Below are 114,463 nucleotides of genomic sequence, written 5' to 3'. Positions count from 1 at the left end.
GACGGATCCGTCGTCGGTGCCCACGATCATCGAAACTATCGAGCGACACAACACGCCGGCGATCGTGAGGGCCACGCTATGCGAACTATTGGGACAGTTCGCCACGCCCGAGGCCGAGAAGACACTCGTCGAATGCATGGCAGCGCCCGAAGCGATAGTGCGGCAGGCGGCCGTGACGGCGGTGCCGATTACGGAGCCCGAACACGTGAACTCGCGGCTGCTCGTGATGCTCGACGATCCAGTTCGAACTGTCCGCATCGCGGCGGCACTGCGACTGCTTGAGCTGCCACCCCGGGCGTTTCCCAAGGGGATTCCTGCCGCACTGCGGGCAGCGATCGAAGAGTTCAAGCAGCAGTTGCACATGACCGACGAGCGAGCCGCCTCGCACATTCAGCTCTCGCAGCTTGCCATGTGGTCGGGCAACGTACCGCTAGCGATCAAGGAACTCGACACGGCGATGCGGCTAGAGTCGTACCTGACGGGGACTCGCTCGGAGCTCGCGCATTTGCTGTCTGCTATGCCCGGCAACGAGGATCGTGTGCGTAAGCTTCGCGAAGAGGAAGCCGAATTGTTGAAGCGCGACGTCGGACTTCTGCCGCAAAGTGGCGACGTACGTTACCGACTCGGCATGGTTCACTACCTGCTCGACGACCTCAACGAGTCGGAGAAGCGGCTGTCCGAGGCGTGCGAGCTGGAGCCTCAGAATTTCATGTTCTGGCTGGATCTCGCGTACCTGCAGCAGGAGCAGTACAACCGCGGCGAGGAAGGTGCGTTCGATCGCGCCCTGGTGACGCTCAAGAAGCTCAAAGAGCTCGACCGCGATCGGGACGATGCCGATCGGATTCTCCGCGAGCTGGTTCAAGTTCGCACGGAGCGCGAGAAGAAGTCCGCTGCCGATGCTAGCAAGGACGAGTAGTCGCGAACAACGAGCGGCATAATCGCTAAAGTCTGCGCAAACGGTCCGCCGATGTTGACGGAGCAGGACCACGCGAACTGGCCAGGGAGGCTGGTGCGCCGCGAGTGCCTGCGTTTGTCACTGCTAGCAGGCTGCCATGATTTCGCTCTTCCTCCATCCCACGCGGCAACTCATCAGTGCCGTTCTGGGCAACGAATCGCCTCGGCAAATGGCTTGGGGCTTTACCATCGGCATGGTGCTGGGCATGGTGCCGAAGGGCAACCTGATTGCGATTTCGCTCGCCGTGCTGCTGTGTGCGCTGCGCGTGAATAAGCCGGCGGGACTATTGGCCGTGGCCATTTTCTCGGCCCTTTCGCCGCTGTGCGATCCTATCACGCACAAGCTGGGTGCCAGCGTGCTCTATTCGGAGTCGCTCGTGCCCTACTTTGCTTGGCTGTACGATCAACCGCTCGGGCCATTCATTGGATTTCATAATACCGTCACGCTCGGGTCGTTGATGCTGGCACTCTACGTCAGCTATCCCTGCTACTACGGCAGCTACAAGGTGTTTGAGAAGTTTGGCCCGGTGATTCATCGCTGGGCGCTTCGCTATCGCCTGGGTCGCGCGCTGGCCGGCGCTCAGTTCGCCGCTCGTCTTGGGAGATAGACCACATGAAGTTTCTTCGGTTCGGCTACATCGTTCCGCGACTCATCTTGCTTGCGTTGCTTTACCTGGCAGCGGAAGTGGGGAGCGGCTACGCCCTTCGCTGGGGGATGGTCGCAAGTGGCGAGGCGGCCGTGGGTGCGCGTGTCGAAGTCGCCTCGGTGAAGTCGTCGCTACTCCAAACTCGCGTGGCGATTCGCGACGTGGCTGTGGCGAATCCTCGCAAGCCAATGACCAATTTGCTGGAAGCCGATCGTATTGAGATCGACTTTGACAGCAACGCGCTATTGCGTAAGAAACTGATCGCCGACTACGCGGTGGTCAGCGGCCTGGAGTTCAGCACGCCCCGCGAAACGTCGGGCGCGCTCCCCGATGCTCCGGCAGAAGAGGAAGAACCAGCGGCACCAAGCTGGATCACTCCGATTGCCAGTCAGTACGCGGACGCTTGGGTCACAGACCTCGAATCGCGTTTCGACGCCGATATTCGCCAGCAGCTCGAATCGGTTCGGCTGGCGGAAGAGCTGGCCCAGAAATGGCCCAATAAGTACAAGGCGCTCGAAGCGCAGGCCAAGGCGATCAAGGCCGAGGCGAAGCTGCTGGAGCAAGAAGTTCGCGTAGCGAAACAGAATCCGCTCCGTAGCGCCGAGTTCATTGCGCAGATTCCCGACCGGGTGACGAAGCTTCGCCGCTCGCTCCGCGACTTGCAGACTGAAGTGACGAAGCTACCCAATGAGCTGAAGGCGGACCGCGATCGCATCACGCTTGCTCGCAAGAACGACGAGCGAATGCTCCGCGAGAAGCTGGAGCTTGGCGAGCTCGATGCCAAGTCGCTTAGCAATTACTTGCTTGGCGAGAAGGTGACCGGTCCCTTGACCGAAACGGTGGGCTGGATTCGCTGGGCCCGCAAGCTCATGCCGGCGCGTGGTGAGAAGGTGGTGGTGGCTCCCAAGCATCGGGGCGAGGATGTCTTCTTCCCCGGCAGCGAGCGACTGCCCGACGTGCTGATTCGCGCGGTACGCCTCGATGGTTCGGCCCGCGTGTCGGGCCAGCCTGTGGAGATCGTCGGTGTGGTTCGCGACTGGACCAACCAGCCAGAGTGGCACACGAAGCCGACGACCCTGGAGCTGACGACCAAGGGTGGATTGCCGCTCACCGTGCAAGCCACGTTTGATCGCACGCAGGAAGTTTCGCGCGACGAAGTGCACTGCGTGGCGAGCGACATCGTGATTCCGGACGCGTCGCTAGGACGCGCGGGCAAACTGCATTTGGCGGTTGCCCCGTCGCACGCGCATGTAGTGCTCGCGCTACACCTGGTCGACGATAAGATTGAAGGAACGCTCGAAATCTCGCAGACGGGGCTCGCGATCAATCCCACGATTGGTGCCGGCTCGTTTGGTACTCGCCTGCAAACGGCGCTCGCGGGAACGGTGGGGCGAATTCACGAAGCGAAAACGGTGGTCGCCGTGAGTGGCACGCTGGACGATCCCGACTTCGACCTCGACTCGACGCTTGGCACCGAGCTGGCCTCGGCCATCAGTCGCTCGGCGCGAGAAGTGGTGACGGTCGAACGCGAACGCCTGCTCGCCAAGGGCCAGCAGGAGATGGATAAGCACGTTGCCAAGCTCAACGGCGAGCTCGTCGCCTTCCAGCAGAAGGTGAACAGCGAGCTGCAAGGTCCTGGCGAAGTGATTGCCACGCTACTCGGCCAACGCGGCAACGACCCGCAGATCGGCCAGTCGCCCTTCGGGCAGTTGTTCAAATAGCCTGCTTGCGATTTGAACAGAAGGGAACGAAGGAAGATTCTTGGCCCGCGAATGGCCGCGGATGTTCGCGAATGGTCGGCTTCAAGTCGCTAAATCGGACTCGGAGAGCCCTCCCACAGTTCCTTGGGCGCGTTAACGATCAATACAAAAGCGAAGAAGAGCGTGGATGAGTGTTTCCACTAACCCACGCTCTTCCGTGATTCGTCCGTGTAGATCTGTGGCCGAGACTACTTGGCATCCTTTGCATCGTCGCAGTACGACAGGGCGAGTAGCGCGTAGCCGGTGACTAGGTTGGGGTCGGCTTCCATCCAGCGGTCGCTGCCGGTGTTGAGCCAGCTGCCATCGGCTTGCTGCAGCTCGGCGAGCTTGGCGACGAGTTCGCTCCGCCAGTTGTGCTCGGTGCCATCGGCGTCGACGACGTTTTCGTCACCCAGCGTGGCCAAGGCCTTGGCGAACGTGTGGTAGTAGTAGAACTGGCCCGAGGGGCCCATGCCGGGATTCTCGTCGAGGGTAAAGTTCTTCTGGATCCAGGCATAAGCTGCCTTCACGCGCGGGTCGTCCTTGTCGACACCGGCGTAGATCATGCTCTTGAGACCGGCGTAGGTCATCGAGCCATAGCTCCGCAGGCCGCCGTTCTCGGTGTTGCCCGCTTGGCTGGTGCCGCCGGCAGCCGGGGTGTAGTAGAAGCCACCGTCGCCGACCTTCGAGGCAAACGGCGTGGTGTTGTACTGCGACTCGAGGTTCTGGGTGCGCGACACGAAGACCAGGGCCTTTTGGATCGCGGGGTCATCGGGGCCATTGCCGGCCGCGACGAGGGCGTCGAGCAGGAAGCTGGTGTTCGACAGGTCGGGACGCGAGTGGCTGCCGTAACCGGCGCCGCCGTAGTTGAAGCTGTCTTTGGCGTGGCCTTCGGCGTCGTCCCACTGCAGACCCTTGAGGAACTTCTCGGCCTTGGCGAGTTGATCGTCGTACTTGCCGTCTTTGTTCGCCTCGGTGAGCAGCAGCACGGCGAGGGCGGTTTCGTAGTTCTTGTGGTTCGAACCTTCGCCGTAGATGCCACCGTCTTCGCGGGCATGCTTGAGCACGTAGTCAATCGCCTTGGCCACCGTGGGGTCGGAGGTCGTTGCCCCATTGCGAAGCATGCCAGTGGTCGCGATCGCGGTGACGCCGGGACCGGCGAACCCGCTGAAGGAGCCATCGGCGGCTTGCGAGGTCTTGAGGAACTGCACGCCCTTCGAGGCGAGCTGCTTCGCCGTGGCTGGCGAGGTGGCGGTGTCGGCGGCGAGTGAAATCGTGGGCAGGGCAACGAGCAGCGTGAGCGCGCAGGCAAACGAGTGACGCAGTGACATGACAAAAACCTCTAGCTGTAACGTGAGTAGAAAACGTGACGAACGCAACTCTTGGCCTGAACGACTCAATTATAGGCCGAGAACAGGGCCGAGGACTACCGGCACCGATAGCCGTTAGCTAGCTTCACGAACCGCGAGATACGCGAGAAAAAGTAGCCAACCTGCCAAACAAATGGCGGCTAACACGACCAAGCCGCGACGGCGAGTCGGTTGAGGCCAGCGCTCAAGCGCCGGCGGAGCTTCCGCGGATTGCGGCGTGGCAGACGGCATGGCTGGACGTCCCGCCGATTCAACGTTCTTACGGCGACTCACGCCCCGCGCCCTTTGCTCGAATCGGGCATGGTGATTTCGAAGCCGGTGCGAAACGCGTCGTCGAAATCGTAGACGTTGTCGAAGTCTTCACGGCGATCGTGATCGGTCTTCTTCATCTTCTTGATGTCGATCAAGTTGAACACGATCTCGCCGAAGTCCGCAGTGCTGCGGACGCCCCAATGACCAAGCACGCACTGCGCGACAAGGCCGTACTGCTCTAGCGCGTACAACCGAATCGCTTCGCACAGTTCTTGACCCGAGACGTGATGCTCGACTTGTTCGTCAAGATCATCGAGGTCTTCGAACTCTTCGGGGGCGTAGGGCTTGCCTAGCTCCAGGCGAGTCTGGGCGTAGTGCAGCGCGTCGAACACGAACAGGTACGCGTCGAACTTGTACCGCCGATCGCGGTCCAGCAAATCGACAATCGGATCGCTGGGGTCGAGCATCGACTTACTCATGGCAGGCGAACAACTAGGGGGTGAAGGACACGAGCCGGTGCGGGGCAGTTGGTCTCTAATACTATTATGGCCCGCCGTTTACTATTCTTCCTCAGAATTGTCATCTGCGGGAGGCGGGGGAGCCGAATCCCCTCCAGATTTCGCCTTTCCGAGTACCGTCAAAACTTCCGAGGCGTCGATAATCACCCGCCGCATGTCCTCGGTTTCGACCAGTAATTGGCCGGCGAGGATCTCCTGGCTCAGGACTTTGGCCCGGCCTTTGTCCGTAATTATGGCGGCCCCGATGGGGGGGAGCTCGCGGCGGAGCTCCTGGTAGGTGTCGTATTCGTACCGCAGGCAGCACTTGAGGCGGCCGCACCGGCCTGAGATTTTGCTGGGGTCGAGCGTCGCCTTCTGCAGTTTGGCCATCTTCATCGACACCGGGGGCATCTCCGACAGATGAGTGTTGCAGCACACCGGCTTCCCGCAATCGCCGTAGTCTGCTAGCAGTTTGGCTTCGTCCCGGACGCCAATCTGGCGCATCTCGATGCGGGTTTGGAACTCGCTGGCGAGCACTTTCACGAGCTCGCGGAAGTCGACCCGCTCGTCGGCCAGGTAGTAAACGATCACGCGCTCGCCGCCGTACAGCCGCTCGAGGTCCACGAGCTTCATGGGCAGGCCCTGCTCGGCGATGCGGCGGCCGCAGGCCTCGAACTCGCGTCGCTGCTGGCCCAGCAGGCGGAATATCTCGCGACGATCCTCTTCGGTTTGCTCGCGGACAATCGAACCCCGCTGGGGGTCTTCGAGCTGGCTGACCGCGTCGTCGGTTGCCTCGCACAGCACTTCACCCGATTCCATGCCCCGGCCGGTTCGGGCAATAACCAATGAACCGCGGCGGAACTCGCCCTGCCCTTTGGTATTGAACACGCCAAGGTGGCGCATGGAGCCGTAGCGGACGACGTATTTGGGCATAATCGCGGAGGCCGGCGGGAGCGACAAGCGGGCCAGTGGCGGCACTGGCTGCACCCATTCACCATACCGCACCAGGTCGCCGAGGGCTAGGTAAGTTGCGACCCAATAACCGCGGCTTCGCAACGGATTTCTGCGAGCTTAGTATCAATTCTGGGAACTAGGTATCCAGGATGCCGTAAATTACCGCCAAACGGACCAGATCGAGCGACTTGTGCACCTTCAGCTTCCGCATGAGCCGCGACTTGTGGCTGTCGATCGTGCTTTCTGCGAGCTTCATTGTCTCGGCTATGATTCGAACCGATTTGCCCTCGGCGATGAGACGCCACACTTCCTGCTCGCGCTTGGTGATGGTCGAAAAGTCCGGCCGATCACCTAGGCCATTGGCGGCCTCTGGCCGCCCGTCCCCCAGGAGCGGTCTCAGGTGATCGAGATCGGACACGACGGGCCAGTCGCCAAGCGTGCCGTTATGCAGACGGTCGCTGGCAAGGATGGCGACTTGGGCGACTCCATGGTTCTCTTTTAAGGTGGTGAGTTCGGCTGGGCCCATTTTCAGGGCAAGCTCGCCGTCGATTACAAGCAGGTCGACCTGGGTCCGCACCGCCTCGGCGAGCACCGACTTGGGCTGGGTGGTTCGCACCAGCACCCGAGCGTGCGCCATGCTCTCGATTAATTGCGTGTAGGCTTCGAGGTCGACCGCGCGACGCAGGCAGAGGGCAACTCGCTGGACCTTCGAAGGCATGGCAACTTGGTTGGTGGGTGAGATTCGAACTCTAGGGGTCGCGATGACCGTGTGCATGACGAAGTCCTCGGCTACAGCAGGATCGGGGCAGCGTGGTTTATCAACTAGCAGCGTGGTTCTAAGCAAAAAGAACGACTGCATAGGCGAACACCAGCCTTTGCCGTGAACTTATCGTCTTGATCGGCGATTGCAACCTCGAGGGTCCACCTCCAATCCAATCGTCATCCGAGATGGCAAAGCCGACCTAACTTATGGTTGTTCAACGACTTTGGGGCAGTAAATTGATGGGAATACCGGAGCCAGAGTGCCACCCAGGTGGCACGGAAGTTGTTCGTCGATTCTAGGATTTTCTTCTCTCGGGATGACGCGCAAACTTCCAGCGTTCACGTTGCGTTCATGTCCGCTGCGAGCAGTGCCGGCAATTGCCCCACTCTTGGAGACCGCCATAATGGGGCGCAGCGGCCCCCGTTTCGACACGTTCGTGCCGCTAACTTAGGTAGTTTTCCCCCATCCCCCGGGAGGCAGCCATGCAACCGCAAACGGCCGATCAGCTTACCGCCAAAAAATGCCTGCCCTGCGAGGGTGGGGTCGAACCTTGCTCGCTCGCCGAGGCCAAGTTGCAGCTTGGCGAGCTCCAGGGTTGGTACCTAACCCATGAGGGTCAGCGGATTCGCAAGGACTGGCGAGTGAAGAATTTCATGGCGGGCATCGACTTCTTCAACCAATGCGCCGAAGTCGCCGAGGCCGATGGCCACCATCCCGACCTGCACATCGAAGGGTATCGCAACGTCTCGGTCGAACTGTGGACCCATGCGATTGGCGGGCTGAGCGAGAACGATTTCATTCTCGCCGCAAAGATCGATCAGCTTCCCATCGCGCTGGCGTGAACATCATGAGCGACATTGCACAACCGTTTCCGGCGCTGGTGGTCGATAAACGCGACGATGAAACGACCGGCCCGCGACTCGAACGGCTTACGCTCGATCAGTTGCCCGCGGGCGACGTGCTGATCGAGGTCGCCTACTCGTCGCTCAACTACAAAGACGCGCTGGCCTGTGGTGGGCATGCGGGGGTGGTGAAGTCGTTGCCTCACGTGCCGGGTATCGACTGTGCGGGCCGTGTCGTGGAATCCAAGAGCGATCGTTGGCGGGTGGGCGACGAAGTGCTGGTGACGGGCTACGGACTCGGAGCCGAGCATTGGGGTGGTTACAGCCGCTACGTCCGCGTGCCGAGCGACTGGGTGGTGGCGATGCCGGCGGGGCTCGATGCTCGCAGCGCGATGATCGTAGGCACTGCCGGTTTCACCGCGGCGCAGGCCGTCACCGCGATCGTCGAGCGGGGCATCACACCCGATCGCGGGCCCGTGGTGGTCACCGGCGCGACGGGGGGCGTGGGGACGTGGAGCGTGGCGATCCTCGCAAAGCTCGGCTACGAAGTGACCGCCGTCACGGGCAAGAGCGACCAAGCCGCGATGCTCAAACAACTCGGCGCCGCGGAAGTCGTTGGCCGCGAAGTGGTGAACGACTCGACGAACCGCCCGCTGCTAGCCAGTCGCTGGGCGGCGGCGGTCGATACCGTGGGCGGCGTTCCGCTTACGACGATCCTGCGTTCGACACTCCACCGCGGCGTGGTCACGGCATGCGGACTGGTCGCTGGCGTCGAGTTGCCCCTGACGGTGCATCCCTTCATCCTCCGCGGCGTGACGCTCGCGGGCATCGATTCGGCCAAGTGCCCGCACGACATGCGACTCGAAATGTGGCGCAAACTCGCAGGCGAATGGCGAGTGGAACTGCCGGACAAGTGCGTCACGGAGATCTCGCTCGCCGAGGTCCCGCAGCAAGTCGCAAAGATCCTCGCCGGTGGGGTCGTCGGCCGAACCTTGGTCGTACCCAGGGACTAAATTCGTGGCCGGATTCGCAAAAAGTCGGACCCAATTTTGCCCGCGAATCTCCGCGGATGTTCGCGAATGTTAGGAGAATGAACAGAAGGGAACGAAGAGAACGAAGCGGGAGTTAGAGGAACAGGAAGCAACTGAGGAAACAGAGAAGATAAGTCGCCGGAATTGAATCCTTGGTTATTGCTCCGTTTGCTTCGTTCTCTTCCGTTCACAATCCTCTTCTGTTCCCTCCGTTGGCTCCTGTTCCCCTGCGCCCGAACTCTCGCAACTCCCGCCACCCTGAAGACTTGCTACAATCCGTGTTTTATCCGTGCCCATCCGTGGCTAAATAACTCCACGTTCAACAACCATGCACCTTGAAACCGAAGCGGGCACCAAGTTCTCCTCGCCGTCGGCGGGCGATATCCGCCACGCCATCGATACGCTCGATGTCGACGAGTCGACCTACGCCATCCTGACGCGTAGTCCGCAAACTTACATGCAGACCATGCGGCTCGAAGACGGGTTTGAGCTGGAGTACCAGGACGGGGACACGGATCATCACTACCAGGCCGATCGGTTGCTCACGGCCGAGGAGGTCATCGCGGCGATGGACAGCTACGCGGCCGACGACCCCCAGTGGAAGACGATGTTCGTGTGGCAGAAGCTCGATTTGTCGGCGACCAGCCCGGCGAAGAAGGGCTGCGCCGGCGCGGTGCTGCTTGTCGGCGGAGCGGCGACGCTCGCGGTGCTTAGCTGGTTTGCGTGAGCCACGCGTCGTCCGCCGCGAGAAACGTTACGTCGCCGGCCGGCATGCGTTCGATTTGGAATCGCGCGGACAACTCTTCGGCCGTCATCGGTTCGCGAGGTCCAATGCCACACCACTCGGCGAGTAGTCCGATCACGCGCTCCGCCGGGACGCCCAGCGTGCGATAGTGGGCGAGCCGGGTGTCGCCGTGCCGTTTGGCGAGCCGCTTGCCATCTTCGCCGCGGACGAGTGGCAAGTGCCAAAACTGCGGTGAGTATTCCACGCCGAGCGCCGCGGCAATCTGTTGCTGGCGTGGGGTGCTGGTCACTAGGTCGTTGCCACGGACGATGCGGTCGATCCCCTGTCCTGCGTCGTCGACCACCACCGCGAGCTGGTAGCTCGGCAGACCCCCCTTGGTCCAGATCTGAAAGTCACCCACCGACTTACTGAGATCGATTCGCTGCTCGCCGGCGAACTGGTCGACGAACGCTTGCTCGCCTGGCTCCACCCGAAATCGCCAGCCGCACGCGTCGAGATCGACATCGCTCGCCGAAATGGGGGTGAGTTCCGCGGGACGGCATGTGCCGGGATAGCAGAGCTCGTGCTCGTCGGCGTGGGGAGCCGAGCGACTGGCCGCTTCGATCTCGCTGCGGGTGCAGTTGCACGGATAGGCGAGCCCGCGGGCGGCGAGCAGACGTAATGCATCTTGGTAGGGCGCGAGGTTGTGCGACTGGTAGAACGGCCCCTGGTCCCAATCGATGCCGAGCCACGCGAGCAACTCCATCGCGTCGCGATCCGCCCCGTGCTTGACCCGCGGGCCATCGAGGTCTTCGATCCGCAGCACGATCCGCCAGCCCTGCTGCCGCGCCATCGCCCAGTTCACGAGAAACGTCTGGGCGTTCCCCAAATGCAACGCCCCCGTGGGCGACGGAGCCAATCGAGTGCGGTGTGCCATGGTGATTTCGGGCCTTCAGGATGTTCTGCCCGCGAATGGACGCAGATGGTCGCGAATGGAATGGAGGGAATGGGGAGGGAATCGAGGGCCTAGCTGTCGAGGAGTATTGAAGAGTTATTAACAGAAGGAAACAAAGGAAACGAAGAATAGAACAAGGTAGGAAGTCCAGTCAGCGATTTACTTTCTCTTTCCTTCTTCCTTCGTTCTCTTCGTTTCCTTCCGTTCATATCTCTTGTTCTAGTCGCGAACATCCGCGTGATTCGCGGGCAAAGACTTGTCCGAATTCTGGTGAATCCGGCTACCAATCTATCCTGCGAACGAACTCTCTAGCACGTAGCGGGCGAATTCGCCGTAGCGGCGGGTAATGCCGGTGTCGAGGTTGACGAGTTCGACCACGGCGGGGCTGAACAACTGCTTGTCGATCTTGTAGAAGTCGTGATCGTAGGCGGCGAAGATCTCCTTAAACGGCCGGCCATGATCGCTCGAGGCGCTCGACGGGGTTTTCGGACCCACCGCGTCAATCGATGCTTGATCGCCGCGAACGTAGAGCACGACGTGCCCGCCGTAGAGAATGGCGTCGTTCGTGCGGCCGATGCCCGCGAGCGTGTCGGCGGCCACCGGAGGCAGTGGAGCGATGCCCCAGCCACTTTCGACGCGCGAGAGATCGAAGCCAAGTTCGTGCAGCTTGTGCATCGCGGTCTCAACACTCCTCGCCACGACTTGCACCGTACCGGCTTGGCTGTGGGTGGGGGCGACGAGCAGCGTGACGCCTTGGTCCGCGACGCCGCACTTCTGGGCGATGTCGTGGCACACCTCGGCGGGAGGCAGCTTGTCGGTTTCTAGCAGCCCGACGACGTGGCCCGCCACCTCGCGGTAGCCAAGGTGTTCGAACAGTTCTTCGCGTGCCGCCACGGCTCGCATGGGACCGGAGCCCATGGCAAAGTACTTGGTCCCTTTCACTTCCCAACCCGCATACTGCGATGCCATGCAGGCTTCGAGCGGCGCGTCGGTGCGAACCATCACGCCCGGCCCACCCGTCAGCGTGTGTGGCACGAACGATACCTCGCCATAGCCAGCGAGCGCGATCTCCGCCATTCGCCGCCCTGCTTCGAGCCCGCCACGAGCTTCGATGCCGAGGTCGATAATTCGCGAGCCACCAGCGCGAGAAATGCCGACGCGCAGCTCAGCCGCTTGATCGACCAAGGACTCGCAGAACGCTAGCGCGCGGCGATTGAGGTTCATCGAGGCGCTAATGACTATTCTCCTCAAAACGATGACGAAACGTTGCCTGCCACCAAGCCCTAACGCTACTTTACGGCAAGTCGACGAGGAAGGGGCAGCACGTGCGAAAGGGCAGGGATGGGGAACAGGAGGAAACAGAGAAAACGGAGGACGAAACGGAGGCAAAGGCCGGTATAGAACAGAAGGGAACGAAGGACACGAAGAGAAGGCAAGGAAAAGCAATTCGCCTCTGTTCTCTCTGTTTCCACCTGTTCAATTGCCTTGCTTATTCGCGAACATCTGCGAAGATTCGCGGGCCCAACCTCTTCCTTCGTTCTCTTCATTCCCTTCTGTTCAAACCCGTTTACAATAGGCCCCAATTCTGGCGAAGCCGGCTACTTGAGGCGAGGTTTGAGCCACGCTTCGAGGTCGTCGAGCCAGCGGTTGGCTTTCGTCTTAAGCGTGTTCATGCCGAAGCCGTGGCCGCCGTGTTCGTAGAAGTGGGCCTCGGCGGGGACCTTCGCCGCAACGAGAGCTTTGTAGTAGCGAATGGCGTTCTCGGGAATCACGCCGGTGTCGTCGGTGGCGTGGGCGAGGAACGTCGGCGGCGTGCGATCGTTCACTTGCTTGTAGGTGCTCATCTTCTCGACGAGCGAGGCGTCGGGCGACTCGCCCAGGAGGTTTCGTCGCGAACCGCCATGCGTGACCCCGTCTTCCATCGAAATCACAGGGTACACCAGCACCGAGAAGTCGGGCCGACTCGATAGCCGCTCGATGGGGTCACTCGAAGACGCGTCGCCTTCGTCCCACATGGTCGACAGGCTCGAAGCCAAGTGCCCACCGGCTGAGAATCCGATCACTCCGACGCGGCTTGGGTCGACGTGCCACTTTTCTGCGTTCGCTCGAATCAACTTCATGCCGCGGCGTGCGTCGTCGAGGGGCGCGGGATGGCCATTCTTACCACCGCCGCAGCGGTAACGCAGGATAAGGGCGTTGATGCCACGCTCGTTAAGCCACTTGGCGACCTCGGTCCCTTCGTGATCAATCGCCAGCACGCCGTAACCACCGCCTGGAACGATGAGCACTGCCGCACGCGTGGGGGAATCGTCGACCAGATAAGGAACGATGCCGGGGTGGTCGTGAATGACCAGGCGATTCGAAGCGACCTCTTCAGCACCCTTATCCGACGAGGTGTTCGCCGGATGATCGTCGGGCCAAAGCAGGATTGGGTCTTGGGCCATGGCGCTAGTGGAGAAAAATAGGGTGGCAACGCACAGAAGTTTACGAGTTAGCATTTCGTTCGCCTTTTGGGAAACGTGAATAAGCGTCGAAGGAATAGCTGGCCACGGATGAACACCGATCCAACACGGATGGGAATACACGCGGTAGTAAAGTCGCGAAGCAGGTACCACTCTGCTTGCTATTTCGCCGCGACTAGGTAGCGAATGTCACTTCCACCATCCGTGTTTCATCGGTGTTCATCCGTGGCTAATAAGGTCGCCCTGAATTCTGGCGAATCCGGCTACGGCTACGCGGGGGCTTCTTCCTCGCGCTTTCGCCACACGCCGACCATCGCGGGGAGGTAAGGCCGGATGTCCCAGCCCTCGCTGTAACGGTCTTGTTTGATGGTGCCGGGTAGCAGGTTAAAGTCAAAGCGATCGTCCGACTCCACCACCACGGCGCTTTCTAGGGGGGCGTGTTCCATCACCGATGTGATGAGGTCGACCATCTCCTGCTCGCGATCGACGAAGAATGCGTACGGCGGGCTTACGAACACCAGCCAAGGGGTGTCCTTCGCGAGCTTTGGCAGGTCGCGTTTTACCCACACGAAGGCGCTCGCTTCCTTCAGCTCGCACTGGTCTTCGACTTCCAGGCGGGCGATGTTCTCGCGGACCACCTTGGCAGTTGGAATGTGGCGCTCGATGAACGTGGTGAACGCGGCCCCGCGGCTCAAAGCTTCCAGCCCCAGCGCGCCGGTGCCGGCAAACAGGTCGAGGGCGTGGCGGCCCGCGACGTCGGAAGTCACCAGATTGAATATCGCCTCGCGGACGCGGTGCTTCATCGGCCGAGTGACCGGATCGCCGTGGTACAGCAGCTTCCGCCCGCGAAAACGGCCGCCGACGATGCGAAGTTCGGTCTCGGTTCCTTCGCTAGCAATGTCTCGTTGGGGCTTCGGTCGGCTCATTCGGCGTGGTAGGGAGGTTGGGTGGCGGCGGGCGAATGTGGTATCTTGCAGGGAGTTTTGTCGCTGGACAGGCGCGTCGGCACACGATCGCGCACCCCCTAGCCTAACCCGCCCCGCCTTTGGAGGGAACCAACATGCGCCGCTCGTTTGCCTATTTGTTGCTGCTGCTTACCGCCCTGCCGGCCTCTTTCGTCCGCGCCCAGGACGCCCCGGCTGACCTGCCCGCCGCAGCGGGTGGCAATGCCGCCGCCGCCCAGGCCGCCTACGACACGGCTGAGGCCGAGTACAAGGCGGTGTTCAAGGAGATCGAGACGCTGCGTGGCCAGTACCAGTCGGCCGACGCCGAGTCCCGCAAGACGATCAACGCCCAGCTACCCGCGCTGGTGGACCAAGCTCGCGAGAAGATGGCTGCGTGGACTACCGCAGCCCTAGAACTCTACAAGGCAGCGCCGAACGAGAACCAGCAGGTCTCCGATCTACTCGTGGGGATGGCCAAGCACTTTGTGGTGGGCGAAGCTCCCCCAAAGGCGACCGGTGGCGAGCACTTCGGCGGCGATCAGTACGAGCAGGCAATGCCGATCCTCACCGCGCTAATCGAAGGGGGCCACCCCGAGCGGAAGCTGCTGGCATGGGCCGGCTACGCGGCAGTGTGCGTGGGTGATTTCGATGCGGCAGAGAAGTACCTCAAGGGTGCCCAGACGGCCGGCGTGTTCCGCGAGCAGCCCGAAGCCGAGACCGAGGCGATGTTCTACTTCTCCGCGCAGCAGTGGCTGCAGAACCTCGACAAGATGCGGGCCGAATGGGATGCCGAGCAAAAGATTCGCGCGGAAGAAGCGACTGCCGACAACTTGCCTCGTGTGAAGTTCTCCACCAGCAAGGGCGACATCGTTATCGAGCTGTTCGAAGACCAAGCCCCCATCGCGACGGCCAACATGATTTCGCTGGTGAAGAAGGGTTTCTACGATGGCGTGGTGTTCCACCGCGTGCTGCCTCACTTCATGGCGCAGGGTGGCGACCCCACGGGTACTGGCTCAGGCGGACCCGGTCATAACATCCCCTGCGAATGCTACGAGCCCGATGCTCGTAAGCATTTCCGCGGCACGCTGAGCATGGCCCACGCCGGGCGAGATACCGGTGGCTCGCAGTTCTTTCTCTGCTTCGTTCCGACGACACAACTCAACGGCCGTCACACAGCGTTTGGCCGCGTGGTGGAAGGCATCGAAGTGCTGGGCAAGCTTCAGCGCATCGATCCGTCGGCACAAGGCCCGTTCCCCAAGCCCGACAAGATCGTCAAGGCCGAGGTCATTCGCGATCGTGGCCACGCGTACGACATCTCGAAGAACAAGCTGCCCGAGCGTTGATAGCGGGCCGAACTCAGTCCCGCTGTCTCCCTCAGCTGTCGGAAATGCCGAGTCCCCTTGCGTGTTTTCGGAGCGATAAAGCCCCGAAAACGACGCCTTTGCGTTGTGCGGTATGCCGCTCGCAGGCATACTGGGTTTTGGCATTGCGCCAAACCTTATCGCGTGGGCAATCGACTCCGAGGGGCAGAACCGATGATCTTGGCAGGTGGGTATCGTGGGATTCTTGTAGCGGCGGCGAGCCTGCTGGTGCTGGCAGGTGCCGTGACCGCAGCGCCGATCACGCCATTCACATTCGACACCGTGATGAACGTGGTTTCGCCTTCGTCGTTGAATTTCAACGTTCAGATCAGTTCTGATGTCGGGTCGGACTCCGACTCGGCGAGCTCGCCACTCGGGGGCACCGCGAATGTTCGGTTCTTTGCCGACGCCTCGACTGGCAATCTAACGATCAAGGACTATCAGTTCACCGGTGGCTTGATTCAGGTCAACAATAACCTGGCGCTCGATTTCACACTGGGCGGGTTTCTGGTCAATATCGACGCGACGGGTACGGGGCTAAAGGGTGTCCCATCGACACTGAACCCTCCAAGCACCCTTACGTCACCAGCTGTGCCTGGGTCTCCTGGATCGTTCCCCGCGAGTGACGCACGCGTGACGATCAACCAGGGAAATATTCACGTAGTCGTCAGCCCGTTCATTGGCAGCGATACGATCATTGACCTGGACTTATCCAATCCCGACAACCAGATTGCCGGCACAAGCACCTCTGCCACGCCGGGGACGCTTACGGTCAATCAGGGGGCGAGCGACACGAGCACCAACACAACCAAGTACTCACTGGTACTCAATGTGCCGGTGCAGTTTACTTCCGAGCCAATCGACCTGGATGGCCAAGGCACCGCGACGATTACGGTCAACGGCAGCCTTCGCACTTCGGTGGCCGATGTCGAAGTGAACTTCATCCCCTGGAACGGCATCGCCGGCGACCTGACGCAGGATGGCCAAGTGAACTCGGCCGACATCACGGCGTTCGTCAACGGCTGGCGATCGACGAACAACACTCCGGGTCGGCTGGCCATCCAGAAGGGCGACCTGAATTTCGATGGCCTCACCGACCTGCACGATGCCTTCCTGCTCCGCTCGGCATTGCAAGACAACAATCTCAGCCTCAACATCGGCGACCTGCTCGCGGTGTCCAACACCGTTCCCGAGCCCTCGACTTGGATGCTGCTGGCCGTGGGCTGCGTGGCAATGGTTGCCCGCCGACGCCTCGCGAAGTAACACGGGGCGAGTCGCCAATCGACCGGGTTTCGGCTAGACTCGCCGGGATGAATACTTCCGCGAAATTCTGGTTGGTCGTCGCTTGCGTTGCCGGTGCCCTGGGCGTCGTACTGGGAGCCTTTGGGGCGCATGGCGTGCCGAGTTTCCTTGAAGACCAGGGGTACGACGCGGCCACCGTTGCTTCCAGACTCGAAGAGTTCGAGACCGCCGCCCGCTACCACTTGTACGGAGCGCTATTCCTCCTAGGCGTGGCACTGGTGGCCGATCGAGTCCCCGGCCGCGCGACCACTATTGCCGGCTGGACGATGCTGGCGGGCATGCTGGTGTTCTGCGGCGCGGTCTACGCCGTGGCCCTGGTGCCGCCCAACCTTCGCAGCACCTTCGGCATGATGGCCCCCATCGGCGGCACGCTCATGATCGCCGGCTGGGTTTCGCTGGCCTTCGCGGCGCGAGGCGGATCCAAGTAGCTGCGCACGAAAAAACCCCGGCCCCGAGCAAACATGCTCGGGGCCGGGGCTCGTTACAGCAGTTGACTCTCCCGCCTGCGCTCAAACCGCTTGCAGTGTTTCGAGTTCCGCGGCCAGTCGCTTACGGGCGACGTGCAGACGTCGCTTGATGGTACCCACCGGCGCGCCGGTCGCTTCGCTCATCTCGATGAGCGACTCGCCACGCAGGTAGAACGCCACGAGGGTATCGCGGTCCATCGCACCCAGTCGCGCTAGACCGCTACGCACCTGCGCCATCTGCTCCACCCGCACCGCTTCGTCGAGCGGCGACAAACCATCGGCGTACGTAGCCGCCAAGGTCTGCGGCTCGGCCGAGACGGTCGGAGGTCGACGCACTTGCCGGTTGATCGCCATACGAACGGTGATCGCGCGGAGCCAACCACCGAACGCGGCGGGTTCTTCAAGCTGGTGCAGTCGATCGATCGCCTTGACGAACACTTCCTGGCTGAGTTCCTGCGCCTCGGCGTAGTTGCCCAGACGCTTCAGCGCGATGCTCATCACCATTCCCTGGTAACGCTCAACCAGCTCGCCCTGAGCGGTCCGGTCGCCTTCCAAGGCGGCAGTAACCAACTCGTGCAAGGTCGCTTCGGTGTAGTTCAACAATTCGGTCGCGGTCATCGTTCTCTTCCTTAGGAATCTGCCCGACCTCGTGGCGGGGCAGTAGCATGTGGAGCAATCGCCGGAAGCACCGAATCGACTTGGCGTGCAAACAATGCATCGCACGGTCGAGAGGGGGCGCTTGGCCGGCTCGATTGGGCTTGGTTCTGATTTACCGCTTCGAGGTCTTGTCGAGTGACCCCTCAGGCGATCAGCCGGCGAATATGCCGGAGCCCACCGGTTGGCCTTGGCCTAGTGACGATTTGCCACTGAGGCCTAGTTGCCAGCGCTTAGAATTCATGCGCGGACAACTGGAGGCGGGGGTAGATGCGCAATAGGCATGCGCTACTACCCGTACCGGTACTACGGCGCGCATTAGACGCGCTGCCAGGCGTTCGAGCCCACGCATAATCGTCGACGTGGCCACGGCGGCGTTCTGGCGATCGGCTGCGATCGAACCAAGAATCATCGTGTTGTCGGCGAAAATCGTGAACATCAAACCCTCGCTGCGCTTTGCACGCTGCTAGAGAACAAAAAGGAACAAAACGGGGAGCCAGATAGGGTCTGGACCCAGGTGGGGGGAGGCCGTCGGCTGCTAACCGAACACACCATCCGCACCTCAAACATCCCACGAGCTGGGGGTTGGGTCAAGAGTTTTCGGACCAAAGCCCGGGTTCTCAAACCCCATCCCGCCAGCTAAGTATCGGCAAAATCAGCCCCCGCTGGGGCAGAAATCGCGGTCTACGGGTACTTGGACATTTCGCCGGGCCGGGAGGTTCGCTGGGGTCGGGGGAATTTTTTGGGAAATTTCTGGCCATGCTAGCATCCGACAGCCCCCGCCGTCAGCGAGTCAGCGACTCACCATGGTGGGGTATATCCAGTAACCCACGGGCTTCGAGGATCCGCTAGGTCGCGCCAAGTCACCATCTTCCACTCGGGTGCCCCCAGTCTCTGGTCGTGCGGCTGCCATTTTCATGCGGGGTGCGAACACCAACGGACTGGCATTTTGTGGATCCGGACTCATTCGATTCCTTGAGTGCAATAACGAGCGCGATCCGAGCGTATAGCCGAGTGCCTCAACGCTTCCCATGCGTTTCACAGTTGGCTGTCAGTGGTTGCCAGGAAGGATGCGAAACGATGTCTCAAGCTAACCCACGGAGTCGTGGTTTCACCTTGGTCGAATTGCTGGTGGTGATTGCGATCATCGGGGTGCTCGTCGCGCTCCTGTTGCCTGCCGTTTCCGCGGCACGCGAATCGAGTCGCAAGACGCAGTGTCTCAACAACATGCGGCAGCTTGGGCTGGCGACACTCAACTTCGAAACTAGGATGCGACGCTGGCCCGGGGCGATCGAGCCACTCGACACCAAGCGAATGGGCAGTATGAATGGCGAGTTCTTCCGCACGTGGTCCGTGGTGTTGCTCGAAGACTTGGAGCAGCCCCAAGTGTACGACGCTTATACGAAGGGCGATCGCCCTGATGCGTTCGTGGGCGTGTTCTTTTGCCCCAGCGAAGACGTGAAGCAGCAAAGCGAAGCTTCCACCAGCATGGTCTGCAACGCGGGCATGGCGGGAACCATTGGATTTCAGTCGCCTACCAACGGCCCGTTCTTGAACATGGCGCTCAATCCCAAGGTAGCGATGCTGGAAGGCCATTGGCTGGATGGTCGCGACAACACGCTTAGCCTGTCTGAGAACTTGGACGCCACGCGTTTCGACTACGCCGGTTGGGGCGGTTTCCGGGCGAACTACGCGCCCGACGATCTGATCGACACCAAGTTCGTTGGCGAGCAAAAAGATCATTTATGGAGTCCGGTCTTTCGTTGGTTTCCGAGCGACGGGACCGACCGAATCATCAACGGCGATCGAGCAAAGTGTCCCGTAAACGAGACCTGCATGCCTAGGGATGCTACGCCGCTGCGTTCCAGCAGCAGCGCGACGCTGGCCTACCAAGTGATGGAAGAAGGCAACGCCCGCCCTTCCAGTAATCATCCCGGCGGCGTGAACGTCGTATTCGCTAGCGGACGCGCCGATTTCCTGCGAGAGAATATCGACTACAAAGTATTCCGGGCGCTCATGACCCCCAACGACCGCAAGTCCGACTCCCCCCATCCGCAGTTGATTATTGATGACACGGATTACTAGCGGGCGGAATGACGCCGCTCACCGCCACTTGTCGTGGCAGTTACTACACGCCTTCTGCATGTTCCCGATCGCCGCGCGGGCGGCGTCGAAGTTCTCGAGGTCCACGGCTTGGGTCAGCGCGACCGACGCGTCGCGGAGTTGGGTGCCGTGCTGGCGGTAGGTCTGCCATGTCACACGTGCTCGCTGAGCGCGGTGATAAATGCGTCGACATTCGGAGCGGGACCATCACCGTAGTTTGAATGCGCCTCGGTGTCCCATTCGGCCAAAACGGTCCGAGGCTCATCGGACAAGGAAAACCCCTTCTCGAGCGTAAAGTAACGGCCGACAACTGTGCCCGGTTCTGGTAGCTGTTCGGTTGAAGTGTCAATCGGAACGACAACCGCAACCATGAACGCTTCAGCCATTTCTTGTGGCTCCGGCAGTTCCACTACGGCACAAGGAAACGCATTTACACGGGTTGGGTGTATTTTGATTGATGCCGCGTCGAACGATGTCTTTCGGCCGCACTGTTCAGCAACGTCTTGAAGCACGGCATCCATGAACTGTTCCGCATCCGGTGATGCGGCTATGGCAAGGAACTGCAGCGGGTCGGAAAGTGCTATATGACGCAATGCATAGTGTGCGAACGCGTAGTCCGGTGACGTACCGTCGTCTTCCGCTTGTGGACCTGGCTTTCGTTTCAGGAAATCGAAGAGCCCCATTAGGCGGTCCTTATTCTTGGCACATAACTTAATTCGGCTCAGTTGCCGGCCGCCCGTGGCAGCGGGCGTTCAAGTGACAGCAACATTCTATTCACGGGTGTGGCAGGTCAACTGCACTCGCTGGTTAGCCCGCAATCATCACGGTGACACCCTCTTCAGCACCATCGATTCTCCATCCTCAAAACTCTTGGGGCGAGGGCTCCCATCGACACTGAACGACAACTCTAACTTATCTCTTGCGACTGCATAAATGCCAGGTCGGGTTTCGTTCGCGATGTCGCTGATCTGCATCGTGATGTGATGAGGTACTACGGCTTCGTCGATCGTGTAAGAACTTTGGCTGAAAATCTCGCCGGCTCCATCGGAAACGGCAATCGACGAACCATCAAAAGTCCAGATGATCCTAATATCTGCATCGACCAACCGCGGGTCGTCGATCTGCCATGAGCCGACCAGCGGAGCCTGTGAGACGTGGCTCGAAGAGGAACGGGAACAACCCGCGAAGCAAGCCAGCGTCATCGACATCGCAATGATGATGGGGCGATAAGTTGGGGTCATACGCGTCGACTTGTCTGTATATTGGCCGCTGTAACGCACGCACGTTGATGCCCTCGCCGGAGACTACCGCCACTCGTCGTGACAATTACTACAAGCCTTCTGCATGTTTCCAATCGCCGCGCGGGCGGCGTCGAAGTTCTCGAGGTCCACGGCTTGGGTCAGCGCGACCGACGCGTCGCGGAGTTGGGTGCCGTGCTGGCGGTAGGTTTCCTCGTCGGCGTAGTCGATGCCGGGTTGCAGGATCACCTCGGCCATCAGGGCCATCAGCTGGGCTTCGTGATAGATGTCTTCGGAGTTCGCCGACAGCGAACGCTTGTCGGACGCCTTGGGCGAAATGCCCTCGCCGAGGCTCGTCTCCATCCGCTTCATCAGCGGCGTGCGGTCGGTGAGTTGGTCCCAGCCGACATCGGGCTTGGCGGTGGGGACATCGGGGCGGCCACCTTGCACGAGTTCGGCGAGGTCCTCCACCCGCATCTGGGCTTCGCGGAACGATTGATCGGTGCCAACCTTGCAGTTCGCCCCCGCGCGAGCGAATAGTTGCCCCAGCCCTTCGGCCGTGTCTTTCCAGCGGACATCGTCGTCATAGTCGCCGGCGACGCTAAAGAGTGTTGCGAGCCAGATGAACCGGTCGCGGCACTCCTGGTACCCGCCTCCTTTGAAAGCCGCGGGCGTGGCCACGAGTGGCTGCAGCGCGGGGAGCTGCCGCTTGATCTCGGTCTCGATCACGTCGGCGCCCGCCAAGCTGCTCCAGGCGTAAGACGAATCACCGGCGTCCGGGGCTGTGTTTGAACCACCCGCGGCGGTTGCCACCGGCGTGCGAGCGATCTCGCCATAGTTCGGACGGGCGCCGACAAGCTGCTCTCTGGCGTCGTCGAAGAACACCTCGCGAACATCCCGTGGCCACTCCGCCGGCGGTTTGGCGCGGGGCTGGGTCGTCTGTTCGGCTCGCAGTAGAGCGGCCGATCCTGCGACTAACAGAAAGATAAGTGATCTTCGTTTCATGGCTCTCGGACTCCTGCTCGACAGTAAAGCTCTCTGCATTGTAGCAAAGGTCTGCCGCGGGACCCGAGAACCAGGATTCCAATAGCCGACGAGCTACGCCTCGTCGGACAAAATGCGGAGATCAGCTACGAGTTCCGCGCCCGCATCGCGCGGTCGAGATCGCGTTTGACGTCACGCTTCTTCATGTCTTCGCGCTTATCGAATTGCCGCTTGCCGCGGCAGAGACCCAGCAAGATCTTCGCGTGGCCACGCTTGAAGTACATCTTTAGTGGCACCAGCGTTAGCTTCTTTTCGTACGCCTGCGACGCGAACTTCTTGATCTCGCGGCGGTGCATCAGCAGCTTGCGACGCCGGCGCGGGTCGTGGTTCTGCACGTTGGCGAACGTGTACTCTTGGATGTCGACGCCGACGAGCCACACCTCGCCCTTGTCCATGCGGCCGTACGCCTCGTCGAGGCTCATCCGGCCGGTGCGCAGGCTCTTCACTTCGCTGCCATAGAGCACGATGCCGCACTCGAGCGTCTCGAGCACTTCGTACTCGTGCCGCGCCTTGCGATTCTGGGCGATGAGCTTTTCGTTTTTGTCGGCGTCGTCCCCCTTCCCTTTGGAAGCGGGTTTCGCGGCACCTTTGTTCTTAGCCATGATTCTATTGTAGACGCAAAGGTGCCGCCGCTTGCGGCTTAGCCGGAGACGAATTTCGCTGGAGCAGTGCTTCGCAACGAGGGGGTTACTTCGGAGCGTAGATCGCCACGATGCGGCGGCCGTGCATGGTCGGGCGCTGTTCGAGCTTGCTCACGGGTTCCAGTTCGGCGGTCAGCTTTTCGATGAGCTTGAAGCCTTCGTCCACGTGCGCGTTCTCGCGGCCGCGGAAGATCACGCTGAAGATCACTTTGTCTTTTTGACCCAGGAACTTCTTCGCCCGGTTCACCTTGGTCATGAAGTCGGCATCGCCAATCTTCGGACGCAGGCGGATTTCTTTGTTTTTGCTGTGGTGCGTGTGGCCTTTGTGCTGCCGCTTCTTTTGCTGGTACTTGAACTTGCCGTAATCCATGATACGGCAAACCGGCGGCTTCTCGGTCGAAGCAACCTCAACCAGATCGAGCCCGACGCTCTTCGCGCGTTCCAGCGCTTCGTCGGTGGGAATGATTCCCAGTTGCTCTCCTTCCTCGGATATCACACGAATAGGGGTGATGCGGATCTGCTCGTTGATCCGTTGCTGCTTGCGTTCGATTGCTGCATCTCCTCGGGGACATGGGTGACGACGGGCGCAGGGGCAGCCCGGACTGACACGAAAGTATTGGTTATAACTGCCAGGTAAGTCAACCGAGCATGCCCAAAATGCTGGCAAAACGAGGCCAAATCGCCCGCTGCCCCCTCCCACCGGCCGCTAGCCCGGGCGGGCCCCTGCCCCCAATCGGCGGGCTAGGTTACTTCGCGCCGCTGATATCCCGCGCGATCATCGCCTTGACGTAGCGATCGCTGCTAAGCCGCATGTCGTCCCGGGCTTTACCTTCCGCCCCCGCCGCGTCACGCGAGCGGATGAGCCGCAACAGCTCCTGATGGTCGGCGAGAACCGCCTGCCGCTGGGCCTTTAAGTCGGTATCGGCTGGCGGCCGAGAATTCTGCGAGGTGTAAAATACCGAGTGGCACTCGGTGAGCAGCTGTTTGAGCGCCCTGGCAATCCGTTCGTTGTGGCTTGCTTCGGCAATTGCCGCATGAAACGCGTGGTCGAGGTCGGCCCAAAGCTGAGCCGAGGCGTTCTTCAGCTCCTTCTGCGTCTGATCGCAAATCATCTCCATCCGGGCGATATCGGTATCCGTTGCGGCCTTCGCGGCCGTCCGGGCGGCACCTCCTTCCAGGAGTTCGCGGAGCTCGTACAGCTGGCGGATGTCTTCGGCCGTGTAGTTGCGCAGACGGGCCCCCTGGCCATTCTGATCCATTACGAGAAGGCCTTGGCCAGCCAACTGGCGAAGAGCTTCACGAATCGGAATGCGGCTCACGCCCAGGTCCTCGGCCAGGCGCCGCTCGACCACCTTATCGCCAGGGGCCAGCGTGCCGGAAAAGAAGACGTGCTGCACCACTCGGTCGTACAGGCTATCGGTATCGCTGGCGTTCTGGGGCGTAAGTTTAGGTATGTTCACGACTTATGAGTGCTCCGCTCCGCCTTGGCGAGGTGTATTCCACTGTAATCATACGAGATGGTAGCTAGCGTCGCCAATCATTTAAGTCGCGAGGCGCTACCGATTTTTAACCGTCGAGCCTGAGTTCTGCGTCCGTCGTTGCAAATAAAACGATCAGGTTGTTGACAGCGATTATAACACGGTATACCATGCAATACATCTGCCGGTCTGTTCGAATGCAGAGAACCTTACTTCTCTGGTCGATCGACCTGTAGCCAAAGGCGATTCGCCGGGTTGAACTCCTGCCGAAGTCGCTTCTCCTTTTTCTACTTCAAGATGGTATACCAAGGAATTCCACTTGGTTCGCGACCGCCGGCGGAGTGTGGCCGGTGCCTTGTTCAGGAGATGCTGTTGGCTATCGTCCCGCGAGTTGTGGCTGCTGTCGTTTCCCCTTGCCGTGAACCCGGTGTGGTCGGTGCTGATGCTATGGAGCGTCTCTGTCACGAGATGTCGTCGCATGGTTGTGATGGGCTGTTCGTTGTGAGCTCGACCGGCGAGGCCGTGTTGCTGGACGAAGGCGACCGGCGGGTGCTGGTGTCGGCGGCAAGGCGAGGTGTGCAGGACGACATTCATCTCTATGCGGGCGTCACTGGCCTCGGTGCCAAGCAAACCATTCTGTACGCCAACAACGCTGCGGCCGATGGTGCCAATGTGGCGGTGGTGATGGCGCCCTTCTTCCTGAAGTTGGGCCAGCGAGAGCTCGTCGAGTACTTCTTGCGCGTCGCCGATGTCTCGCCCATCCCCCTTGCGCTCTACCATCATCCGCGGATGAGTACGACCATCGATGTCGAGACTTTGGTCGCTGTCGCGGCCCATCCGAACATTATCGCCATCAAAGATACTAGTGGGACCACCGAACGGGCGAAGGCGGTTATTGAAGCTACCCGAGGATTGGATCTAGCGGTGCTGCAAGGGAGCGAGCATTTGAGTTTGTTCAGCCTGAGGGCTGGCTGTCACGGAGTGCTCGCGGCACTGGCTGGAATTGCCCCCGAGTGGCATGCCGAACTCGTTGCGTCTGCTCGTCGGGGCGATTGGGCATCCGCCGAACAATTCGACCAGCAGATCATGCGGTTGTGGCGGTTGTTCGAAGTGCCGGGGGTAGGCGATTCGATCTCGGCATTCGCGCATGCCATCAAGCTGGGTCTCGCGCGCCGCGGTTGGCTTGCAGAGCTATCGCCTGTGGTGCCCGGCTTCGCGCCCGCACCGGAGTTTGAGTCAGCGGTCGAGTCGCTACTCGACCACGTGAAGCTGCCACATGATCGTGACTGGCAGCTTCGTATCGATCAGGCGCATGCCGTCGGGGAGGGGCATTTGGAGGTGGCACCAGTACGTGTGTAGTTGGGGAAGAGCGGAGTTCAATACTTTTCAGAATTCTATTCACCTTGGGAGGGACGCTCGTGAGAACTTCACTGCTTACTTTGGCGGTCGCTACGGCGATTGCGGCATGGTCCGCCATACCGCTGCCGGCGGCCACGATTAATTACTTGCCCACCACGGCAGGGCCCCACGACTTCAATACCGGTACTAACTGGAATGGCGGCGTGGTACCCGGCACCAACGATGTCGCTCAGATGCAACAGCCCAATATCACTGCCGCCCAAACGACGAACGTCAGCTCGACCGTGACGCTGGGTGGCATGACCATTGGCGACAATTCGACCAGTGGCGTGTTCAAGATGACCGTCACCGCCGACCCCGGTCAGAAGATTATCTTTGACAACCCTTCGGGCAACGCGACGCTTTCGAAGCCCAGTCGCAGCAACGCAGTTGGTGACGAAATCAGTGCGCCGATTGAAATTGCCAGCGGCGAAAAACTAGTCGCCACTAACGCGGCGTCCGGTTCCGGAACTTTGACCTTGTCCGGGGCTCTTACTGGTGACGTAACGTCTGAGTTGTCCTACGCCAGTGCAGGCGGAGGGCATGTTTTGACGGGCGACTTATCGGGCTTCAACGGCACGATTGGTACGACGACTGGCAATAGTGCGCTTGGTGGTGCCAACCTCTCGCTCAGCACCAACCTAATCAACGGCCAAAACGCCAAGTTCAACATTGCCTCGGCGAGTGGCAGCCCCGATACAGCGGACTCCGTCACTCGCTTCTTCCGATACGCCAATAGCGCGCTTGCATCTCCTGGTACCAATGTCGAGCTGCACATGGGCGAGTTGTCTGGCACTGGCTGGATCAACCCTCAGTCTTCGGGCGGCTTGATCGATAGCTACAACTACTACGTTGGCTACCTGGGGACGGATTCCACCTACAGTGGCACCATCATTCATCGAGGCGCGGCGTCGGGTGCCGGTAACAACAACTTCACCAAAGTGGGCACCGGCAGCCTAACCCTAAGTGGTGCCAACGCCTTCAACGGCACGGTGACGGTAAGTGCCGGAACGTTGGTGACGGGAGCCAATGTGCACAACTCTTCGATCTCGGCCACGCTGGTCGATATGCCAGACGGAGACACCATCACACTCACTGATCACGGCTTGAACGTCGGCGATCGCCTGCTCTTTAGTGGATCGCCTAGTGGCATGATCAACACGGCGAACTACGTGGTTCACACCGTGGTGGACGCCAACAGCTTCAAAGTGGCCCTAGCGAATAGCCCCGCGGTCATTGATTCCGCGACAGCAGCTTCGTCCGCCATGCAGGCCACGCTGCAAAGTCCATTGGGGTCTGGGACCACCCCCATTCAAATGGGCGATGCGAACACAGGCTCCAGCGACATTGGCTTGCTTATTAGCGGTGCGTTCTTCAATAAGCGAGACATCAATCTGACATCGAATGGAACCGGTACGGCTACCATCGGTGGAAACACAGATTCCAATTCGTCCTACATGGGTGACATCAGCCTCGGGCGCGCCGTGCAGTTAACCTCGGCCACCACCGGGGGCAACACCGTCACTTTCAGCGGCGAGCTCTCGGGCGTGGGTGGCGTGGCAAAGGTGGGACTGGGTAGCGTCACGCTAACTGAATTCAACACCTACACCGGCGATACCGCCGTCGAACAAGGCAACTTGATTCTGTCGCAAGCTTACTTGGCCGACACGGCTAGCGTGCTGCTCGATAGCAGCGCCCAGCTGACCCTTGGCTTTAGCGAAATCGACCTCGTGAACGCATTTGCGATTGATGGCATGTGGCAACGTGCCGGCACCCACGGCGCAATCGGTTCTGGCGCCGATTGGGAATCGGCGTTGTTGAGTGGCCCCGGCATGTTGCTGGTGGTGCCTGAACCGAGCAGCATCGCTCTGGCACTACTGGCGGGCATCGGAGGGCTGGCGACCGTGCGTCGTGGGCGTGTCGCCGGAGGCCCCTGCTAACGGACATGACGTCCGAGGTTGTTGAAAATTCGGAAACTGTTTCGGGTTGGTCCCAGCAGCCCCAGCCGCTGGGACCAACCAAACCAACGATTAAACAGGCACCAATTGATAGCTTGAACGTGGATCGACTCGCCCTGGTGACTAGCCTAGAGGTTGAGGCTCCGCGGTACCCGAACTCTCCTTTTCCAGTCTGACGTTCTTAAGTCCTTCTACCGCACCTTGTTGAGGTTAATCATGTCCAGCTTGTTTCATCGAACGCTGACGAGCGTACTTGCCCGCACGGCCCTAGGGATGGTGTTAATGGGGGTGGCGAGTACATCTCTTGCCGCCGAGCTGTTTTGGAGAACGGATGGCGTCACCAGCGACTGGATCACCGGCCCCTGGTCACTCACCGATGGGGGGACGCTCAATCAGACTTGGAGCTCCGGCGACTCTGCTCGCTTCACAGCGAATTCGCTAGTTAGTGTGCCCATCCCAACGGCAACCGTGGAGTTCAACACCATCACTGTGGACCCCGGAGTGAATGTCACTGTTTCCTCGGGCACCGTCGAAAATCCCTTTACCTTCAGCACTGGCGGGCTCCTTGGCACCTTCAATGTTGGCGAAGGCGGGGTGCTCGACATGGGAAGTAGTCTATTTATTAGCAACGCTGGCAATACGGCCTTCGAAAAGAACGGTCCTGGCATTTTGTCGTTCCGAGGCACAGCTCCGTCGGACTTCGATAACACTCCGTACAGTGGAGGGTTTACCCTGAACGAAGGGACCGTCATCTTCCGAGGTGCAGGAACGTTAGGGGACGGCCCGCTGGTGATCAACGGCGGCACGATCATGGCGAGCGGAGGGAATCGCACCGCGCCAAACACCTCGATGGCCATCAATGGCAATTTCACCATTGGAGGAAGCACTACGGGGCTTACAAATGGCGACGGTCAAATGAATCGTACGATTACCTTCTCGGCCCCCACGGTGAACTTGGGTGGAGGCAATCGCACCATCACCATTGGCAACGATGTCGTCAATACCATTTCCGGCGTGGTCGACAATGGTGCCGTGACGGTTATGAACGCTATGGTGGGTGAGAATCCCGTCCCAGGATCTCTCGCGTTTACCAATGCCAATACCTACAGCGGCGGCACGTTTGTGTCTGCCGGTCAATTCCGTATCGGCAACGATGCCGCCGCCGGCACGGGCACTATTTACCTGAACGGTGGTGTCCTGAACTCGGTGAACGCGGCAGGTGCTCAGGTCACCTACACGGTCTCGAATCCGATCGAGGTACTTGCGGATTCCTTCATCACGGCCGTTGGCGGCACCGGCTCGAGCACACGTGCAAACTTGGATTTCAGAGGGCAGATCACCGGCAGCGCCCGACTAACTTTCGACTCACTTTTCGACACGTCTGTGAACACGGGTGCCATTAACGTTTACGATGATCTCGCTGACTTCACTGGCGTCCTGGAGGTCAACCATCGCGATACGGCCAACGGCGGAACGGGGACTCGCACCATGGGCACCTTGCGATTCCTCGCCCCATCCCTCCCGAGCGCGACGTATGGGGGGCTTTCGGTGCAAGATTTTTCGTCGCAGCGATTTGAGTTCAATGGAGCAACCAATTTCGCTTCCAACGGCGTCTCATCTCGTTTCAATGACGATGCGACCGAAGGCACCACCGATGTCATGGTAGTTCAGATCGGTGAATTATCGGGCGATGGCGGCTACCTGCTCACTCAAGGGGGCACTAGTGACACCTTCGAACGAGTGGTGCTCGAAATCGGCCATTTGGGCACCGAGGTAGTCTTCGATGGGGGCTTCCGTGGAGCAAGGACCGACTTGGTGAAAGTCGGGACGGGGGCGCTCACACTCAGTGGGCGTAACGCCTTCACGGGAACTACTACCGTTCGCAGTGGTGAGCTGATCGTCGCTGACGATGCCCCTAACATCAATATGTCGACCACCGGCGACATCGTGCAGGGCGATGGCATCTTCGACAATTCGGTCACCGCGGACGCCAGCACGGACTTTCTCACCTACGCGACGGAAACCGAGGGCATTGATACGGTCGGAACAATCCAGGAACTTCAAGATGGAGACCGCGTCACCATCGGCTACGGTACTGGTATCGGCTTATCGGCTTCGTCCGAATGGTTCGTGGTGAACGCTTCAGGCTCGGGCTTGGCACGTACGTTCCAGTTGTCGGCTACCGAAGGGGGCACCCCTGCCGACATTACCGCCGCCGGGACCGGTGTGCGTGTTTATCCACTCTCGACGCTAGGTGCCGATTTCAGTCCCATCCAGGTTGGCGACACCGGCTCCGCCGCTGGCCACCTTCCAACAGGTGCCTCGGAGACCGTCGGCTTCCTGACCGGTGCAGCGGCGACCATCGATCGCCCCATCAACGTCAACAACGTTGGCGCTGGCACCACGCTCGGCGGAACGACCGACCACAACTCGACGTTCACAGGCAACGTGACACTGGGCAAGAGCGTCGAACTGACTTCGGCCTCGGTGACCGACGACAACACCGTGACGTTCAGCGGGGTGATTTCCGGTGCAGGAGCTGGCATCACCAAGGTCGGCCCGGGTAGCGTGACACTGAGTGGGCTCAACACCTACACCGGCAACACAGTGGTCGAAGAGGGCACTTTAAGCATTACCAATAACAGCACGCTCGCCAACACGGCCGATGTCTTGCTGTCGAGTGGTGTGCTATTGGACCTCGACTTCACCGGCAGCGACACCATCAACTCGCTGTTCATTAATGGCAATTTGGCAGCCTCGGGAACTTGGGGCTCACTCGCTTCGACCGCCACCAACAAGTCGCCATTGTTCGACGGACTGGGCATGCTCAACGTGCTGGTTGGTGCCGCCGGGCAAATTGGCGACTTCAACGGCGATGGCATGGTGAATCTCGCCGACTACACCGTGTGGCGTGACAATCTGGGTGCTCCCGAGTCCGCCCTGGCGAATCCCGGCAACAACAACGGCATCGTCGACGCGGGCGACTACACCGCCTGGAAGAGTAACTTCGGCGCTGGCTCGGGATCGGTCCAGGCTTCGAGCTCGGTGGCAGTTCCTGAACCCACAGGGTTCGTGGTTCTCTTGGGACTCCTTGGAATCGCTGTAGCCACACATCGGATCCGTGTTTCGTAAACGAAAGCGGGTGCAAGCACACGGCCTGAGGGGTTGGGCAGCATCCCCCCAGCCGTGTGCTGCACGCCTTCTGCTCTTTTTGAATTACTTTCAAACGCTTAAGGGATTAGAGTCATGGGTACCCCCCGACCCGCCTCGATTGCGAGACGAACGAGCTTGCCGTTCATGCGACACAGTGGCTTCACACTAGTTGAACTTTTGGTGGTGATCGCCATCATCGGCATTCTAGTCGCACTTCTACTGCCGGCCGTGCAAGCCGCCCGCGAAGCCGCGCGGCGGACGCAGTGCCTCAACCAAGTGAAGCAGCAGTCGCTCGGTTGCCACTTGTACGCCGACGCCCACAAGGCATTTCCGATTGGCGCCAATCCTGTCAATCAGATCGCATGGCGGGCCTACATTATGCCGTACATCGATCAAGAGCCGTTGTACGACACGATGAAGCAGTACAACGCCTTCGAGCCCGGTACTGTCAGCGGCGGTTCTGATAACGGAGGCGAATCGTATCCCCCGGGCAAACTGCATCGAGGTCAGTTTTTCTCGGCTGAGTATCGCATCGGGATGTTTCTTTGCCCCAGTCATGGATCCGAGGAGGAGTTGACCACGAAAACCTCCGCTGAGCTCAACAATGGCAGGAGGACCTATTCCGCCCATTACGTTGGCGTCGCGGGCCCGCGTCCAGCGACAGACGATACCTCCGGAAACAGCATTTATCGCCAGAATCCGAAGCACCGCGATTACGACAAGAACAAACCGACGTCTTGGCCTGCCACCACTTACAATGGTTCTTCGGACCACGGATTGTTGGTTTATGCCTACGAAGTCAAGCCAAGCCGTGCCACGGATGGACTCTCCAACACGCTAATGATTGGCGAAGCATTCATTAGCCTTGAAGAAAGCGGGGGAGGCGATGCATGGATTCGCGGTACCGCGTTTGGCAGTCCTGCCGCGAAGAACGACCCCTACACCGCGTCGATCAAGAACGTCCGCTACGCCATCAACACACCTCGCGCTGGAATCGACCTTAGGAATCACGTCCCCTTCGGATCGTCGCACCCAGGTGGTGCTCACTTCGCGATGGGGGATGGATCGGGGTCGCTCGTGTCGGAGGACATCGACATGGCCGTCTACCGCGGACTTGCGAGTCGTGACCTCGGCGAAGCCGTGAGCCTTCCCTAGCTCTCAGGTCTCTTATCCGTTTCCCTTCGTGTCAGGTGGACCTATGCCAAGCGGTACCCATAGCGGTGGAATGCGTCTAGCGATCGTCGCCTCTTGCCTTTTGGTCCTGATGGTGGGTTGTAACAAACCCAAGTCGGATCGCATGACCATCGAAGGTGCCGTCACCTGGAAGGGCCAACCAGTCCCGGCAGGGCGTGTGTACTTCACGCCCGATGAGTCCAAAGGGGGCAGCGGTCCTCAGGGGTACGCCATGATCGTCAATGGTCGTTACGACACGGGCGAGGAAAAGAGCAAAGGCTGTCATGTCGGTCCTCATTTCGCTGAAGTCCATGGCTTCGACGGCCAGGGTAGCGAAGGGTTTGGTTCACCGTTGTTCGCTCCGTATTCGATCTCCATCGAAGTCCCCGCCGATGGGGGAACCATCGATCTCGAAGTGCCGGCCGACGCCCGACCGCCCATCGAGGCGGGCGAAGAGTAGAATCCGAGAATAGATGGGGGAGCGGGCAGCGGCGCGGCTTGGAACACCGCGGCGATCGCAGCGTCTTCATGCGGACGAACTCCGCGCATCCCGAACAGAGAAGTAATAGGTAACGGCTAGCGATGAATAAGATAGTGGCAGACGGGGCGTGGGCATGGTTGCTGGTGGGAAGCATGCTCTCCATGGGGGCCGCCCACGCACTCACCATCCGCAATCTCACCACAGGCACCCTCCTCTTCTCCGACAACTTCGAGGGTGCTGCGGCGAGTCCGGCCTTGTTTCCTGATACATCGGGCGACTTCGATCCGGTGGCCTCGGTAGGGTCGTGGCAGATTACAGGCGACTTGCTCACCGATCCCGAGCCGGCCAGTCACGACATCCAAGTGACTTCGTCCGCTTTGTCACCCGATCCGTTCGGGGGAGCGTATCAAGGCACCAAGTACCTGCGCGTCGACCGAAGCACCTCTACCATGACCGGCGCCTACGCTAAGTTATCTAGCCCCGCCGCCACGGCAGGCGATTGGATTCGCGTTGAGGGCATGTTCGGCACTGCGCGGAACCTTACGACCAACGGTGGCATTGGACTTCGTGGCACGGGCAACCAGGAGATTTTCAGCATCAACCTCGACAACGATGGAACAGTAGACATCGCGGGCACTAACAGCGGATTGTCGCACTCCACCGGACAATGGAACCACGTGGTTTTTGATTACCACGTCGGGGCCTCAAGGTTCGACCTCTCCGTGAATGGCGAGGTTCTAACCGACGTTCCCATTTTAACTGCCAACCCTCCGACCAGTGTCGAATCGCTGCGGATGCACGCCGCCGCTCGCACCGGAAGCAGCGGCACCGCCGTCGGACCAGTGTACGTCGACGCCGTCACCGCGAAACCCACCGCCCGCGTTGATCGCACCACGGGCAACGTCACGTTGCAGAACCTCTCCGGCACTAGCGCAAACATCGTGGGCTACACGCTCCTTTCGCCGAATGGTGCGCTCAATGCCAACGCATGGACGACCATCACCGACAACTACGATGCCAATAGTGGCGGCTCGGTCGACAACAACGACATTTGGCTCGAACTCGTCAACGCTGCTACGAATTCTCAGGCGCTCGGCGAGATCGAGTTTGGCACCGTCAACCACGATGGCGCGACGCTCGCCAACAATCAGTCGATCAACCTGGGCAACGTTTGGCTGCGTGGGCCATTCGAAGACGTGCAGCTCGAAGTGCTGTTCGGCGATGGCACCGTGCTTACCACGCCCGCGTACTACGTCGGGGCGAGCCCGTTGCCCTTTGGCGACCTCGACCTCGATGGCGACATCGACGTGCTCGACTTTCGCAACGCCCTGGTTCCTAATTTCGGCATGTCGACCGCCTCGCTCCCCGGCATGCAGCGGTATCTGAAGGGCGACCTCAACGACAACGGCAGCGTTGACCTGTTCGACTTTCTCAGGCTCAACTCACTCTACACGGCGGCGAATCCAGGTGCGGGTGCGCTGTCCCTCGAAGCGGTGATGGTCCCAGAGCCTAGCTCGATCGTCGCCGCGATGTTTGGCTTCGTGGCATTTGTTGTTGGGAGATTCAAGCCAGTCCGCACGATCTGCGGCTTGCTGCTCGCAGTCGTTGCCGGCATAGCCACCCCGGCGGAGGCAGTGACGGTTCGCAATCTGGCCACCGGCGAAATTTTGTTCTACGACGACTTCGAAGGCCTTGCGAATAACGTCAGCCACACGGCGTTCCTCGATCCAGCAACCACGTCCGGTGACTTTGATCCTGTTGCGCACGTCGGTACGTGGTTACAGGGTGGTACGGGGCAAACTCCTCCGCTGGAAGGCGTCGAAGAAAATATCCAGGTCACCGACTTTAAAGATGCCAACAATCCCGGCGCATTTCAGGGTTCCAACTACCTGCGGGCCGATCGTTGGGGCAGCACCGGCGAACAGACGATGCGTTCGCTCGCCAACCTTTCGGCGACGCAAACCGTCGCTGGCCACCGCATTCGACTCGACATGGTGTACGCCATCCCTACGAACGCGACGAGCTCGAACGCTGGCTTCGGACTTCAGTCTCTGCCCACCGACAATCCCAACACTCAGACCGTCACAACAACTCTATTCCGTAACACTGGCGGAATTCGTAGTACGATTGGCAAGGGCATTGGTTCCGGCGACAATGACACCACCGATCCCGCGTCGATGGCTTTTGCCCACACGCGTGGCGAGTGGGCCCGCGTGACGGTTGAGTACACCATCGGCGAGACGACCTACGATCTTACCGTTAACGGCATCACTGAGAACGACCTGGAACTTCGCTGGGAGTTTGCCGACTTTCCCAATCAGACCGCCGTGCCCACTTCTATTGGCGGCTTCATGCTATTTGCCGGTAGCCGTAGCCAGACTCTGAGCAACATCGGTACTGGCTTCGCCGATGCCATTCCGGATCTTAGCCTGCTTGTGAATAAGAACAGCGGTGAGGTCATCCTTCAGAACGACCTGCCCACATCCGTCGCCATCGATGCCTATCGCTTGTCCAGCGCCTCAGGCTCCCTCAATCCTACGGGGTGGACGAGTCTCGACGATCAAGACTTCCAAGGCAACCTCGCTTGGGCGCAGCTCGACAACGCCGCAACGGCGCTCTCGGAAGGATATACGGCGGGTGCGTCGTCTCTCGCCTCGGGCGCTGCGCTCTCGCTCGGTAGCGCCTTCAAGACAACCGGCGGCAGCGAAGACCTCGTGCTCGAAGTCCACCTCGCCGGCACCGACGATGCCGTTCTAGTGGAGTCGAAGAACATCACCTACATCGATGGCCTCGATGGCGACTACAACGGCGACGGCACCGTGAATCTCGCGGACTACACCGTCTGGCGCGACGCCCTTGGCAGCCACTCGGTCTTGGCCAACGACATCACGCCCGGGTACGTTTCGCCGACGGACTACCTGGTTTGGAAGTCGAACTTCGGGGCCAGCGGTGCCGGCATCGCCTCGGGCCTTGGCGTGGCCACGGTGCCCGAACCCGCGACGGCACTCACCCTCGTCCTGGCTCTAGTCGGCCATGCGGGATGGCGTCGGCGGTTGGTTCCACCCACGTAACCGCATTTGACCGGGCGTTTTGCGAGGGGGGAATGGCAGTCGTTACAACCTCGATTTTCGCACCATCCCGCAGCACCCCGGCGGTTTCGCACCCGCCGGCCGCGCCGCAACCATATCGAGCCTCCGAGGGCCGGGGTATAATCGAGTTTTCCTCGATGATTCCGTCCCCCCTTCGGCTCTCTGGCTCCCCATGCTCCACGTTCTTGTCACCGGTGCGGCTGGATTCGTGGGCTACCATCTTGCCCGGCGACTCCTGGCAGATGGGCATCGGGTGACCGGTGTCGATAATTTCTGCCCCTACTACAGCGTCGAGCTCAAGCGAAATCGCCTCGCCCAGCTCGCTCCCAACCCGAATTTCCAGTTCGTCGAACTCGAACTCGCCGACCGCCCCGCGGTGGCCGAGCTCTTCACGGCCCATCGGTTCGACCGCGTAGCGCACCTCGCAGCTCAGGCCGGTGTGCGGTACTCGATCGACAACCCCGCGGCCTACATCGACAGCAACTTGGTAGCCCTTGGCAACGTGCTTGAGGGATGCCGGCATCAGCAGTCGGGGCACTTGGTGTTCGCTTCCAGCAGTTCGGTGTACGGGGCGAACAAGAAGTCGCCGTTCTCGACCGCCGACCGCGTCGACCACCCCGTGAGCCTGTACGCGGCGACAAAGAAGGCGGGCGAGTTGATGGCCCACACCTACAGCCACCTGTACGAACTGCCGACCACCTGCCTGCGGTTCTTCACGGTGTACGGCCCGTGGGGTCGCCCGGACATGGCGATCTACAAGTTCACCGAAGCCATGCTCGCCGGCCGGCCGATCGACGTTTACAACCAGGGCCAGATGCGCCGCGACTTCACGTACGTGGACGATATCGTCGAAGGAGTTGTCCGAGTGCTCGCCCTACCGCCGGTGCGCGGCGAAGTCCGCGCGAGCGACACCGCCTCGGATACGAAGGACTCGGAGACCGATGCCCCGTTCCGCTTGTACAACATCGGCAACCACCAGCCGGTGACACTCGACGAGCTGATCACGACGCTCGAGAGTTCGCTAGGCCTCACCGCCGAGCGCCGGCTATTGCCCCTTCAGCCCGGCGATATGGTCGAGACCTACGCTGATATTGGCTCGCTGACGGCCGACACGGGATTCCGCCCCACCACGCCGCTGGCCACGGGCATCCAGGCCTTCGTAGAGTGGTACCGCGAGTACCACGCTTAGCCGCCGTTTGCCGGCCACCCGTTCAAGACAAACGTTCCTCGGACAATTCTCCATCGCCAGCCAAGCCTACCTATGAAAGAGTCCCTTCGCAAAGCCTTGCACAAGATCCTGGGCAGCCCCCCGCAGTTGTCGGTGCCGCACTGGCGTCGTCCGGTAGATACGCTGGAGCCCCGCGCGGAGTTCCTCGATATGGCCGTGTGCAATATCGAAATCGGAACGCGTAACGAGTCGAAGCCGGCGTCGGGCCCGGCGGACGACACCCTGCTGGGCGACTACCTGGAGTTTGGCGTCTGGCGTGGCGACGCGTTTATTCACACGTACAAGCGCGCCGAGCGTCGCATTCCCACCATGCGATTCTTTGCATTTGATTCGTTCGAGGGCTTGCCCGAGATCGAGGGAATTGACGCCGGCGGCGAGTTTCACCAAGGCCAATTCGCCTGTAGTCAAGACGATTTCACCAACAGGCTCCGCAATACGGGCGTCGACTTGCGTCGGTGCGTGATGGTTCCCGGCTGGTTCGATAAATCCCTCACGGACGAAGTGAAGCAGCAACATCAGTTGCACGTTGCCTCGATTGCTTACATCGATTGTGATCTGTACGAGTCCTGCGCGCCAGTGATGAAGTTTCTGACGAGCTTGGTGCGGCAGGGAACGATCTTGATCTTCGACGACTGGTACCACTTCCGGGCCGATCCGACCCGCGGCGTGCAGCGTGCTACCAACGAATGGCTCGCCGCCAATCCGTCGTTCTCACTTATTCCATGGTTTGATATCTCGCATCACGGCAAGGCGTTCTTCGTGAATATCACGACACTCTAAGTTCTTCACTCGCGTGTGATTGTTGGTTAATAACTTTTCGCTGGACCCAGCATCTCGATAAAAAAGAAGAAGGTAATTGGAATGGCCGAAGCGGATGTTTACGATCGGCGCTATTCAGGCGACTATCGCCAGCACTTGTCTGGATATGAGATCGCGCGTTGGAAAGCGCTAAAGCACTTCATAACGCGTGTGCTGAAGCTCGGCGGATCTCAGAGTGTCCTTGATTACGGGGCGGGCCGCGGATTGCATCTACCACTTTGGCAAGAAGTATTTCCAAATGCTGAGTTGTCGTTTTGCGACATCAGCGGGGTGGCCAGAAACCACTTTGCGAACGATTTTCCAAAGTATGCAGATCGCTACTACTTGATCGATGACCCCGTCACTCCAATTCCGCAGCAGACGTTCGATGTGGTCGTGTCGGTGGAAGTCATGGAGCACGTCGCCGACCTCGACAAGTACCTCACTTCCATCCATCGGGCGCTGAAGCCTGGCGGGTATTTTGTTTGGACGACACCGTGTGCCAACCGGATGAGCATAGAGCACATCGTGGGGGTGTTAACGGGAAAAATTCATACGACGGCCGAAGGGTATCGCCGCTGGAGTTGGGAGGATCCTACGCATGTGAGGCGACTTCGCACTGATGAGATAGTAGAGCGATTGTCCCAAACGGGCTTCGTCGAGCCCCGCTTTCGTTTTCGGGCGCATCTTTTTTCCATGATCTGCACGAATTTTCCAGGTAGTTTTGGTCGAGGAGTGCGGGACGAGATGATGACATGGGATTACCAGCTCTTTCGCTGCCTTCCCAATGCGGCGTCAATGTTGGGCGCGGCGAGAACGACAGAGGTGAGACCACCAGAGTAGCAACCAGCGTAGCAAACGCTGTGAACTGCTATCGCCCTATCACTGTCAGTAGATAACAACTGAAACCTACATGAGTTACGACCTCGGTCCTTCCCATCAACGACTTACCTCCTGGCTGCTGCATGCCTGGAGCGGCACGTCGTGTGGTCTCCACGCCGCTGGGCCGCCCCGCTTGATGCCGACTTGCTTTGGCGTTCTGGCTGCTGAATGCAATGGCCAGCTGGGGAAGTTCAGCGAAGAACGGCGCGACGCGGTAGCAGACTACATTCTTGGACATCAGCAATCGGACACAGGCTTATTCGTCGATGGCCTCGTAGAAAAGAGCCACATTTCGTTGCACACGCCGCGGTACATTTATCTGCAACATACTTACTTCGCACTGCACGCTCTTGACGCGCTGGCACGCGAGCCCAACCACCCGGTGTATTGGAGCGAGCGGATGAAATCGCTCGAGTACATGCGAGGATGGTTTGATGGCGGTCCCTGGCATAGTCCATGGCTGCATAGCAATCACTTCATGTTTATTCTTACCTTCTTGCAGCAGCTCCACGAGCGCGAAGGCGATCAAGACGCACTCTCTACCTTCGATGCCATTCTCGACTATCTCGATGCTCGCCAAGACCCCCAAACCGGGACGTGGCAGCCCGAATGCTGGCGTGACGACCAGCATGCCATATTCGCGGGCTATCACTTTTTGCCCTACTACTTCTGGCGTGGCCGCCGGCCGCCGTTCGTCGAGCAGCAGATCGACACCACACTCGGTATCCAATCCGCCGACGGATTCTACCTGCCCGGTGGTGGCGCGTGCGAAGACCTTGATGCCGTGCATACCCTGGTGATGATGGCCATGATCTCCGATCATCGCGCGGACGACGTGAAGCAAAGCCTATTGCGATGTGCTCGCGCCATCCTCACCCACCAGAACGCCGATGGTGGCTTCTCGAACTACAGTATTCGTCGCGAGGGCCTCGCAAGCCGGTGGATGAGGCGAACGAATGCCGACCAGGTTTTCTTGCGAAGAAACTTAGTTAAGCGAACTTGGAACTACAGCAGTTGGAAGCCATTGGCTTGTCCCCTGGACGCGTCCGATATGTGGAGTGCTTGGTTCCGGCCCTTATCGCTAATTCTCATCGCCGACCTCTATCCGAGCGACTTCACCGGCCAGTGGACTCCCACCTACCGCCGCATCCCGGGATTAGGTTGGCACGACCCCGTGGCGATTCGCGGCGCTGTACCGACTGGAAATCAAGGAGGGTAGCGAAGCCGCCCATGCGCCAGTCCAGCGTTCTCGCCGTCAACACGCTCGCCGTGTACCTTCGCATGGCACTCACGGTGCCCATGGGCATCCTGCTGGTGCGCTACGCGTTCGGCGGACTGGGGGAAGTCGACTTCGGGCTATGGAGCGCCATCGGAGCGAGCACGGCACTCATCGCCGTCGTCACGGCGTCTCTTACGAATAGCGGACAACGCCACCTCGCCTTTGCCATTGGAACCGGGGATCAAGAGCAACTGCGGCAAGTGTTTCGCAGCGTGCTGGCGGTATTCTGGCTCACCGGATTAGTGGTGCTAGCGATGGGCTTGCTCCTCACGCCGCTGGTTCTCGCGGGATTGACCATTCCGGAAGATCGTTTGGCGGCTGCGCGAGTGGTGTTTTGGATGCTGCTAGTCAACTTGGCGGTGCAGGCCGCGACGACCCCTTACCGCGCGTACTTGAGCTCGCATCAAATGATGCCTCTCGTTGCAACCGTCGAGTTCGTGCAAAGTGCCCTCTCGCTCGCCAACGCATGGTGCCTTCGCTACTACACGGGTGACAAACTCATCATCTACGCCACGGTCGAAGCAATCATGATTCTCCTCACCGCGGCGTATCTCATCGCCGCAACGCTGCGTCGGGTGCCTGGTGCCAGATGCCTGCCGCGAAACGTGCGACGTGGCGACCTGGTCGAGGTCGGCGCGTTTGCCTTCTGGAGCTTCCTGGGCAACATGGCGAGCACGCTCCGCAGTCAAGGAGCGGTAATCCTCGTCAACGTGGTGTTCGGCCCCGTCGCCAACTCCGCGGTCGCCCTTGCCGTGCGGGCGCACGGGTTTATCTATCGTGCGGCGCAGTCTCTTAACATCTCGCTGGCACCGGCGATTGCTACCCACGCAGGTCAGCAGAATACGGGCGCGGTGCTCAGGCTCATGAACCTCGGGTGCAAGCTTCCCTTCGTCGCGGCGTCGATCTTGTTTGCCCCCTTCGTGCTCGAAACCGACTACCTGCTGCAACTGTGGCAGGCGCGTCCAGTGCCTAGTGAAACATCGCTGCACACGCAGTGGCTATGTGGTATGGCGCTCGCCGGCGTCATGACCTGGGGCCATCACTTGGTGCTGGAGGCTCAAAATAAACTGGGTCGACTCACCATTTGGCTGCTAGTGAGCATCGCCGTGTCGCTGTTGCTCGCGTTTATCGGCTGCAAGTATCTGTCGTGGCCGGCTTGGAGCGTGTCGATGATTATGTGCCTCTCGACGATGTTCGTGTCGTGGTGGCTGCGTCCCTGGATCGTGGCTCAGGTGCTTGGCATTCGAATAAGGCAAGTTCTGATGACGTCGGTCGTGCCGATGATCGCCGCTATCGTCCCGGCGATGGCGGTCGCCGTGGCGATTCACGTTGCTCTTCCTGAAGGAGCAATGCGGCTGGCAGCGGTGACGTTCGTGTTTGCGGCGGTCATGGCACCCTTGGTGTGGTTCGTCACCTTCGATGCCTCGGAGCGTGTCGCGTTCGCCGACATTTTCCGTCGTGGTTATTCCAAGTTGGTCCGTCGGTAAGTCGTCCGCATGCCCACCCCTCGCATCTCGGTCCTGATGAGCGTCTACAACGGCGAGCGGTACCTCCGCCCGGCGATGGATAGCCTCGTCGCGCAGACATTCGCCGATTTCGAGCTGATCGTCGTCGACGACGGATCAACCGACGCTTCCCCCCAGACGCTCGACGAGTACGCCGCGGCCGACGCGCGAATCCGTGTCGTCCATCAAGCGAACCGCGGCCTTACGCGTTCGCTCAACCATGCCCTGTCCCTCGCCACGGGGGAGTACATCGCCCGCATGGACGCCGACGACATTTGCTTCCCCGAGCGATTCGCCCGGCAGGTGGCGTACATGGACCTGCATCCCGAGGTCCTCTGCCTAGGCACCGGCTACGAAGCGATCGACGCCGAGGGCAACTCGTTGGGGCCTCGCCGGATGAGTGAAGACCCAGCGATGCTCGATCGCTCCCACCTCGCGGGCAACACGTCGCTCGCCCACCCCACGATCCTCGTGCGCCGTGACGCGATGCTCCAAATCGGCGGATACGACGAGGCGTACAAGACCACCCAGGACCTCGACCTCTTCCTGCGACTCGCCGAGCTGGGAACCGTCGTCAACATCGACGAGCCACTGCTTTACTACCGCTGGCACGACGAGAACGTCAGCGTTCGCAAGGTCGACCAACAGGACCTCGACACGACGGCGATCGTCGCCGCTGCGCATCGTCGGCGCGGCTTACCCATCCCGAAAGGGATGCCCCAGGCGCGGTGGACGTTCCGCCGCGTGATGGCACGCAAGTACGCCCTCGCCGGCGACCGGCGACAAGCCGTGCGCTTCGCCTGCCAGGCAATCCGCATCCGGCCGCTGAACTTGCGAAGCTGGTACACTCTCTTCCTCACGTTGACAAGCTGCGTTCCTCAACGCCGAGACCCTCGAAAAGGGAAGAACTAGAGCATGGTAGATTTGTCGATTCTCATCTGCACGCACAATCGAGCAGGGTTACTCGCGGAGACACTCGCCTCTCTACAAAGCTTGCGTGTCCCGACTAACGCGACCGTCGATCTAATCGTGGTAGCGAATGCATGTACGGACGACACGCAAAGCGTTGCAGAACGAGCGTTTGCAGAAATCCCTTTTTCTTGTCGGCTTGTCGCTGAACCGGTGCCCGGCCTTAGCGTTGCGCGAAATCGAGCCGTTGACGAGTCGACCGGTCGCATTTGTGCATTTCTTGATGACGACGTTCAAGTAGCCGAAGGATGGCTCTCAGCCATGATGGACGCATTCGAAGGTACCGACGTGGCGATAGCTACCGGGCGTGTTCAACTCTGGTGGAAGGATATCGAACGCCCAGCCTGGATGAATTCACGCTGTGAGTCGTATCTGTCTTGTCGAGATCTTGGTGATAGAGATTGCCGAATTGAGAGCTCATTCCTTGTGATAGGTTGCAATTTCGCCTTTCTCCGTAGCGTTTACGAGCAGATCGGGCCTTTCCGCACCGATTTGGGCCGCATAGGGCTTGGGATGCTCGCAGGCGAGGAGACAGAGTTTAGTGAACGTGCGATGAAAAGAGGTTCGCAGATCGCCTATGTGGCGAATGCGGCGATCCTCCACTACGTATCGCCGCAACGAGCGACCATCGAATATTTACTCACGGCTGCCTACGGAAGAGGCGTGTCCAATTCCCTCACCACCCCAACTCACACCTGGTTCCGATTCGGACGCCAAGCGTTGGGGCAAGCTTGGCTGATGTTGCAAGGAACCTTGGAACGCGTTGCGGGAGTTGTAACCAACAATCCGTCTAAGGCTATTTCAGGGGCCCTACTTGCAGCAATCGGTCGCGGCGGTTTCGCCGGAATGTATCAACGAATGCGCCGAAAATCGCGAGGTTAGTTTGCAGATCTCAATTCGTTGAGGGACCCTACGCAAACAACTCGCTAATCACCTGCCCGCCGTTGGCGATTTTCATGGGGCGGCCGTTATTCGAGGTGAACGTGGTTTGAAGCGAGATGCCCATGGCTTGGCAGACGGTCGCCATCAGGTCTTCGGACGAGTAGGGTTGCGACTCGACCTGCGTGCCATCGGCGCTGGTTTCGCCCACGGCGAGGCCGCCTTGGATGGGACCACCACCCACCACCGCGCTCCACGCGCGGGCGTAATGGTCGCGGCCGGCGTTGCCGTTGATCCGCGGGGTACGTCCGAACTCGCCCATCCAGATGACGACGGTGCTTTCCAAGAGGCCACGCTGGTAGAGGTCTTCCATCAGCGCGCCCATTGCCTTGTCCATCTCCGGCAGCTTCGTGTCGAGCGTCGTGAAGCAGTTCTGGTGCAGGTCCCAGCCACCCATGTTCACTTCGACGAACGGCACACCAGCCTCGACCAGTCGCCGAGCCAGCATGCAGCCGCGGCCGAAACCGCTGTTGCCGTACAGGTCCTTCATTTCCTGCGGCTCGCTATCGACCTTGAACGCCTTCATCTGGTCGCTGGTTAAGAGGCGACTCGTCTTGCTGAGCACCTTGGCATGATCGGTCGCCGCCATACCGCGGCGTTCGCTTATGAACTGGGTCTCGATGGTTTCGAGAAGCGCAAATCGCTGGGCGAGGCGTTGCTCTTGGATTTGCATGTCGAGGTCACGGATGCGGCCGTTCGAATCGACCTGGAACGGCGCGTACGCCATGCCAAGGAAGCCGGGGCCTTCGCTGCCGCCGCCGACGGAGACGAACAGCGGGATCTCGAGGTCCGGCAGTTGGCTCTCCATCTCGTGGGCTACCACCGAGCCGTAGCCCGGGTGCAAGATGTTAGGGCTGGGGACGTAGCCGGTGTGCATGTAGTACCGGCCGCGCTCGTGATCGGCTTCGCGGGTGCTCATCGAGCGGACGACCGACAACTTGTCCATGTGCTTGGCGATCATCGGCAACTTGTCGCTGATCTGGGCGTTACCCGCCGTGCCCATCGCCCGCGAGGGACCACCGGTCGGCGCGCCGGACTTCACGTCCCAGATGTCGATGGTGGGAGGGCCGCCACCCATCCACAATAGGATCGCGCTCTTGTGATTCTTCCGCAGCGTGTCTTCTGCCGCGCGAACGCTCGACGTGAGCGACATCGCCGGCAGCGCGAGTGCACTCGCCCCCGCCAAGTGGCTCATGAAATGACGACGGCTCATTCCCAGTGGCGTGCGAAAAGGCATCATGGCAAGGTTCCGGAAAGAGAGGCTTGGGGTTGGCGATTGAGCCGGGTTGCGTAAGCGCCCGGAGCTAGTGAATCAAAATAAACTCGTTGCTATTCAGCAGCGCCCACCAAATGTCGCGGAGGGCTTCGGGGGTGTTTCCTTCACGGGCGGCGAGCAGTTTGTTGCAGATCAGCACTTCGTCGCGCGAGGGGCTGCGAGCGAGGGCAGCTTGGTACAGGTGCTCGATTCGCTTGGGGTTCGTGAGCTCGCTGCCGGTCGCCACCTTGTGCAGGAAGCTTCCCTCGGCGCACTCGGTGGCTTTCTTCACCAGGTCACCGTTCATCATCATCAGCGCTTGCGGGATCGATCCATTGAACGTGGTCGCCTCGCTGCCGTCGTCGGTACCGAAGGCGGTGTTGAACTGGCCGAGCCATTCCTGCTTCATCCGCTCGCGTTCGTCGTACGCCAGCGACTCGTCCGCCGCGGTGGCCGTTAGCAGCGATTCGTACAACTGCTCGGCCTGCATCTGACGCAGGTAGAAGTGACTAAACATCGGCCGGGCGCCGAGGTTTGGATCGTCGCTCTGGTTGTCACGCGTCATGCGACTCGACAGGCTGTAGGCTTCGCTGAGGGTGATCCAGCGCATTAGTTCTTTGAGGTCGAAGCTCGAACTGCGGAACTCGTCGGCCAGGTACTTGAGCAACTCGGGGTGCGTCGGCGGGTTGTGAGGACCCATGTCGTACACGGGCTTCGTGAAGCCATAGCCGAGGAAGTGGCTCCACGCGCGATTGACGCCCGACATGGCAAACTCGTCGGATCCGAGAATCAGGTCGGCGAGTTCCTGCCGGCGATTGACGTCTTCGATGTAACCGCTGTCGCCAAAGTTCTCGCCTTTGTCGACGTACTTCTCGGCGAGCGACGTGCCGTTCACAAACACGGGGTAGGCGACCTTCAGCTTGCCGTTACGCAGTTCGTAGTAGAGCTCGGCCTTCGCCGGATCGCCCCCTTCGCCGGCGAAGTCGCGGTCGACCACCTTGGCGTAGGAACGATTGTTGGCGTTGGCCATCTGCTGGCGATCGATGCGCGTTTGGCGAAAGAACGCGTTGAGTTCCCAGAATTGATTCTGCTTGTACTCGTTGAACGGGTGGTTGTGGCACTGGGTGCAACCCACCGCGATGCCGAGGAAAATCTCGGAAGTCTTCGACGTGGCTTGCACGCCGTTCTCGTCCATCTTGTCGGCGAGGAAGTTCGCGGCTCCGTTAAAGTCGGAGTCGCCCGGCTGGCAACTTCCGGTGGCGGTGATCAGCTCTTCGGCAAGTTGGTCGTACTTCTTGTTCTTCTGAAACGCGCGACGCAGGTACTGCTGCATGCCGCCGCGAACCGCGAGCGAGTTGTTGTCGACGCCGCCCGTGCGGCCGATCAGCGTGTTGGTCCATAGCGTGGTCCAATTGCGTGCGTACTCTTCGAGGTACTCGTCGCTGAGCAATCGATCGACCAACTGCTCGCGTTTGTCTTCACTACGATAGTTGGTGAAGCTCTCGAGTTCGTCGACCGTCGGCACGCGGCCCACCAGATCGAGATACACACGCCGACACCACTCGGCATCGGTCGCGGGCTTCGAAGGTTTCACGCCCGCGGCTTGCCAACCTTCGCGCACGTGGCGATTGATCTCGGCGACTTGCTTGAGGCCATAGCTGTTGAGCGAATCGGCATCGCCCGCAGGGGTCGAGGCCGTGGGGGCCGCGAGCACACTGGTTGAGAGTGCTAATGTAAGGGCAATCGCTCCTAGAGCGCGCGCGGTAAGTACGTAGGTTGCCTTCATGCCCATCACGCTCATGCCTACTGAGCTGCTCCGTATTCGCTGAAAAGATCGCACCGCCCCGCTGTCTCTATTCTATCCGCTTGCTCTCGGCAGACGTAACGGATAATCGCCGCAAATTGCGATCGCGTTCGAGCGTCGCACGATTCGATCGCCGATCCGAGTCGCCGGGGCTTTGAGCTGGTCACCGGTGGGGGCGTGTCTCAAATCGATCCGGCAGGCCCCGAGGCCGTCTGCGAATTCGCAAAAGTTTTTTTCGGAGGGTGGGGGCGAGGTTATTCCCGGCGGCCCCGTTGAGGCGGAATTGCTGTTGCATAATCGAACAGATGTTCAATTTTGCAACACCTAAAACGCAACAGGCGGGTCGAAGCGGAGTGTTCCGGTCGCTTCGACCCGCCCAAGAGTTGGAAGCCTCGAAGGGTCGCGAACGCTCAATGGGGGGAGGGAGCAGTTCGCTAAGTGCTTGAGATATCGAGGTTTCCAACAAAATCGCTGCGTTTGCCTCTTCGTCTTACCGACCCCTAGCTCTTCTCTGTTCCGGCCCCGCGACTTTCGTCGCATTGCCTCAGGTGTCGAAGACGGAATATCTCTATGCAACGCGCGTGCCAAAGGGGGGTAGTGCTCAATTAACTGTGCCGGCGAGCCGCTACGCCATCCTTCTTCGCACCCCCTCCGGCACCGCCGTTCCCTCAATATTCTTTAGCCCCCACCGCGCGATCATTCGCATCAGCCCTCGCAGCGATTCGCCTTGCTCGGTGAGCTCGTACACCGATTTGCGGCGGTCGGTGGGGTCGGTGTTTTTGGTGATGTAGCCGGCCAGTTCGAGGCGGCGGAGGCGGTCGGCGAGTACGTTCGTGGCGATGCCCTCGGGGGAGTCGAGGAACTTTTCGAACTGACGCACGCCGAGCACCAGGTCGCGGACCACTAGCAGCGTCCAGCGATCGCCCACCAAGTCGAGCACGCAGGCAACCGGGCAGTCGGAGCGGCGGGGATCGGTGTCGAGTTGCTTTTTCTTGGCCATGGGATTCGCCTTGCATTACGCAAGGTAACTGAGTAGGTTCTGGGGAATGCCTTGCGAAATGCAATGTAACATCCCATCACGGAGAAATCCAATGCTCACGGCGACTACACGCGTCCATCAAGCCGGCCCCATGACTGCCTGGAACGAATTTCGGCTAGCCATTCCTGGGTTGCCGCCGGCGGCCAAGCAGTTCTTGAAGGAGCCGCTGGCGATGAACGGCATGGAGATCTCGCTCAACAGCATGCTGCCGGGACAGGGAATGCCATTCGTCCATCGGCATCGCGAGAACGAGGAGACCTACCTGTTCCTCAGCGGCACGGGCGAGTTCCAAGCCGACGGCGAGGTATTCGCCATCGAGCCGGGCACCTGCGTGTGCTGCGCGCCGGAAGTGGGTCGGTCGTGGCGAAACACGGGGGCGGACGAACTGCTGTTCGTGGTGATCCAGACGCCCAACCAGCCCATGGCTACGTCGACCGTGGCAGACGGCGAGCGCGTGGACGAGCCACTGTGCTGGGTCAAATGACGGCGCGAACCCCTGCGGCGAAGCTTGGCTTGTTTCCAGTCTTCGTTCTACCGGTCGAACTGAATCTGCCAGTCCACGGCCATCGTCTTCTTCGATTGGATCGTGAGCTGCCACAGGCCATTGTTCTCCACTGCCCGGAGTGGTTCGCCGTTCGCTTTCGCCGACACGAGCTTGTAGCCATTGGGCACACGCAGCGTGAGGGTGTAGGGATCGTCGGCGACGACACGACTGCGGCCTGACAATTCGCGAGTGTCGGCATTCCATGCGAGTGCTTCCAGCTCTGCGGCACCCTGCGACAGATGGCGACTCGTGGACACAAGCTGCGGGCGGTCGAGCAATTCGCGTAGGGCGAACGACTGAATACCCCCCACCGCGAGCGGTGGCAGGGTGAGGGTGCCATCTTGGCTGAGGGTGTGTTCGCCATTCCAGAAGTTGAACGCGATGTACTCCTTTGCGGGGTCGAGCCCCAGGTCGGCGAGCGAAATTCGCTGTTCGGGCAGGGTTGCTTGGTCGGCAGCCGAGCTCTCCGACTCACTCGGCCAGTTCAGGCGATGGAGCACCTGCCAGTGGTCGAAGTCGAGATGGAATTCGTTGAGCCACAGCGGGCAGACTTCGCCAAACTGATCGGCATCGATCGAAGCCGGCGACGAGCCACCCACTTGCGCCAAGCGATCGGTGTCGCGAATGAGATCGGTCTTTTGGGGATCGAAATCGTAGAGCTGGCCGGGGACCGACCAAAGCACGGGCGAACTACGCTTGGCACCTTCCAGCAGCGACGTGTCGGCGTAGGTGTCGGCGCGATCGCTCAGCATCAGCATGCCCCCCGCGATGGACGCCAGGGCCGGGCGAATGATCGAGTCGCTGTCGGCGGCCTCGACTTCCTCGGTGGTGAGGACGTTCCCCTGCCCTACTCCCTTCACACGCGGGCGGATGTCGCAGTGATCGGGGTCGTTGATCCAAATAATCCCATTCCACGAGTTGTACTGCTGAAGCGAAACCGGGCCGTAACCATCGCCGGCGATCCGACAAGCGTCGGCCAAGCCAATGGACTCGGGAAGCACGCCCCAACACGAGAGAATAAAGCAGTCGTCGCCGAGTTCTTGACGGGCGATCCGCAAGTACGCGCGGAAAATGTCGTCGGGCCGAATGCCGCGCTCGGCCATGTAATCGAAGTTGCGATTCAAGTTGTCGTAGATCATGTGGCGAAGCTGATCGATCTTGACGTACTCGAGCCCCGCCTGCTTCAGCCCGCGAAACGTAGGACGAATCAGGGCGTCGGCCGCTTCGGGATTGGTGGAATCGACAACGTAGGTGACCCAATCACCAACAAACGGCTTGCCATCCGGTCCCTGCACGAACCAATCGGGGTGCTCGTTGGCGATTTTCTCATCGGTGAAGAAACAGCCCATCCACAATGCGGGAATGAAGCCATGCTCGCGAACCGACGCGACGTAGCCATCTAAGCCCTGAGGAAACAGATTCCGCTGCCACTTGAGCCAAGTCTCGGGTCGGCCGCCGATGTAAGTTCCGCCACCACCTGCGGGGACGGGGCGACCTTGGTCATCGCCACCCTGGAAGGCGTCGTCGAGTTGAATGAAGCGGTAGCCGTAGTCGCCCAGTCGCTGCTCGTTCCACACCTTCATCAGGCGGTCGACGTCCTGCTGCGAGCACTCCCGTCGATAAGCCCACCAAGAACACCAGCCCGTGATCGAGTCCTTCCGTACCGAATAAGTCCACGGCTGGTAGAAGGGCAGGTTCTTGTGCTTCTGGTAATAGCGAGGGCGAAACACCAGTTCAGTCTCGCCATCCGCCAGCTCCAGCGTGAACGGCGTACCTCCATCACTTGCAATAGATGGCGTCACCTTCGCCCCGTGCGGCGCTTCGAGCATCCAATCGCTAGTTCGGTCGTAGATGGCATTGTTGCGGAGATTGTGAGATGGCCCGTGGCTGGTGCGGACGAGCGGCAGGCGCGTTTGGGCGGGACCACGAGTCTCGGCGGCGATGGCTTCGTCGCCCGCCAAGACAATGGTGTTCGCAGAATCCTTGGACAGCACGAGGCGGACGGTCTGCGTGACCTCGCCCCGCTTGCCCGTCGACGTGGCGAGTTTCACCTGCGATTCGTTCACGCCGGCGAGCTTCAGAAGTGGCCGCCCGCCATAGAGGAGCTCGACCGCATCGGGAGCAACTACTTTGAGCGAGAGTCCCTCATTCGGCGGAGCATCGGGGTGTTCCGCCAGGGCTGGAAACTGATGGACGAACGGCGCTGGAGCCGAGCCGGCGTACTCGATCGTGGGATCGATCCAGTTCGCGTGGTCCGAATCACGCCCATCGCCCGCATCGGTAACCACTAGGTCGAGCCGCTTGACCCCCGTCAGTTCGACGTCGATCGACTTGAGGGGCGATTGGCCTGTCATCTTGCCGCTCTGCCAGAGCGGCACGCCGTCGCCAACGACTTTGAATTCAACGCTTCCTGCGCTTCCCGCCGCGGCGTCGACGCCGAGCGAAGCGCGCAACCGAGTTGCCTTACCATCGAGCGCGAGGCGAAGCTCACTCGGTGCGTGCGTGCCGATACCCGACTCGAAGCGCTTCGCGCCGACTCGTAGAGGTTGCCCGCTGACCGCGCGATTCGCCTGGGGCGACTGCCATCCGCTGGTCATTGGCGTTAGATCGAGCGTCTGGAGCTGCAAGGGCTCCTTCGCCCCGGCACTCGCCGCCATAAGAACTGCAATACAAGCTACGCGAAGACTGAAACAGGTCATCCGATTCGTTTCGTTGGGGTGCGAGAGTGGATGCGACATCCGCAGGCGGATAGAGGCAGCGCCCACGATGGTGCGGTGGGAAGTTCGAGAGTGCAACCGAGCGTATTCTCTCGTTCTCTAGCCGGGACGACTAGGTCCCCTTTGCCGCACGCGATCCTCAACGAGTATCGTGGGAATACCCTGCGCGTGACCGCCGCGTTGGGCGAGCAAGGCGGTGTCGAATTGCGCTGTCCCGCGGTTCGACACGATGAGCAATAGAGCTTCAGTTCTTTGTGCGATGCGAGTGCAGAGTCGATTCGCCCCTGCCTAGTTCCCCGCCGCTCACGGTAATGCGGATCTCTCCGCCATCGCCTGCCGTGGGACGAACAATGGCAATCGCCTTGCCGCCGAAGAGTGCAACCGAGTTTTCGTGAAACGTTCGCATCGACGTGGGATCGCCGTTCCCGAGGGCGACCAGTTTGCCGGCACCGGTTACCTCGACCCGCACCAGGTTGTCCGCGTGGGGACAGAAGACGCCGGTGTCGTCGCGGGCGTCGATGGTAACGAACGCCAAGTCTTCGCCACTCGCCGAGAGTTGGTCACGATCGGCGGTGAGCGATAGCTTCGCGGCGGGGCCAGCGGTATGAACTTCGTCCTCGCCGATGACCTGTCCATCTTTGTACGCCACAACGCGTAGCGAGCCTGGTTCGTAAACCACGTTATTCCAGCGAAGTCGGTAGTCGTACGTTGGACGATAGTACGGCGACTCGTACTCTTCGGCGTAAACACGAACGTCGGCAGCGCACCGTTCGACATCTTCGAGGCAATCGCCAAACATGACACGAACTTTGCTCCCCTCGGCATCCACTCGATGCACGGCTTCTTTCACGCCGCCCCACATCGGGTAGATCGTGGCCGCGTGCGAGGCGACTTCCTGCCACTCGCCGTCTGCCTTCATTACTTCGATGCGGTACCCATACAGCTTCGTTTCGCGGGCAAAGTCGACGACGATCGCTCGGACGCGGCCTGGAGTGACGAGATCCACCTGCGACGACGGTTCCGCGCCACGGTTATGTGACGGCTTATCGACGGCCAAGTCCTCGGCCGGGGTTGGCGCCTCGCCCTTGCGGCGGATGCCTTGCGACTTGCCATTCACGAATAGCTCGGCGGAGTCGCCATTGGTGTAAGCAATCACCGGCACGGGTCGGCCTTCGTGGCCTGGCCAGTTCCAATGGGGCGCTAAGTGTACTGTCGGAACATCGGGCCGCCAGAGACTTCGGTAAAGATAGAAGCGATCCTTAGGATGCCCCACTAAATCGATGATGCCGAAATAGGAGCTTCGCGCAGCTTGATCAAACGGCGTCGGCTCGCCCAAGTAATCGAACCCTGTCCACACAAACTCGCCCAGCAAGTAGTCGTCGCGGCGAAGGCGTTCGAACTCCACCTCCGGAATGTCGCCCCAAGCCGGCGACGAAAACTCGAAGGCACTCACCACCGGCTCGTCGAGGAACTCGCACTTCGTTCCCATGAGCGGAAGACGGTAATCGCCACGGGTAGAAACGGTGGATGCCGTTTCGCTGTAGATGATCGGCTTCGACGGGTAAGCTTTTCGCGCCCGATCGTAACGGGCTTGGTAGTTCCAGCCGGTGAAATCGAGTTCGTCGAGCACCCCAGAATCAGCCGCGTTCGGAATATGACACGCCAATCCCACCGGGCGCGTGGGGTCATGGGCGAGCATGGCCTTTCTTGCTTGCGACACTCGCTCCTTGGTAAGCCCTTCGGGATCGTGCGGGGCCTCGATGATCTCGTTGCCGATCGACCATAGGATAACCGACGGATGGTTGCGATCTCGCCGCACCAGGGCGGCGGCATGACGTGCGAAGTAGGGTTCGAAGGGCGCCGTAGAGGCGCGGTCGGACGTGTCGTTCCATTTGTCGAACAACTCGTTCCACACAAGCAGGCCCCGCTCGTCGCACAAGTCGAGGAACTCCGCGGCCGGCGGATTATGCGCGGTGCGGATCGCGTTGACCCCCATGTCCTGCAGAATGTCGAGTTGCCGTTCCGCCGCCCGACGATTGAACGCAGCACCAAGAGGTCCAAGATCGTGGTGGAGGTTCACGCCACGCAGCGGCACGCGCCTGCCGTTGAGCAGCAGTCCCTTGTTGGCAGTGAGCTCGACGGTGCGAATGCCGAACTTCGTCTCCCGACGCTCGACTTCCCGGCCGCCCATCAACAGCCGCGTCACGATGGTGTGTAGCCGCGGCGTCGCCAAGTCCCATCGCTCGGGCTTGTCGATCGCAAAGCGATTGCTGGCCGTGGCGGTATTGTTCGCGGTGGCGTTCACTTCGGTACGTTGTCGCCCCAATTCCTCGCCAGTTGGTGATAACACCGTGATTTCCAGCCCGCAAAGCTCGTCGGTGCTGAGGTGATTGTCGATCTCGTTCTCGACGAGAATCTCCGCGCGGTCGTTAGTAATCTTCGGCGTCGTCACGAACGTTCCGTGACGCGCCAAATGGACCGGCGGGCAGATGGAGAGCGAGACTTTGCGATAAATGCCTGCGCCGGGGTACCAGCGCGTGCCGTGTTTGGTGGTGTCGACTCGGACGGCAATCACGTTCGGCTGGTCGAAGTGCAGGTGGGGCGTCAGGTCGATGCGGAACGGCGTGTAGCCATAGTCCCACTCGCCGGCGAGCTCGCCGTTGACGTACACCTGTGGGCAGGCCATGACGCCATCGAAATCTAAGTAAACCTTGGATCCTGCGTCGGCGGGATCGAGCTTGAGCGACTTGCGATACCAAGCGATCCCCCACCAAGGAAGTTTGCCCGCGTACCCATGTGCCTTCGTCTCAAAAGGACCCGCGATGGCCCAGTCGTGCGGCGTGTCGACCGTCGTCCAGTCGGAATCGTCGTACGTAGTGTGCTTCGCCTCGGTGTTCTCTCCCCGCTCGAACCGCCAACCGTGATTGAAGTCGACGGTTCGCGCTTCGTGGGCCGATACCGCAGACGAGACCATCGCAATTGCGAGGCCAAACGCCAATGCCGCGGGCACAGCGCAGCAACTCGGTGGATGGCGGAGGATTAGCATAGCGAAGGCGAGATTCTACGATACGACTCCGCCGCGGGACGCGATGGAGCGGCGTCTGGGGATAGGACACCACGGGATTTAGATGTCGATGCGCGACGGCCGCTCCGACTTCTCGGGTGCTTCCACTTCCAGCGGCGTCGCGGCGACGCCGTACATGGCGCGGCCGTGCCCTTCATTGCCGGTCCACGTTCCGGCGCTGCCAAGAGTGATGGGCGTGGTATCGGTGCAGCGGCGTCGCCAGACGCTGAACACATTGTCGATGCTCTTGCCCGGGCCTTTGTCGGTGGTGTTGATGTCTAGTTTGCGATACTCGGCAGGGATTTCATCTTCCCAAGGCCCTTCGTCGAGGCCGATGTCGACGCCCGTGTCCTCGAACTGCTCGACCAACCAGTCGGGTGGCGGAATTCGATTGTCGGAGAACACGTAGAGATTCGCCGGCGTCGATAGCTCGACCGTCATCTCGAAGTACTGCATGTAGCGGTAGTGATTGAATGAGCGAATGTAGTCGGCACCACGCAGGAAATCCGGAAGTCCTTCCGCCGTGAGCGAGTTCCATTGATGGTGAGGATTATCGCTGTACGCCAGCACGTCGTCTTGCATTCCTTTGTAAGTGGTCTGGTAGCACGAATAGACTTCGGAGCTACCGCCAATGTTGTCGGTGACCCGCGCAATTACGTGGCCACTGTCGCTGGGAGATTCGCCCTTCCACCAACGGCCTTCGGTATCGCGGTAGATATCCATCAAGCGGTCGATCGCCCCTTGGCCGTCAATCTGGATCGCTTCGCCTTGCGTCAGTCGCTTTCCGCCGGCCGCCTGATCAAGATTCGACTTGATGTCGACCTCGCCATCGAACACCACCACGTCGACGTTGTCACCATCGACTGCCATGCCAAACTCCGGCCCCCGGTCGATAACGTCCACCGTATTTGACTCGATGGTGAAGCCCCGGCTCTCGTGGGGCACGCGAGCGGTGGCTTGGCCGTGGTCCAGACGCACGAGCATCTTCGACTTGATGTCCAGCGACGCACGCCCCACCACCCGTAGGCTTGCCCCGTCGCGGAACTGCAAGGTGTACTCGCCGCTCGACGACGAGAGTCGACCTGGCCGCACCCCTTCGCGAGTCGAGAGCGCGGTGGTCGAGTCTTCCCACACGACTCGGCGAGCGTCGACGATGTCGGCTAGTAGAAGGTCGTTCGAGCGATGGGGCAAGGCAGTCCACACGCCCACTCCCGCCGCGATCAGCACCGTTGCTGCCAGCACGGCGGTCCACAATCGACTCTTCAGCCGTCGATCGCGCTGCTGGTGGCCAACAGGTGCTGGCGTAGCAACCGGTGTCGTCGACTGCCCCGCCGTGATGTCGCCGCTTCTCCACTTGAGTAAAGCATCGATCGTCAGCAGGTCCACCACCGACGAAACAAGTTCAGGATGCGTCTGCGACAGTCGCGCGAGTTCGGCCCGCTGGTCGTCGGTCGCCAGATCGTCTATCACGAGGCGCGTGAGTCGAACAAAATCGCGTTCTTCAGCTTCCATCTATCGAACCTCCGTCGCGAGAGTCTGCTGAACGCACATCGCCAGCGACTTACGGATACGGTGTAGTCGTGAAGAGATAGCGTGTGCCGGAACATCCAGGCGTTCGGCGATCGTTTGAACGGGTACCTTGGAAGAGTATCGCTCGCGTACGAGTTCGGCCTGCGACGGGCTAAGCCGCTTCATGCAGCGATCGAGCGCCGCAAGGCGATCGTCCACCGTGTCCGAGGTCAGCAAGCAGTGCTCAGCAATTTTGTCGACAACCTCTTCGCAGAACACCAGTCGCGAGCGGCTACAAGTCTTCCGGTAGGCCATCACTTGCTGCCGGGCGAACCCAAACGCCCACGCGAGGAAGGGGCGGTCAAAGTCGTATCGCTCCACCTGAGCCCAGAGCGACAAGTTGGTCTCCTGCAGCACGTCGGCCGCCGCCGTATCGCCGCACAGCGCGGACGAGATGTAAGCGTAAATCTGGGGCTGATGCGAGGTCAGCAGTTTGACGAACTGCGTGTTTCGCTCCGCCGCGGTGTTGGTTTTCGGGTCTAGCACTGCGTGCACCGTGCGATGAGATTTAGAGAAGCTGGCCGTCCTGCCGGGGTGACAATGCGTGCGTGAAGCCGCAGTTTAATCCGGTTTCGCGCGCCGCCGCGTGGCAATCTGGAGTTTGCCCGCGAGATTTTAGCCACTCGGGGGAGAATCTCGCGAAAATTTTTAGACACAGCGAGAGATTTGCGCCGCGGACGCTAAATGATGGGTGGCGGTACCTCATCAAGACCTTATCCGAAGCCTTCTCCAGCGAGGGAAGGCGTTGCACGAATGGCCGAGTGAGTGGCTGCCGGCGGACGTGACAACAACATCGAGGCGAGTAGATCATGGGGCAGTCAACTCCAGAGATTGCCGTCATCGCCAATGCTGGCGATTTCCAAACTCTGGTGGGGGGCATCCAAAACGCCCTCGAACCTGACCGTGGCGGTGGTGCCGAGGACAACTGGGCAGCAGTCCTCGGCCCATCGCCCACTCAGGGAATGGCGGGCAGCGCGCAGCCACAGCGAGAGTAAAGCACCACCACCGATCTCAACGCCGCGGGCTAGTGACTCGGGGATCGCTTCGCGGTTTGAGCGTTCGGAGGGGTGCAGAGGGATTGGTGGCCCCGCGGCTTTCTTGCGGCGGCGACTACACCGAGCTTATCTAAGCGATTATGCAGTTAATCCAAGTGAACTGAGAGCAAAACTCATGCGTACGATTCCGTTCCTTGCTGTCTTATTGCTGGGGTTCATGCCACTCACTGCGAGCGCGCAGATCGCCTATTCCGAAGATTTCGAAGGGGAGTTTCCTGGCCCCGGACAACCGGCCGCCGTGTCTTACACGTACGGTGGTGTTGGTAGCGGGACCGATCCATTTAACCCGACGTTTCCCCAAGAGATCTCCACAGATGGCCTCGGCGAATTTCAGCAGGCCTACAAAATCTCCTTCGATACTTCTGCCGCAGCCGATTACTACTTCTTCGGTCTTGGGATGTTTGCCGGCTTTTTCGGACCAGACTTTCGCGCGGGAGGGGGTGTCGAAGGAGGCACCGAACCGGGCAACTGGGTCTTCAGCGCCGATGTGCGCTCGGAAGGTGCGTGGGGCGAAGTGGCCCTGAGAGGCAACTTCGTGGTCTACGATCCGGACTACGAAACCACTTTCGGCGTCGACGTGAACTCCGATGGCGATATGGTGGACGGCTTCGATACCTACATCCTGCCTATTACCCTCGTCGATAACGGCGATGGCTTCACGACCAATTCCTTCCGCCTCGATGCGGGGACGCCAACTTCGAGCGTTGCTGGAGACATTCCAAGGTTCTTCGACGACGCGACCTGGGTGATTCAGCTGTTTGGCGGTGGAGGCGAGTATCCCTTCGCGGTTGGCAACTCGATCACGCTTGACAACTTGAAGATCGAGTTCAGCGAGAAGCCAGCCGCACCAGGCGATTACAACAACGATGGGATCGTCAATCTCGCCGACTACACGGTGTGGCGTGACAATCTTGGTGCCACGGTGACGCTACCCAACGAGGGAACCGACGTCACGCCCGGAGAAGTCACGGCCGAAGACTACGCGTTCTGGAAGTCGCAGTTTGGAAACACCGCAGGCACGCTCCTGGCGTCGGTGAACGTGCCGGAGCCGTCGACCGTGGGGCTCGCGCTGCTGGCGATGGCCGCCGGCGTTTCGGTCCGCCGACGTCACCGTGGTTAGGGCTAGAAACATAACGGAATCGCTCACCGCGGGGCAGGTCTGCGGGGCAAGCTCGATCCGATTTTGGGAGTTCCAGATGCGTCGCGCATTCACACTCGTCGAACTCTTGGTGGTCATTGCCATCATTGGCATCCTCGTCGCGCTACTGCTCCCTGCGGTGCAGGCCGCTAGAGAGGCCGCGCGACGAACGCAGTGTAAGAACAACCTGAAGAACATCGCCCTAGCGATGCAAAACCACCTCTCGACGCACAGCGTCTTTCCGACGGGGGGTGCCACGTTCGGCGAACCCGCCGAGTGGTACATGGTTGGAAACAAACCGTTCGGCCCGAAGAAGCAGGGAATGAGTTGGGCGTTTCAGATCTTGCCCTTCATCGAGGCGGGTAACATCCAAGGCCAAGGCAACACATTGCAGTTGCAAGCTTCGCCCATGCCCATGTTCAATTGCCCCTCGCGTCGCCCGCCTACGCTCTACCAAAGTCAGTTCTATGGCCCTGGGTACCTGATGGACTACGCTGCGTCGCATCCCGCGACCAGGTTGAGTGCGACCCTCGCCACGCTGGTCGATCCGGTCCGGGACGGCGAAGTTCATCAGCGGATGTACGCCGCGTTTTGGGCCACCCGGGCCGGTGGATGGAATGGTAGCGGGCCACCCAACAACGGCGTGTACGATGGCGTGATCGTTCGCTCCCCGTGGCGAGTTTCGATATCCAAACCGTCGAGTCTTGCGAGCGTACAGTCCAACGCCCCCGGCGAGTTCGCTACTGGTGTGCCGGGTCCCGTTCGGCCGGCGAAGATCACCGATGGGTTGAGCAACACAATGATGATCGGCGAGAAGTGGGTGTACGGCGAGGAGTACGAAGGGGGTGGACCATCGGACGACCGCGGTTGGCTCGATGGTTGGGATCCCGACACCGTACGACTCACCAGCACACCGCCCGCACCCGATGGTACCTTTCCCCCGTTGATGCAAAACTCGCAGTCGAAGGGACAGGACAATCAGGCGTATCTTTTCGGCGCCGCGCACTCCAGCGTGTTCAACGCCGCCTTCGCCGATGGTTCGGTGAGGTCGATTGGGTACGACATCGACATGTACGTGTTCAACAGCGCGGGCACGCGAAACGGCGAGGCTTTCAAGGAAACGTCCAGTACGGAAGGGATGGACTGACACGAGCAAGTCGCCTTTTGCATTCGCTCCAAGTCAGTCGCTTTTCCATTTACCTTACCCTGTGTTGCGGCAGAACTAAACGTTTCGGCACCCTTTGAGAGGACTAGAACCAATGAGAGCAATGAAGTACCGCGCTACTTGCAGCTGCAGGGCGCTCGCCATCTCCTTAGGCATGGCGCTGCTGAGTGCGACCGCTACGGCCGATGTCGTCCATTCCGATTTTGATCCGGGTGGAAACTACAACGGAGGGACCGAAGGGTGGTTCAACTACGGCGGCATGCCTGTCTTCACCACGTCCATACCGTCGGGCGAATCCAGCCAATGGTTGGAAGTGAAGCCGCAACAGTACTATGGGCAAATCACTAGCCAAAACTGGGCAACTCCCGACGTTACTGTTGCCACTTGGAATGCCAGTTCGTCACTCGACTTCGATGTCATCATCGACAGTGCCTGGATTCCGAACAACGCTGGTCAGCAAATCGCCATCGAGCTCCAGGTGGGAGGCGGCGTCAACGGCACCGTGAACAAGTACGCAACGCCGACGATCGACACGTCACTGAAGAACACCGTACAGCACGTGTCGATTCCGCTCGCGGGCTTGCAGCCCTTCGATCTGGATGCAACCTTCTGGAACCTGTCCATCAATCTGGCCCCAGGTTACGCTTGGGAGTGGGATGCTAATAATCCCGCCGTGCAACCGTACGATCCGCGATACTATCTCGATAACATCACCTGGGTCTCCCAAGTGCCCGAGCCGTCTTCGGCGCTGTTGGTGCTCCTCGGCGGCGCCGCGGCGGCGATTGGTGCGAGGAGTGTCCGTTCTCGCAAGACTAGTTAGCCACGGCGTTCACGCGGTTGCCCGGCTTAGATGTGCGAGGCTTTGACGATTGCGCTGTAGGGCTTACAGACAGGATGGTGGATGGTAGCGGTACCGAATCGAGGGGCGAGAGTGTCTGTGAGATTGCCGAGCCGCGCTCGCCTCGGCGGAACGCTTGAGGCAGTCATCTGCTGGACATGGCTCGCTGCGTCGGCCTGCGCCATCACGCCCGACAGTCCCGGCGGCGGCAGCGTCCAGTTCACCATTGATTCCGGCGACGACATCAAAGTCATCTCGCCTTGGATCTATGGAACGAACTTTGGCGAGGTCGAGAACGCCCGGTTCAATCGAAGCGGCGGCAATCGGCTCACGGGCTACAACTGGGAGAACAATGCCTCGAACGCTGGCAGCGACTGGTACCATCACAACGACTTCGGCATGGCGTCCGGACCCAACGATCCACCAGGATCGGCCGTGCGGGGGATGATCCAATCGGCGGCAGCCAACCAGCAAGCGGTACTAGTCACCGTACCGATGGCGGGCTACGTCGCGGCTGACGGCAACGGAACCGTCGACGAAACGGAGATCGCTCCCTCGCCGCGATGGAAGGAAGTCGTGGCGAAGAAGTCGACCATCTATCCCGGCTCGTCACTATCTACGAATCCCAATAAGTCGGACGGCTACGTCTTCACCGACGAGTTCGTCCACTGGGTCGAAGATTTCAAATCGCCCGATCAGCCGATCTTCTACAGCCTCGATAACGAAATCGGACTGTGGGGCGAGGCGCTCCCATCGGGTTGGCAGTCGGGCTCCCAGCCTCGTCCGTGGGAGAATCCGCCGGTCCCCGCCGTGCCGGCGAGCTCGGGAGGTCGCACGCACCCGACCATCCATCCCTACGCGGTGACGTTCGCCGAGCTTCGCGAGAAGACCATCGCACATGCGGGGGCGATCAAAGACGTGAACCCAAATGCTCTGGTGTTTGGGGGAGTTGGTTACGGGTGGACCGACTTCACCAATCTGTCCGGTGCGCCGGATGCGGTTACCAACCCCTCGCATCCCGGCGGTGATCAGTCGGGCGAGATGCACTACCACGAGTGGCTGCTCCGCGAAGTTCGTAACGCCGAGATCGCGCAGGGCCGCGAACTGATGGACGTGCTCGACCTCCACTGGTACACCGAAGTCTATGCCGATGGCCAGCGGATTACGGGCGACGTCGCCACGCCGGCCGCCGTTGCTGCTCGCGTCCAAGCCACTCGCTCGCTGTGGGATCCTACGTATGTCGAAGATAGTTGGATCAGCCAATGGGGCACCTGGCAGGGATCGCCCGGCAACAAGGGACCGATTCGATTGTTGTCGCGAGTGCAACGCGATATCGACGACTTCAATCCGGGCACCAAGATCGCCATCACCGAGTACAACTGCGGCGGCAACAATCACATCTCGGGCGCCATTGCACAGGCCGACGCGCTCGGCATCTTCGGCCGCGAAGGAGTGTTCGCCGCCAACATCTGGGGCGGGGGGACCTACATCGACGGCGCGTTCGACATGTACCTCAACTACGATGGTCAGGGTAACAGCTTTGGCAGCACTTCCATCGAAGCCGATACATCGAACATCGCCAGCTCGGCGATCTACGCAAGTCTCGATGAAAGCGATCCCAATCGAATGATCGTCGTGGCGATCAATCGTACGGGAGCCGCCATCACCACGGGCATCGCGGTTACCCACGATCGCATCTTCGATCACGCCGAGGTCTATCAGCTCACCAGCGCGACGACCACACCCGAGCAGAAGCAAAACGTCGAACTCAATCGGCTCAATGCGTTCCAGTACACGATGCCCGCGTTCAGCGTCACGACGTTGGTGCTTGTCTCCGACGGAATAGTCGGCGATTTTAATCGCGATGGAGTGGTGAACGTCGGCGACTACACCGTGTGGCGCGACTCCTTGGGCCAGTCCGGAAACATCGCCGCCGACGCCAACGAAGATAACGTCGTTGATTTCAAAGATTACGATTTGTGGAAGAGCCACTTCGGCACGACCGAGCTTCTTAGCAATGCTGTTTGGCTGACCATCCCCGAACCGACCGGCGCGTCCCTTGCCGTCGTTGCCAGTTTATGCGCCTTGGTCCCGTGGCGAAGGAAGCCTTCTTAATGCCGGTCGCCGGTCCAGTCGATCTGGTGGTCGGCCGCTTCCCGGCTGGTGAGCGAGCCGTCTCCGCTCTTGCCATGTCCGATTGTCTATGCCGAATTGGCGAAGGGGGGTATAGTGGTCCCTGCTCGCTGTCGGGCTGGCGTTGGTAACTTGACTGCCCCGACGTGCACGCCTCCGTGCGGCTATAATACGTTCTGACCTGCCGTCCGCCAGATAAGACCGACCCAATTCCCTTCCGCATGCGTGTTCTCCTCTACGAACCGGTTCCCGACGGCCATCACATGGCCGACCTCTCCCGGCTATTGCCAGCCATCCTGGAGTTACCCGTCGAAGTGATCCTCGCCACGGTCCCCGAGACACTCGAGGAGCCTTCGTTCAAGTTGATGCTCGAACCGGTGCTCGGACGAACGCAGGTCGAGACGACTTGCGTTCGCTGCAAGGGATCGATGTTCAATCGCAACTGGCATCAGTACCGCGAATGCGCGGCAATGGTGAAGCGATACCGCCCCGATCATTTGTACGTGATGATGGGCGACGCCGTGTGGTGGCTCACCGAAGTGATGCGACTCGCGGGCCGTCGCTCGTGGCCTCGAGAAGTTACCGCCGATACGTACCTGATCCGCGGTGGCTTCACCTACCCGAATGCCCATCGCCCCGTGGATCGATTTCGCCGCTTCCTCTTTCGGCGTATGCTGCGAGACGGGCACTTCGATGGGATCCTGATGCTCGACGAGTACGGTGCCGAGTACGGCAGGCACCACGCGAAGCCAGGCGATCGAGGGCAAGTGCGATTGTCCCCTGCCCCGCTGGTGCCTCAAGCACCGATGTCAAAACATCAAGCCCGCGAGCGATTGGGACTACCCGTCGACGGAAAGCTCATCGCCGCCATCGGCATGATTGGCGAACTGCGAGGTGTGTCCTACATCCTCAATGCCTTTCGCCGTCTTTCGGAACTTCGCCCCGACGCGGGCGATCGTCTCTTGCTCGCTGGTCCGCACGACGAAGGCGCCCATGCCGCACTCGCCCGCTCCGAGTTCGCTTCGCTTCGCGCGGCGGGTCGCATTCTCTCGATCGACCGCTACTTGAATGACGAGGAGATGTTCACTTGCGCGGCTGCTCCAGACGTGTTTGCTAACGGCACCCACAATCACGCCGGTCGTTCGAGTGTCATCGTTTGGTCCGCTGCGAATGGCCGCCCCGCGGTGACTACCAACACGGGCAGCATCGGTTACGTTGTCGAAAGCGAGCGACTCGGATGGACCTGCAATGTCGCCAGCGCCAATGAGTTCGCAAGCACTCTCAAGAAGGCACTCGAGAGCCCGTGGACCGAAGCCGATATCGACAGAGTCAAGGCGTACGCGTCATGGCACGACATTGCCAACTATCGCGCGATCGGCACCCAGACGCTTCGCCAGCGGCTCGATCGCGGCGGCAACACCTAACTGTTAAACGCCAAACCGCTCTTGCAGACTCTCGACCTGCATCTCTTCTTCACGCAGCGCCTCCATCGCCTTGGTCGCGGCTTCTGCCGCGTCGATGGTCGTGAGGCACGGCACGCCCGCGGCGACGGCTGCCGCACGGATCTTTCCTTCGTCCGTTCGGGCACCTTTGCCCATGGGGCTGTTCATCACCAGCGCCACGTCATTGTCGGCGAGGTAGTCGAGCAGATTGGGATGGCCTTCCTGCAGCTTCTTCACTCGCTCGCACTTCACGCCCCCTGCTTCGAGGGCGTCGGCGGTACCGCGCGTGGCGAGGATGCCGTAACCAATGTTCGACAATCGCCGGGCGAGTTCCACCGCTTGCGGTTTGTGCTTCGGGGCGACACTCACGAACACCTTCCCTTCGGTGGGCAGCACCGTACCCGCGGCGAGCTGACTCTTCGCGAACGCCATGCTGAACCGCGGACTGATGCCCATCACTTCGCCCGTGCTCCGCATCTCGGGGCCGAGCACGATGTCGACGCCGCGGAACTTGATGAACGGGAACACCGCTTCCTTCACGCTCACATGCGCTGGAGTGGGGTCTTCTGTTATTCCTTGCTCGATGAGCGAAACGCCCGCCATCACTTTCGCCGCCACTTTTGCCACCGGTAGACCAGTTGCCTTCGCAACAAATGGCACCGTGCGGCTAGCTCGCGGATTGACTTCGATCACGTACACCTGAGGGCGACCATCGGCGTCGTCTTGCACGGCGAACTGCACGTTCATCAGTCCGCGAACATCGAGCTCCTTCGCAATCGCCACGGCTGCGGCGCGAATCTCCGCCACCACCGGGCCAGGCAAACTGTACGGCGGAATCGCACACGCCGAGTCGCCCGAGTGAACCCCGGCCTCCTCGATGTGCTCCATGATGCCCGGCACGATGACTGTCTCGCCGTCCGAAACCGCGTCGACATCCACTTCGGTCGCCGCTTCGAGGAAGCTATCGATCAGCACCGGCTGACCTTCGGCGGCGATGAACGCCTGGGCCACGTACTGGTCGAGTTGGGCGTTGTCGTAACAAATCTCCATCGCCCGACCACCGAGCACGAAGCTCGGCCGCACGAGCACAGGGAAGCCAATCTCCACGGCGAGTCCGCGGGCTTCGTCCATTGTGCGAGCAATACCGCCCGGCGGCTGCTTAAGGCCGAGTCGCGTGATGAGCTGGTGGAACTTGTCGCGGTCTTCGGCGTCTTCAATCGCGTCGACGCTCGTTCCAATGATCGGCACGCCCGCATCCTGGAGAGCCCGCGCCAAGTTCAGCGGCGTTTGCCCGCCGAACTGAACGATCACCCCATCCGGTTCGACGCAGTCGCAAATGTTGAGCACGTCTTCCACGGTCAGCGGTTCGAAGAAAAGCAGGTCGCTGGTGTCGTAGTCGGTGCTCACCGTCTCGGGGTTCGAGTTGACCATGATCGACTCGATGCCCAGCTCACGAAGCGCGAAGCTCGCGTGGCAGCAGCAGTAGTCGAACTCGATGCCCTGCCCGATGCGATTCGGGCCGCCACCGAGGATCATGATCCGCTTCTTGTCCCCCTTCGCCGGCGTTTCGTCTTCGGTTTCGTAGGTCGAATAGAAGTACGGCGTGTAAGCCTCGAACTCCGCGGCACACGTATCGACCGACTTGAACGTCGCGCGAATGCCACGCTTGAGTCGATCCTGGCGAACTTCCATGTCCTTGAGCCCGAAGATCGTTCCAATCTGTCGATCGGAAAAACCTTGTCGCTTTGCCGTTCGCAACTCGTCGTCGGGGAGTGCCGACAATCCAGTACCCTTGCTGGCGAACTCGCGGAGCTTGTTTTCCGTCTCGACGATTTCCAGCAGGTTATCCATGAACCAGCGATCGATGCCCGTCAGGTCGTAGATCTCATCCACACTCAAACCGAGCTTGAGGGCATAGCGCAAGTACCACACGCGATCGGGGCCGGCGGATTGAAGTTTGGCGCGGATCTCTTCTTCGCTCGGACGCAGGTCGCCCGGCGTGCCGTCGGCGTTGTACCACAGGTCCTTCGAGTCGCAACCGAAACCATGGGCTCCGACTTCGAGTCCTCGCAGAGCCTTTTGAAAGCTCTCCTTGAACGTCGAACCAATCGCCATCGTCTCGCCCACGCTCTTCATCTGCGTCGTGAGCTTGTCGTCGGCGTCGGGGAACTTCTCGAACGCGAACCGCGGAATCTTGGTCACCACGTAGTCGATCGAGGGCTCGAAGCACGCGGTGGTTTCGCGGGTGATGTCGTTGGGCAGTTCGTGCAGGCGATAACCCACCGCGAGTTTCGCGGCGATCTTCGCGATCGGAAAACCTGTTGCCTTGCTCGCCAGGGCACTGCTGCGGCTCACGCGCGGGTTCATCTCGATCACCACCATTCGCCCGTCGTCGGGATTGATCGCGAACTGGATGTTCGAACCACCCGTCTCGACGCCGATCTCGCGAATCACGGCGAGGCTCGCGTCTCGCATCCGCTGGTATTCTTTGTCGGTCAACGTCTGAGCAGGGGCGACCGTGATCGAGTCGCCCGTGTGAATGCCCATGGCGTCGAAGTTTTCGATGGAGCAGATGATCACGACGTTGTCGTCCACGTCGCGCATCACTTCCATCTCGTACTCTTTCCAACCGAGGATCGACTCCTCGATCAGCACCTCGGTGGTCGGCGACAGGTCGAGCCCGTGCCGAACCATGTGGTCGAACTCTTGCCGGTTGTACGCGATGCCACCTCCCGAGCCACCCATCGTGAAGCTCGGCCTCACCACCGCGGGGAGTCCGATTTCTTCAAGCCACTCGCGGGCGGCTTCGATCGTCTGGACCGTCTTGCCTTTGCACACGCCGAGGCCCAGCTTTTCCATCGCTGCCTTGAATCGTTCGCGATTCTCCGCCTTGTCGATCACATCGGCGTTCGCGCCGATCATTTCGACGCCGTACTTCTTGAGCACCCCTTTCGCTTCGAGCGCCATCGCCAGGTTCAAACCCGTTTGACCACCCAGCGTTGGGAGCAGGGCGTCGGGTTTCTCGCGGGCGATGATCTTCTCGACGATCTCCCAAGTCAAAGGCTCGATGTAGGTCCGATCCGCCGTCGCGGGGTCGGTCATGATGGTCGCCGGATTCGAGTTCACCAGCACCACTTCGTAACCTTCCTCGCGAAGCGCCTTGCACGCCTGCGTGCCCGAATAGTCGAACTCGCACGCCTGCCCAATAACAATAGGACCGGAGCCAATGATGAGGATCTTGTGGAGGTCGTCGCGGCGAGGCATGAGGTTGGCTGGCGGGGCTAAAGTGGTAGGTTGGGCTGGGTGAGGTCGTCCGGCGGTCGCTCGGGAAGCGGGTAAAATCGCTCCAGCGTACCACGCCTTGGCAAGGTGCTTCAACCGGGCGAATTAGGGGGGCGTTCCTCGCGAGCGGACGAAAAACCTGCCCAAACTTGCGAAAACGCTCCCTCTCTAGCAAGCCGAGCCCCCTTCTCGACGCGGGAGTTTTGTCGCGTTTTGCCAACATCGCATTGGGTGCGACTTTATTATTTTCCCGCCCTGTGGCGGTTTTGACTTAACGCGTGTCGCCCCAACGCTTTGCGAAGAGAGGCCTAGCGTCGCACCCGCGAGTAATGTCGCAGGGGGATCCCGCAGGTGCGACTTTACCCCCCGTAGGCCGGTTCAAGCTCCGCGCCGACCCGGCGGTTCACGGCTTGCCTTATCGCGCACGTTGATCGCACGCCCCACTCCTCGCCGACCGTTTTATCAGCATTTCAAGTTGCCAAAGAACATATGTCCATCGCTTTGGAGGACATGTGCATCAGAACACACCCGAAGCGCGCTTTCTAGTCACTTTTTTGAAAAAAGTGGAAATAGTTGGGTGCAGAAAATCAGGGGAAAAATGGGTATGACGCCCAGCGAACCCTGGGAGCCGTACAGCGGAATTGATTCCGTTCTCGAGGTGGGAAGCGCAGCGAAGGAGAGTAGTGAAGGAGATTGGTTCCATGACCCATACCCAGGGTAGCCCGATGGCTCGTGTACCTCGCCCTCGTGCAACCCTGGGCTGACATACGAAACCCCTGCGGGGTAGGTGTGAGGCCGGTGGGGCTCTTATTCGCGTCTATCTGAGTGATTCGCGGGCAGTGGCTCGCCGGCAAAATTCTTCAGCTCGGACATTGATTCGAATTCGTGGTCGGCGCCGTGCGTTCGCATCGATTCGAGGGTGCCGTAGCCCCAGGAGACTGCGCCGAAGGGGATGCCGACTTTGTGGGCGGCTTCGAGGTCGGTGAGTTGGTCGCCGATGTAGATGGCGGCTTCGCGGGGGATGCGGGTTTGGCGGAGGACGCGTTGGATTCGGGCTGGTTTACCGAAGATCGACATGCCGCATTCGAAGTGAGAGACAAGTCGCATGTTATCGGGGCCGAGAATGGCGTGCACATTGTCGAGCGAGTTGGAGGTGACGATCGCTAGCGTGGCACCGTTCGCGACCAGGTGCTTGAGCAGGTCGTCGACACCGTCGAAACGCTGGATGGAGGAGACGCTGGCGCGCATGCGAGCGATAAAGCTCTTCGCCACGATCGGCAGTTTCCAGAAAGGCATGCCGACGTGCTTCATCATCTGCCGGGCGGTGTGATGGCGAAGGCTCGGGACGGTTGCCGGATCGATGGCCTTGAATCCGTGCTCGGCGGCGAGCTCGTTGAATACTTGTAGGAAGAACGGAAACGAGTCGGCGAGCGTTCCGTCGAAGTCGAAGAGGACGAGTCGGTAGTTCATCGGGCGCGAATCGTACAACGGAATTCATTCCGTTATGGAGTTGGAAGGGGCGAATTCGTTTTGGTGGCAGAGTGCGGATTCGTTGCGGTCTCGGCAGCGCTCCGGCCAATGGGGAGTTGATCGCTCGACCGCCGTTACGTATCGGATGCTAACCCAGGGTAGCCCGATGGCTCGTGGAACTCGCCCCCGTGCAACCCTGGGCTGACATACGGAACCCCTGCGGGGTAGCCATGAGAAAGGGGCGTCATTATTCGCGACCATTCGCGTGATTCGCGGGCAGTGGTTTGGGCGAAAGCGTGCCGGCGACGGTAGGCTACTCGGGTTTCGGTTCGGAGTGGCCGAGTGGTTTCTCGGGGGCGATGCGGTCGCGGACCAAGGCTTTTAAGGCTTTGATGTCGGGGAAGCCGCCGTCGTCGGCGCGGGACCAGATGCGGTGGTTGTCGACATGGATCTCGAACAGCCCGCCGGTGGCGGGAATGAGGGCGACCTCGCCAACTTCTTGCTCGAAGGTCGTCAGGAGTTCTTGCGCCATCCACGCCGAACGCAACAGCCAGCGGCACTGGGTGCAGTAATGGATTTCGATGCGCGGGGTGGGCATGGGGAGTTCCGGGCAAGTGCAAAGTTTCAAAGTGCAAAGGCTTGAAGCGATTTAGCCACGGATGAACACGGAGGAAGCACGGATTTGCAGTACTTCTTGCCCGCGAATCACGCGAATGGGCACGGATGGGGATGCTTGGTTGGCCTTAGCGTTACCTTCGTGGAATGGTGGGGAGTTCTGTTTTTTTGGGTTTCTTCCGTTCTTCATTCGCGGGCGGATTTACTAAACCGTTATTTGCTCTCCAGTTCGAAGTCGAATTCGTTGGTGCCTGCGCGGGTGCGGACGCTGAGGTCGGTGGTGGTCGGTTTTTGGACTTTGGCGGGGAGTTTCGTCTTGGTTCCCTCTTTGCTTTGGATCGTGACGTTGTACAGCGAGGTGCTCATGCCGGCGGTGGGTTCGATGGTGTACTCGCCGCGGTCGTTGGTAGTGGTCGAAAACGTGCGGCCGCCGACGGGGGGCGAGAAGCTGATGGAGCCACCGGCGAGCGGCTGGCCATTGATGGTTACCTGGCCGGTGATCGAGACGGGCTTCTGATCGGTGGGGATGGGGCGTTCTTTGTTGCCGTCGAGCAAGTAGGGCTCGCGGACACGCTCGGGGACGGCGGGTTTGATTTCGCGGACCCAAATGTTGCGATAGCGAACCGGGTTGGTGTGGTCTTGCAGCGAGATGGGGCCCTTGGGGCCGAAGTTGTCGTAGCGCGGGGGGCGATTGAACGGGGTGTCGCCTAAGAGCGGGAAGTGGTTGTGGATAAGCACGCCGTTGTGCATGGCGGTGATGTAGGCTGGCGATTCGAGCGTGCCATCTTCGGCGTAGCGGGGGCAGGTCCAGAAGATGTCGTAGGTGTTCCACTCGCCGGGCGGGCGCGTGGCGTTGGCCATCGGGGGCGATTGCTTGTAGATCGCGCCGGCCTGGCCATCGGCGTAGGTCTTGTTGTTGAACGAGTCGAGCACCTGGATCTCGTAGCGGCCCATCAGGTGGACGCCGCTATTGCCGCGACCCTGCCCCTGCCCTTTCGCTTCTTTCGGGGCCGCCCATTCAATGTGAAGCTGGATGTCGCCGAACTCCCGCTTCGAGGTGATCATGCCTTTGCCGACCACGGCGGTGCCGTCTTCGATTTTCCAGTTGTCGGCACCCTTCCATTCGTCAAAGTTCTTGCCATCGAACAGCACGATGGCGTCGGCGGGGGGATCGCTGTTCGCCGCGCCCGGGGCGACGACAGGCGGTTCCTGCCACTTGAGGCCGGTGAGGTACTCGACGGCGTGGACGGGGGTAATGGCGAGAAAAAGGACGAGCCCGCACAAGCCGAGGGTTCGTTGGGTCATGATCGGAGGCCTAGTGTAAAAATAGTAGATGGGTTCAGGGCTGGCTGAGCTCGGCTTGAGGCTATTATGCTCGGAGAGCCCTCCCACAGCGCTCGCTACTTCGTCGCGGGCTCGAGGATGGCCACTTCTTGGTCGCCGGCGAAGAGATGGAGCTTGCCATCGGTCACCTCATAGCGCGTGGTGGCAGCGAGAGCGCGTGTGAAGTTAGATTCGAGCTTCATCGACTCGGACGAGCCGGCACGCCTGGTGCTGGCGATGGGGCCAAAGATTTTGTCGCTGTCGTCACCGGCGAGTTTGCCCATCATGCGATTGACACCCGTCGAGCCCGAGACGCTCCCTTCGTTGCTGATGTCGAGCGTCGGCGTGTCGCCATCCGTCTTCACCGCAGCGCCGGCGAGCGAGACGAGTTTCCAATTGCCGTGCATCGACGAGGTGTTCGAAGTCTTAATGGGAGTCTCCTTGTCGCCATCTTTGAGGTAGGGATCGCGGACCTGCTTGCCCTCGGCCGGCTTGTACTCGCGGACCCAGATGTTGCGGTAGCGAACGGGGTTGCCGTGATCCTGTAGCGAGATCGGTCCCTTGGGGCCGTGGGCGTTGTATTCGGGCGGCCGGTGATACGGAGTGTCGCCCAGCAGTTCGAGATGGTTGTGGATGAGGACGCCGTTGTGAACGACCGTGACATAGGCGGGCGAGAGGAGCTTGCCCGATTCGTCAAAGCGTGGGGCGGTCCAGTAGATGTCGTAGGTGTTCCACTCGCCCGGCTTGCGCATGGCGTTCACCGCGGGGGGCTTCTGCTTGTAGACGGCGCCGGCTTGGCCGTCGTGGTATGTGTCGGTGGAGTAGGAGTCGAGTACCTGGATCTCGTAGGTGCCCATCATGAAGACGCCGCTATTGGCACAGCCCTGCCCTACGCCCGACGGTGGGTTGGGGCTCGACCATTCAATGTGCAGTTGGCAGTCGCCGAACTCTTTCTTAGTGCTGATGCCACCCCGGCCGACCACGGCCTCGCCGTTCTCGATCTTCCACTTGTCGCCACCGTTCCATTCGTCGAGGTTCTCGCCATCGAACAGCACCACGGCGTCCGAAGGGGCGTCGCTGGCGGACTTGCCGGGGGTGATCTTCTTGGGGGGCTGCCACTCGATGCCGTTTTGGTACTCGGCGTGGACTTGGGTGGTCGCGGCGAGTGACAGAAGGGTGCAAAGCAGTAGGGAATGCCTGGTCATGCGTCAGAATCTCGAAATGCAGTGAACGTAGGTGGGAGTTGGACAACCCCACCATTTTAGTGGCCCGCGGAGTGGGTCGCCACACACTCTTGCGTTCGCCGGCGAATTGCGAGGAAAATACGGACCGGCGAGCCCCCGCTATCGGAAGCCCTGGAAATCGAGAGATGAGCGCGATGTTGATGGATGAGGTCGAATCGGCCAAGCAGAAATACACCGACCAGTACGTGGCGATCGCGAGCCGGCGGCCCGAGCTGATGCGTTTCGCGGGGCTTGTGGGACAGGTGAAGACCGTGAACATGAGCGGGCGGGCGCTCGTCCAGTGGGTGCACTACTTCGATAACGTCGGGTGGTACGACATCGACCTCCGCGACCTGATGATCGTCCCCAAGCCGGCGGAGCCGGAGGTGGTGAAGCCCGCTGCTGCGAAAACCAACGACGACCAACCCTCCGAAGCCGAAGCGAAACCCAAGGCGAAGATCTCGCCACTGGAGTTATTGCGACAGCAAGCGGCCGCGAAGAAGGACACGGCAGCGCCCGTACCTGCGGAGACACCTCCGGCGAAGCTTTCGCCGATTGAACTCCTTCGCCAACAGGCGGCCGCCAAAAAGGCGGTGAGCGAGGAGGCGTCGACTGCCGAGAGTACCGCAGCGCCCGAATCAACACCGGCGAAGAAGCTCTCGCCGATTGAAATACTCAGGCAGCAAGCGGCTGCGAAGAAAGCGGCGGAAGAAGGTGACGCGAAGTAAGGGTTGACGTTCCCTCTCCCGGACCCTCACCCAGGTGAGGGTCCGGGAGAGGGGACTCTGCTTCTAAACCAGCAGCAGCTTTTCTTCCGCGGGCTGCGGGGCGACCGTCAGCAGCGTGGGGCCATCGTCGGTCACGGCGATAGTGTGCTCGAAGTGGTCGCTTGGTTTGCCGTCGGCGGTGACTTGGGTCCACTGATCGCGGAGCATCTTCACGCGTTTGGTTCCCATGTTGACCATCGGCTCGACCGCGATCACCAGGCCCGGCTCGATGCGGAAGTCGCCGCTGCCACGCAGGGCGCGGCCGAGGAAGTTGGGGACCTGAGGGTCTTCGTGCATCTGCTTGCCGATGCCGTGGCCGACGAAGCACTCGACGGTCGAGAAGCCATGGTCGGAGACGTACTCGGCCATCTCGCGGGCGATCTGACTCCACTTGCTTTTGGTGTGCATGAGCTCGAAGGCCATGTTAAGCGTGGCCTGGGTGACGTCGAGCAGCCGCTGCACGTCGGGGTCAATTTCGCCCACGGCGTAGGTGAACGCGGCGTCGCCACACCAGCCATTGATCCGCACGCCAGTGTCGAGGCTGAGGATGTCGCCTTCTTTGAGCGGCTTGTTGTTGGGGATGCCGTGGACGACTTCCTCGTTGCGGCTCATGCAAGTGACCGCGGGGAAGTTTGGCTTGCCCTTGCTGTGATGAGGGTAGTTCTTGAACAGCGGCTCGCCACCGAGCTTCGCGAAGTAGGCTTCGATCGCCTTATCGATCTCGGCGGTGGTGACACCGGGCGCGACCATTCGCCCCGCGATCTGGTGAGCCTGCCAAACGGCAAGGCCCGACTGTCGCATTTTGGCGATTTCGCGTTCGCTTTTCAGGTGGATCAACGGAGCTGCGTAGCGTTGGAGGTTGTGTGCTGCGGGGTGGGGCGGCTACTTCACCGACTCGACCGCGGCCACAATGGCATTATAGACATCTTCGGCGCTGCCGGCAGCGTTCACCGAGTTGAGCAGTCGACGCTCGGAGTAGTACTTCACGAGTGGCGCGGTCTGGTTCTCGTAGCTCTGCAGGCGCTGCTGGATAGTTGCCATGTTATCATCCCCGCGGCCCCGTTTCATCAGGCGCTTGAGCAGTTCGCCCTGATCAATCACCAGCTCGATCACCAAGTCCAAAGGCGTGTGACGCTGTGCCAGCAGGCGGTCGAGCGCCTCGGCTTGGGCGATGGTGCGGGGGAAACCGTCGAATATACAGCCGGGCTGGCAATCGGCGAGCGCCGTGCGGTCGGCCACGATGTCGAGCACCATCTGGTCGGGGACCAATTGGCCATTGTCGAGATAATCGGCAACCAGCAGACCAAGATCGGTCCGCCGCACTCGGGCAGCCCGCAGCATTTCGCCCGTCGACAGATGGGCGATACCGAGTTCTTTGGCCAGTCGGACCGACTGAGTGCCCTTGCCTGCGCCGGGGGGTCCGAGGAACACAATCCGCATGGTTGGTAGGTTCCTCTGCCGCAGAGGGATGTGCGGCGATGGCGTGGAACGCGAGTCGTTGGCGGCACCATGCAAGCGGCACCCGATGCCAAGCTTGCAGCCGCCAGTTGTCCCTTATGATAATTACTCGAGCAGGCCTTTGTAGTTCCGCATCACCAAATGGCTGTCGATTTTCTGCACCAAGTCGAAGGCCACGCTGACGGCAATCAGCAGGCTTGTACCGCCATAGAACATGGCAATCGTGTAGTCCACTCCCAGCGAGGCCGAAACCACGGTGGGGATGATCGCGATCAACGCCAGGAAGCCCGCACCCACGTAGGTGATGCGAACCATCACCTTCTCAAGGTAATCGGCGGTCCGCTTACCGGGACGGTAGCCCGGGATGAACGAGCCAAAGTTCTTCAGGTTGTCGGCCATGTCCTTGGGATTGAACGTAATGGCTGTCCAGAAGTAGCAGAAGAAGTAGATCAGCAATAGGTACAGCAGGTTGTACGTGAAGGTCTGGTGGCCCAGGGCGTTGTTCAGCCATTCGAAGGGTGCCTTGAACCAGCTGGTATCGGGCAGCATCTTCACGATTTGCTGAGCGATGATCTGGGGGAAGATCAACAAGCTCGAAGCGAAGATGATCGGCATAACGCCGGCTTGATTGACCTTCAAAGGCAGGTAGGACTTCTGGCCACCCATCGCGCGGCGGCCGCGGATGTGCTTGGCACTTTGCATAGGAATACGCCGCTGGCCGAGCGTGATAAACACCACGCCCACGACCACCGCGACAAACATCGCGGCCAAGAGCACAAGCTTTTCGGGGCCGATGCCGTTGGTGGTGCCGAGTTCGGGCCTGAACTGCTGCAGCAAGTTCCAGCCAGCGGCCGGCATGCTGGCGAGGATGCCCGCCATGATGATAAGGCTGATACCGTTGCCGATGCCGTACTCATCAATTTGCTCGCCGATCCACATCAGGAACACGGTGCCCGCGGTCATCGTCATCACCGCGACGATCTGCCAACTAAACGGCAGGTACATGTTGCCGCTGGCGTCGGGTACCAGGAAGCTTGGGTCGACGAAGTTGATGGCGAACGAACGGAGGAAGAACCAGCTTTGGAACAAGCTGAGTGCTACGGTGGCGTAACGAGTGTATTCGTTGATCTTTTTGCGGCCCGCTTCGCCTTCCTTCTGCAATCGCTCGAGCGACGGAATCACGCTGCCGAGGAGCTGGAAGATAATCGACGCCGAAATGTACGGCATGATGCCGAGGCCGAAGATGGTGATCTGCTCGAGACCCGCACCCGAGAAGGCCGACACGGTGGCGAGCAACTGGTTGAGGCCACCATCGCCCTCTGTCATGCGATCGAGAGCAGCCTGGTCGATGAACGGCAGGCGGATCTGGTAACCCAGCCGGTAGACCGCGAGCATAGCGATGGTGAACAGGATCTTGTTCCGCAGCTCGGGGATCGACCAGACGATTTTGAGTTTTTTGAACATGACCAGGATTCTGCCTGAAGATGGCTTGTTGTTTTGTGGAGCCCGGTGCTCCCAAGGGAGCAGCTAGCGCAAGCCATAACTATCGGTGAATAAACGAGTAACTGCAAGGCCAGCTAAAACACGGAGCCGGAAGCGTCAACACCCGAAGCGAACAGTGTGGTTCGCTCCGGGCGCTGATGATTTCCGGCTCGCTGGACACGATGACTACTTCTTTGGCTTGGCGGCTTTGCCGGCGCTTTTGCCCTGGGCAGGAAGGCCCTTGGCGGCGCGAGTGGCCTTCATCTTCTCGGCAACGGGGGTCTTGCCCGGAACAGTGATCGCCTCGGCCCCGGCCTTCTCGATCTTCTCGAGGGCCGACTTGCTGAAGCGATGAGCGCTGATCTTCACCTTCTTGGTGAGCTCGCCGTCGCCCAGTACCTTGAGCACGTCGAAACGGCCCTTCGCCAAGTTCTTGGCGGCGAGCGCTTCGAGGGTCACTTCGGCACCGGCTTCGAACGCTTGGTCGATCTGACCAACGTTCACCACCATGACCGTTTGGCCCCAGCGATTGTTGAAGCCACGCTTGGGCACGCGACGAACCAGCGGCATCGAGCCACCTTGGAACGTCGGCTTGGTCGAGGTACCGGCACGCGAACCTTGGCCGTTCATACCACGGCCAGCGGTCTTACCTTGTCCCGAACCCGGGCCGCGACCCAAACGCTTGCGCTTGCGGCCTTTTTGTATGCCGCGATGGACGTCGTCCAAAATCATGATAGGGTCACTCCTCTGAGTCGCTCTACTTCCATCCGGGGACGGAGTTGCTTAAGGCCCTCGATGGTCGCCTTGACCAGCGAGACGGCGTTGTTCGAACCAAAGCTCTTGGTGAGAATGTCGTGAATGCCGGCGGCTTCGCACACAGCACGCACCGCAGCACCCGCGATCACACCGGTACCAGGCGAAGCCGGAACCAGGACGATATGGGCCGCACCAAACTTGCCGATCACCTGATGGGGGATCGTCGATCCTTCCATCGGTACGGTGTTCATGCTCCGCATGGCTTCCTTGCGGGCCTTCTCGACGCTCGGCGGCACTTCGTTGGCCTTGCCGTAGCCCCAGCCCACTTTGCCGTTGCCATCGCCAACGACCACCATCGCAGCGAAACTAAAACGACGACCACCCTTTACCACGGCGGCACATCGCTTGATCTTCACCACGTGTTCGTTCAGTTCGCCGCGTTGGCGTTCTTCATGTACTTTAGCCACGCTTTTTGCTCCGCGTTACTTGTAGCAAACTCGCTGTCTGCCGTTGGGCCCGAAGTCTTGCGACCTCGGCTATGATTTTTCGCTTTACTAGAACTGCAAACCACCTTCACGAGCCGCATCGGCCAGGGCGGCGACGCGACCGTGGTACTTGTACGCTCCGCGATCAAAGCACACGGTTTCCACACCGGCTGCCTTCGCCCGCTCGGCAATGGCCTTGCCGACTAGCGTCGCAGCATCCTTGTTTCCGCCGTACTTCACGCTACCCGACAAGCCCTTGTCCAGAGTCGAAGCGCTCGCCAGGGTCTTGCCGGCGAGATCGTCGATCAACTGGGCCGAGATGTGCTTGTGGCTGCGCGTCACGCTCAGCCGCGGACGCTCGGCGGTACCCTTGATACCCTTGCGAACGCGAAACCGGCGACGGGTACGCTGCTTCAGAATGGCTTTGCTGTGTTCCATGGCTCCGACCTGTATGGTCTTCTATCTCTTGTCTTAATTCGCCGCGAGCGTCACAGCGTCGCGGCCATCTTATGGGGTTCTTACTTGGTGCCCGTCTTGCCGGCCTTACGACGAATCTGCTCGCCTTCGTACCGAATACCTTTACCCTTGTACGGCTCCGGCTTGCGGACGGCGCGGACTTCGGCGGCAAACTGGCCGACCTTCTGCTTGTCAGTGCCGCGAACGACGATGTGCGTCTGGTCGGGGCAGGTGACTTCCACTTCCTTAGGAATCTTCTTGTGCACTTCGTTGGCAAAACCAACGCGTAGTTGCAGAACGTCGCCCGCAATCGCACCCAAGTAACCGACGCCGTGGATCTCGAGCTTCTTCTCGTAGCCGTCCGTGACACCCTTGAGCATGTTCGCGAGCAGGGCGCGAGTCAGGCCGTGGTACGCACGCACGTCGCGGACTTCGCTGTCGCGGGAGCAGACGATCTGCTTGCCGTCTTCGTCGATCACGACTTTGATCTCGGGACGGTGCTCGTAGACCAATTTGCCGAGCTTGCCCTCAATGGTGATGGTCCGGCCGGTAATGTCGACCTTCGCGCCACTGGGGATAGTTACGGGTTTCTTGCCAATTCTGGACATGTTTAGGCTCTAAGCTAAGGGGCTATTGCTTGCAGCGGTCGACATCCGGCCGACAGCTTACAGCGAACAGCTGCTACCAAAGTTCACAAAGTACTTCGCCGCCCAGCTTGCGTTGGCGAGCTTCACGGTCGCTAATCACACCACGGCTAGTGCTGATCACCGAGATGCCCAAACCGTTGAGCACGGGACGCAGCGACTGGTGGCGGGCATACACCCGGCAGCCCGGCTTGCTGACACGCTTGATGTGGCGAATGACGCGCTCACCATTCGGACCGTACTTCAGGTCGATGTGCAGCTCGTTCTGCGGATGGCCTTCGGTCTTCACCTCGTGCCAGTCCCAGATGTAACCTTCGCGTTTCAGCACTTCGGCCAAGCCGCACTTTACTTTCGACACCGGGAGCGTCACCGTCGGCCGCTCAACGCGAACAGCGTTACGGATGCGGGTGAGCATGTCGGCGATCGGGTCGGTCATCATCGCGCCAGAAACTCCGGGGGTAATGGCTTTCAGCTTACGGGGCTGTCAGCTATCAGCATTCTTTTTTTGTTGTTTGGCCGACAGCCACCAGCTATCGGCCCAGTGCCAAACCTACCAGCTCGCTTTGCGGACGCCAGGAATCAGGCCCATGTCGGCCAGGTTCCGGAAGCAGATCCGGCAAATACCAAATTTGCGATACACAGCACGCGGCCGGCCACAGATCTGGCAACGGCTTTCACGACGCGAGCTGAACTTGGGTTCGCGGTTGGCTTTGGCGATTTTCGATTTACTTGCCACGAATGGGATTCCTCGAGAGTGTTATCTCTTGGTAATGAAGTATTGCGGTTGAACTACGCTTCGACGTCCGGGCGATGGAACGGGAAGCCAAACGCCTTGAGCAGCTCACGCGACTTCTCGTCCGAGTGACCGGAGAAGCAAATCGCAATGTTCATGCCCTGACTGCGGGTATACTTGTCGGGATTCAATTCCGGGAACACCAGCACTTCGGACAAGCCGAGGCTGTAGTTGCCGTTGCCATCGAACGCCTTGTCGCTCAAGCCGCGAAAGTCGCGAACACGAGGCAGCACCAGCGAGATCAGGCGGTCGAGGAACTCGTACATCCGAGCACCACGCAGGGTGACCTTGGCGCCAATCGGCATGCCTTGACGCAGCTTGAAATTCGCCACGCTCTTGCGGGCACGGCAGGTCAGCGGCTTTTGGCCGGTGATCTCGCCGAGGGCGCTCAAGGCGTCTTCGATGTTCTTTTTGTCGCTAATCGCGCTACCGACACCCATGCTCACCACGATCTTCTCGAGCCTGGGAAGTTGGTGCGGATTCTTGATATCCAGCGATTTGGACAGCGCGGGACGGAGTTCCTTTTGATAGGTTTCCGCCAGGCGAGGTAGGGTTGCTGTGGCCATGATTGGAGCCGGATGCGTAAGCGACCGGAATTGAAATCAAAATGTGTGTTGGTAAATGACGCCGATGGGTGGACTACTTCTTGGCGTGCAGCGGACGGGCTGGAGCGATCTTGCCGGTGGTCGTACCACACTTCCGACAGAAACGCTCCTTGCTGCCATCTTCCAGGAACCGCACTCCCAGGCGGACACCCTTGGTGCAGCTTGTGCAGTAAAACTGCACGTTCGAGATGTCGATCGGCATCTCTTTCTTCAACCGGCCACCTTGAGGGTACTTCTGGCTGCGACGCACGTGCTTCCAGACCATGTTGACTCCCTCGACGAGGACCTTGCCCCGTTCGCGGTCAACACGAATCACCGAGCGAATCTTCCGAGTGCCATCGTCTTCTTTGACGCTATCGCCACCCGAGATGACGACGACGTTATCACCAGCTTTAATCAACATGGTAGTGCCAGTTACTCTTGGTCAGTTATCCGATTGGCTTCTGTGAGCCAGGCCGTCTTCGGCCCCGGATCAGGTCTCTATTGTTTTTTTACTAAACGACTTCGTTCGCCAGGCTTACGATCTTCATGAACTTGCGTTCGCGAAGCTCGCGGGCCACAGCACCGAAGATGCGTGTGCCACGGGGATTGCCGTCCTTGTCGACCAGCACCACCGCGTTCGAATCGAACCGGACGTAGCTGCCGTCGGCACGACGAGTGGGGCTCTTCACACGGACGATCACCGCCCGCACCACGGCCTTCTTCTTTACGTCGCTGCCGGGAATGACGCTCTTGACGCTGCAGACAATGATGTCACCGAGGCCGGCGAATCGCCGACGGCTGCCGCCAAGCACCTTGACGCACATCACTTCCTTGGCGCCGGTGTTGTCGGCAACGCTCAGCCTGGTTTGCATCTGGATCATGGTTCAACTCGCTTGATCGCTCGCGGGGCGTGCCAAGTGGCAACGCTGTACGTTACTTAATTGGTTTCGCCTTCATGCTCAGCCTTTTGAGCTGCACGCAGGGCTGCCAGGTCCACCACTTGACTCTTCGCCACCACTCGCAGCAGGTCCCATCGCTTCAGCTTCGACTTCGGCGGGCACTCGATGATCTCGACCGTATCGCCCATTGCCGACTCGTTGTTCTCGTCATGGACGTGACACACCGTGCGGCGACGAATGAACTTGCCGTACTTCGCGTGACGTTCGAGGCGCGAAACCTCCACACGGCGAGACTTGTTCATGCGGTCGCTGGTGACGACGCCGGTAACTTGCTTCTTGGGCATAACTAGTGGATAGGGCTTGGGTCGTGAAACTTAGTGAGCTGGATCGTCCCCGATCCCGGGCTCCAGAGTGTGCTTACTTCGCGGCTTCCGCCGGGGCCGCAGCCGCCAGCAGTCGTTCGGTCTGAATCGTCTTGACGCGGGCGATCAAACGGCGGTTAATCCGTAGTTCGGTCGGTGCGTCGAGTTTCTCGGTTTGCGATTGGATTCGCAGGCGAAACAACTGGTCCGCGGCGTCTTTCGCCGTGAGGTCCAGTTGCTCGTCGCTCATCTCGCGTAGTTCTTTGGCAGTGGTCATGGTTCTAGCCCTGTTTAGGCTTCTCGCTTAATCATCCGAACTCGAACCGGCATCTTGTGAGCCAGACGAGCAAAGGTAACCTTCGCTTGCTGCTCGGGGACGCCGCTTACCTCGTACAGCACGGTGCCGGGCTTTACGACGGCGGCCCAAAACTCGGGCTCGCCTTTACCCTTACCCATACGAGTTTCGAGCGGAATCGACGTAATCGACTTGTGCGGGAAGACACGGATATAAAGCCGTCCTTCGCCACGGATGTACTGTTGAGCTGCAATACGACCGGCTTCGATCGTCTGCGCACTCACCCAGCCACCCTCGGTTGCCTGTAGGCCAAAGTCGCCGAACACCACGGTGTTACCGCGGGTCGCGTTACCTTTTATACGACCTCTTTGGCTTTTTCGATGTTTGACCCTCTTGGGCATCAGCGCCATCGGTGTCGTCCTCAAACATGCCTTGGTTAATCCAAACTTTAACGCCAATGTGCCCTTGGGCGGTCATGGCTTCCACGAATCCGTAATCGATGTTCGCGCGGAGCGTGCTCAGCGGAATCGATCCGGAAATCTGCTTTTCCCGGCGGGCCATTTCGGCACCACCTAGGCGTCCCGCCAGCTCGATCTTGATGCCCTTGGCACCGGCTTCCATGGTGGTTTCCATGGCTCGCTTCATCGTGCGGCGGAAACTGGCCCGCTTCGAAAGTTGCTCGGCAATGTCCTCGGCGACGAGGTGGGCCTGCAATTCGGGGCGGGAAATTTCTTCAATCTTGATGTTCACTCGGCGGCCGATCAAGTTCTGCAGTTCATCCTGCAGTTGCTCGACCTGCTGACCCTTGCGACCGATGATCACACCCGGCCGGGCGGCGTGCAGCAGAACTCGCACTTCATCGCGGGTCCGCTCAATCTCTACCTTGGGAATACCGGCGAACTTGTACTTCTTAGTGACGTAGTCGCGGATCTTCTTGTCTTCCATCAGGAGTTCCGCGAAGTCCTTCTTCGAGGCATACCAGCGACTCTTCCAGTCGAGCATGATGCCGGTGCGGAAACCAATTGGATTGACTTTTTGGCCCATTGTATTTGGCTCTGGGGCGTTAGTGGTCTAGCGAGGATTCTTGGGGTGGTCGATGGTCCGGCGAGCGATGCTGGCCGACTCAGTCTATCACCATTTATTCAACGGATACGACAATGTGGGCAAATCGCTTCTTGATCACGTGGGCCATACCGCGGGCACGTGGACGCATCCGCTTGAACATTGGGCCGCCATCGACGCGGGCTTCCACCACACGTAGGCCACCCAGGTTCGGAGCACCACGGTCTTCGGCGTTGGCACGGGCGCTCTTCAGCACCTTCTCGAGCATCCGAGCACCACGGTGGGGCTGGTACTTGAGAATGGCGATCGCCTCGTCCACTTCTTGACCACGAATCAAATTCGCCAGCGGTCGCACTTTGGTGGCGCTGATGCGGGCGTGCTTGTGTACTGCTTGGTATGCCATAATGAAGCTCTTAGCTATTGGCTGTAAGTTGTGAGCTGAGGTCTTTGGCTAATTTGCTTAGCGACTTCAGCTTATAGCCTTCTTACTTTTTGCCCTTGGCGCTGTGGCCACGGAAATTACGGGTAGGAGCGAACTCGCCCAACTTGTGACCAACCATGTCTTCGGTGACGAACACCTTCATGTGCAACTTGCCGTTGTGCACCATGAACGTGTGGCCTACGAATTCGGGGATGATCGTGCAGCGACGTGCCCAGGTGGTGATCGGCTCTTTGCGGCCACCCTCGTTCTGCTTCTCCACCTTCAGGTAGAGCTTCGGATCGACAAATGGGCCTTTTTTCAGGGATCGCGACATGGTTTAAAGCTGTGGGCTCTAGGCTATTGGCTATAGGCTGTCTAACGTTCTGGCTGATAGCTTAACGCTAACAGCCTACAGCCGGTTGTTACTTCTTGATCAGTTTCTGGACGCCATAACGACGGCTCTTGCGACGGCGAACAATTGCGGCGTTCGAGGGCTTGCGACGCTGTCGCGTCATGCCACCCTTGGCGCTCTTGCCCCACGGGCTCACCGGGTGACGACCACCCTTGGTGCGACCTTCACCACCACCATGCGGATGGTCGTGCGGGTTCATCGCGGTACCACGAACGTGCGGCTTGCGGCCCAACCAACGCTTGCGGCCGGCCTTGCCGAGCACAATCGCGCTGTGGTCGCCATTACTGGTCGAGCCAATCGTGGCCCGGCAGGTCGACGGGATACGACGAATTTCGCCGCTCGGCAGCGAAATCTGAGCCCAGTCGGCTTCGCGGGCCATCAGCGTGGCGCTGGTGCCGGCACTGCGGCAGAGCTCGCCACCACGTCCAGCGCGAAGCTCGACGTTGTGAACCACGGTGCCCAGCGGAATCTTCGACAGCGGCAGGCAGTTGCCCACCTTGGGTTCGCACTCGGCTCCGCTCATCACCTTGTCGCCAGCCTTCAGGCCAGCAGGGGCAATAATGTAACGCTTCTCACCGTCCGCGTAGTGCAGCAGGGCAATGCGGGCAGTGCGGTTGGGGTCGTACTGAATCGAGTCGACCTTTGCCGGAATGCCGTCCTTGTTGCGACGGAAGTCGATCATGCGGTAGCGACGCTTGTGACCACCACCGCGAAAACGCGACGTGGTGACACCTTGGTTGTTGCGTCCACCGGTCTTGACCATCGGACGGAGCAGGCTCTTCTCGGGCTTGGCGCCGGGCGTCAGGTCCTTGAAGTCGCTCACGGACGCCCCGCGGCGGCCCGGTGTGGTCGGATTGTATTTGCGAATACCCATTTGATGACTCTTGGCGGTTAGCTATTGGCTGCTGGCTTAATGGCTCACAACTAACGGCTTAGAAAAACTCGATGGTGTGCTCTTTGTCCAAAGTGACAATGGCCTTCTTCCAGTCGGCCGTGTAGCCAAATCGCTGACGAGTGCGACGCGGCTTGCCCTTGCGGTTCTGGATATGGACCTTCTCGACCTTCACATCAAAAAGCTTCTCCACGGCCTTTCGGACGTCGATCTTCGTGGCCAGCTTGTTGATCTCGAACGCGTAGGCGTTGTACCGCGTCGACTGGTTGGTGCCCTTCTCGGTCACCAACGGACGAAGCAGCACTTGATGCGGCTCTAGTTCGAGGGAGGTTTTTTGGGGGATGTGGCGTGGCATGATTTACCAACTCTCGGCGTATTCTTCAGGGCCGAGCTATTTCGAGCTCAACCTGTGGATGGCGTGACTACTCGGCGGTCGCGGGCTTTGCCTTGGTCTTGGACTTCGCCTTCTCGCGAAGGGCGTCCAGTGCAGCTTTGGTTACCAGCAGTCGTCGAGACGACAACACGTTGAGGGCGTTCAATTCAGCGGCGGGTGCAACCGTCACGCGTTCGATATTTCGACCACTTCGATACACGTTCAGGTCGTAACCTTCGGTCGCAACCAGCAGCGAGTCCTTCTCGACACCCAAGTGCTTCAGGATCGCGAGCATGTCGCGAGTCTTGGGCGTGTCGAACGACAGCTCGTCGATCACGACGAGTTGGTCGTCTAGTACCTTCGAGGCAATCGCCATGCGGGTGGCCAACTGCATGGCCTTGCGGGGCATGCTGTAGGAGTAATCGCGGGGGCGGATCGCGTGAATGTGACCACCACCACGGCGGATACCGCTGCGGCGATGACCGGCACGGGCGTTACCGGTGCCCTTTTGACGGTACATCTTCTTCGTGCTAGCAGCCACTTCGCCACGAGTCTTCGTCTTGTGAGTCCCTTGGCGAGCGTTCGCCTGGTACATCACGACGGCGTCGTGCAGCAGTTGCTTGTTGATCGACGGCGCAAAGTCCTCGGCTTCGACATTGTAGGTGCCGACCTTGTTGCCTTTGCGATCGTGTACGGTGAGCTTTGGCATTCTTAAAGCTGCCGGCCGTCAGTTATGAACTGAAGGCGGGCACCTCCTTAGACTTTGTTGGTTTTCTTGACGACGACGAATCCACCCGGAGGGCCTGGAATGCCGCCGAGGACCAAAATCAAGTTGTTCTCGGCATCCACCCGCACGATCTTCTGATTGCGAACGGTGGTGCGAGCGTTGCCGTATTGCCCGGGCATGCGAACACCCTTGAACAGACGGCTGGGGTAGGCACTGCAACCAGTACCACCCAGATGACGGTGGCACTTCTTCACGCCGTGCGTGGCACGCTGGCCGGAGAAGTTGTGGCGCTTCATCGCACCACTGAAACCGCGGCCCTTGCTGGTGGCCACGATGTCGACGGCGGGCACTTCGGCAAACGCCTCGACGGTGATTTGAGAGCCGGGGGCAAGATCGCCCGCGGTGCCGCGGATTTCGCGGATGAATCGCTTGGGTTCGCAACCAGCCTTCGCGGCCAGTTCAACACCTGCGGCGGAGCGAGCCTTTGAACGCTTGCTGTCGAGCTTTGCCACATGACCACGCTCGCTACGGCTTGCTAGCCGACGAGGCTTGTCGAGAAAACCAATCTGCACGGCTTCGTAACCATCCTTCTCGGCGGTACGAACCTGAAGAACATCGCACGGGCCAGCTTGGACCACGGTGACGGGGACCACCTTGCCGGATTCGTCGTAAATCTGCGTCATTCCGATCTTGCGACCGAGAATTCCGACGGCGGGTGCTGCTTGCTTTGGCATCTCAAATACCGCCCAGACGTTTTGCGAACGTCCAGACGCCTTTTATGGTCATGTTGGCTTGTGAACTGGGAGACTCACGGTTGGCCTGTTTCGCCCTGCGTGCCGCGAGGCTCGCTAGGCACCGGGCCAACCCCGGCTTACCCAATTCAGCTTCCGATCATGTGCCGACAAACTCGAAGTAAACTAATAAACGATAAAACAAGGGTCTTCAGCAGCCATTAGGCGCTGGTGGCCTTGATCTTGATATCCACACCCGCTGGCAAGCTGAGCTTGTTGAGGGCTTCGATCGTCTTGGCGGTTGCCTGAACGATGTCGATCAGACGCTTGTGCGTCCGAATTTCGAACTGCTGTCGCGACTTCTTGTCGACGTGAGGACCACGCAGAACGGTGTACCGTTCGATCCGAGTCGGCAAGGGAATCGGGCCATGAACAATGGAGTTGGTTCGCTTCGCAGTGTCGACGATTTCCGCCGCACTTTGGTCGAGCACCGAATGATCGTACGCTTCCATCCGAATCCGAATGATCTCTTGCGATTGCGCCACAGAGGTGCTCCTCAACACATATTTCCAACAACGGGCCGATTCGTGGCACCGCTGAGGGTCATTGCCCAGATTTCAAACAACTACAGTCAGTCCCCAACGACTTGTGGGGAATCGCCGAATTTACCCCGGCGGGTCGAAGTCGTCAACCGCGGGCCTGGGTGTTTCGCCAAGTAATTTTCTAAGGGTCCGGCGTTGGACTTGGTAAAGCTGGTAAAGTTTCGCGACGTCGGGCGATTTGCGTGTGCAAGGTTTGCCCGACCCTTTTTGTTTCCCAAGTTCGGCCGCGGCTGCTAGCAGGGGGAAGCCTAGAGATCGGCAGTTCGGTACTCCTGAAACATGCGGCAACTACGTGTTCTGTGGGAAATTGTGGCTCTGCTACGCCGCACGAGCGCAAAAATATCTACGAACTGCGCATCTTCGTTGACTTGCCTAGTCGTCCCTTACGAAGATGGCGCGCAAGGCGAGTTTAGTGGTTTCCTGGGCCGGTTTCATGGCTGGCCCTCCCGCAACTGGAGGTAGATCTAATGAAGCGCTTCTTGATTCCGACCTTTTTGGCAGCGGTTGCTGCCCTGGCGAGCTCTGCGAGCTCGGCCCCTCTCTACTTCAATGATTTCGACACCGATACGTCGGCGAGCTGGACCGCTACGGGTTCGTCAGGGGTCGATTTCGAGGCCGATTTTTACTACGACTACTCGGAGATTGGCGTTCCGGCCGCTCCTGGTGGTTCTTCCACTCGTGGAATGAAGCTGACTGCTAATAACTCTGCCGGCGTTTTCGGCGGCTTCAGCGTGTCGCCGAACGGCGAGAGCTTCACGGGGAACTACAAGGTTACCTTCGACTTGTGGCAAAACTACGTCGGCCCCCTCGGTCCCGGCGGCAGTGGCACGACTCAGCTTTCGACCTACGGTATTGGAACGACCGGTACTTCCGCCGTTTGGCTGGCGTCTGCACCGCAGAATCAGGTGATCTTTGCCCACACGTTGGATGGTGGATCGGCGGCCGACTACCGAGCCTACAGCTCCGCTGCTCCAACGTCCTACTCGTCAGGGAATGCTGTCTACGCGGCACCAAGTGGTGCGATCAATGAGTCGAATGCGTATTACACAAATGCGTTTCCTTCGCAATCCGCTCCGGCCGCACAGCTTGCCCTTTTTCCAGGTCAAACTGGTTCCACCAGCCCAGGTGAGGCTTCCTTCGCTTGGCGAAAGGTTGAGATTGATGTTCGCGACCAGATGGCAAAGTGGTCGATCGATGGCACTCTGATTGCCACGGTAGACCTAAGCACCGTCACCCTCGGTGGCAGCAACATCTTCTTCGGCCATTCCGACTCCAACGCCGGTTCGTCCACCGATCTTAACGACTCCTTGCTGAACGTCACTTTGATCGACAACGTGCGGGTGATTCCCGAGCCGTCGAGCATCGCCATCGTCGGTGCCGCGGTGCTAGGTCTCGTGGCGCTCGGTCGTCGCCGTCGCTAGATTGAATCGACCCATAGCTTTCTAAACCCCGCGTTGCCCGCCGGCAGCGCGGGGTTTTTTTTGTGGATACGTGGGACTTGTCCCTGTGGCGTTTAAGGCAGTGAGTTTGTTGGTGTTGGGATCCGAATATCCCGGCGTCTTGGCATTCTGGCTGCGCACTCATGGATTTGCCCCATAGCCTCTTAGCCGTTCGGGGAGTTTTAAGGAAAAACTTGCCCTCGGGATGTTGCCCCCGTTAGTATGAAAGCTGCTTGAGCGGGGGGTGTTGTGTGCTCGTCTCCGCGGGTGGTGGATTCGACTTTTCGGCGCAGGGTCTTTCGCGAGGATGGGGGGAGTTACTTCATGCCTATCAAACTGAAGTGTCGATGTGGTGAGCGGCTTACGGCGCCTGAGTCGGCGGTGGGAAAGAAGGGGAAGTGCTCGAAGTGTGGTATGACTTTTGTCATTCCCGCGCCGACGCCCACCACTTCGGCGACTGCGTCATCCGCGGCACCCAATCCGAAGCCCAAGCCTCAGCCTACAGCATCCACGCAGGACGATGATTTCGGCCTGTCGGATCTCGGCGGCGGACTCCCTGATCTGGGCGGCGACCTCGACGACTTTCTCGCAGAGGATTCGCCCAATCCGTTTCAGTCGCCCATGACCATGTCGACACCCGCGGCCACGCCGATGAACAGGGCGGTCAACACGCGGGGCCAGATGAATACGCTGGCCAACGGAATCAAGCTGGTCTTTTGGGGGACGGCATCCATCGTCATCGCGTGGATCGTCACGGTGTTGGGGTTTCTGCTCAACACAGCGATCATCGTTTTTGCCGCGCCGATCATCGTGCTAGTCGGCATCGTGGTCGCCACGATCGGGCGTGTCGTCTGCCTGGGTGGACCCAGTAAGGGTGCGGGCCGTGGGTTGTTGATTGCCTCGGTGGCGTGCGACTTGTTTAACTTTACGAGTGTGGTCCTCGTATTAGCTCAGGTCTTGCCTCGCGAAGTGAATCCTATATCGGGATTGCTCGGCTTGGCGACGCTGATCCTCTTTGTGCTTTTCATCAAATCGTTTACCCGTTCCATCGGACAGCCTCAGTTGGCCGACGACGCCAAGGCGATCATCGTCCTAATTTGCGCGACGATCGGATTTCTGTTCGCAACCCCCATAGCAGTGTTAGTCTTCCCACTGCTTGCCATTGTCACCGGGCTCGGGATTTTCGTTACGGGATTGTGGGGGTTCTTCAAGTACCTCAATCTGCTGCAACACACGGCCGAAGCCATACGGCGGTGAGCAGGCGTCTTGATCTAGGCGGTGTCACTCTTCGGCGAGTCGCGTGATGAGAAGGTACGCGTCGCCGGCATCGTGCGCGCCGCGTTGGACGGAAATCTGAACTAGGCACGACTGGCCTTCGTTGAGAATCACCGCGGCGTCGGTTTGCCGGGTATTGGAGTCTTGGCTCAGCTTCGCGCGAACTTCGAATGCAACGTTCCCTTCTCTCCGTACCAATCGCTCCACCACCTCTAAGGTCGTCTCCACACTCTCTACCGTTTCGTCATCCGGCACGTTGCCCAGCACTCTGGGGGCTTTCGTGTGCATGTACATGTTCGAGGCGTCGGTACGCCCGCTATTCACTGTGTGTTGACCCTCAAAGAGACTTACCAGTTCGTTCTTCTGGAGTACGCGAAGTGTCCCGAGCAGCAGGGACGACTCGCCAACCAGTAGGGGGCCTCGCTTTTCTATTTGCAGGTCGCGAAGTGTTTTCTTAGGGTCGATCACCAGGCCGATCTCGTAGCGGACGGGCTTGGAGTGCTCAGGCAAAGCTTCCCGGACCCCCGTTTCGGAGTACGCAGCCCGAGTCGCTGTTGCGTGTTGATCGCGTTCTTTTTCTGCCAGAAGCATGTCCCCCGCTATACCCGCATTAGAATTCACCGATGCGCCGATAGGGAATCTTTTAGGAGCGGAGTGCTGCGTTTCGCTTTCCGCGTACTCAATAAACAACCGGTCGTTTGGCAAGAGCTGATGATTGGTCGAGGTGTCTTCGCCCGTGCTAATGGCTTCGTAGTCCACCGGCTTAACAAGATGATCCTTGCGATGGCCGCGCTCCACCCAAACCTTCGCCACGCCCTCCAGCCCATCAACCGCAGCAATCGCGTCCATAACGGTGTCCTTGCCCGTGCTGGGGCAAGTCACGACATTGGGATTTCCCCGTCCCGTTCTAGAGATGATGTAAAACTTCTTGCTGTTGTAAGTATGGACGTCGACGGTGACTTTCGGATCGACGAGGTAGTAAGACAGGTGGTCTTCGATGCGCTGCTTCGCCTGCTCAATCGTGAGGCCATTCACATTCACCGCGCCGTATCGGTAGCCGAAGTTTACCTTGCCATCAGGGCCTAATAGATGCTTGTCTGTGATCTGCGGAGCGCCAGGTGCGAAGTCGAGGTCGATGTCCATTGTGGTGCCTGGGTTTTCGACCTTGTAAAATGCTCGAAGAATGGTCTCGGCGTCCTCGATTCGCATGCCGGTTGCTCTAAACTGGGAACTAGATCCAGCGGAGAGTTCTCCGCGTTCACTGATGGTGGTTGTAAATTGTTTCCCGTTCACAATTCTTGAACCGGGAGCGGCATTCACCTCTTGATCCGTGTACCGGTAAACCAGTTGATCGTAAGGCTGAATCGTCCGAGGCGACTTGTGAACCACTTCGGCGATGTCCACTGTGATCACATCCGGTGGCTCGATGACGTAAGCCGGCATCTTTTCGGCGCGTGTCGTAGGTCCTTTTTCCTTCTGGACTTCCATTACTTCCGCCGACGAAGTCGTCTCTTCCGCCGCCACGCGTTCGATCCGTACCACTTGCAGCAATCCAACAACGACCAGCAGCACCGGTAATAGTATCCCTCGCATCTCCCGAACCTCCTTGTTGGGGTAATGAAGTAGTCTCTCGACGCGGCGTGTGAGCACGCCGCTTGCCATGCCGATCGCGCCGCTGGGGAGCGGGGCGATTTGGTCGGCGATCTGCAATAACGTCTTCGCGTAGTCCATCGAGCCCGCGGTCGCGGCGACGCGGTCGTCGCAGGCCCACTCGCCCGCTTCCTCGAACCGCCGCACGGCGCGCCACACCAGCGGGTTGAACCACTGCGGAATCGCCAGCACGCGGACCGCGAGGTTCTTCCACAGGTCACCCCGTTCGCAGTGCGCGAGCTCGTGACGCAAGATCGCCAGCCGGTCGGCACGCGTCAGACTCGCCCACAAAGTGCGCGGCACCAGCACCAGAAACACCCACGGCACCCAGCACACGAGCGGACCTAGCCCGCGAGTGATGCGAAGCTCGACCGGTGTTCGCAGCGCGGTGGACTCACGGACTTGGCTCCATTCTTCGAGCCACGCCTCGTCCGTCGCCAGCTCGCCTGGCTTTCCTGCCGTGAAGATTCTTGCGTAGCGCCAACTGCCGATTGCGATGAAGCATCCCATTCCAATCAACCACAGCCCCAATCCAGTGGCGGGCAGGAACGCCACGGGGTCGAACGGCTCGGGGGGGATGGCCTTAGGGGCGGAGACGATGCTGACTTGCGGGGCGATGCCGTCGGTTGCTTCAAACGGAGTGGAAGCGGTGGCAATTGCCGCCGGTGAAGTGGCAACTTCTACCTGCCACGTGAAAGGCACCAGCAGCCAGCCTTGCACTAGCACCAAAAGCCACGCCACGCGGTGCAGTCGCGGGCTGCGAATGCGAAGTGCCCGCAGCAGCCCCATCACCACGAGCACCGCGAGGCTGGTGACCAGTGTCGTCCGCAGCAAGTGGAATGCGAGCGTTTCGAAGGGGCCGTTCATCGCTTGCCCCCTTTCGATTGGTTAACTCGCTCCTCTGCCTGGGAAATTAGCTGCTTGAGCTCGGCGATCTCCTCGCGCGTGATGTCGCGGCGATCCATCAGATGGGCCACCAGCGGCACGACGCGGCCGCTGCTGACGCGGTCAACCAGCGTTTCGAGATCGCGTTCGCGAACCTGGTCCGGCGTGACGGCGGCCGAGTACTGGGCGGGCCGGGTGCCCGTGCGATGGACTAGGCCCTTCTCGACCAAGCGATTGAGCCGCGTCTGGACGGTGGTGTAGCCAATCGGCTGGCCAAGTGCCTGCTGTGCTTGCTGAATGGTGACGCGGGGCTCGCGCCACAGCATTTCGAGAATCTCGATCTCCCCTTCGGGGAGTCGAGGTAGTTTCGGCTTTTTCTTCGCCATGCTCCCTGTCCTCTTAAACCAGCGTCGTCCTGATTGACGGAGCACAGTATTACTACAGATGTAGTAATTGGCAAGAGCGGAATTCTATTGGCGGAATGGGGGTACCGACAAAACGGTGGGAGGGGTCTCCGACCCCGATGCTTGGCTTCCGGCCTTCGGGGTCGGAGACCCCTCCCACAAAGTTGATCAAAATGAATGCACCGGAACTCTTGCGAGTCCCGCTACCAGAATTGTCAGACGCGGCGGCGAATCGCGGTAACGGCGAGCAAGCCGGCAGCCGCGATCAGCACGGTCGAAGGTTCAGGAACTGCGGAGGTGCCAACGGCCGCGACACTACCGGAACCCGAGCCGAAGTTGCCCTTCCAGATGCCGTAGTCAGCCGCGTTCACCACGTTGTCGCTGTTACCATCGGCGGCGAGTCCGGTGCCGGTGGCTCCGAGCGTGTCACGCCACACGGTATAGTCGGCCAGGTTGACGGTGCCATCGCCGTTGTAGTCGCCGGGCACGCCTTCAGGTGCGGTGCCAACGTAAACAACGCGGCCATCGAGCGTAAAGCCGTTGCGGTCGGTCCAGGCGAACTTCACGTCTTCGGCGAGCGAGTAGATGTCGTACGCGTTGCCTAGGGCAAGCCCTGTAGTGCCCGCGGTGATCGTCGAACTCACGCCTTGAAAAGGCATGCCAAAGTACCCTTCCACCAACTGCCCTTCGTCCGAACCACCACCAACTTCCCAGCCGCTTCCCATCAGGTTGCCCTCGGGAAAACCAGGGTTGCCGCCCAGGCCGTTAAAACCGGCAGCGTTAAAGGCACCCGACTCGCTGCGAATCGCGTAACCGCGGATGTCAATGTCTTCGGGCGCGGCGGTGTCGCCGGGGGCACCATTGTTACGCAGTGTCATTGCCCCTGTGCCGCGATTGATTTCGAGCACGAGGTTCGAGGGGCCTTCGATGAAACGGAACTCATGCCCACCGACGTTGTGGGGCTCGGGCGAACCTGGCTGAAGATTGAACCGCACTGCGGCGTAACGGAAGTTGAACTCCCCTTCGAGCGGCAACGACCGGAGCAGCGAGCCGTTCACGCGATTGTCGCTTCCAGGAAACTCGTAGACTGAGTCGGGAGTGCGAGTAGGGACGGTATCGTTGAACGGCGAGTTGCTGAACCAGAACTCGAATTTACCGACGCGGTCCGAGTTGAAGTTTCCATCCTCGTGACGCTGGGCGTAGGCGAACCAGTTGGGGTTAATCTGCGCGCCGTAGTCGAGGAAGATCGTCGGCGAGGTGCTGGTAGTGCCCCACTGCTCGAACTCGCCGAACTGAACGTCGGCGAAGTTGCGCGCGTTGATTTCGAGGGGGAATTCTCCGGGTTCCTCGAGGTAGAAATTGTCGAATAGTTGCTCAACGCCAGTGTTGGCATCTTGCGCGGCCGTGTTCGAGCTGTAAGCGACTGGTACACCGTAGGGGTTGGTGAACGTCAGCGCGGACGCCGAAGTCGAAAAGCACGCCGCACCGACAACGCCCATCACCAAGGCCAGCCCCCGTCGCGAGAATCCACGACGTACGACGAGGAGCCCCGCGAGCAGGCCGAGCGTCACGACGCTTGCGGGCTCGGGAACGACTGAGCCCGAAAGGAATCCACCGCGAGCGCCCGCGATGTTGAGGAACAAATTGAAGTCGTCGAGGTCGCTATCGAAGTCGCCATCCATGTCGCCGTTTAGGTAACCCTCGGCGCGGCTTAGTCCTTCGAAGTTGCTAGAACCCCAGATCGAACGGAAGATGGTCCAGTCCGCAATCGTCAGCGGGCCGCCGGACATGTCGAAGTCGCCCGGCAGGGTGATGGGTGCACCGGTGGTCCATTCCACACCGTTGGCTTGGATCGCTCCCTGATCGGTGAACACCGTGAAGCTCAGGTCCGGAATCGGAACCGGCATCCAAATCTGGCCCAGGTCGAAGGGTACACCAGCCATGAGCTGAAGGCCACCTTCCTCGCCATCGGCAAGACGCTCGCCGATAAAATATCGCGACTCGCCCTCCGAGAACCATTCGTTATCAGGATCGCGATCCCCCTCGGTGATGGAGTTCCAGTTCTCGAACTGCAAGGCCCCGACGCCGCTCACGATCTGGTAGTTGCTGATCGTGAAGTTGACCGTGGAAACAATCGACATCATGCCGGTTTGGGGATTCACGCGTAGCGTGATCGGGTCGGTCGTGGGCAGCGCTCCTTGGAAGAACTCAATGTCCGCAATCTGCGAAGAGTTGCCATTAAGTCCGCCATCGGTGGTTCGTGTGGTCGGAAACACCATCTTGTACGAAGTGAACGCTCCCGCGCTGTTCGACACGGGTATCACGTCGCTCAGCTTGCCGCGTTCGAACGGTAGGTTCATATCGCCCGACTGAATGAGCGTCCAACTCTCGGTATCACCACGGCTATTGTCCTCGCTTGTGATCGCACTGTTAGTGCCATAGAGCTGCCAGCTTGTGGGATCGCGGCCGTCGGCGTCGTTGGCCGTGGTGATACGAAAGCCCGAGATGCTGGTCGCGCCGGCATCGGGGGTGACAATGAACCCGGTATTCTTCCAACCGAAGTTGAGCAGCTTGGTGTTGGGGCTGCCATCCAGAATGTACTGCGGTCCTTCGTCGATACCCCAGGGGTTGTTATCGGGTGCGAAGTAGGCGCTGTCGAACTCGCGATTGTGAATGCCCAGGACGGGAGTTCCGCTGTTCAGCAAAGGGGACGTTCCCGTGCTGGTGCCATAGATTTGTGCTTCGCCCAATTGGATCGCGTCGTCGGGCCATCGCATGGTCGGGAAAACCATCTTGTAGGACGAATACGACTGGGCGTTCGTGAACGAAACCACGCCTCCCGGGGCGAAACGATCGAACGGCAGGTCGAGTCCCCCTTCGGCGATCAGGTTCCAGGTTTCACCGAGCCCGTCGCTGTTGTCGGTGCTGGCGATGGGCTGATTCGTGCCATAAATTTGGTAGGACGTGGGGTCGCGCCAGTCGGCGTCGTTGGCCGTCCACAGCTGAAAGCTCTGGGCGACGCTCGGACCCGGCATGACGATGAACCCCGTGCCCCGCCCGCCGAAGTTCAGGTACTTGGTGTCAGGCGTGCCATCGAGCAGCAAGTTGGGCGACTCGGCACCTGGATACCCACTATCCGACTGCGGGCCATCGGTGTCGATGGCAATGATGAAGTCGTCAGGGCTCAAGAAACCGGCGGCATGGCTAGTTGCGAACTGGCAACCCGCGAGGGCCATGCACAGCGCGAACGATAGCGAGAGAGTGCGGTAGTTCATGGATCTAGGTGTCTCTGGCTGAAAGAGTGAGTAAGGGCTGAATCAGTTCTGTTCCGAGCGCGCACGGCGATCCAACGGCGGATCGTTAGCGGAGTTCGCCGAGGGGGCGAAACTGAGGGTGGGTGGGAATTGCGAAACGTTAGTAAGGCTTGCCGAACCGCTTGCTGCGGCCCTCGTCCTTCCGATCGCCAAGCTTTCGGAAGGTCTCGCCTTCGACGTCGTAGGCAGTTAGCGTGACTGAACCATCGCACATCGAAGTCAGGCAGCCACCCGGGTGAGCGCTACCAAACAACTCGCGAATCAGATCGGGGTCCTTCGCCGCGATGGCGGTGATATCTTGCGAATCTTGCATCGGAACGTGGTCGGCGTTCTTGCCGTCGTAGTACGTCGACCTGACAAGGTCGTCCTGAAAGCCCGCGTACATGGTCCAGTCGTCGGCGGGCCACTCGCCCGATTCTTGATACTGGGGCGGCACGAATCGTTCGCCGAGGCACATGGTGTTGGATAGACCATCCACCACTTCGCGGATCTTTACCGCCGTGCCGCAGTAAGTCACCCCGCTAAACGTCTGGTGACGTGGCGGAAAATTGGGTGAACTAGCACTCGCGTAGTCGTGTGGCGAACGCCCAAGGCAGTCGCCATCGTACCCCGTCTGGTCGCCCACGCTGATGGCGTAATCGCTGCGAGCCATCGACCCGATGCGGTAGCTGGTCGAACCACCACTGCCATTGCCGTTCAATGCCGAGTAGCCATAAAAATTTTGGTAGGGACCCCCCGCGCGTCGCGACGGGCAATTGAACACATCCAGTGGTGTCGCGTCGCGAAACACGAGCTGGTCTGTCCGTGCGGATCCAGTCAAACCCGAACCCATATCAGCGAGTTGAGTTTGCTCGATGAAAGGCAGGATGGCGAAGACCCACGAGCCGGGCTGCTTGGCACCCGCACCTCGATCAGGGTCGCCGCTCCAACTGCCGGCCCAGCCCGACGAAGGAAGATTACCGTGCGTGCTCTCGTAGTTCAGGATGCCGAGCGTCAGGTTCTTCAGGTTGTTGGTGCATTTCGTGCGGCGCGCGGCCTCGCGGGCCGCCTGCACGGCGGGCAACAATAAGGCTACTAAGATGCCGATGATGGCAATCACCACCAACAGCTCGACGAGTGTAAATGCCGATGGCCCCTGGCGGTGGCCAGGGTTGTTGTGCTCGAACCGTCGCCGCGTCACCAGCACTTTAGGGTGATGGGGCGAGGGAGCCGGTCGCCAAATTGTCATGCGATCCTCTGCGGGGGTTTCTGTGCACTGCTGCGCCTGGAAAAGTGAAACTCCGCCTCCTCATGGTTCGAATACCGAGGACTCCGCGAATGTTACTATTCAATTCGGCAAATTCTTTAGGCTTTCCGGTTTGCCGAGGGCTGCGGAACACTGCAAAACACGAATGTTTAGTATCCCGACAAAATTCGGAGTAAAATGGCAAACAATCGCGTAACACTGGTGTTTGGCCCGGTATTCAAATGACGGAGGGCCACGCCAGCGGGCTTGTGTCGGTGGCGATTGGTGAGAGGCAAAAGCTTTCGAGGCGGATGGGATCCATCCAAATGTCGCTTCAACGAGACGCCGCGCGAGAAGCTCCGGATGAAGAATTCATCCGGCAGTTGACCGCCGTGCAACTGCAACTGCTGCACTACATCGCCAAGTTGTTGGGTAACCCCGACGAGGCGCAGAACGTGCTTCAGGAAACGAACCTAGTGCTGTGGCGCAAAGCGAATGAGTTCGAGCCGGGCAGCAACTTCACCGCCTGGGCCCATCAAGTGGCCTACTGGCAGGTGCAGGCGTACGTCCGCGACCGCCGCCGCGACCGCCATGTGTTCGACCCCGAACTGGTCGAGCAACTCACTCGCCCCGAAGTCCAGGTCGACGCCACGGCCGAGCTGCGTGTCGCGCTCCGTCACTGCCTCGACGAAATCAGCCCCAAGAGCCTTCAACTTCTAAAAAAGCGGTACGAAGGTGGCATTTCCGTCAACGAACTTGCATCGAGCCTGCAAAAGAAACCCACCGCCGTCCGGGTCGGATTGCTGAGGATCCGCCGCGCCCTGCTGAAATGCATCCAGCACCGCGTGGCGTCGAGTTAGCCTAGGATAGTTTTTAGCCGCGGATTGACACAAATTTCACACGGATGGCGACGTATTTGCCTTAGAATTCAAGTCGTTTTAAGCGGCAAAGTGCACGGAAATTAGCGAGCGTCAACAAACGAATCTGTTACCCACTGGTATATGTAATAGGGACGAATACTTATTTTCTCCCAGCCGTGCCTAGTCAGTGACCATCCGTGGCTAAGTAAAAGAACCTTTCGCTTCGGTATAAGTCGACGAGTTTAATTTCCCCATGACCATCAACGAACAACGTGAAATCGATCGATTGCTTTCGGCCATTGCCGATGGCGAGTCGGTGGAAGAGCGCGTCCTGGAACTCCAGGAACTGCTCCGCCATCGCGTCGACTTGCAGCGTTACTACCAAAAGGTCATGGCGCTTCACACGCTGCTGGAGTTTGAGCTGTCGCTGTCGAAGATGCCGTTCCAGCCGCTGATGCCTCCCGGGGCTACCGCGCTTGAGCAGCCAATGATCGCAGAAGCCAACCCCGCGCTCTCGCGAGTTGCCTCCCGCGTCGGTTTGCAGAGCTGGCCTTCGTCGCGGTTTTTGCTGGCGGCTTCGGTGGCCATTGCCGGCATGGCTGGCTTTTTGGTACTGGCTGGGTCGCTGCTGTGGAAGTCGCCGACGGGAACGCCCGTCGCCCTCGACACCCCGAGCGCCGCGACCGACTCCACGGTTTCCGTCCCGCTGGGCGACCGTATCCTGGTTCGCAATGGCCAGTTGCTCGACCGCATTGCCCTCGACACCCGTACTTCGCGAGTGAGCCATCTGTTTCTTCCCGTCGCCAATGGCGGCTCGGGCCCAAGCGTCACGCTATGTGGCGGAACGGCCTGGATGGAAGAGCCCTCGGGCAACATGGGGCGTGGGCATCTGGTCGAGTTGCCCCCTGGCCATAGTCTCGATGTGTATGTCGAAGCCCAGTCGGCCGTGCAGAACATGGTGGTGATGCTCGAGATCGACGCCAATGGCAACGTCGCCAGTCGCATGTCGTTCAACAACTGGATCGACAAGCGGACGCGCCGGATGTGGAAGCGAGCCGGCCCGCTCGGTAATTGGTCGCAGATTAACAACACCGACAAAACCAAGTTCTTCCTCTTTACCGGCTCGCACAAACTCGAAGCCTCGGAGACGGACGACTCGTGGTACCTCAGCGACTTCTGCATCGGCATCGACTCGCCAAGCGTGGTGCATATTGGCTTCGACGACAGCGGTTACGCCGCCCAGGTGAGCGATAACCAATCCGACCGCGACTACGACGACATCACCGCCACGCTTCGTATCGAACCCATTGGCGCCGCTGTGCCCAAGAATCCGATTCGCGTGATTGGCGGATTGGATGAGCCCGAGGCCGCCGAACTTTTGGGCGTCGGCTATCCCATCGAAGTTAATCCCGGCGAAACTATGCTGCTGCGCACCGCGAAGCGGTCGCAGTGGGCCAGTTCGTTAGAGCTCGTCGACCGAGATACAGGCCAAGTCGTGTGGCGCTTGAGTGCCGAGGATGAGAGCGTCAAGCCGACGCCGCTCAATTGGGGTGTGGTGGCCGTGGTGAACGACTCGGACGAACCTCGCAGCTATGAAGTGATTGGTCGTTTCCAGGCACCCTACCTGCGCGACCTCCCCTCATTGTGGAACCTATCCCGCTGCAGGTTGCTTGGCAACTTCAGCGACAGCTTGTGGATAGGGTTTGAAGATAGCGACGGCTTGGACGTCGATTGGGACGACATCGAGGTGTACGTCCAGTTCTTGAAGTAGGCGCGGCATACGCAGTCGTCCCTATCGCATGGGGATGGTTGTCCCTCCCGAATCCCGCAATCGCGGTCGGCTGTGTGTAACACGGCACGCACCCGCGGTATCCAATCAATAGCAAAAAGTAGGCGGCCCGCGTTCGTATGGTTTCTATTCTCCTTGAGGTACGTCTGATGATTCGACCCCTTGCCGTTTCCCTGCCCAGCCTGTGCTTGGCAGCACTCGCGATGGCTACGCTCACTGGCCTGCGCTCGGCTGAAGCCGCGTCGCTTGAGTACTACCTGCCGATCACGCCTGCACTGGTTGCCGGACCGACAGACGTTACCGTCAACGAACCCGGCGAGCTTTTCGTTCTGTCCGTTGACCTTCCCAAGTTCGACCCAAGTTTGGGCACGCTAGAGAGTGCCATTCTGAAGTACGACGTCGACTTCATCGCCCAAGCAACCACTAGCACCGGAGGTGGTTTGTCGGGCAGCGTCGGTGGTTTCTTCGCCCTCGACGGAATGCCATTCACAGGGGGTGGCGGTGGCAATGGCGGCGGCGGCGGTCCCGGAGCGATTGTCACGGAGTTCAGCATGGTGAATGGCGATCCGGCGGGTTCGGCGATTCCCTTTCTCACCGAACTCACGGGGGCCGGCACTTCGACTCTAACTTACAACGGCGAAGCCGACCTCATGCTCAGTAGTGTTGTTGGCGCCACGCTCAATGCCACCGGCGGTGGATTCACCGTCACCTACAACTTCACCCCCATTCCAGAACCTGCCACGGCAGTGGTGCTGGGTGGTGGACTGCTCGCGGCTGCACTGTTCGTGCGTCGCCGCGGCTAACAAACCTGACTGCACTCGATCCGGTGGTGCGTAGCGAAGGAAACTCCGGCGCGGTCGTCTGAATAGTAAGGGCAGACGGACGGCCCTGTCGGACTACCAAGCGATGCACCACCGGAACGAGGCGCCCAGAGGCCCTGGGGGTCGAGCACACCACTCGCCCCTGGGCCTCTTGCTTGCGCTCAATGTAACTGTAGCCGGCCTCGCAAGAGTTCGGGCCGACTTGGAATGGAGTCCGAACTCTGAAATTCGCGGAACGCGTGGCGGTACGATTAGGGCTCCGGACTGTCCTCGGTCTCGCTCCCCTGCCCTGCTTCTTTCGCGGGCGTGACGCCTTCGACCGGTTCGCGAGGCAACTCTTCGGTGCTGGGGGCCTCGGGGGCTCGCGCTCGGAGCGCCATCGCCTGGGCTTGCCGGCTGTAGTCGATCGACTCGGCCAGGATGCGTGCCGATTCTTGATCGGCGTGGAAGCCTTGTGAGTTTTCGCTGCTGATGAAGTCGAGCCGCCACATGCTCTTGCGCTGCAAGTCGTAGAGCTTGGCGAGCGTCTCCTCGTCCACACCGGCGGCCTTCGCCTCCATGATCGCATCGAGCATGTCGGTCATCGCCGCGGCTGCAACTTCAGTGAGCTGCTTGGTGTTGTTCTGAATGGTCTCCACACGCAGCCGCAGTTCGTCCTCGCTCTGGCGATGGCAAGTCTGGCACGCGTTGTTGATGTTCTCCATCGGACTGCGGACATTGTGGCTGCTAACCTTCATCGCCCCCACTCGCTGGTAGGGCATGTGGCAGTCGCTGCAACTCACCCCACTGCGGGCGTGAATGCCCTGGCTCCAAAGCTCAAACTCCGGGTGCTGGGCCTTGAACACGTGCGCGCCGGTTTCGCCGTGCTCGTAGTCGTAGAACGCCGTGCCATCCGGGAACTTGGTCTCCTCCCAAGTTCGCTCGATATCCTCGACCTTCAGGCCGTTGTCCCACGGGAACTTGAGCGTCATCTTGTTGCCGCAGTAATACTCGACGTGGCACTGGCCGCAGACCATCGATCGCATTTCCTGGCGGCTGGCGAGCTCATTGGGATCGTAAGGAACCTCGCGATTTCCCCGCCGCCAGCGCTCGATGCTCGGCAAGTGCGGCACGGCGCCCTCGCCCGCGGCGAGCGCCGCAATGCCCGTCATGAAGCCAGGCCGGGTGACGCGGATGGCCATCGTCGCGGGGTCGTGGCAGTCGATGCAACTCACTGGGTGCGCCTCGCCAATCATGGGGTGATTCTCAGGCACCGGCTGCCCCGCGAACTGCCCCTCAAACCCACCTGCCGGAGCCGGCGGAAACACGGGCGTATTTTCGTCGGGCGTGCCATCGGGCGTGGTCATCAGCATCGCGAGCACTTCCTGGTACGGCTTGGTGCTCACCTCTTCAAAGCCTCGCTGCACGGCCTCGGGATTGAACTCAGCGGCGAGCGCCTTATCGTCCACGGGCTCGCCCATCGCTTCGAGCCCCTTTTGGCGATAAAGCACCATGGTCGACGCGTGGCAATGCAGGCACGCCCCCGATTGTGGCTTTTGGGTTACTCGCTCCGTGACACCTTGGTCGTAAAGCATGTACGCGTGGCCGCGGGCTTCGCGGTAGTCGATGCTGAACGCATAACCGGCATAGAGCCGCTTGAGCCACGGATGCGTGTCGAGTTTGCTCTCGGGCATCGCGCTGCTGCCGCCATAGAATCGATCACCTGCCGTCGACTTCCACCCATCGAACTGGTGCGGCCAGTTGAGTCCCCACGGCTCGGGGTCAGTCGAGATCTCGTTGACCTCCACCACACGGACGAACGGCGTCCGCTGTTCCTGCTTGTGGGTGAACATCACCACGAGCACCCACGTCACCAGCGCCGTCGCCACGGCCGCGGCCAGGAACACGAGCGCGAGCAGTTTCGCGTTCCCACGGCGAGTGTGGATATTGGCGGTGTGGCTTGTAGTAGAGAAGCGTTGCATAAGAGGAAGATTCCTTGACTAACGATGCGGCGTGACCGACTGAGCGTGACCGACCGACGAGTGGCAATGGACGCATGACAAACGATCGCCACCGGGCTCGGCGGGCAACATGTGGTTGACCAAAGATTGATGGCAATACAAACACGCCTCGTCCACCACGCGGCTGTTGCGAGGTTTGATCTGGATCGGGTCCTTGTAGTCGCCCGTGGTGAAGGCGAGTGAGTGGAAGAATCCATTGTCGGCTTTGGTCACCCACTTGCCGACAAAGTGGTGGGGCAAATGGCAATCGTTGCACGTAGCCACCGCGTGATGACTCGACTTAAGCCACGAGTCGTAGTTCGACTGCATCACGTGGCAATTGGCACACGCAGCCGGATCGTTGCTCAGGTAGGAGTGCCCGCCACCATACCCAAAGGTAAAGGTGCCAAGTCCGCCGAGCGCACCCAGCATCACCGCCGCGGCAATCGCCAGCACTTTGCTTCGCGTACTAACAGACTTTGCTGGCTTGCTCAACGTCATCGCGCCTGATATTCCCCGGAAGATAAGTCGCCCAGGAGTTTAACGCGCGGGCGCAGCCATCGTCAAACCGCGGTGCCGGCGAAGGATGTACGTAAGAAGATGAGGTGGTCGTGAATCAGCTCGCCCGGAAGTATCGCGCGGTGGGCGGCTGAGTATGCCCGCGTTATCATGCCGTACGCCTACTTCTAGTGTTAACAGTGTAGATCGTCCGCGCGCCGAGCGTCCCAGTGAATGGTTCGCCTAAGATCGCACCTACGACTGAGGTCGCGCGCCTGGTTGCTAAGTCAGCGTCACTGCATCATCGTGACGCCGAAGACGTTGGCGAGAGTCCGTGGACGATACGTGTTGCACGCACGGCGTCTCATCTAGCTAGCGGAACGCCGGACTCTTCTCTTGTCGAGCGCAAAACGGAGAGAGCGAGCTGCAGAATCGAGAATTCCCGCACTCGGACGCGCGAATTGCCGTGCATTTCCCACAAACCAATCCTAGTTCAACCGCCCCGCGGGTCGTAAACTGGAGGTTTCGCAGGCTGCCCCCATTTTCTCCTGCCCAGGAACCTCCCCCCATGATCATCGGTGTCCCCAAAGAAATTAAGTCGGACGAGTATCGTGTCGCCATGTTGCCGGTAGGGGTCGAAGAACTTACCCGCCGTGGCCATCGCGTGGTGCTCGAGGTGGGAGCGGGCATGGGGTCGGGCATTGCGGATGCCGACTACTTGGCGGCGGGTGCCGTCCTCGTGTCGTCACCGGCCGAAGTGTTTGGCCAGGCCGACATGATCGTGAAGGTCAAAGAGCCTCAGCCCGCCGAGTGGAAGCTGATGCGTCCTGGGCAGATTGTGTTTACTTACTTTCACTTCGCCGCCGATCGCGAACTCACCGAGGCGGTGCTCGCCAGCGGTGCGACGGCCGTGGCGTACGAAACGCTCAGCGATGCCGAAGGACGCCTGCCACTGCTGACGCCGATGAGCGAAGTCGCCGGGCGCATGAGCATTCAGGAAGGTGCGAAGTATCTGGAGCGCCCGCAAATGGGTCGCGGCATTTTGCTCGGCGGCGTGCCGGGCGTGGCACCTGCGCACATCACGATCCTTGGTGGTGGCATCGTCGGCGCCAACGCGGCTCGCATCGCGGCGGGTTTCCAGGCGAGCGTCGCGCTGCTCGACATCAACCTCGACCGTCTGCGTTACCTCGACGACGTCATGCCGGCCAACGTGACGTGCCTCTACAGCGATCGCCACACGATCCGCAAGCAGCTGGAGCGCGCCGACTTGGTGGTGGGTGCCGTGCTGATTCCAGGTGCCAAGGCCCCGCGGTTGGTGGAAGAAGAAGACCTCAAGATCATGCAGCCCGGTGCCGTGATCATCGACGTGGCCATCGACCAAGGTGGTTGCATCGCCACGAGCCGTCCGACATCGCACGCCGAGCCCACGTACATCGTGAACGACGTGGTGCATTACTGCGTGACCAACATGCCGGGCGCGGTGGGACGCACCAGCACGTTCGCCCTGTGCAACGCGACGCTCCGCTGGGTGCTGGAGATCGCGCAGCGTGGTATTGAAGATGCGGCCCGCACCCTTCCCCCCGTCGCCACGGCGATCAACACCTACAAAGGCAAAGTCACCAACCGCCCCGTCGCTGACACGTTCGGCTTGGAATACGACAACATGTTCGCGGCGTAAAAGGTCTTCACCCTCCCGGAGGGAGGGTGAAGTTCGAACTACGGATGATGAAAGAGTAAACCCTTATGCCTGAAAACGAACAACTCAACACGCTGCTCTCGCCGCGGTTCTTGTTTCAGTTCTCCATTCCGCTGAAGCGCAAGCAGCCGATTTGGGGGCCGACAGGTGTGGCGCTTGACGAGTCGTACAAGTTGCTCGACCTCGCCTCGCTTGATGCGGGCACCGCGAATCAAGAGCGTGGTTTTGCCGATGTTCGCATGGCGTGGGACGCCCCTGGTGTGGCGATAACGCTGTCGGTGACCGGCAAGCACCAGCCAGTGTGGTGCCGGGAGTCGCGGCTCGAAGATAGCGATGGCCTCATCGTGTGGATCGACACCCGCGCGACGCACAACATCCACCGCGCGAGCAAGTACTGCCACTCGTTCATTTTCTTGCCCTCCGGCGGCGGCCGGCAGTCGGCCGAGCCGCTGGCCGATCAGATGCTAATCAACCGCGCCCGGGAGAACGCACGGCCCGTCCGCCCTCGCGAACTTCAAGTCACCAGCAAGATCAAGAAAGACGGCTACGAGCTCTCGGCGTTCATGCCGGCGGTGGCGCTCGAAGGATTTGATCCTTCGAATCATCGCTCGCTCGGCTTCACCTACGCCGTGGTCGACCGCGAGCTCGGCCTCGCGACGTTTGCTAATGGCCCGGCGTTCCCATTCGGCGAAGATCCCAGTTGCTGGGCCACGCTGGAGATGGTGCAGTAGCCGACGGAGTACCAGCTACTCGTTGCCGTTATTCGTCGGCGTCGACTCGTACTTGCCGAATACCATCCGTCCGGCGCTCGTTTGCAGCACGCTGGTGACATTCGCGCGAATCACCTCGCCAATGTGCTCGCGGCCGCCCTCGATGACCACCATCGTGCCATCTTCCAGATAGCCCACACCCTGGCGAATGTCCTCGCCCGGCTTGATGAGCCGCACGTCGAGCGTTTCGCCAGGCAGGAAGATTGGCTTGAGCGAGTTGGCAATGTCGTTCAGGTTCACGACACCCACGCTGTGCAGTTTGGCGACCTTGTTGAGGTTGTAGTCGTTGGTCACTACCTTGCCATCAAGGTGCTTGGCGAGCAGCACCAGCTTCTGATCCACCGGCTGACTGGCGAACTCGGGCAGTTCGCGGTCGAAGATCATCACGTCGACCTTCGGATTGCTTTGCAGACGATTAAGAATGTCGAGCCCACGCCGCCCGCGACCGCGCTTCAGCTTGTCGCTCGAATCGGCAATGCCCTGTAGTTCGGCAATGACAAATTGCGGCATGATCAACTGATTGTCGATCGCCTGCGTCTCGACCAAGTCGGCAATGCGGCCATCGATCACCACGCTGGTGTCGAGCACCAGTGGCTTGAGGCCCTTCATCTCCTTGGCGAACTCGACGTAGGGAATGATGAACCGGAAGTCGTCGCGTGTTTGGAGCAGCACGCTGATGGAGGCGTAACACGTAATTGCGGCGAGGCCCAGTTGCACCCACTCGGCCACTTCGGGAGTGCGAATCTGCTCCATCAGCGGCGTGAGACCAAGTTGCAGCACGTAGCTGAGAAACAACCCAATCACCGCCCCAAAGTACACGGCCGTGATCACGTCGAGTCGCTTGCGGCGGATGAACACGTCGGCTGCCAGCACGCCGCCGGCCCCCGCCATCACGGCGAGGAACGCCAGCCAGGGGAGGAAGCTATTGGTGCTCTCGAACAAATCCGACCGCACCACTTGCACTCCAAGTGCAATGGCGATCATCAAGAACAGAACGCGAAGAATTACCAGGGCCATGCGGTAGCCAGTGGGGTGGGGGCAGCCAATCGTCGCCTCACTGGCCCTGCGGACCGCGGGTACGACAACCGCTCCATTCTACCCACCAGCGCCGGGGCGATACAGCGGCAATCCGTGGCGAAGAGCGCTCCACGACTCGGATAGCCCGCACATCCGTCACAGTGCGACTAATCGTCCACTCGGTGGGTCGCAGAAACGACGTGTACCACGCGGCAGCCGCCGCGACTGGCTTATTCCCGCCCCGCGATTGCCGTACAATTACGCCATGCTTTTACTGTTCCTATTTTTGCTGTTCACCGTCGGCCCGCTCTGCGAGCTGATCTTGCTGATCTACGTCGGCACGAAGGTAGGCTGGCTAACGACCCTCGCCATTGTGATTGTCACCGGGCTCGTGGGCACGGCGCTCGCGAGGTGGCAGGGGGTGAAAGCTGTGCTAAGAGTGCAGCGGCGCCTGGCTCGCAATCAAGTTCCCGCGGACGAACTGTTCGACGGCGTGCTAATTCTGCTCGCCGGAGTGCTGCTGTTCGTACCGGGATTCATCACCGATGTGATCGGCTTCACGCTACTGCTCCCGCCGATGCGAAGTCTAGTGAAGGGGATGCTCCGCCGTTGGGCGAAGAAGAACATCGATGTTCGCACCACGCACACCACCACGCAGTCGTGGACCCAGCCGCAGCGCCCCAAGCTCCGCGACGAGATCATCGACGTGCAGGTCGTCGAAACACGCGTGATCGACTGAATTGATGAACGCTGTCGAGCGGTGCAGCAATAGCCGACGAGCTACGCCTCGTCGGACCGAGATTATCCCCTACTCAGGAAGTCGCCCCTGCTCGACCTTGGGAAGCTTGCCCGTCAGCGACTTCATGAACTCCACCAAGTCGCTTTTCTCTTCGTCGGTCAAGTCGAGCGGCGTAATGCTCTCCGACAGCCACTCGTTTGCGTGCCCCCCTTGGTCGTACCATTCGACCACTTCTTCGAGCGTCTCTTGAGATCCGTCGTGCATGTACGGAGCTGTCTCGGCGATGTTGCGAAGCGATGGGGTCTTGAACGCGCCGCGGTCGGCATCGTCGTCCGTCACCACATAGCGCCCAAGGTCGGGCTCCGCCGCGTCCATGCCGACACCCAAGTTATGGTATTGCTCGTCGGTGTAGTTGGCCCCGTTGTGACACACCGAACAGTTCGCTTTGCCAAAGAACAGCGCGCCGCCCCGTATAGCTGCTTCGCTCACGGGATTGGCTTGGCTGGCGGCGACTAACTTGTTGTAGTCCGCAACGAACTCGGGGTCTTCTTCTTCAAGTTCGTCAAGATACTCCAGGTCGTCGGCATACGTCTTTTTGAAGCTCGCTAGACGCTCGTAGTGATCCCACGGCGTGGTGCCCGAGACGATGGTACGCTCGAAGCTCGCAATTGCCTTGGCGACGTTGTCGATCGTCAGTCCATCGGGAAAGATCCGCGCAAATTGCACGCGGTAGCCATCGATTCCGCCGATGCTCTCCACGCACGAATCATGCGTGTTCGACATCTCGACGGGGTTGGCGATTGGCCCGACCGCTTGGTCCTCGAGCGTCGCCGCGCGGCCGTCCCAGAACTGTTCGCCCGAGAGAATGCGATTCATCGCCGTCGGCGAGTTGCGCCCCCCGGCTTGGTTGCCGACGCCGAAACTCACCGGCGTATCGTCCGCGTAGCCGTGGCTCGGATCGTGGCACGTCGCGCAACTGATCGACGTGTCACTCGACAGCCGGCCATCGAAGTACAACTGCCGGCCAAGCTCGATCTTTGCCCGCGTGAGGGGGTTGGTGTCGAGTCCTTGGATCTCGGTGACCCCCGCCGCCAAACCCGGGGGCAAAAGTGGCGTGAGCGCCTTGTGGTTCCGCGGATCTTCCAGCCAGCGCTCGATCTCCGCGAGTTTTAGCGGCCCCTCTCCCGGAATGCCTGCCACGAGTTCGTCGCTGCCCAGCATCACAACCTCGGACGACGAACCCGTGTCCGTCGCCGCCACACTCACGCGAAGCGCGTAGCCACCGACCATCGCCAGCAGAATCACCAGACCAAAATAATGTCGAGTGCTCATCACAGGTGCAACTATTCTCAAAAGGCCATCGTCTGAAGCCGCAACGTAGCCGAACTCGCCAGAGTTCGGAAATGATATGGGAAGCGAGGACTTAGCCACGGATCGACACTGATGAAATACGGATGAATCTAACCCGCGAATGCACCAGTTCGCCAACATGCTTGCCGCTTCGCCGCGACTGGCGAGTTCCTACCACTTCCCGTACATCCGTGCGTTTCTGTATTCATCCGTGGCTAGAATCGCTCGGTCCAAAGCTCGTCCAACTCAACCAAGTCCACCCTAGCTCGCCGACTTGAGCGCCGCGAGCGCCTTTTCGTAGTCGGGTTCGCTGGTCACTTCGGGGACATACTCGGCGTGGACCACTTTGCCGGCGCTGTCGAGCACGAAGCACGCGCGGCACTCGATCTTTAGTTCTTCGATCAGCGTACCCCAGGCGTTGCCGAAGTTGCGGTCTTGGTAGTCGCTGCCGACGCGCATGTTCGTAATGCTCTCGGCACCGCAGAAACGATTCATGGCGAACGGCAGGTCGAGGCTCACCGTCACCGCGTTAATCGCGTCGCCCATGCCGGAGAGCGAATCGTTGAACTTCTTGGTCTGGATCGCGCACACGCCAGTGTCGAGCGAAGGGACCACGCTGATCAAGGTCGGCTTGCCTTTGAGGTCGGCCAGCGAGAGCGCCTTCATGCCCCCTTCGAAGTAGTGCAGTGTGAAGTCGGGGGCGGCTTGGCCCACCTCGATGGCTTCGCCAGCCAGGGTCATCGGGTTGCCTTTGAACGTGATTGCACCGGAACGCGACATAATGATTTCCCTCGGGCGAGAGCCTTGAACGTGTGTGATAGGGTCGGACCGGCCCGCGGCCCGCCAACTCACTTTAGTATCCCGCCCTGCTGCAAGTGCTGGCAAGGGTGCCGAAGGCGGGGCGTCAATTTGTCGCATGCCGGTAGCAGTGGTCGAACAGCAACTCCCACTCCGCCTGTTGCACGGCCCGGCAGAAGCCCGCGTGCTTTCCCGTCCGCAACGCGGCTTGGCAGGCGTCCACAAACGCCATCGGATCCCAAGCACCAGAAGGGAGAACTCCCCGGGCGTCGTGTTCCTGCGCGAGATGTTCTGCAGCGTCGCCGAGTGGGCCGTAAACCGCGTGCGCATCGACGCGACGAAACCAGTACTTCGCGTTCGAGAAATCCCCCTCGCGGCGATGCATGACTCCGTGCCAGAAACTGCCGGTCGGGTTGTCGATGTCCTGGCTGATCGTGTGCGAGTCGTCCAGAAAATCGTGCAGCAGCCACACCCCTGACAAACACGCTGCGGCCATTTCGCGATCCACGACCTTTTTCGGCCCGAACATCGTCTCGGCGGATAATTGCCGGAGCTCGCCCCGCAGCGCTGCGTCGGGCGAACCCGCGTCGAGCGGCCGGCACCGATCGGTGGCGAGCCATGTTGCGAGTGTTGGACCGTACTGCTCGGGGTGGAAGCTCATTGTGGACGCTCCGTGATCAGAACCCAATAAAAAAGCCCACCGTCGAGCGGGGACGCTCAACGGTGGGCCGAGAATCGGGGAAGATTCAATCTGTCTTAGGCAAACCGACGCAGGCCAGCGGCACCCGCCACCAGGGCGAGCAGCATGACGGCCGTTGCGGGCTCAGGAATCACTTGGAAGTCGGGATTCGGCACCGTCACGGGTACGATGTCAAAACCCTTCTTGTCGATGAACGAAATGGTCACCGGGTTGGATTCCGACAGGGCCAGCAGGCGATTGTCCGCGACAATGGCGGCCTTGGTCACACCGAACTGAGGGTTCAGGTTGGCAATGGCAGCGGTGAAGTCGATGAATACTTGATTGTTCCACAGGCCGTCGTCGGGATCCGACGCAGCGTTGGCGTCAAAGGTGTCCGACACAGTCAACTTCCATTGAGGACTGCCGGGGTTCGGAACGGGGACGCCATCTACCTCGAGAATGGTCACGCCAACCGCCAGGGCGGCGCGAACGGCGGTGGCCGAGGTGCCGGCACCCATGAAGCTGTAGGAGCCCCATTCGTTGATCGTGATACCCGAGTAACCGCCGGCGACGACGTTGTTTTCTTCGAGCGCCATGATCGTCGTGTTCATTTGAACGTCGATGATGTCACCCTGACCCAGCGGCAAATAGGCTTGGGCAACAAATTGGCTGGGGGTGAACAGCAAGGAGTCGCCCACCAAATTGGGGGCGTTGTACCGCGACTCAGGCGGAACCGGATCGGTACCCGAGCTTTCGCGGACGTCCAGGTACATGGTGTACGCCGGAGCGGGATCGGGACCGAAGTCGCCGTAGTTCAGAAAAGCTGCAAATGCATTGGAGGACAAGGTGCAGCACGCAACCGCGGCCAAGGCAAACGCTTGGCGCAATGTTAGTCTCTTCATGAGGTCACTTCCCCGATGTCTAATTTAACTAAATAGCGATGTGAAAAACTGTGTCGATCACTCGACGGATACCTACGAATCATTCGCAGAAATAATGTCGATTTAGCGTTTCGGCATTAGCTCTCCAACACTCCCAGTAGGTTCCGCCGGCTCACATCGCTCTAGGACAATCCCGCAGCCAGTCCCCGTGGCTGCATTCGTTGGGTTGTCAGGACGTTTGCCGGACGCAGTTCCCCAAAAAAAACAACCTCTCAAACGCTCTCGCCCAGGCTTTGCACAGCCCGCGCGCATGGAGAGATTTTGAGAGGTTATTTAATTAGCAGGTCTTGCGGGGGTTTTGTGGTTAGTTCTTACTCGTGTAAAGGGTTAGTGACAAATTCATTCCGCCACTGGATCTCAGATTAACCGATACCAGGGGCACTGTCAACATTTGAGGGATGGGGAAAAGGCTCAGTTTCCCGCGAAAAGAAGCATCGCTAGCTCCTCGGAAAACCCGAGTCCAAACCGCCAAAAACTAGCGGGTTTCTACCCGTTCGGTGCGGAGGGTGCTGTTCGACTCGATTTCTTTCCCCCGCCCGAACTTGGGAATTACCATCGAGTTACGATCCAGCGGAACCCGCACCGTGACGGTAACCTGGGTGGTTTCGGGGGCCAGGGTCGGCGGATCCACCGTCACCGTCGCCCCCCGCGTACCGATCGCCGACATGATACGTTCGGCCTCGGCAATCGCCTCGGCCGCCGTCGCCCCCGGCACCATCGCCACCCGCGACGCCTCGTAAGCCGCGTTGTCCGCGGTGTGCCTCACCACGTTGAGCCACCCGAACTCGAACATCGTCAGCACGATCAGAAAGAACACCGGTGCGCAGATCGCAAACTCGGTGATCACGGCACCGCGACGATCGGAGGGTGGATGGCAATGTTGAGAAAGCATAGTGGAGCACCTAGGTCAGCAATCGTGGGTTCACACAAGCAGCGAATCGGCGCGTCATGGGTTCGCGCCGATTCGCGTCCTTCGTGGGCGGCGTTGCTTTCTTATTTGGTCAGCAACACCGGCAGCGTCCGCGCGATCTCGCGGAACACCTCGTTGAGGTCGCCCGCCGTATCGGCATGGTAATGCTGACCACCCGTGGTCCTGGCCACGTCACGCATGCGAGCTTGGTCGGCACCGGCGCTGAACGAGATGGTGTGCACCGTGATATCAAGCGCGGCCGCTTCATACGCCACCGTCCGAGGATCGATGCCGCTGTTGTGCAGACCGTCGGTCATCAGCACGATGGTCTTCACCGCGAACGGCCTTGCACGCTGCGGGTCGGTGATAGCCGTGATGCCGCGGCGCAGTCCTTCGCCAATCGCCGTACTGCCACCAATGCCTCGCGTCATGAACGTGTTCATCGGCGCGCGAATGAGACTGTGGTCTTGAGTAAGCCTTTGACGAATGTCGGCCGTCTGGAAGTTCAAACTGTACCCGCGGCAGCTAGTGCTGAACTGACTGCTGTAGCTCGCCAGAGCGACTTGCTCTTCGGGGAATGTCCGATCGAGTTCGTCGAGGAACCCATTGATAGCGCTATTGAGTGCCGCGAAGCGAGTGTTGGGATCCAGCGGTCCGCAGTTCTGTCCATTACGATCGCCGATCACCGAAAGGTCGAGGCCCATTGAGCCCGAACGATCGATCACCAGGCAAATATCGCGATCGAGGATGGTGGAAGTCGCTTCCTGCGTTGGCTCGAAGTGCTCGACGCCCACGAGTCGCGTGAAAAACAAATCGACCGGGCCGGCTAGCGACTCGCTCGTCCTGCGGCCGCTGACGTTCACGGCGTTGATCACGCCCGCACTAGCCGGCGTGAACACGTAGCGATTCGCGCTGTTGGCCTGCTCGCTGCGACCAAATTGAACGTCTTCGACGCCCAGCGCAAGTCCCTCGCCCGCCACCACATTGCGACTCGCAGCATCCACCGCTGCGGCGCGGGCGGCATCTTGGTCCTGCGATACGGAAAGCACCTTAGCACCAGCACGGGCAGCGGCGTCGGTCGCCGTGCGAAGTTCGGTCTTCGCAAGCTGCATCCAGGCGACGTCGATGGCAAACGCCATCATGATCACCAGCACGGGCAACACAAAAGCCACCAGAATCAGGATGGCGCCACGACGAGGCGCGAGGCAACGCGGACGGGAAGAGCGGGGAGTAAACATAGGGCACCTCAAAGCTCCTTCATCACTACCGCCGAGGCGTCAATAGTCACGCCTCGAAAGAATCGCAGCGGTAACACGCCGTTGCTGTTGGACGGTGCAGTGATGCGGATGGTCATGTACTCGCCAGGCGCGAGACCTGAGATCTCGGCTGGCGTCACTTGGATATCGGCGTCGTTGATTCGGCGATCGGCCAAAATGCTCTGGCAGGTTGCACGAACGTCGGCTGTCGTCGCGTTGGGTTTCACCGCGGTGTGGGCCCCTTCGTAAGCCGCGACGGCCAGCGATTGCTTGAGGAACACCATCGAGCAAGTCTCGATCATGCCTGTAAGCAGTAGCACCATCACCGGCAAACAGACGGCAAACTCGGCCGCCGCCACGCCACGGCGTGGACCAAACTTGTTCGAATTGTGCGGACGCGTTGAGCGGATCACGTCGTCGGTTCCTCGGTCTTGCCGTGCGAATCACTCAGCCGGTCCACGATTCGATTCACGTCCGCGGCGATCTCTTTCCAGAAGTCGTTGTCGCGAAGCTCGACCCGCTCGGCCTTTTCGCCGGACGCCAAGTTGTGAAGCACTTGCCGCAGTCGATACACGGGGCCTGCAAATCGATGACTCATGCGAATGGTATCGAACACAAACACTGGCATCAGGCACATCAGCACCAGCAACAGCGGGCCGTAATTCCACCATGCCGTGGTCAGGATTTCATTCACAGGACGGAACGGATCGTTCATCCACTCCAGCCCCATCGCCAGCACAACCGCCACCGCGGTGTACGCGAGCCAGTGCAGCAGCAGTCGCCGCCAGAGGGCACCCTGCACTTCGGGGTCGACGTATTCGTTACCGCGTTTGGTTCGGCTCATTGGAAAGGCTCCAGACGCACGAGCGCGTTGGGGTGGGAGGAGAGAAGGAGGGATGTCGGCAGGAGATAAGCGGAGGGATAAGAGCGGAGCTATCCGCTATGAAAACCATACGTCACGTGCTGATTTGCGGACGGCCAACCTGGAGCGAAAACTGGCGAATGACTTCGGATTCTGCAGTAAGTTGCCATCGCAACCGGAACAATTGATGGAATGCATCTCGACGACGCGATGCTGCGATCGTAGTTTTCCGCTAATCGGCCACGGCGAGTTGCGCGCTGACCTAGCCACGACGAAAGTTTGCTAGCTCCCAGAGGAGGTGATAGGATGGGTGAACTGGTCGCTAAAGATCCTTCCCGGAGTCGCCGTCATGCCTCGTGCGCTGCCTGTTTTCGTGCTCACCACCGCGTTCTGCCTGGCAGCGTCGGCAACCCAGGCCGATGAGAAGTCGGCGATCGCCACGCTCGAAGCCGCTGGTTACAAGGTCACTGGCTCGAAGCTCACAACCGAACCGGAAACCGAGATCAACGCCGACCTCAAGGAGATCAACAAACTCCGCAAGGAACTTCTGACTGCCACCCGTGAGCTTTCCAAAGTCCAAAGCCAAGTGGATCAGCACAAAGCGAATATCGCCCAGATCACCCATCAAGAAGTCCAACTCAGCACCCAGCTCGCGAACGTCCGCCAGGGGGATGTCGAATCGAACAACCGCATCGTCGGCGCTCTTAACGCACTGCAAGGACAAAAGAACCTGATGAATGGTCAAACGCCGCAAGGCGAAGAGGCCCTCGCTAAGTCGCGTGCCGGCTGGAGCAAGGCGCGCGAGGCGTACCTGCAACTAGTGCTTGATCTCCGCGAGAAAGTCGAGGCTGCTAGCGAGCTCTACGAGAAAAATTGCGAGGACGATTCGCTGAAGGCCGCCGTGGAGGAGCTCAACAAGTCCACCGGCAAGTCGTACTCGATCGATACTCCACGCACATTCCTTAGTGCGGTTCGCAAGCTGGAGTCGCTCGAAGACGAAGTGCTCACCGAGTCGATTTCACTCCGCCGCCAGGGCAACACGCTGTATGTCTCCGTGATGGTTAACGGAAAGTACGACAAGGAAATGGTCGTCGATAGCGGGGCGAGCCTAATCCTGCTCCCCGCCGCGGCTGCCAAGGAACTCGGCGTCGAGCCGACAAAGGAAGACCCACAGGTCGAACTCGTGATGGCCGATGGTCGCACCGTTTCGGGGCGTTTGGTAACGCTCGAAGAAGTTCGCGTCGGGCAATTCACGGTGAAAGAGGTCGAAGCCGCCGTTCTTGGCCCCGAAGCCGTCAGCGCCGAACCTCTCTTAGGCATGAGCTTCCTCGGCAACTTCAAGTTCGAACTCGACGCCAAAGCCGGCACGCTCACTATGGTGAACGTCGAGGGAGCGAACCCAGCGGAGGAGAAGAAGCCGAAGCGGGGGCGTAGGTAGCCCGCCCTAATCCGCCTTGCAGCTCTAATCGCTACCTCCATCGCAGCAACTCATCTGCCCAAGCCGAATTCGTTTTCACGGAACGGGAGGGGGAAGCCTACGTTTTGACGGTAGCTGTTTCTCCCTTCGAAACGTTCAGGAGTCGAACCATGAAATTCGGTATTGGTGTGTTATTGCTGGTTGGTGTCGTGTGTTGTGCAGACGCTGTTCGGGCCTCCGATCGTGATGCCCTGCAAGGCGCTTGGCAGTTGAGCAGCGGCGTGGCCGATGGCAAGTCGCTCACTCCCGCCGAGCTCGCTGGCGGCAAGCTCGTGATCGAAGGCGATCACTACACCCTGACCATGAACAATGCGGAACCCATTACGGGAACGCAGAAGTTGGGCATGTCGAACGATCTCCACACGATCGACATCACGTTCGACAATGGCGAGCACAAGGGCGACACTTGCCTTGGCATTTACGAGACCACCGGCGATGAGTTCCGGGTGACGTTCTCGCTACCCGGTGCCGATCGCCCGACGAGTTTCGAACCCGCACCCCGCAGCGGCCAGTGGATGCACGTCTGGAAACGCGCGAACTAAGCACCGCACAGTTCTTGTATGAAAACTTGACGAATCCATGGAGCCGCGAGGGTCTTCTCGCGGCTCCATGTTCATTGATGCTTGAGGAGTCGGCCTCCGGGCGCTAACGCAACCCTTTAGCTTCCTAATACCA

Annotated in this window: 107 protein-coding genes and 1 pseudogene (1 of these 108 running past the window's edge); 41 read left to right on the top strand and 67 right to left on the bottom strand. The window is 60.1% G+C overall.

The features are described from left to right. The 3 genes from SH292x_RS22265 to SH292x_RS22255 all read left to right on the top strand — a co-directional run. Window positions 1-916, top strand: the 3' portion of a protein-coding gene (locus tag SH292x_RS22265; protein ID WP_442483227.1) for a HEAT repeat domain-containing protein. The gene continues 1,376 nt to the left of window position 1, outside the view; the window shows 916 of its 2,292 coding nt (coding positions 1,377-2,292); the start codon falls outside the window, past its left edge; it ends in the stop codon at window positions 914-916. Window positions 917-1,052: 136 nt separating this feature from the next. Beyond that, a complete protein-coding gene (locus tag SH292x_RS22260; protein WP_442483226.1) occupies window positions 1,053-1,562 on the top strand; it encodes a TIGR03546 family protein in 510 nt (169 codons plus the stop codon). Window positions 1,563-1,567: 5 nt separating this feature from the next. Then, window positions 1,568-3,322 carry a TIGR03545 family protein gene (locus SH292x_RS22255; RefSeq protein ID WP_442483225.1) on the top strand — a complete coding sequence of 585 codons (1,755 nt, stop codon included), beginning with the start codon at window positions 1,568-1,570 and terminating at the stop codon, window positions 3,320-3,322. Between the two features lie 227 nt (window positions 3,323-3,549). Here SH292x_RS22255 and SH292x_RS22250 read toward each other — a convergent pair whose 3' ends face one another. The 4 genes from SH292x_RS22250 to SH292x_RS22235 form a co-directional block, all read right to left on the bottom strand. After that, a complete protein-coding gene (locus tag SH292x_RS22250) occupies window positions 3,550-4,671 on the bottom strand; it encodes a prenyltransferase/squalene oxidase repeat-containing protein (protein WP_442483224.1) in 1,122 nt (373 codons plus the stop codon). Between the two features lie 308 nt (window positions 4,672-4,979). Further along, window positions 4,980-5,441, bottom strand: coding sequence for a Minf_1886 family protein (locus tag SH292x_RS22245; RefSeq protein ID WP_442483223.1), 462 nt, complete (start codon window positions 5,439-5,441; stop codon window positions 4,980-4,982). An 81-nt stretch (window positions 5,442-5,522) separates the two neighbouring features. Further along, window positions 5,523-6,515 (bottom strand): PSP1 domain-containing protein, encoded by a 993-nt coding sequence (locus SH292x_RS22240; RefSeq protein WP_442483222.1) that lies wholly within the window; start codon window positions 6,513-6,515, stop codon window positions 5,523-5,525. Window positions 6,516-6,549: 34 nt separating this feature from the next. After that, window positions 6,550-7,272 carry a helix-turn-helix transcriptional regulator gene (locus SH292x_RS22235; RefSeq protein WP_442483221.1) on the bottom strand — a complete coding sequence of 241 codons (723 nt, stop codon included), beginning with the start codon at window positions 7,270-7,272 and terminating at the stop codon, window positions 6,550-6,552. 386 nt (window positions 7,273-7,658) lie between these two features. On the opposite strand from SH292x_RS22235, the gene SH292x_RS22230 reads away from it, so the two are divergent. The 3 genes from SH292x_RS22230 to SH292x_RS22220 all read left to right on the top strand — a co-directional run bounded on the left by SH292x_RS22230 (window position 7,659) and on the right by SH292x_RS22220 (window position 9,776). Then, the gene (locus SH292x_RS22230) at window positions 7,659-8,018 is read left to right on the top strand and encodes a 4a-hydroxytetrahydrobiopterin dehydratase (RefSeq protein ID WP_442483220.1); all 360 of its coding nucleotides are present in this window, start codon (window positions 7,659-7,661) and stop codon (window positions 8,016-8,018) included. A 5-nt stretch (window positions 8,019-8,023) separates the two neighbouring features. Beyond that, a complete protein-coding gene (locus SH292x_RS22225) occupies window positions 8,024-9,031 on the top strand; it encodes a YhdH/YhfP family quinone oxidoreductase (RefSeq protein ID WP_442483219.1) in 1,008 nt (335 codons plus the stop codon). A 346-nt stretch (window positions 9,032-9,377) separates the two neighbouring features. Beyond that, the gene (locus SH292x_RS22220; RefSeq protein WP_442483218.1) at window positions 9,378-9,776 is read left to right on the top strand and encodes a hypothetical protein; all 399 of its coding nucleotides are present in this window, start codon (window positions 9,378-9,380) and stop codon (window positions 9,774-9,776) included. On the opposite strand, the gene gluQRS is transcribed toward SH292x_RS22220, so the two are convergent. From gluQRS to SH292x_RS22200, 4 genes are all read right to left on the bottom strand, one after another. Further along, window positions 9,760-10,710 (bottom strand): tRNA glutamyl-Q(34) synthetase GluQRS, encoded by a 951-nt coding sequence (gene gluQRS, locus SH292x_RS22215; protein WP_442483217.1) that lies wholly within the window; start codon window positions 10,708-10,710, stop codon window positions 9,760-9,762. The two genes, SH292x_RS22220 and gluQRS, sit on opposite strands and share 17 nt — an antisense overlap. A 306-nt stretch (window positions 10,711-11,016) precedes the next feature. Continuing rightward, window positions 11,017-11,952 carry a methenyltetrahydromethanopterin cyclohydrolase gene (mch, locus tag SH292x_RS22210; RefSeq protein WP_442483216.1) on the bottom strand — a complete coding sequence of 312 codons (936 nt, stop codon included), beginning with the start codon at window positions 11,950-11,952 and terminating at the stop codon, window positions 11,017-11,019. 374 nt (window positions 11,953-12,326) lie between these two features. Next, entirely contained in the window at window positions 12,327-13,172 is an 846-nt protein-coding gene (locus tag SH292x_RS22205) for an alpha/beta hydrolase (protein WP_442483215.1), read from the bottom strand. Window positions 13,173-13,459: 287 nt separating this feature from the next. Then, window positions 13,460-14,116, bottom strand: a complete 657-nt coding sequence (locus SH292x_RS22200) for an RsmD family RNA methyltransferase (protein ID WP_442483214.1) — start codon at window positions 14,114-14,116, stop codon at window positions 13,460-13,462. A 134-nt stretch (window positions 14,117-14,250) separates the two neighbouring features. Between SH292x_RS22200 and SH292x_RS22195 the strand changes: the two genes are divergently transcribed. The 3 genes from SH292x_RS22195 to SH292x_RS22185 all read left to right on the top strand — a co-directional run bounded on the left by SH292x_RS22195 (window position 14,251) and on the right by SH292x_RS22185 (window position 17,225). Next, window positions 14,251-15,477 (top strand): peptidylprolyl isomerase, encoded by a 1,227-nt coding sequence (locus SH292x_RS22195; protein WP_442483213.1) that lies wholly within the window; start codon window positions 14,251-14,253, stop codon window positions 15,475-15,477. 192 nt (window positions 15,478-15,669) lie between these two features. Next, window positions 15,670-16,758: a PEP-CTERM sorting domain-containing protein gene (locus SH292x_RS22190; protein WP_442483212.1), complete on the top strand. Its 1,089-nt coding sequence runs from the start codon at window positions 15,670-15,672 to the stop codon at window positions 16,756-16,758. A 47-nt stretch (window positions 16,759-16,805) separates the two neighbouring features. Beyond that, window positions 16,806-17,225, top strand: coding sequence for a DUF423 domain-containing protein (locus SH292x_RS22185; protein ID WP_442483211.1), 420 nt, complete (start codon window positions 16,806-16,808; stop codon window positions 17,223-17,225). An 81-nt stretch (window positions 17,226-17,306) separates the two neighbouring features. Here the strand turns inward: SH292x_RS22185 and SH292x_RS22180 are convergent, their stop codons facing one another. Further along, complete coding sequence (locus SH292x_RS22180; protein WP_442483210.1) at window positions 17,307-17,882, bottom strand: RNA polymerase sigma factor; 576 nt, start codon at window positions 17,880-17,882, stop codon at window positions 17,307-17,309. 1,116 nt (window positions 17,883-18,998) lie between these two features. Here SH292x_RS22180 and SH292x_RS22175 point away from each other — a divergent pair. Continuing rightward, on the top strand, window positions 18,999-20,003 hold the full coding sequence (locus SH292x_RS22175; RefSeq protein ID WP_442483209.1) for a DUF1559 family PulG-like putative transporter: 1,005 nt from the start codon (window positions 18,999-19,001) through the stop codon (window positions 20,001-20,003). 18 nt (window positions 20,004-20,021) lie between these two features. Here SH292x_RS22175 and SH292x_RS22170 read toward each other — a convergent pair whose 3' ends face one another. The 7 genes from SH292x_RS22170 to SH292x_RS22140 all read right to left on the bottom strand — a co-directional run bounded on the left by SH292x_RS22170 (window position 20,022) and on the right by SH292x_RS22140 (window position 24,404). Then, window positions 20,022-20,177: a cytochrome c gene (locus SH292x_RS22170; RefSeq protein ID WP_442483208.1), complete on the bottom strand. Its 156-nt coding sequence runs from the start codon at window positions 20,175-20,177 to the stop codon at window positions 20,022-20,024. After that, entirely contained in the window at window positions 20,174-20,704 is a 531-nt protein-coding gene (locus SH292x_RS22165; protein WP_442483207.1) for a hypothetical protein, read from the bottom strand. The genes SH292x_RS22170 and SH292x_RS22165 overlap by 4 nt, the downstream gene beginning before the upstream one ends. Before the next feature lie 138 nt (window positions 20,705-20,842). Beyond that, window positions 20,843-21,262, bottom strand: a complete 420-nt coding sequence (locus tag SH292x_RS22160; RefSeq protein WP_442483206.1) for a hypothetical protein — start codon at window positions 21,260-21,262, stop codon at window positions 20,843-20,845. Between the two features lie 63 nt (window positions 21,263-21,325). Continuing rightward, window positions 21,326-22,264 carry a cytochrome c gene (locus SH292x_RS22155; RefSeq protein ID WP_442483205.1) on the bottom strand — a complete coding sequence of 313 codons (939 nt, stop codon included), beginning with the start codon at window positions 22,262-22,264 and terminating at the stop codon, window positions 21,326-21,328. A gap of 125 nt (window positions 22,265-22,389) precedes the next feature. Beyond that, complete coding sequence (smpB, locus tag SH292x_RS22150) at window positions 22,390-22,905, bottom strand: SsrA-binding protein SmpB (protein ID WP_442483204.1); 516 nt, start codon at window positions 22,903-22,905, stop codon at window positions 22,390-22,392. Between the two features lie 85 nt (window positions 22,906-22,990). After that, window positions 22,991-23,494, bottom strand: a complete 504-nt coding sequence (gene infC / locus SH292x_RS22145) for a translation initiation factor IF-3 (protein WP_442485880.1) — start codon at window positions 23,492-23,494, stop codon at window positions 22,991-22,993. Between the two features lie 196 nt (window positions 23,495-23,690). Then, window positions 23,691-24,404: a GntR family transcriptional regulator gene (locus SH292x_RS22140; protein WP_442483203.1), complete on the bottom strand. Its 714-nt coding sequence runs from the start codon at window positions 24,402-24,404 to the stop codon at window positions 23,691-23,693. Window positions 24,405-24,719: 315 nt separating this feature from the next. Between SH292x_RS22140 and SH292x_RS22135 the strand changes: the two genes are divergently transcribed. The 13 genes from SH292x_RS22135 to SH292x_RS22075 all read left to right on the top strand — a co-directional run bounded on the left by SH292x_RS22135 (window position 24,720) and on the right by SH292x_RS22075 (window position 43,217). Next, window positions 24,720-25,781 (top strand): dihydrodipicolinate synthase family protein, encoded by a 1,062-nt coding sequence (locus tag SH292x_RS22135; RefSeq protein ID WP_442483202.1) that lies wholly within the window; start codon window positions 24,720-24,722, stop codon window positions 25,779-25,781. Between the two features lie 59 nt (window positions 25,782-25,840). Then, complete coding sequence (locus tag SH292x_RS22130) at window positions 25,841-27,760, top strand: autotransporter-associated beta strand repeat-containing protein (protein ID WP_442483201.1); 1,920 nt, start codon at window positions 25,841-25,843, stop codon at window positions 27,758-27,760. 234 nt (window positions 27,761-27,994) lie between these two features. Then, complete coding sequence (locus tag SH292x_RS22125; protein ID WP_442483200.1) at window positions 27,995-30,910, top strand: beta strand repeat-containing protein; 2,916 nt, start codon at window positions 27,995-27,997, stop codon at window positions 30,908-30,910. A 114-nt stretch (window positions 30,911-31,024) separates the two neighbouring features. Next, complete coding sequence (locus SH292x_RS22120) at window positions 31,025-32,086, top strand: DUF1559 family PulG-like putative transporter (RefSeq protein ID WP_442483199.1); 1,062 nt, start codon at window positions 31,025-31,027, stop codon at window positions 32,084-32,086. A gap of 43 nt (window positions 32,087-32,129) precedes the next feature. Beyond that, on the top strand, window positions 32,130-32,564 hold the full coding sequence (locus SH292x_RS22115) for a hypothetical protein (protein WP_442483198.1): 435 nt from the start codon (window positions 32,130-32,132) through the stop codon (window positions 32,562-32,564). A gap of 122 nt (window positions 32,565-32,686) precedes the next feature. Beyond that, on the top strand, window positions 32,687-35,656 hold the full coding sequence (locus SH292x_RS22110) for a PEP-CTERM sorting domain-containing protein (protein ID WP_442483197.1): 2,970 nt from the start codon (window positions 32,687-32,689) through the stop codon (window positions 35,654-35,656). A 190-nt stretch (window positions 35,657-35,846) separates the two neighbouring features. Next, window positions 35,847-36,863, top strand: a complete 1,017-nt coding sequence (locus SH292x_RS22105) for an NAD-dependent epimerase/dehydratase family protein (protein ID WP_442483196.1) — start codon at window positions 35,847-35,849, stop codon at window positions 36,861-36,863. Window positions 36,864-36,935: 72 nt separating this feature from the next. Beyond that, window positions 36,936-37,682: a TylF/MycF/NovP-related O-methyltransferase gene (locus SH292x_RS22100; protein ID WP_442483195.1), complete on the top strand. Its 747-nt coding sequence runs from the start codon at window positions 36,936-36,938 to the stop codon at window positions 37,680-37,682. An 81-nt stretch (window positions 37,683-37,763) separates the two neighbouring features. Then, window positions 37,764-38,543 (top strand): class I SAM-dependent methyltransferase, encoded by a 780-nt coding sequence (locus SH292x_RS22095; protein ID WP_442483194.1) that lies wholly within the window; start codon window positions 37,764-37,766, stop codon window positions 38,541-38,543. Between the two features lie 70 nt (window positions 38,544-38,613). Then, complete coding sequence (locus SH292x_RS22090) at window positions 38,614-39,801, top strand: hypothetical protein (protein WP_442483193.1); 1,188 nt, start codon at window positions 38,614-38,616, stop codon at window positions 39,799-39,801. Between the two features lie 11 nt (window positions 39,802-39,812). After that, window positions 39,813-41,348, top strand: coding sequence for a hypothetical protein (locus SH292x_RS22085; RefSeq protein ID WP_442483192.1), 1,536 nt, complete (start codon window positions 39,813-39,815; stop codon window positions 41,346-41,348). Between the two features lie 9 nt (window positions 41,349-41,357). Further along, window positions 41,358-42,278 (top strand): glycosyltransferase family 2 protein, encoded by a 921-nt coding sequence (locus tag SH292x_RS22080; protein ID WP_442483191.1) that lies wholly within the window; start codon window positions 41,358-41,360, stop codon window positions 42,276-42,278. Between the two features lie 3 nt (window positions 42,279-42,281). After that, window positions 42,282-43,217: a glycosyltransferase family 2 protein gene (locus tag SH292x_RS22075; RefSeq protein ID WP_442483190.1), complete on the top strand. Its 936-nt coding sequence runs from the start codon at window positions 42,282-42,284 to the stop codon at window positions 43,215-43,217. A 28-nt stretch (window positions 43,218-43,245) separates the two neighbouring features. Here the strand turns inward: SH292x_RS22075 and SH292x_RS22070 are convergent, their stop codons facing one another. The 3 genes from SH292x_RS22070 to SH292x_RS22060 form a co-directional block, all read right to left on the bottom strand. Continuing rightward, complete coding sequence (locus SH292x_RS22070) at window positions 43,246-44,511, bottom strand: DUF1501 domain-containing protein (RefSeq protein ID WP_442485879.1); 1,266 nt, start codon at window positions 44,509-44,511, stop codon at window positions 43,246-43,248. A 67-nt stretch (window positions 44,512-44,578) separates the two neighbouring features. Next, window positions 44,579-46,315, bottom strand: a complete 1,737-nt coding sequence (locus tag SH292x_RS22065) for a DUF1549 domain-containing protein (RefSeq protein WP_442483189.1) — start codon at window positions 46,313-46,315, stop codon at window positions 44,579-44,581. A gap of 643 nt (window positions 46,316-46,958) precedes the next feature. After that, entirely contained in the window at window positions 46,959-47,333 is a 375-nt protein-coding gene (locus SH292x_RS22060) for a winged helix-turn-helix transcriptional regulator (RefSeq protein ID WP_442483188.1), read from the bottom strand. A gap of 91 nt (window positions 47,334-47,424) precedes the next feature. Here SH292x_RS22060 and SH292x_RS22055 point away from each other — a divergent pair, with 91 nt between their 5' ends. Then, window positions 47,425-47,856, top strand: coding sequence for a cupin domain-containing protein (locus SH292x_RS22055; protein WP_442483187.1), 432 nt, complete (start codon window positions 47,425-47,427; stop codon window positions 47,854-47,856). A gap of 47 nt (window positions 47,857-47,903) precedes the next feature. Here the strand turns inward: SH292x_RS22055 and SH292x_RS22050 are convergent, their stop codons facing one another. From SH292x_RS22050 to SH292x_RS22035, 4 genes are all read right to left on the bottom strand, one after another. Next, on the bottom strand, window positions 47,904-50,573 hold the full coding sequence (locus SH292x_RS22050; protein WP_442483186.1) for an NPCBM/NEW2 domain-containing protein: 2,670 nt from the start codon (window positions 50,571-50,573) through the stop codon (window positions 47,904-47,906). Between the two features lie 304 nt (window positions 50,574-50,877). Continuing rightward, window positions 50,878-53,679, bottom strand: a complete 2,802-nt coding sequence (locus SH292x_RS22045; RefSeq protein ID WP_442483185.1) for a glycoside hydrolase family 2 TIM barrel-domain containing protein — start codon at window positions 53,677-53,679, stop codon at window positions 50,878-50,880. Between the two features lie 78 nt (window positions 53,680-53,757). Continuing rightward, window positions 53,758-55,209, bottom strand: a complete 1,452-nt coding sequence (locus SH292x_RS22040) for a FecR domain-containing protein (protein ID WP_442483184.1) — start codon at window positions 55,207-55,209, stop codon at window positions 53,758-53,760. Further along, window positions 55,210-55,752 (bottom strand): sigma-70 family RNA polymerase sigma factor, encoded by a 543-nt coding sequence (locus SH292x_RS22035; protein ID WP_442483183.1) that lies wholly within the window; start codon window positions 55,750-55,752, stop codon window positions 55,210-55,212. Window positions 55,753-56,075: 323 nt separating this feature from the next. Here SH292x_RS22035 and SH292x_RS22030 point away from each other — a divergent pair, with 323 nt between their 5' ends. From SH292x_RS22030 to SH292x_RS22005, 6 genes are all read left to right on the top strand, one after another. Beyond that, window positions 56,076-56,261, top strand: coding sequence for a hypothetical protein (locus SH292x_RS22030; protein ID WP_442483182.1), 186 nt, complete (start codon window positions 56,076-56,078; stop codon window positions 56,259-56,261). A 175-nt stretch (window positions 56,262-56,436) separates the two neighbouring features. Then, entirely contained in the window at window positions 56,437-57,441 is a 1,005-nt protein-coding gene (locus tag SH292x_RS22025) for a PEP-CTERM sorting domain-containing protein (protein WP_442483181.1), read from the top strand. Between the two features lie 76 nt (window positions 57,442-57,517). Next, entirely contained in the window at window positions 57,518-58,606 is a 1,089-nt protein-coding gene (locus SH292x_RS22020) for a DUF1559 family PulG-like putative transporter (protein WP_442483180.1), read from the top strand. A gap of 112 nt (window positions 58,607-58,718) precedes the next feature. Beyond that, on the top strand, window positions 58,719-59,444 hold the full coding sequence (locus SH292x_RS22015) for a PEP-CTERM sorting domain-containing protein (protein WP_442483179.1): 726 nt from the start codon (window positions 58,719-58,721) through the stop codon (window positions 59,442-59,444). A 117-nt stretch (window positions 59,445-59,561) separates the two neighbouring features. Next, complete coding sequence (locus tag SH292x_RS22010) at window positions 59,562-61,577, top strand: glycoside hydrolase family 44 protein (RefSeq protein WP_442483178.1); 2,016 nt, start codon at window positions 59,562-59,564, stop codon at window positions 61,575-61,577. A gap of 239 nt (window positions 61,578-61,816) precedes the next feature. Then, window positions 61,817-63,019, top strand: coding sequence for a glycosyltransferase (locus tag SH292x_RS22005; protein WP_442483177.1), 1,203 nt, complete (start codon window positions 61,817-61,819; stop codon window positions 63,017-63,019). Window positions 63,020-63,022: 3 nt separating this feature from the next. Here SH292x_RS22005 and carB read toward each other — a convergent pair whose 3' ends face one another. From carB to SH292x_RS21975, 6 genes and pseudogenes are all read right to left on the bottom strand, one after another. Beyond that, a complete protein-coding gene (carB, locus tag SH292x_RS22000) occupies window positions 63,023-66,301 on the bottom strand; it encodes a carbamoyl-phosphate synthase large subunit (RefSeq protein WP_442483176.1) in 3,279 nt (1,092 codons plus the stop codon). A gap of 825 nt (window positions 66,302-67,126) precedes the next feature. Beyond that, a complete protein-coding gene (locus SH292x_RS21995) occupies window positions 67,127-67,789 on the bottom strand; it encodes an HAD hydrolase-like protein (RefSeq protein WP_442483175.1) in 663 nt (220 codons plus the stop codon). A gap of 313 nt (window positions 67,790-68,102) precedes the next feature. Next, window positions 68,103-68,387 (bottom strand): SelT/SelW/SelH family protein, encoded by a 285-nt coding sequence (locus tag SH292x_RS21990; RefSeq protein WP_442483174.1) that lies wholly within the window; start codon window positions 68,385-68,387, stop codon window positions 68,103-68,105. Window positions 68,388-68,617: 230 nt separating this feature from the next. Next, window positions 68,618-69,709 (bottom strand): family 16 glycoside hydrolase, encoded by a 1,092-nt coding sequence (locus tag SH292x_RS21985; protein ID WP_442483173.1) that lies wholly within the window; start codon window positions 69,707-69,709, stop codon window positions 68,618-68,620. 95 nt (window positions 69,710-69,804) lie between these two features. After that, window positions 69,805-70,134, bottom strand: coding sequence for an META domain-containing protein (locus tag SH292x_RS21980; RefSeq protein ID WP_442485878.1), 330 nt, complete (start codon window positions 70,132-70,134; stop codon window positions 69,805-69,807). A 21-nt stretch (window positions 70,135-70,155) separates the two neighbouring features. After that, a pseudogene (locus SH292x_RS21975) lies at window positions 70,156-70,932 on the bottom strand (3-keto-disaccharide hydrolase); the annotation flags it as partial. A gap of 164 nt (window positions 70,933-71,096) precedes the next feature. Between SH292x_RS21975 and SH292x_RS21970 the strand changes: the two are divergent. Next, on the top strand, window positions 71,097-71,678 hold the full coding sequence (locus tag SH292x_RS21970; protein ID WP_442483172.1) for a hypothetical protein: 582 nt from the start codon (window positions 71,097-71,099) through the stop codon (window positions 71,676-71,678). A 63-nt stretch (window positions 71,679-71,741) separates the two neighbouring features. On the opposite strand, the gene map is transcribed toward SH292x_RS21970, so the two are convergent. From map to rpsJ, 23 genes are all read right to left on the bottom strand, one after another. Then, the gene (map, locus tag SH292x_RS21965) at window positions 71,742-72,554 is read right to left on the bottom strand and encodes a type I methionyl aminopeptidase (protein WP_442483171.1); all 813 of its coding nucleotides are present in this window, start codon (window positions 72,552-72,554) and stop codon (window positions 71,742-71,744) included. Between the two features lie 45 nt (window positions 72,555-72,599). Beyond that, window positions 72,600-73,157 (bottom strand): adenylate kinase, encoded by a 558-nt coding sequence (locus tag SH292x_RS21960; protein ID WP_442483170.1) that lies wholly within the window; start codon window positions 73,155-73,157, stop codon window positions 72,600-72,602. 123 nt (window positions 73,158-73,280) lie between these two features. After that, window positions 73,281-74,639, bottom strand: coding sequence for a preprotein translocase subunit SecY (gene secY / locus SH292x_RS21955; protein WP_442483169.1), 1,359 nt, complete (start codon window positions 74,637-74,639; stop codon window positions 73,281-73,283). A gap of 204 nt (window positions 74,640-74,843) precedes the next feature. Then, complete coding sequence (rplO, locus tag SH292x_RS21950; protein ID WP_442483168.1) at window positions 74,844-75,389, bottom strand: 50S ribosomal protein L15; 546 nt, start codon at window positions 75,387-75,389, stop codon at window positions 74,844-74,846. Then, window positions 75,386-75,880 carry a 30S ribosomal protein S5 gene (rpsE, locus tag SH292x_RS21945; protein WP_442483167.1) on the bottom strand — a complete coding sequence of 165 codons (495 nt, stop codon included), beginning with the start codon at window positions 75,878-75,880 and terminating at the stop codon, window positions 75,386-75,388. The genes rplO and rpsE overlap by 4 nt, the downstream gene beginning before the upstream one ends. An 87-nt stretch (window positions 75,881-75,967) precedes the next feature. Then, entirely contained in the window at window positions 75,968-76,336 is a 369-nt protein-coding gene (gene rplR, locus SH292x_RS21940) for a 50S ribosomal protein L18 (protein ID WP_442483166.1), read from the bottom strand. Window positions 76,337-76,416: 80 nt separating this feature from the next. Beyond that, window positions 76,417-76,962 carry a 50S ribosomal protein L6 gene (gene rplF / locus SH292x_RS21935; RefSeq protein WP_442483165.1) on the bottom strand — a complete coding sequence of 182 codons (546 nt, stop codon included), beginning with the start codon at window positions 76,960-76,962 and terminating at the stop codon, window positions 76,417-76,419. A 73-nt stretch (window positions 76,963-77,035) separates the two neighbouring features. Then, window positions 77,036-77,437 carry a 30S ribosomal protein S8 gene (rpsH, locus tag SH292x_RS21930; protein WP_442483164.1) on the bottom strand — a complete coding sequence of 134 codons (402 nt, stop codon included), beginning with the start codon at window positions 77,435-77,437 and terminating at the stop codon, window positions 77,036-77,038. Between the two features lie 111 nt (window positions 77,438-77,548). Next, window positions 77,549-77,734 carry a type Z 30S ribosomal protein S14 gene (locus SH292x_RS21925; protein ID WP_442483163.1) on the bottom strand — a complete coding sequence of 62 codons (186 nt, stop codon included), beginning with the start codon at window positions 77,732-77,734 and terminating at the stop codon, window positions 77,549-77,551. Between the two features lie 53 nt (window positions 77,735-77,787). Continuing rightward, window positions 77,788-78,357: a 50S ribosomal protein L5 gene (gene rplE / locus SH292x_RS21920; RefSeq protein ID WP_442483162.1), complete on the bottom strand. Its 570-nt coding sequence runs from the start codon at window positions 78,355-78,357 to the stop codon at window positions 77,788-77,790. A 73-nt stretch (window positions 78,358-78,430) separates the two neighbouring features. Further along, a complete protein-coding gene (gene rplX, locus SH292x_RS21915; RefSeq protein WP_442483161.1) occupies window positions 78,431-78,799 on the bottom strand; it encodes a 50S ribosomal protein L24 in 369 nt (122 codons plus the stop codon). A gap of 91 nt (window positions 78,800-78,890) precedes the next feature. Continuing rightward, complete coding sequence (rplN, locus tag SH292x_RS21910; protein WP_442483160.1) at window positions 78,891-79,259, bottom strand: 50S ribosomal protein L14; 369 nt, start codon at window positions 79,257-79,259, stop codon at window positions 78,891-78,893. A gap of 56 nt (window positions 79,260-79,315) precedes the next feature. Beyond that, complete coding sequence (rpsQ, locus tag SH292x_RS21905; RefSeq protein WP_442483159.1) at window positions 79,316-79,621, bottom strand: 30S ribosomal protein S17; 306 nt, start codon at window positions 79,619-79,621, stop codon at window positions 79,316-79,318. 73 nt (window positions 79,622-79,694) lie between these two features. After that, the gene (gene rpmC / locus SH292x_RS21900) at window positions 79,695-79,916 is read right to left on the bottom strand and encodes a 50S ribosomal protein L29 (RefSeq protein ID WP_442483158.1); all 222 of its coding nucleotides are present in this window, start codon (window positions 79,914-79,916) and stop codon (window positions 79,695-79,697) included. Between the two features lie 14 nt (window positions 79,917-79,930). Continuing rightward, window positions 79,931-80,335: a 50S ribosomal protein L16 gene (gene rplP / locus SH292x_RS21895; protein WP_442483157.1), complete on the bottom strand. Its 405-nt coding sequence runs from the start codon at window positions 80,333-80,335 to the stop codon at window positions 79,931-79,933. After that, on the bottom strand, window positions 80,283-80,978 hold the full coding sequence (gene rpsC, locus SH292x_RS21890; RefSeq protein ID WP_442483156.1) for a 30S ribosomal protein S3: 696 nt from the start codon (window positions 80,976-80,978) through the stop codon (window positions 80,283-80,285). Before rpsC ends, rplP begins: the two co-directional genes overlap by 53 nt. A gap of 94 nt (window positions 80,979-81,072) precedes the next feature. Beyond that, window positions 81,073-81,399: a 50S ribosomal protein L22 gene (gene rplV / locus SH292x_RS21885; RefSeq protein WP_442483155.1), complete on the bottom strand. Its 327-nt coding sequence runs from the start codon at window positions 81,397-81,399 to the stop codon at window positions 81,073-81,075. A gap of 82 nt (window positions 81,400-81,481) precedes the next feature. Beyond that, window positions 81,482-81,751, bottom strand: a complete 270-nt coding sequence (rpsS, locus tag SH292x_RS21880; RefSeq protein ID WP_442483154.1) for a 30S ribosomal protein S19 — start codon at window positions 81,749-81,751, stop codon at window positions 81,482-81,484. Window positions 81,752-81,839: 88 nt separating this feature from the next. Beyond that, entirely contained in the window at window positions 81,840-82,703 is an 864-nt protein-coding gene (gene rplB, locus SH292x_RS21875; RefSeq protein WP_442483153.1) for a 50S ribosomal protein L2, read from the bottom strand. A 58-nt stretch (window positions 82,704-82,761) separates the two neighbouring features. Then, window positions 82,762-83,076: a 50S ribosomal protein L23 gene (rplW, locus tag SH292x_RS21870; protein ID WP_442483152.1), complete on the bottom strand. Its 315-nt coding sequence runs from the start codon at window positions 83,074-83,076 to the stop codon at window positions 82,762-82,764. Window positions 83,077-83,143: 67 nt separating this feature from the next. Further along, the gene (gene rplD, locus SH292x_RS21865; protein ID WP_442483151.1) at window positions 83,144-83,803 is read right to left on the bottom strand and encodes a 50S ribosomal protein L4; all 660 of its coding nucleotides are present in this window, start codon (window positions 83,801-83,803) and stop codon (window positions 83,144-83,146) included. Window positions 83,804-83,850: 47 nt separating this feature from the next. Further along, window positions 83,851-84,504 (bottom strand): 50S ribosomal protein L3, encoded by a 654-nt coding sequence (gene rplC / locus SH292x_RS21860; protein WP_442485877.1) that lies wholly within the window; start codon window positions 84,502-84,504, stop codon window positions 83,851-83,853. Window positions 84,505-84,773: 269 nt separating this feature from the next. Further along, a complete protein-coding gene (gene rpsJ / locus SH292x_RS21855) occupies window positions 84,774-85,097 on the bottom strand; it encodes a 30S ribosomal protein S10 (protein WP_442483150.1) in 324 nt (107 codons plus the stop codon). A 524-nt stretch (window positions 85,098-85,621) separates the two neighbouring features. Between rpsJ and SH292x_RS21850 the strand changes: the two genes are divergently transcribed. Beyond that, window positions 85,622-86,575, top strand: coding sequence for a PEP-CTERM sorting domain-containing protein (locus SH292x_RS21850; RefSeq protein ID WP_442483149.1), 954 nt, complete (start codon window positions 85,622-85,624; stop codon window positions 86,573-86,575). A gap of 432 nt (window positions 86,576-87,007) precedes the next feature. Then, a complete protein-coding gene (locus tag SH292x_RS21845) occupies window positions 87,008-87,850 on the top strand; it encodes a hypothetical protein (protein WP_442483148.1) in 843 nt (280 codons plus the stop codon). A gap of 24 nt (window positions 87,851-87,874) precedes the next feature. Here the strand turns inward: SH292x_RS21845 and SH292x_RS21840 are convergent, their stop codons facing one another. From SH292x_RS21840 to SH292x_RS21825, 4 genes are all read right to left on the bottom strand, one after another. Next, on the bottom strand, window positions 87,875-90,385 hold the full coding sequence (locus SH292x_RS21840; RefSeq protein WP_442483147.1) for a M56 family metallopeptidase: 2,511 nt from the start codon (window positions 90,383-90,385) through the stop codon (window positions 87,875-87,877). Then, window positions 90,382-90,789: a BlaI/MecI/CopY family transcriptional regulator gene (locus SH292x_RS21835; protein ID WP_442483146.1), complete on the bottom strand. Its 408-nt coding sequence runs from the start codon at window positions 90,787-90,789 to the stop codon at window positions 90,382-90,384. The genes SH292x_RS21840 and SH292x_RS21835 overlap by 4 nt, the downstream gene beginning before the upstream one ends. A 233-nt stretch (window positions 90,790-91,022) precedes the next feature. After that, the gene (locus tag SH292x_RS21830; RefSeq protein WP_442483145.1) at window positions 91,023-94,082 is read right to left on the bottom strand and encodes a PEP-CTERM sorting domain-containing protein; all 3,060 of its coding nucleotides are present in this window, start codon (window positions 94,080-94,082) and stop codon (window positions 91,023-91,025) included. A gap of 139 nt (window positions 94,083-94,221) precedes the next feature. After that, the gene (locus tag SH292x_RS21825) at window positions 94,222-95,349 is read right to left on the bottom strand and encodes a DUF1559 family PulG-like putative transporter (RefSeq protein WP_442483144.1); all 1,128 of its coding nucleotides are present in this window, start codon (window positions 95,347-95,349) and stop codon (window positions 94,222-94,224) included. Window positions 95,350-95,672: 323 nt separating this feature from the next. Here SH292x_RS21825 and SH292x_RS21820 point away from each other — a divergent pair, with 323 nt between their 5' ends. From SH292x_RS21820 to SH292x_RS21810, 3 genes are all read left to right on the top strand, one after another. After that, the gene (locus SH292x_RS21820; protein ID WP_442483143.1) at window positions 95,673-96,206 is read left to right on the top strand and encodes a sigma-70 family RNA polymerase sigma factor; all 534 of its coding nucleotides are present in this window, start codon (window positions 95,673-95,675) and stop codon (window positions 96,204-96,206) included. Window positions 96,207-96,459: 253 nt separating this feature from the next. Next, a complete protein-coding gene (locus SH292x_RS21815; RefSeq protein WP_442483142.1) occupies window positions 96,460-97,977 on the top strand; it encodes a hypothetical protein in 1,518 nt (505 codons plus the stop codon). A gap of 167 nt (window positions 97,978-98,144) precedes the next feature. After that, window positions 98,145-98,798, top strand: a complete 654-nt coding sequence (locus SH292x_RS21810) for a PEP-CTERM sorting domain-containing protein (protein ID WP_442483141.1) — start codon at window positions 98,145-98,147, stop codon at window positions 98,796-98,798. A 269-nt stretch (window positions 98,799-99,067) separates the two neighbouring features. On the opposite strand, the gene SH292x_RS21805 is transcribed toward SH292x_RS21810, so the two are convergent. Both SH292x_RS21805 and nrfH read right to left on the bottom strand, forming a co-directional pair. Then, entirely contained in the window at window positions 99,068-100,777 is a 1,710-nt protein-coding gene (locus tag SH292x_RS21805) for an ammonia-forming cytochrome c nitrite reductase subunit c552 (protein WP_442483140.1), read from the bottom strand. Between the two features lie 18 nt (window positions 100,778-100,795). Continuing rightward, window positions 100,796-101,296 carry a cytochrome c nitrite reductase small subunit gene (nrfH, locus tag SH292x_RS21800; protein WP_442483139.1) on the bottom strand — a complete coding sequence of 167 codons (501 nt, stop codon included), beginning with the start codon at window positions 101,294-101,296 and terminating at the stop codon, window positions 100,796-100,798. Between the two features lie 565 nt (window positions 101,297-101,861). Here nrfH and ald point away from each other — a divergent pair. Further along, complete coding sequence (ald, locus tag SH292x_RS21795; protein WP_442483138.1) at window positions 101,862-102,971, top strand: alanine dehydrogenase; 1,110 nt, start codon at window positions 101,862-101,864, stop codon at window positions 102,969-102,971. A gap of 65 nt (window positions 102,972-103,036) precedes the next feature. Continuing rightward, the gene (locus SH292x_RS21790; RefSeq protein ID WP_442483137.1) at window positions 103,037-103,720 is read left to right on the top strand and encodes a hypothetical protein; all 684 of its coding nucleotides are present in this window, start codon (window positions 103,037-103,039) and stop codon (window positions 103,718-103,720) included. Window positions 103,721-103,735: 15 nt separating this feature from the next. On the opposite strand, the gene SH292x_RS21785 is transcribed toward SH292x_RS21790, so the two are convergent. Then, window positions 103,736-104,776 (bottom strand): PIN/TRAM domain-containing protein, encoded by a 1,041-nt coding sequence (locus tag SH292x_RS21785; protein WP_442483136.1) that lies wholly within the window; start codon window positions 104,774-104,776, stop codon window positions 103,736-103,738. A gap of 265 nt (window positions 104,777-105,041) precedes the next feature. Here SH292x_RS21785 and SH292x_RS21780 point away from each other — a divergent pair, with 265 nt between their 5' ends. Beyond that, a complete protein-coding gene (locus tag SH292x_RS21780; protein WP_442483135.1) occupies window positions 105,042-105,515 on the top strand; it encodes an FxsA family protein in 474 nt (157 codons plus the stop codon). A gap of 69 nt (window positions 105,516-105,584) precedes the next feature. Here the strand turns inward: SH292x_RS21780 and SH292x_RS21775 are convergent, their stop codons facing one another. The 8 genes from SH292x_RS21775 to SH292x_RS21740 all read right to left on the bottom strand — a co-directional run bounded on the left by SH292x_RS21775 (window position 105,585) and on the right by SH292x_RS21740 (window position 112,293). Continuing rightward, window positions 105,585-106,847 (bottom strand): cytochrome-c peroxidase, encoded by a 1,263-nt coding sequence (locus SH292x_RS21775; RefSeq protein WP_442483134.1) that lies wholly within the window; start codon window positions 106,845-106,847, stop codon window positions 105,585-105,587. Window positions 106,848-107,126: 279 nt separating this feature from the next. Next, a complete protein-coding gene (gene tpx, locus SH292x_RS21770; RefSeq protein WP_442483133.1) occupies window positions 107,127-107,645 on the bottom strand; it encodes a thiol peroxidase in 519 nt (172 codons plus the stop codon). Window positions 107,646-107,769: 124 nt separating this feature from the next. Beyond that, a complete protein-coding gene (locus SH292x_RS21765; RefSeq protein WP_442483132.1) occupies window positions 107,770-108,324 on the bottom strand; it encodes a hypothetical protein in 555 nt (184 codons plus the stop codon). 95 nt (window positions 108,325-108,419) lie between these two features. Next, window positions 108,420-109,244, bottom strand: coding sequence for a PEP-CTERM sorting domain-containing protein (locus SH292x_RS21760; RefSeq protein WP_442483131.1), 825 nt, complete (start codon window positions 109,242-109,244; stop codon window positions 108,420-108,422). 514 nt (window positions 109,245-109,758) lie between these two features. After that, the gene (locus SH292x_RS21755; protein WP_442483130.1) at window positions 109,759-110,175 is read right to left on the bottom strand and encodes a TadE/TadG family type IV pilus assembly protein; all 417 of its coding nucleotides are present in this window, start codon (window positions 110,173-110,175) and stop codon (window positions 109,759-109,761) included. A gap of 101 nt (window positions 110,176-110,276) precedes the next feature. Next, entirely contained in the window at window positions 110,277-111,431 is a 1,155-nt protein-coding gene (locus SH292x_RS21750) for a VWA domain-containing protein (RefSeq protein ID WP_442483129.1), read from the bottom strand. Between the two features lie 8 nt (window positions 111,432-111,439). Then, a complete protein-coding gene (locus SH292x_RS21745; protein ID WP_442483128.1) occupies window positions 111,440-111,862 on the bottom strand; it encodes a TadE/TadG family type IV pilus assembly protein in 423 nt (140 codons plus the stop codon). After that, window positions 111,859-112,293: a hypothetical protein gene (locus tag SH292x_RS21740; RefSeq protein WP_442483127.1), complete on the bottom strand. Its 435-nt coding sequence runs from the start codon at window positions 112,291-112,293 to the stop codon at window positions 111,859-111,861. Before SH292x_RS21740 ends, SH292x_RS21745 begins: the two co-directional genes overlap by 4 nt. Before the next feature lie 367 nt (window positions 112,294-112,660). Here SH292x_RS21740 and SH292x_RS21735 point away from each other — a divergent pair, with 367 nt between their 5' ends. Next, window positions 112,661-113,749 carry a TIGR02281 family clan AA aspartic protease gene (locus SH292x_RS21735; protein WP_442483126.1) on the top strand — a complete coding sequence of 363 codons (1,089 nt, stop codon included), beginning with the start codon at window positions 112,661-112,663 and terminating at the stop codon, window positions 113,747-113,749. A 149-nt stretch (window positions 113,750-113,898) separates the two neighbouring features. Further along, entirely contained in the window at window positions 113,899-114,330 is a 432-nt protein-coding gene (locus SH292x_RS21730) for a TIGR03067 domain-containing protein (protein ID WP_442483125.1), read from the top strand. Window positions 114,331-114,463: the final 133 nt, after the last annotated feature.

The organism is Aeoliella fuhlenseeensis, assembly GCF_052161615.1.
Taxonomy (GTDB): domain Bacteria; phylum Planctomycetota; class Planctomycetia; order Pirellulales; family Lacipirellulaceae; genus Aeoliella.
Note: the sequence above shows the minus strand (reverse complement) of the source record. Positions and strands in the feature narration are given on the sequence as shown.

Excerpts from the sequence above, each read along its gene's own strand:
- SH292x_RS21990 (WP_442483174.1), bottom strand. The coding sequence starts at position 68,387 with ATGCCCACCCCGCGCATCGAAATCCATTACTGCACCCAGTGCCGCTGG.
- SH292x_RS22125 (WP_442483200.1), top strand. The coding sequence starts at position 27,995 with ATGTCCAGCTTGTTTCATCGAACGCTGACGAGCGTACTTGCCCGCACG.
- rplN (WP_442483160.1), bottom strand. The coding sequence starts at position 79,259 with ATGATCCAGATGCAAACCAGGCTGAGCGTTGCCGACAACACCGGCGCC.
- SH292x_RS21780 (WP_442483135.1), top strand. The coding sequence starts at position 105,042 with ATGCTTTTACTGTTCCTATTTTTGCTGTTCACCGTCGGCCCGCTCTGC.
- rplB (WP_442483153.1), bottom strand. The coding sequence starts at position 82,703 with ATGGGTATTCGCAAATACAATCCGACCACACCGGGCCGCCGCGGGGCG.
- tpx (WP_442483133.1), bottom strand. The coding sequence starts at position 107,645 with ATGTCGCGTTCCGGTGCAATCACGTTCAAAGGCAACCCGATGACCCTG.
- nrfH (WP_442483139.1), bottom strand. The coding sequence starts at position 101,296 with ATGACGTTGAGCAAGCCAGCAAAGTCTGTTAGTACGCGAAGCAAAGTG.
- SH292x_RS21970 (WP_442483172.1), top strand. The coding sequence starts at position 71,097 with ATGAGCGCGATGTTGATGGATGAGGTCGAATCGGCCAAGCAGAAATAC.
- SH292x_RS22120 (WP_442483199.1), top strand. The coding sequence starts at position 31,025 with ATGGGTACCCCCCGACCCGCCTCGATTGCGAGACGAACGAGCTTGCCG.
- SH292x_RS21825 (WP_442483144.1), bottom strand. The coding sequence starts at position 95,349 with ATGACAATTTGGCGACCGGCTCCCTCGCCCCATCACCCTAAAGTGCTG.
- SH292x_RS21775 (WP_442483134.1), bottom strand. The coding sequence starts at position 106,847 with ATGAGCACTCGACATTATTTTGGTCTGGTGATTCTGCTGGCGATGGTC.
- SH292x_RS22095 (WP_442483194.1), top strand. The coding sequence starts at position 37,764 with ATGGCCGAAGCGGATGTTTACGATCGGCGCTATTCAGGCGACTATCGC.
- SH292x_RS22020 (WP_442483180.1), top strand. The coding sequence starts at position 57,518 with ATGCGTCGCGCATTCACACTCGTCGAACTCTTGGTGGTCATTGCCATC.
- SH292x_RS21840 (WP_442483147.1), bottom strand. The coding sequence starts at position 90,385 with ATGAACGGCCCCTTCGAAACGCTCGCATTCCACTTGCTGCGGACGACA.
- SH292x_RS22220 (WP_442483218.1), top strand. The coding sequence starts at position 9,378 with ATGCACCTTGAAACCGAAGCGGGCACCAAGTTCTCCTCGCCGTCGGCG.
- mch (WP_442483216.1), bottom strand. The coding sequence starts at position 11,952 with ATGAACCTCAATCGCCGCGCGCTAGCGTTCTGCGAGTCCTTGGTCGAT.
- rplD (WP_442483151.1), bottom strand. The coding sequence starts at position 83,803 with ATGCCAAAGCTCACCGTACACGATCGCAAAGGCAACAAGGTCGGCACC.
- SH292x_RS21845 (WP_442483148.1), top strand. The coding sequence starts at position 87,008 with ATGACTTTTGTCATTCCCGCGCCGACGCCCACCACTTCGGCGACTGCG.
- SH292x_RS21995 (WP_442483175.1), bottom strand. The coding sequence starts at position 67,789 with ATGAACTACCGACTCGTCCTCTTCGACTTCGACGGAACGCTCGCCGAC.
- SH292x_RS22175 (WP_442483209.1), top strand. The coding sequence starts at position 18,999 with ATGTCTCAAGCTAACCCACGGAGTCGTGGTTTCACCTTGGTCGAATTG.
- SH292x_RS22050 (WP_442483186.1), bottom strand. The coding sequence starts at position 50,573 with ATGGCGGCGAGTGCCGGGGCGAAGGAGCCCTTGCAGCTCCAGACGCTC.
- SH292x_RS22040 (WP_442483184.1), bottom strand. The coding sequence starts at position 55,209 with ATGGAAGCTGAAGAACGCGATTTTGTTCGACTCACGCGCCTCGTGATA.
- SH292x_RS22245 (WP_442483223.1), bottom strand. The coding sequence starts at position 5,441 with ATGAGTAAGTCGATGCTCGACCCCAGCGATCCGATTGTCGATTTGCTG.
- SH292x_RS22160 (WP_442483206.1), bottom strand. The coding sequence starts at position 21,262 with ATGACCCCAACTTATCGCCCCATCATCATTGCGATGTCGATGACGCTG.
- SH292x_RS22255 (WP_442483225.1), top strand. The coding sequence starts at position 1,568 with ATGAAGTTTCTTCGGTTCGGCTACATCGTTCCGCGACTCATCTTGCTT.
- SH292x_RS22190 (WP_442483212.1), top strand. The coding sequence starts at position 15,670 with ATGATCTTGGCAGGTGGGTATCGTGGGATTCTTGTAGCGGCGGCGAGC.
- rplR (WP_442483166.1), bottom strand. The coding sequence starts at position 76,336 with ATGGAACACAGCAAAGCCATTCTGAAGCAGCGTACCCGTCGCCGGTTT.
- SH292x_RS22165 (WP_442483207.1), bottom strand. The coding sequence starts at position 20,704 with ATGGGGCTCTTCGATTTCCTGAAACGAAAGCCAGGTCCACAAGCGGAA.
- SH292x_RS21835 (WP_442483146.1), bottom strand. The coding sequence starts at position 90,789 with ATGGCGAAGAAAAAGCCGAAACTACCTCGACTCCCCGAAGGGGAGATC.
- SH292x_RS22090 (WP_442483193.1), top strand. The coding sequence starts at position 38,614 with ATGAGTTACGACCTCGGTCCTTCCCATCAACGACTTACCTCCTGGCTG.
- SH292x_RS22005 (WP_442483177.1), top strand. The coding sequence starts at position 61,817 with ATGCGTGTTCTCCTCTACGAACCGGTTCCCGACGGCCATCACATGGCC.
- SH292x_RS22195 (WP_442483213.1), top strand. The coding sequence starts at position 14,251 with ATGCGCCGCTCGTTTGCCTATTTGTTGCTGCTGCTTACCGCCCTGCCG.
- SH292x_RS22185 (WP_442483211.1), top strand. The coding sequence starts at position 16,806 with ATGAATACTTCCGCGAAATTCTGGTTGGTCGTCGCTTGCGTTGCCGGT.
- rpsC (WP_442483156.1), bottom strand. The coding sequence starts at position 80,978 with ATGGGCCAAAAAGTCAATCCAATTGGTTTCCGCACCGGCATCATGCTC.
- rplP (WP_442483157.1), bottom strand. The coding sequence starts at position 80,335 with ATGCCCAAGAGGGTCAAACATCGAAAAAGCCAAAGAGGTCGTATAAAA.
- rplX (WP_442483161.1), bottom strand. The coding sequence starts at position 78,799 with ATGTTGATTAAAGCTGGTGATAACGTCGTCGTCATCTCGGGTGGCGAT.
- gluQRS (WP_442483217.1), bottom strand. The coding sequence starts at position 10,710 with ATGGCACACCGCACTCGATTGGCTCCGTCGCCCACGGGGGCGTTGCAT.
- SH292x_RS21985 (WP_442483173.1), bottom strand. The coding sequence starts at position 69,709 with ATGACCCAACGAACCCTCGGCTTGTGCGGGCTCGTCCTTTTTCTCGCC.
- SH292x_RS22250 (WP_442483224.1), bottom strand. The coding sequence starts at position 4,671 with ATGTCACTGCGTCACTCGTTTGCCTGCGCGCTCACGCTGCTCGTTGCC.
- carB (WP_442483176.1), bottom strand. The coding sequence starts at position 66,301 with ATGCCTCGCCGCGACGACCTCCACAAGATCCTCATCATTGGCTCCGGT.
- SH292x_RS22030 (WP_442483182.1), top strand. The coding sequence starts at position 56,076 with ATGGGGCAGTCAACTCCAGAGATTGCCGTCATCGCCAATGCTGGCGAT.
- SH292x_RS22080 (WP_442483191.1), top strand. The coding sequence starts at position 41,358 with ATGCCCACCCCTCGCATCTCGGTCCTGATGAGCGTCTACAACGGCGAG.
- SH292x_RS22225 (WP_442483219.1), top strand. The coding sequence starts at position 8,024 with ATGAGCGACATTGCACAACCGTTTCCGGCGCTGGTGGTCGATAAACGC.
- rplC (WP_442485877.1), bottom strand. The coding sequence starts at position 84,504 with ATGACGCAGATTTACGACGAATCCGGCAAGGTGGTCCCCGTCACCGTG.
- SH292x_RS22230 (WP_442483220.1), top strand. The coding sequence starts at position 7,659 with ATGCAACCGCAAACGGCCGATCAGCTTACCGCCAAAAAATGCCTGCCC.
- SH292x_RS21810 (WP_442483141.1), top strand. The coding sequence starts at position 98,145 with ATGATTCGACCCCTTGCCGTTTCCCTGCCCAGCCTGTGCTTGGCAGCA.
- SH292x_RS22260 (WP_442483226.1), top strand. The coding sequence starts at position 1,053 with ATGATTTCGCTCTTCCTCCATCCCACGCGGCAACTCATCAGTGCCGTT.
- rplV (WP_442483155.1), bottom strand. The coding sequence starts at position 81,399 with ATGGCATACCAAGCAGTACACAAGCACGCCCGCATCAGCGCCACCAAA.
- SH292x_RS21735 (WP_442483126.1), top strand. The coding sequence starts at position 112,661 with ATGCCTCGTGCGCTGCCTGTTTTCGTGCTCACCACCGCGTTCTGCCTG.
- SH292x_RS21815 (WP_442483142.1), top strand. The coding sequence starts at position 96,460 with ATGACCATCAACGAACAACGTGAAATCGATCGATTGCTTTCGGCCATT.
- SH292x_RS22070 (WP_442485879.1), bottom strand. The coding sequence starts at position 44,511 with ATGCCTTTTCGCACGCCACTGGGAATGAGCCGTCGTCATTTCATGAGC.
- ald (WP_442483138.1), top strand. The coding sequence starts at position 101,862 with ATGATCATCGGTGTCCCCAAAGAAATTAAGTCGGACGAGTATCGTGTC.
- SH292x_RS21980 (WP_442485878.1), bottom strand. The coding sequence starts at position 70,134 with ATGCACGGCAATTGGAAACTCGTCTCGCTCGCCGGCGCTGCGGTGAAG.
- SH292x_RS22235 (WP_442483221.1), bottom strand. The coding sequence starts at position 7,272 with ATGCAGTCGTTCTTTTTGCTTAGAACCACGCTGCTAGTTGATAAACCA.
- SH292x_RS21850 (WP_442483149.1), top strand. The coding sequence starts at position 85,622 with ATGAAGCGCTTCTTGATTCCGACCTTTTTGGCAGCGGTTGCTGCCCTG.
- SH292x_RS21830 (WP_442483145.1), bottom strand. The coding sequence starts at position 94,082 with ATGAACTACCGCACTCTCTCGCTATCGTTCGCGCTGTGCATGGCCCTC.
- SH292x_RS22075 (WP_442483190.1), top strand. The coding sequence starts at position 42,282 with ATGGTAGATTTGTCGATTCTCATCTGCACGCACAATCGAGCAGGGTTA.
- SH292x_RS22055 (WP_442483187.1), top strand. The coding sequence starts at position 47,425 with ATGCTCACGGCGACTACACGCGTCCATCAAGCCGGCCCCATGACTGCC.
- SH292x_RS21765 (WP_442483132.1), bottom strand. The coding sequence starts at position 108,324 with ATGAGCTTCCACCCCGAGCAGTACGGTCCAACACTCGCAACATGGCTC.
- SH292x_RS22155 (WP_442483205.1), bottom strand. The coding sequence starts at position 22,264 with ATGAAACGAAGATCACTTATCTTTCTGTTAGTCGCAGGATCGGCCGCT.
- SH292x_RS22015 (WP_442483179.1), top strand. The coding sequence starts at position 58,719 with ATGAGAGCAATGAAGTACCGCGCTACTTGCAGCTGCAGGGCGCTCGCC.
- rpsQ (WP_442483159.1), bottom strand. The coding sequence starts at position 79,621 with ATGCCCAAGAAGCAAGTTACCGGCGTCGTCACCAGCGACCGCATGAAC.
- SH292x_RS22180 (WP_442483210.1), bottom strand. The coding sequence starts at position 17,882 with ATGACCGCGACCGAATTGTTGAACTACACCGAAGCGACCTTGCACGAG.
- SH292x_RS22115 (WP_442483198.1), top strand. The coding sequence starts at position 32,130 with ATGCCAAGCGGTACCCATAGCGGTGGAATGCGTCTAGCGATCGTCGCC.
- rplO (WP_442483168.1), bottom strand. The coding sequence starts at position 75,389 with ATGATTTTGGACGACGTCCATCGCGGCATACAAAAAGGCCGCAAGCGC.
- smpB (WP_442483204.1), bottom strand. The coding sequence starts at position 22,905 with ATGGCTAAGAACAAAGGTGCCGCGAAACCCGCTTCCAAAGGGAAGGGG.
- secY (WP_442483169.1), bottom strand. The coding sequence starts at position 74,639 with ATGTTCAAAAAACTCAAAATCGTCTGGTCGATCCCCGAGCTGCGGAAC.
- SH292x_RS22135 (WP_442483202.1), top strand. The coding sequence starts at position 24,720 with ATGGTATACCAAGGAATTCCACTTGGTTCGCGACCGCCGGCGGAGTGT.
- SH292x_RS22205 (WP_442483215.1), bottom strand. The coding sequence starts at position 13,172 with ATGGCCCAAGACCCAATCCTGCTTTGGCCCGACGATCATCCGGCGAAC.
- SH292x_RS22100 (WP_442483195.1), top strand. The coding sequence starts at position 36,936 with ATGAAAGAGTCCCTTCGCAAAGCCTTGCACAAGATCCTGGGCAGCCCC.
- SH292x_RS22200 (WP_442483214.1), bottom strand. The coding sequence starts at position 14,116 with ATGAGCCGACCGAAGCCCCAACGAGACATTGCTAGCGAAGGAACCGAG.
- SH292x_RS21820 (WP_442483143.1), top strand. The coding sequence starts at position 95,673 with ATGTCGCTTCAACGAGACGCCGCGCGAGAAGCTCCGGATGAAGAATTC.
- SH292x_RS21760 (WP_442483131.1), bottom strand. The coding sequence starts at position 109,244 with ATGAAGAGACTAACATTGCGCCAAGCGTTTGCCTTGGCCGCGGTTGCG.
- SH292x_RS22110 (WP_442483197.1), top strand. The coding sequence starts at position 32,687 with ATGAATAAGATAGTGGCAGACGGGGCGTGGGCATGGTTGCTGGTGGGA.
- SH292x_RS22045 (WP_442483185.1), bottom strand. The coding sequence starts at position 53,679 with ATGCTAATCCTCCGCCATCCACCGAGTTGCTGCGCTGTGCCCGCGGCA.
- SH292x_RS22060 (WP_442483188.1), bottom strand. The coding sequence starts at position 47,333 with ATGGCCAAGAAAAAGCAACTCGACACCGATCCCCGCCGCTCCGACTGC.
- SH292x_RS21755 (WP_442483130.1), bottom strand. The coding sequence starts at position 110,175 with ATGCTTTCTCAACATTGCCATCCACCCTCCGATCGTCGCGGTGCCGTG.
- rplW (WP_442483152.1), bottom strand. The coding sequence starts at position 83,076 with ATGCCACGCCACATCCCCCAAAAAACCTCCCTCGAACTAGAGCCGCAT.
- rplF (WP_442483165.1), bottom strand. The coding sequence starts at position 76,962 with ATGTCCAGAATTGGCAAGAAACCCGTAACTATCCCCAGTGGCGCGAAG.
- SH292x_RS22065 (WP_442483189.1), bottom strand. The coding sequence starts at position 46,315 with ATGAAGGCAACCTACGTACTTACCGCGCGCGCTCTAGGAGCGATTGCC.
- SH292x_RS22025 (WP_442483181.1), top strand. The coding sequence starts at position 56,437 with ATGCGTACGATTCCGTTCCTTGCTGTCTTATTGCTGGGGTTCATGCCA.
- SH292x_RS21960 (WP_442483170.1), bottom strand. The coding sequence starts at position 73,157 with ATGCGGATTGTGTTCCTCGGACCCCCCGGCGCAGGCAAGGGCACTCAG.
- rpmC (WP_442483158.1), bottom strand. The coding sequence starts at position 79,916 with ATGACCACTGCCAAAGAACTACGCGAGATGAGCGACGAGCAACTGGAC.
- rpsS (WP_442483154.1), bottom strand. The coding sequence starts at position 81,751 with ATGTCGCGATCCCTGAAAAAAGGCCCATTTGTCGATCCGAAGCTCTAC.
- SH292x_RS21785 (WP_442483136.1), bottom strand. The coding sequence starts at position 104,776 with ATGGCCCTGGTAATTCTTCGCGTTCTGTTCTTGATGATCGCCATTGCA.
- SH292x_RS21805 (WP_442483140.1), bottom strand. The coding sequence starts at position 100,777 with ATGCAACGCTTCTCTACTACAAGCCACACCGCCAATATCCACACTCGC.
- SH292x_RS21730 (WP_442483125.1), top strand. The coding sequence starts at position 113,899 with ATGAAATTCGGTATTGGTGTGTTATTGCTGGTTGGTGTCGTGTGTTGT.
- rplE (WP_442483162.1), bottom strand. The coding sequence starts at position 78,357 with ATGGCCACAGCAACCCTACCTCGCCTGGCGGAAACCTATCAAAAGGAA.
- SH292x_RS21750 (WP_442483129.1), bottom strand. The coding sequence starts at position 111,431 with ATGTTTACTCCCCGCTCTTCCCGTCCGCGTTGCCTCGCGCCTCGTCGT.
- SH292x_RS22085 (WP_442483192.1), top strand. The coding sequence starts at position 39,813 with ATGCGCCAGTCCAGCGTTCTCGCCGTCAACACGCTCGCCGTGTACCTT.
- SH292x_RS21790 (WP_442483137.1), top strand. The coding sequence starts at position 103,037 with ATGCCTGAAAACGAACAACTCAACACGCTGCTCTCGCCGCGGTTCTTG.
- SH292x_RS21740 (WP_442483127.1), bottom strand. The coding sequence starts at position 112,293 with ATGAGCCGAACCAAACGCGGTAACGAATACGTCGACCCCGAAGTGCAG.
- SH292x_RS22105 (WP_442483196.1), top strand. The coding sequence starts at position 35,847 with ATGCTCCACGTTCTTGTCACCGGTGCGGCTGGATTCGTGGGCTACCAT.
- rpsH (WP_442483164.1), bottom strand. The coding sequence starts at position 77,437 with ATGATGACCGACCCGATCGCCGACATGCTCACCCGCATCCGTAACGCT.